87 protein-coding genes and 1 pseudogene (2 of these 88 cut by a window edge) are annotated in these 115343 nt (G+C 74.8%); 49 read left to right on the top strand and 39 right to left on the bottom strand.

The genetic code is table 11. The features are described 5' to 3' along the window. Nucleotides 1-1605, top strand: the 3' end of a protein-coding gene (locus tag OG335_RS11485; protein ID WP_405010983.1) for a tetratricopeptide repeat protein. Its footprint begins 1965 nt before the window's first position; only the last 1605 of its 3570 coding nucleotides appear in the window; its start codon lies off the left edge, out of view; the stop codon is at nt 1603-1605. Nucleotides 1606-1791: 186 nt separating this feature from the next. Here the strand turns inward: OG335_RS11485 and OG335_RS11480 are convergent, their stop codons facing one another. After that, the gene (locus tag OG335_RS11480; protein WP_405015361.1) at nt 1792-3042 is read right to left on the bottom strand and encodes an IS701 family transposase; all 1251 of its coding nucleotides are present in this window, start codon (nt 3040-3042) and stop codon (nt 1792-1794) included. Between the two features lie 280 nt (nt 3043-3322). On the opposite strand from OG335_RS11480, the gene OG335_RS11475 reads away from it, so the two are divergent. Both OG335_RS11475 and OG335_RS11470 read left to right on the top strand, forming a co-directional pair. Further along, nucleotides 3323-3736 (top strand): VOC family protein, encoded by a 414-nt coding sequence (locus OG335_RS11475; protein WP_405010982.1) that lies wholly within the window; start codon nt 3323-3325, stop codon nt 3734-3736. A 144-nt stretch (nt 3737-3880) separates the two neighbouring features. Further along, a pseudogene (locus tag OG335_RS11470) lies at nt 3881-4177 on the top strand (transposase); the annotation flags it as partial. An 86-nt stretch (nt 4178-4263) separates the two neighbouring features. Here the strand turns inward: OG335_RS11470 and OG335_RS11465 are convergent. Together OG335_RS11465 and OG335_RS11460 are read right to left on the bottom strand one after the other, a co-directional pair. After that, the gene (locus tag OG335_RS11465; RefSeq protein ID WP_405010981.1) at nt 4264-4572 is read right to left on the bottom strand and encodes a transposase; all 309 of its coding nucleotides are present in this window, start codon (nt 4570-4572) and stop codon (nt 4264-4266) included. Nucleotides 4573-6631: 2059 nt separating this feature from the next. Beyond that, nucleotides 6632-7609 carry a glycoside hydrolase family 16 protein gene (locus OG335_RS11460; RefSeq protein ID WP_405010980.1) on the bottom strand — a complete coding sequence of 326 codons (978 nt, stop codon included), beginning with the start codon at nt 7607-7609 and terminating at the stop codon, nt 6632-6634. Between the two features lie 358 nt (nt 7610-7967). On the opposite strand from OG335_RS11460, the gene OG335_RS11455 reads away from it, so the two are divergent. The 15 genes from OG335_RS11455 (at nt 7968) to OG335_RS11385 (ending at nt 26418) form a co-directional block, all read left to right on the top strand. Beyond that, complete coding sequence (locus OG335_RS11455) at nt 7968-8375, top strand: hypothetical protein (protein WP_405010979.1); 408 nt, start codon at nt 7968-7970, stop codon at nt 8373-8375. A 107-nt stretch (nt 8376-8482) separates the two neighbouring features. Continuing rightward, nucleotides 8483-10558, top strand: a complete 2076-nt coding sequence (locus OG335_RS11450) for a bifunctional polysaccharide deacetylase/glycosyltransferase family 2 protein (protein ID WP_405015360.1) — start codon at nt 8483-8485, stop codon at nt 10556-10558. Between the two features lie 1299 nt (nt 10559-11857). Then, nucleotides 11858-13411, top strand: coding sequence for a sensor histidine kinase (locus tag OG335_RS11445; protein ID WP_405015359.1), 1554 nt, complete (start codon nt 11858-11860; stop codon nt 13409-13411). Then, complete coding sequence (locus tag OG335_RS11440) at nt 13408-13851, top strand: roadblock/LC7 domain-containing protein (RefSeq protein WP_405010978.1); 444 nt, start codon at nt 13408-13410, stop codon at nt 13849-13851. Before OG335_RS11445 ends, OG335_RS11440 begins: the two co-directional genes overlap by 4 nt. Continuing rightward, complete coding sequence (locus OG335_RS11435) at nt 13848-14204, top strand: DUF742 domain-containing protein (RefSeq protein WP_405010977.1); 357 nt, start codon at nt 13848-13850, stop codon at nt 14202-14204. Before OG335_RS11440 ends, OG335_RS11435 begins: the two co-directional genes overlap by 4 nt. Nucleotides 14205-14286: 82 nt before the next feature. Continuing rightward, nucleotides 14287-14868: a GTP-binding protein gene (locus OG335_RS11430; protein ID WP_405010976.1), complete on the top strand. Its 582-nt coding sequence runs from the start codon at nt 14287-14289 to the stop codon at nt 14866-14868. Continuing rightward, complete coding sequence (locus OG335_RS11425) at nt 14865-16124, top strand: cytochrome P450 (RefSeq protein WP_405010975.1); 1260 nt, start codon at nt 14865-14867, stop codon at nt 16122-16124. Before OG335_RS11430 ends, OG335_RS11425 begins: the two co-directional genes overlap by 4 nt. Next, nucleotides 16121-17344, top strand: coding sequence for a cytochrome P450 (locus OG335_RS11420; RefSeq protein ID WP_405010974.1), 1224 nt, complete (start codon nt 16121-16123; stop codon nt 17342-17344). Before OG335_RS11425 ends, OG335_RS11420 begins: the two co-directional genes overlap by 4 nt. Before the next feature lie 631 nt (nt 17345-17975). Continuing rightward, nucleotides 17976-19043: a transposase domain-containing protein gene (locus tag OG335_RS11415; protein ID WP_405010973.1), complete on the top strand. Its 1068-nt coding sequence runs from the start codon at nt 17976-17978 to the stop codon at nt 19041-19043. Nucleotides 19044-19150: 107 nt separating this feature from the next. Further along, nucleotides 19151-19498 (top strand): peptidase inhibitor family I36 protein, encoded by a 348-nt coding sequence (locus OG335_RS11410; protein WP_405010972.1) that lies wholly within the window; start codon nt 19151-19153, stop codon nt 19496-19498. Between the two features lie 298 nt (nt 19499-19796). Next, complete coding sequence (locus OG335_RS11405; RefSeq protein WP_405010971.1) at nt 19797-20147, top strand: peptidase inhibitor family I36 protein; 351 nt, start codon at nt 19797-19799, stop codon at nt 20145-20147. Between the two features lie 203 nt (nt 20148-20350). Further along, a complete protein-coding gene (locus OG335_RS11400) occupies nt 20351-21289 on the top strand; it encodes a hypothetical protein (RefSeq protein ID WP_405010970.1) in 939 nt (312 codons plus the stop codon). A 130-nt stretch (nt 21290-21419) separates the two neighbouring features. Next, a complete protein-coding gene (locus OG335_RS11395; protein WP_405010969.1) occupies nt 21420-22913 on the top strand; it encodes a hypothetical protein in 1494 nt (497 codons plus the stop codon). A 215-nt stretch (nt 22914-23128) separates the two neighbouring features. Next, the gene (locus tag OG335_RS11390) at nt 23129-24115 is read left to right on the top strand and encodes a CHAP domain-containing protein (protein ID WP_405010968.1); all 987 of its coding nucleotides are present in this window, start codon (nt 23129-23131) and stop codon (nt 24113-24115) included. A 245-nt stretch (nt 24116-24360) separates the two neighbouring features. Further along, nucleotides 24361-26418, top strand: a complete 2058-nt coding sequence (locus OG335_RS11385; RefSeq protein WP_405010967.1) for a BTAD domain-containing putative transcriptional regulator — start codon at nt 24361-24363, stop codon at nt 26416-26418. An 89-nt stretch (nt 26419-26507) separates the two neighbouring features. On the opposite strand, the gene OG335_RS11380 is transcribed toward OG335_RS11385, so the two are convergent. After that, complete coding sequence (locus tag OG335_RS11380) at nt 26508-28004, bottom strand: MFS transporter (protein ID WP_405010966.1); 1497 nt, start codon at nt 28002-28004, stop codon at nt 26508-26510. 236 nt (nt 28005-28240) lie between these two features. Here OG335_RS11380 and OG335_RS11375 point away from each other — a divergent pair, with 236 nt between their 5' ends. The 6 genes from OG335_RS11375 (at nt 28241) to OG335_RS11350 (ending at nt 34076) form a co-directional block, all read left to right on the top strand. Further along, nucleotides 28241-28819 carry a TetR/AcrR family transcriptional regulator gene (locus OG335_RS11375; RefSeq protein ID WP_405010965.1) on the top strand — a complete coding sequence of 193 codons (579 nt, stop codon included), beginning with the start codon at nt 28241-28243 and terminating at the stop codon, nt 28817-28819. A gap of 528 nt (nt 28820-29347) precedes the next feature. Continuing rightward, a complete protein-coding gene (locus OG335_RS11370) occupies nt 29348-31276 on the top strand; it encodes a sensor histidine kinase (RefSeq protein ID WP_405010964.1) in 1929 nt (642 codons plus the stop codon). Continuing rightward, on the top strand, nt 31273-31707 hold the full coding sequence (locus OG335_RS11365) for a roadblock/LC7 domain-containing protein (RefSeq protein ID WP_405010963.1): 435 nt from the start codon (nt 31273-31275) through the stop codon (nt 31705-31707). The genes OG335_RS11370 and OG335_RS11365 overlap by 4 nt, the downstream gene beginning before the upstream one ends. Before the next feature lie 50 nt (nt 31708-31757). Further along, nucleotides 31758-32180 carry a DUF742 domain-containing protein gene (locus tag OG335_RS11360; RefSeq protein ID WP_405015358.1) on the top strand — a complete coding sequence of 141 codons (423 nt, stop codon included), beginning with the start codon at nt 31758-31760 and terminating at the stop codon, nt 32178-32180. Continuing rightward, the gene (locus tag OG335_RS11355) at nt 32161-32796 is read left to right on the top strand and encodes a GTP-binding protein (RefSeq protein ID WP_405010962.1); all 636 of its coding nucleotides are present in this window, start codon (nt 32161-32163) and stop codon (nt 32794-32796) included. Before OG335_RS11360 ends, OG335_RS11355 begins: the two co-directional genes overlap by 20 nt. A 41-nt stretch (nt 32797-32837) precedes the next feature. Then, nucleotides 32838-34076, top strand: coding sequence for a styrene monooxygenase/indole monooxygenase family protein (locus OG335_RS11350; protein WP_405010961.1), 1239 nt, complete (start codon nt 32838-32840; stop codon nt 34074-34076). Nucleotides 34077-34168: 92 nt separating this feature from the next. On the opposite strand, the gene OG335_RS11345 is transcribed toward OG335_RS11350, so the two are convergent. The 5 genes from OG335_RS11345 to OG335_RS11325 all read right to left on the bottom strand — a co-directional run bounded on the left by OG335_RS11345 (nt 34169) and on the right by OG335_RS11325 (nt 39662). Continuing rightward, a complete protein-coding gene (locus OG335_RS11345) occupies nt 34169-35233 on the bottom strand; it encodes a glycosyltransferase family 2 protein (protein ID WP_405010960.1) in 1065 nt (354 codons plus the stop codon). Nucleotides 35234-35396: 163 nt separating this feature from the next. Continuing rightward, on the bottom strand, nt 35397-36452 hold the full coding sequence (locus tag OG335_RS11340; protein WP_405010959.1) for a dipeptide epimerase: 1056 nt from the start codon (nt 36450-36452) through the stop codon (nt 35397-35399). After that, the gene (locus tag OG335_RS11335) at nt 36449-37513 is read right to left on the bottom strand and encodes a PLP-dependent cysteine synthase family protein (protein ID WP_405010958.1); all 1065 of its coding nucleotides are present in this window, start codon (nt 37511-37513) and stop codon (nt 36449-36451) included. Before OG335_RS11335 ends, OG335_RS11340 begins: the two co-directional genes overlap by 4 nt. Nucleotides 37514-37581: 68 nt before the next feature. Continuing rightward, entirely contained in the window at nt 37582-38385 is an 804-nt protein-coding gene (locus OG335_RS11330) for a Rossmann-like domain-containing protein (RefSeq protein WP_405010957.1), read from the bottom strand. Then, nucleotides 38379-39662 (bottom strand): ATP-grasp domain-containing protein, encoded by a 1284-nt coding sequence (locus OG335_RS11325; protein ID WP_405010956.1) that lies wholly within the window; start codon nt 39660-39662, stop codon nt 38379-38381. The genes OG335_RS11330 and OG335_RS11325 overlap by 7 nt, the downstream gene beginning before the upstream one ends. 220 nt (nt 39663-39882) lie before the next feature. Between OG335_RS11325 and OG335_RS11320 the strand changes: the two genes are divergently transcribed. Further along, a complete protein-coding gene (locus OG335_RS11320) occupies nt 39883-42102 on the top strand; it encodes an NADP-dependent isocitrate dehydrogenase (protein ID WP_405010955.1) in 2220 nt (739 codons plus the stop codon). A gap of 78 nt (nt 42103-42180) precedes the next feature. On the opposite strand, the gene OG335_RS11315 is transcribed toward OG335_RS11320, so the two are convergent. The 6 genes from OG335_RS11315 to OG335_RS11290 all read right to left on the bottom strand — a co-directional run bounded on the left by OG335_RS11315 (nt 42181) and on the right by OG335_RS11290 (nt 48644). Next, entirely contained in the window at nt 42181-43368 is a 1188-nt protein-coding gene (locus OG335_RS11315) for a 3-hydroxybenzoate 6-monooxygenase (protein ID WP_405010954.1), read from the bottom strand. Between the two features lie 154 nt (nt 43369-43522). Continuing rightward, nucleotides 43523-43864 (bottom strand): hypothetical protein, encoded by a 342-nt coding sequence (locus OG335_RS11310; protein WP_405010953.1) that lies wholly within the window; start codon nt 43862-43864, stop codon nt 43523-43525. After that, nucleotides 43852-45741, bottom strand: coding sequence for an anthranilate synthase family protein (locus tag OG335_RS11305; RefSeq protein ID WP_405010952.1), 1890 nt, complete (start codon nt 45739-45741; stop codon nt 43852-43854). The genes OG335_RS11310 and OG335_RS11305 overlap by 13 nt, the downstream gene beginning before the upstream one ends. Next, nucleotides 45738-46400 carry an isochorismatase family protein gene (locus OG335_RS11300; protein WP_405010951.1) on the bottom strand — a complete coding sequence of 221 codons (663 nt, stop codon included), beginning with the start codon at nt 46398-46400 and terminating at the stop codon, nt 45738-45740. Before OG335_RS11300 ends, OG335_RS11305 begins: the two co-directional genes overlap by 4 nt. A 119-nt stretch (nt 46401-46519) precedes the next feature. Beyond that, the gene (locus OG335_RS11295) at nt 46520-47290 is read right to left on the bottom strand and encodes a 2,3-dihydro-2,3-dihydroxybenzoate dehydrogenase (RefSeq protein WP_405010950.1); all 771 of its coding nucleotides are present in this window, start codon (nt 47288-47290) and stop codon (nt 46520-46522) included. Nucleotides 47291-47471: 181 nt separating this feature from the next. Beyond that, nucleotides 47472-48644 carry a 3-deoxy-7-phosphoheptulonate synthase gene (locus tag OG335_RS11290; RefSeq protein WP_405010949.1) on the bottom strand — a complete coding sequence of 391 codons (1173 nt, stop codon included), beginning with the start codon at nt 48642-48644 and terminating at the stop codon, nt 47472-47474. A 221-nt stretch (nt 48645-48865) separates the two neighbouring features. On the opposite strand from OG335_RS11290, the gene OG335_RS11285 reads away from it, so the two are divergent. From OG335_RS11285 to OG335_RS11275, 3 genes are all read left to right on the top strand, one after another. Continuing rightward, nucleotides 48866-49357 (top strand): cupin domain-containing protein, encoded by a 492-nt coding sequence (locus tag OG335_RS11285; protein ID WP_405010948.1) that lies wholly within the window; start codon nt 48866-48868, stop codon nt 49355-49357. A gap of 25 nt (nt 49358-49382) precedes the next feature. Next, nucleotides 49383-50378 carry an amidohydrolase family protein gene (locus tag OG335_RS11280; protein ID WP_405010947.1) on the top strand — a complete coding sequence of 332 codons (996 nt, stop codon included), beginning with the start codon at nt 49383-49385 and terminating at the stop codon, nt 50376-50378. Between the two features lie 123 nt (nt 50379-50501). Then, the gene (locus OG335_RS11275; protein ID WP_405010946.1) at nt 50502-52214 is read left to right on the top strand and encodes an FAD-binding oxidoreductase; all 1713 of its coding nucleotides are present in this window, start codon (nt 50502-50504) and stop codon (nt 52212-52214) included. 129 nt (nt 52215-52343) lie between these two features. Here OG335_RS11275 and OG335_RS11270 read toward each other — a convergent pair whose 3' ends face one another. Both OG335_RS11270 and OG335_RS11265 read right to left on the bottom strand, forming a co-directional pair. Beyond that, nucleotides 52344-53927 carry an FAD-dependent oxidoreductase gene (locus OG335_RS11270; RefSeq protein ID WP_405010945.1) on the bottom strand — a complete coding sequence of 528 codons (1584 nt, stop codon included), beginning with the start codon at nt 53925-53927 and terminating at the stop codon, nt 52344-52346. Between the two features lie 138 nt (nt 53928-54065). Continuing rightward, on the bottom strand, nt 54066-55583 hold the full coding sequence (locus tag OG335_RS11265) for an MFS transporter (RefSeq protein WP_405010944.1): 1518 nt from the start codon (nt 55581-55583) through the stop codon (nt 54066-54068). Nucleotides 55584-55795: 212 nt separating this feature from the next. Between OG335_RS11265 and OG335_RS11260 the strand changes: the two genes are divergently transcribed. Then, a complete protein-coding gene (locus OG335_RS11260) occupies nt 55796-56176 on the top strand; it encodes an ArsR/SmtB family transcription factor (RefSeq protein WP_405010943.1) in 381 nt (126 codons plus the stop codon). Between the two features lie 204 nt (nt 56177-56380). Further along, nucleotides 56381-57868, top strand: coding sequence for a PucR family transcriptional regulator (locus OG335_RS11255; RefSeq protein WP_405010942.1), 1488 nt, complete (start codon nt 56381-56383; stop codon nt 57866-57868). A 169-nt stretch (nt 57869-58037) separates the two neighbouring features. On the opposite strand, the gene OG335_RS11250 is transcribed toward OG335_RS11255, so the two are convergent. Then, entirely contained in the window at nt 58038-59327 is a 1290-nt protein-coding gene (locus OG335_RS11250; RefSeq protein ID WP_405010941.1) for an IS701 family transposase, read from the bottom strand. A gap of 414 nt (nt 59328-59741) precedes the next feature. Between OG335_RS11250 and OG335_RS11245 the strand changes: the two genes are divergently transcribed. After that, nucleotides 59742-60344: a superoxide dismutase gene (locus tag OG335_RS11245; protein WP_405010940.1), complete on the top strand. Its 603-nt coding sequence runs from the start codon at nt 59742-59744 to the stop codon at nt 60342-60344. A gap of 103 nt (nt 60345-60447) precedes the next feature. Here the strand turns inward: OG335_RS11245 and OG335_RS11240 are convergent, their stop codons facing one another. Both OG335_RS11240 and OG335_RS11235 read right to left on the bottom strand, forming a co-directional pair. Next, nucleotides 60448-62517, bottom strand: coding sequence for a serine/threonine protein kinase (locus OG335_RS11240; RefSeq protein ID WP_405010939.1), 2070 nt, complete (start codon nt 62515-62517; stop codon nt 60448-60450). 101 nt (nt 62518-62618) lie between these two features. Then, nucleotides 62619-63503 (bottom strand): helix-turn-helix domain-containing protein, encoded by an 885-nt coding sequence (locus tag OG335_RS11235; RefSeq protein ID WP_405010938.1) that lies wholly within the window; start codon nt 63501-63503, stop codon nt 62619-62621. A 99-nt stretch (nt 63504-63602) separates the two neighbouring features. Here OG335_RS11235 and OG335_RS11230 point away from each other — a divergent pair, with 99 nt between their 5' ends. Both OG335_RS11230 and OG335_RS11225 read left to right on the top strand, forming a co-directional pair. Then, on the top strand, nt 63603-64655 hold the full coding sequence (locus OG335_RS11230) for an NAD(P)-dependent alcohol dehydrogenase (protein WP_405010937.1): 1053 nt from the start codon (nt 63603-63605) through the stop codon (nt 64653-64655). Nucleotides 64656-64814: 159 nt separating this feature from the next. Further along, nucleotides 64815-65516: an SDR family oxidoreductase gene (locus tag OG335_RS11225; protein ID WP_405010936.1), complete on the top strand. Its 702-nt coding sequence runs from the start codon at nt 64815-64817 to the stop codon at nt 65514-65516. A gap of 69 nt (nt 65517-65585) precedes the next feature. Here the strand turns inward: OG335_RS11225 and OG335_RS11220 are convergent, their stop codons facing one another. The 10 genes from OG335_RS11220 to OG335_RS11175 form a co-directional block, all read right to left on the bottom strand. Then, the gene (locus OG335_RS11220) at nt 65586-67085 is read right to left on the bottom strand and encodes a VWA domain-containing protein (protein ID WP_405010935.1); all 1500 of its coding nucleotides are present in this window, start codon (nt 67083-67085) and stop codon (nt 65586-65588) included. After that, on the bottom strand, nt 67082-67969 hold the full coding sequence (locus OG335_RS11215; RefSeq protein WP_405010934.1) for an AAA family ATPase: 888 nt from the start codon (nt 67967-67969) through the stop codon (nt 67082-67084). The genes OG335_RS11220 and OG335_RS11215 overlap by 4 nt, the downstream gene beginning before the upstream one ends. A 175-nt stretch (nt 67970-68144) precedes the next feature. Then, nucleotides 68145-68714, bottom strand: a complete 570-nt coding sequence (locus tag OG335_RS11210) for a TetR/AcrR family transcriptional regulator (protein WP_405010933.1) — start codon at nt 68712-68714, stop codon at nt 68145-68147. A 96-nt stretch (nt 68715-68810) separates the two neighbouring features. Beyond that, entirely contained in the window at nt 68811-70379 is a 1569-nt protein-coding gene (locus OG335_RS11205; protein WP_405010932.1) for a long-chain-fatty-acid--CoA ligase, read from the bottom strand. Between the two features lie 139 nt (nt 70380-70518). Continuing rightward, a complete protein-coding gene (locus OG335_RS11200) occupies nt 70519-71775 on the bottom strand; it encodes an ABC transporter substrate-binding protein (RefSeq protein ID WP_405010931.1) in 1257 nt (418 codons plus the stop codon). Further along, nucleotides 71772-72947, bottom strand: coding sequence for a branched-chain amino acid ABC transporter permease (locus tag OG335_RS11195; protein ID WP_405010930.1), 1176 nt, complete (start codon nt 72945-72947; stop codon nt 71772-71774). The genes OG335_RS11200 and OG335_RS11195 overlap by 4 nt, the downstream gene beginning before the upstream one ends. After that, on the bottom strand, nt 72940-73830 hold the full coding sequence (locus OG335_RS11190) for a branched-chain amino acid ABC transporter permease (protein WP_405010929.1): 891 nt from the start codon (nt 73828-73830) through the stop codon (nt 72940-72942). Before OG335_RS11190 ends, OG335_RS11195 begins: the two co-directional genes overlap by 8 nt. Continuing rightward, nucleotides 73827-74606 (bottom strand): ABC transporter ATP-binding protein, encoded by a 780-nt coding sequence (locus tag OG335_RS11185; protein WP_405010928.1) that lies wholly within the window; start codon nt 74604-74606, stop codon nt 73827-73829. The genes OG335_RS11190 and OG335_RS11185 overlap by 4 nt, the downstream gene beginning before the upstream one ends. Next, entirely contained in the window at nt 74603-75430 is an 828-nt protein-coding gene (locus OG335_RS11180; RefSeq protein ID WP_405010927.1) for an ABC transporter ATP-binding protein, read from the bottom strand. The genes OG335_RS11185 and OG335_RS11180 overlap by 4 nt, the downstream gene beginning before the upstream one ends. Before the next feature lie 362 nt (nt 75431-75792). Next, the gene (locus OG335_RS11175; RefSeq protein WP_405010926.1) at nt 75793-77097 is read right to left on the bottom strand and encodes a PucR family transcriptional regulator; all 1305 of its coding nucleotides are present in this window, start codon (nt 77095-77097) and stop codon (nt 75793-75795) included. Between the two features lie 333 nt (nt 77098-77430). Between OG335_RS11175 and OG335_RS11170 the strand changes: the two genes are divergently transcribed. Continuing rightward, nucleotides 77431-77856 (top strand): SHOCT domain-containing protein, encoded by a 426-nt coding sequence (locus OG335_RS11170; protein ID WP_405010925.1) that lies wholly within the window; start codon nt 77431-77433, stop codon nt 77854-77856. Between the two features lie 100 nt (nt 77857-77956). On the opposite strand, the gene OG335_RS11165 is transcribed toward OG335_RS11170, so the two are convergent. Beyond that, nucleotides 77957-78433, bottom strand: coding sequence for an ATP-binding protein (locus OG335_RS11165; RefSeq protein WP_405010924.1), 477 nt, complete (start codon nt 78431-78433; stop codon nt 77957-77959). Nucleotides 78434-78591: 158 nt separating this feature from the next. Here OG335_RS11165 and OG335_RS11160 point away from each other — a divergent pair, with 158 nt between their 5' ends. Further along, nucleotides 78592-81309 carry a LuxR C-terminal-related transcriptional regulator gene (locus OG335_RS11160; protein ID WP_405010923.1) on the top strand — a complete coding sequence of 906 codons (2718 nt, stop codon included), beginning with the start codon at nt 78592-78594 and terminating at the stop codon, nt 81307-81309. A 239-nt stretch (nt 81310-81548) separates the two neighbouring features. Here OG335_RS11160 and OG335_RS11155 read toward each other — a convergent pair whose 3' ends face one another. The 7 genes from OG335_RS11155 to OG335_RS11125 form a co-directional block, all read right to left on the bottom strand. Continuing rightward, nucleotides 81549-82178, bottom strand: a complete 630-nt coding sequence (locus OG335_RS11155; RefSeq protein ID WP_405010922.1) for an MBL fold metallo-hydrolase — start codon at nt 82176-82178, stop codon at nt 81549-81551. After that, nucleotides 82178-83263, bottom strand: a complete 1086-nt coding sequence (locus tag OG335_RS11150; RefSeq protein ID WP_405010921.1) for an S-(hydroxymethyl)mycothiol dehydrogenase — start codon at nt 83261-83263, stop codon at nt 82178-82180. The genes OG335_RS11155 and OG335_RS11150 overlap by 1 nt, the downstream gene beginning before the upstream one ends. Before the next feature lie 130 nt (nt 83264-83393). Further along, entirely contained in the window at nt 83394-84512 is a 1119-nt protein-coding gene (locus OG335_RS11145; RefSeq protein ID WP_405010920.1) for a DUF3103 family protein, read from the bottom strand. A gap of 1681 nt (nt 84513-86193) precedes the next feature. Continuing rightward, nucleotides 86194-89079 carry a poly(A) polymerase gene (locus OG335_RS11140; protein WP_405010919.1) on the bottom strand — a complete coding sequence of 962 codons (2886 nt, stop codon included), beginning with the start codon at nt 89077-89079 and terminating at the stop codon, nt 86194-86196. Further along, entirely contained in the window at nt 89079-90881 is a 1803-nt protein-coding gene (locus tag OG335_RS11135) for an RNA ligase family protein (protein WP_405010918.1), read from the bottom strand. Before OG335_RS11135 ends, OG335_RS11140 begins: the two co-directional genes overlap by 1 nt. A gap of 317 nt (nt 90882-91198) precedes the next feature. Then, complete coding sequence (locus tag OG335_RS11130) at nt 91199-92725, bottom strand: MFS transporter (protein WP_405010917.1); 1527 nt, start codon at nt 92723-92725, stop codon at nt 91199-91201. After that, nucleotides 92722-93429: a TetR/AcrR family transcriptional regulator gene (locus OG335_RS11125; RefSeq protein ID WP_405010916.1), complete on the bottom strand. Its 708-nt coding sequence runs from the start codon at nt 93427-93429 to the stop codon at nt 92722-92724. Before OG335_RS11125 ends, OG335_RS11130 begins: the two co-directional genes overlap by 4 nt. Before the next feature lie 268 nt (nt 93430-93697). On the opposite strand from OG335_RS11125, the gene OG335_RS11120 reads away from it, so the two are divergent. The 14 genes from OG335_RS11120 (at nt 93698) to OG335_RS11055 (ending at nt 114796) form a co-directional block, all read left to right on the top strand. Continuing rightward, the gene (locus OG335_RS11120; RefSeq protein ID WP_405010915.1) at nt 93698-96175 is read left to right on the top strand and encodes a glycoside hydrolase family 9 protein; all 2478 of its coding nucleotides are present in this window, start codon (nt 93698-93700) and stop codon (nt 96173-96175) included. Nucleotides 96176-96274: 99 nt separating this feature from the next. After that, on the top strand, nt 96275-97567 hold the full coding sequence (locus tag OG335_RS11115) for a cellulose-binding domain-containing protein (protein ID WP_405010914.1): 1293 nt from the start codon (nt 96275-96277) through the stop codon (nt 97565-97567). A gap of 305 nt (nt 97568-97872) precedes the next feature. Further along, the gene (locus OG335_RS11110; protein ID WP_405010913.1) at nt 97873-99036 is read left to right on the top strand and encodes a sensor histidine kinase; all 1164 of its coding nucleotides are present in this window, start codon (nt 97873-97875) and stop codon (nt 99034-99036) included. After that, nucleotides 99030-99848, top strand: a complete 819-nt coding sequence (locus OG335_RS11105; protein WP_405010912.1) for a response regulator — start codon at nt 99030-99032, stop codon at nt 99846-99848. The genes OG335_RS11110 and OG335_RS11105 overlap by 7 nt, the downstream gene beginning before the upstream one ends. 122 nt (nt 99849-99970) lie before the next feature. Next, complete coding sequence (locus OG335_RS11100; protein ID WP_405010911.1) at nt 99971-100444, top strand: hypothetical protein; 474 nt, start codon at nt 99971-99973, stop codon at nt 100442-100444. 58 nt (nt 100445-100502) lie between these two features. Further along, the gene (locus OG335_RS11095; protein WP_405010910.1) at nt 100503-101843 is read left to right on the top strand and encodes a DUF4407 domain-containing protein; all 1341 of its coding nucleotides are present in this window, start codon (nt 100503-100505) and stop codon (nt 101841-101843) included. Nucleotides 101844-101941: 98 nt separating this feature from the next. Then, entirely contained in the window at nt 101942-104500 is a 2559-nt protein-coding gene (locus OG335_RS11090; protein WP_405010909.1) for a hypothetical protein, read from the top strand. Beyond that, entirely contained in the window at nt 104497-107616 is a 3120-nt protein-coding gene (locus OG335_RS11085; protein ID WP_405010908.1) for a hypothetical protein, read from the top strand. Before OG335_RS11090 ends, OG335_RS11085 begins: the two co-directional genes overlap by 4 nt. After that, nucleotides 107616-108668 carry a hypothetical protein gene (locus OG335_RS11080; protein ID WP_405010907.1) on the top strand — a complete coding sequence of 351 codons (1053 nt, stop codon included), beginning with the start codon at nt 107616-107618 and terminating at the stop codon, nt 108666-108668. The genes OG335_RS11085 and OG335_RS11080 overlap by 1 nt, the downstream gene beginning before the upstream one ends. 877 nt (nt 108669-109545) lie before the next feature. Then, nucleotides 109546-112164 carry a nitrate- and nitrite sensing domain-containing protein gene (locus OG335_RS11075; protein ID WP_405010906.1) on the top strand — a complete coding sequence of 873 codons (2619 nt, stop codon included), beginning with the start codon at nt 109546-109548 and terminating at the stop codon, nt 112162-112164. Then, nucleotides 112161-112598 carry a roadblock/LC7 domain-containing protein gene (locus tag OG335_RS11070; protein ID WP_405010905.1) on the top strand — a complete coding sequence of 146 codons (438 nt, stop codon included), beginning with the start codon at nt 112161-112163 and terminating at the stop codon, nt 112596-112598. Before OG335_RS11075 ends, OG335_RS11070 begins: the two co-directional genes overlap by 4 nt. Nucleotides 112599-112642: 44 nt before the next feature. Continuing rightward, nucleotides 112643-112999, top strand: coding sequence for a DUF742 domain-containing protein (locus tag OG335_RS11065; protein WP_405015357.1), 357 nt, complete (start codon nt 112643-112645; stop codon nt 112997-112999). Nucleotide 113000: 1 nt separating this feature from the next. After that, nucleotides 113001-113567, top strand: coding sequence for a GTP-binding protein (locus OG335_RS11060; protein WP_405010904.1), 567 nt, complete (start codon nt 113001-113003; stop codon nt 113565-113567). 95 nt (nt 113568-113662) lie between these two features. Continuing rightward, on the top strand, nt 113663-114796 hold the full coding sequence (locus tag OG335_RS11055; RefSeq protein WP_405010903.1) for an FAD-dependent monooxygenase: 1134 nt from the start codon (nt 113663-113665) through the stop codon (nt 114794-114796). A gap of 87 nt (nt 114797-114883) precedes the next feature. Here the strand turns inward: OG335_RS11055 and OG335_RS11050 are convergent, their stop codons facing one another. Beyond that, nucleotides 114884-115343: the 3' portion of a hypothetical protein gene (locus tag OG335_RS11050; RefSeq protein WP_405010902.1), read on the bottom strand. 302 nt of this gene lie beyond the right edge of the window; 460 of the gene's 762 nt are visible here — the last part of the coding sequence; its start codon lies off the right edge, out of view; the stop codon is at nt 114884-114886.

Raw genomic sequence — 115343 nt, 5'->3', positions numbered from 1 at the left:
AGGTTGGCCGAGGCGAACCCCGACGCCCACCTAGCTGCCCTCGCCGGCTCCCTGAACAACCTGTCCGTCGATCTGGGCGAGGTAGGACGGCATGAGGAAAGCCTGGCTGCGAGCAGTGAGGCCGTCGATCACTACCGCCTACTGGCCGAGGCGAACCCGGACACTTACCTGCTCGACCTCGCCATGTCTCTTAACAACCTGTCCAACCAGCTCGCTGAAGCGGGGCGGTGGGAGGAGGGTCTGGCTGCGAGCAGTGAGGCCGTCGATCACTACCGCCCGTTGGCCGAGGCGAACCCGAACACTTACTTGCCTGCCCTTGCCGGTTCCCTGAGCAACTTGTCGATTCGGCTGGGTGAGTTGGGGCGGTGGGAGGAGGGACTGGCTGCGAGCAATGAAGCCGTCGACATCCGTCGAAGGTTGGCTGAGGCGAACCCGAACGCGAGCCTGGCCGACCTTGCTGGCGCCCTGAACAACCTGTCGATTCGGCTGGGTGAGTTGGGGCGGTGGGAGGAGGGACTGGCTGCGAGCAATGAAGCCGTCGACATCCATCGAAGGTTGGCTGAGGCGAACCCGAACGCGAGCCTGGCCGACCTTGCTGGCGCCCTGAACAACCTGTCCAGTCGGCTGGGGGAGGCCGGACAGCACGAGGAGGGCCTGGCCGCGATCCGTGAAGCCGTCGACATCCGTCGCGCGCTGGCCGAGGCGAACCCGAACGTCGGCCTGTCTAACCTTGCTGGCGCTCTGAACAACCTGTCCGTTCGGCTGGGTGAGTTGGGGCGTCGGGAGGAGGGACTGGCTGCGAGCAATGAAGCCGTCGACATCCATCGAAGGTTGGCTGAGGCGAACCCGAACGCGAGCCTGGCCGACCTTGCTGGCGCCCTGAACAACCTGTCCAGTCGGCTGGGGGAGGCCGGACAGCACGAGGAGGGCCTGGCCGCGATCCGTGAAGCCGTCGACATCCGTCGCGCGCTGGCCGAGGCGAACCCGAACGTCGGCCTGTCTAACCTTGCTGGCGCTCTGAACAACCTGTCCGTTCGGCTGGGTGAGTTGGGGCGTCGGGAGGAAGGTCTGGCTGCGGTCTGCGAAGCTGTCGACTGCTACAGGGTGCTGGCTGTGGCGAACCCGGACGGCTACCTGCCTGCCCTCGCCGGCGCCTTGAGTAACCTGAGCATTGATCTGGGTGAGTTGGGGCGTCGGGAGGAAGGTCTGGCTGCGGTCCGCGAAGCTGTCGACTGCTACAGGGTGCTGGCTGGGGCGAACCCGGACGGCTACCTGCCTGCCCTCGCCATATTCCTGAACAACCTGAGCATTGATCTGGGTGAGTTGGGGCGTCGGGAGGAAGGTCTGGCTGCGGTCCGCGAAGCTGTCGACTGCTACAGGGTGCTGGCTGGGGCGAACCCGGACGGCTACCTGCCTGCCCTCGCCGGCGCCTTGAGTAACCTGAGCATTGATCTGGGTGAGTTGGGGCGTCGGGAGGAAGGTCTGGCTGCGGTCCGCGAAGCCATCGACCACTATCGGGTGCTGGCCAAGATTGGAGTTGGCACCTTCGAAGGCGAACTTCAGCAGTCCTTGGAGGTTGCTGGCTGGCTTGAAGCTCTTTCATGACGGAACACCTAATACTCCAGCCGGACTTCGACGTTTTGCCTGATCAGAAGGCTGCGCGGTGAGTGTAGTGGGCTGATGTCCGTCAGGGGCGGTCTTCCTGGGACCGCCCCTCGATCGTGTGCAGCCGGCGTTGGTAATGGCAGCGACGGGCGATGGCCTGGTGTCGTCGGCGCCAAGTGGACCAGTTCAAGGCGTGAGCGCGGGGCGAGCACCGTGGCGGACACGAGTCGCGGGAACGGCCGCCTGCCAGGAGTCGCCGGATCTCTGCCACGGTGAGGTCGACCATGGTGCGTGAACCGTTTCTGCAGCCCCCTTTGATGCCGCGGCTGCGGCCATCGCGGCCAAGAACGCGTGGGCGAGCATGGCCAGAGTGATGTGTCGCATCCAGCCGGTGTAGCGGCGGACCTCGTACTGGTCCAGGCCGCACTCGTTCTTCGCGGCCTGGAAACACTCTTCGATCGCCCAGCGCATCCCGGCGATCCGCACCAACTGCTCCACAGTGGAGTCGAGTTGTGCGTAGGCGAGGTAGTAGGCGATCTCGTCGGGCTTGGTCAGGCTGCGGCGGGCCAGCGCCCATCGGCGGCGGACGAGAGTCTCGTCCTGGTAGTCGTACTCGGCCACGGCCGGCAGCCGGATGGCCGCCCAGTCGTAGATGCGTGGTCCCTTGGCGCCGTCCCCGCACGAGATCCGTTCCCAGGCCTCCGCCGGGGCCTGGGCGAACAGCCAGTCGATGCGTGGACATCCCACGCTGAATTGGGACTTGGGCACCGCCAGGACGTAGCCGACGCCGGACTGTTCGAGCAGGCGCCGGAAGCGACCTTCCTGTCCGTAGGCCGAGTCCGCGGTGACCCAGGCGATCGGCAGTTCGGAGGCGAGCGCACGCAGCACCATGGCCTTGGCCAGGTCGCCCTTGGTGTGGAAGTCCCGCTCGTCGGGGATCTTCGCTGCTCGGCAGCGGTCCCGGTCCTCGGTCCAGGACTTGGGCAGGTACAGCTCCCGGTCGACCAGGGCCCGGCCCTTGGCGGAGGCGTAGGCCGCGAAGACCCCGATCTGGCAGTTCTCGGTACGGCCGGCGGTGCCGGAGTACTGGCGCTGCACGCCTGCGGAGGTGATGCCCTTCTTGATGAAGCCGGTGTCGTCGAGGATCAGGACACCGTTGATCTCGCCGAGGCGCTCGGCGACGTAGTGCTGGAGCTCGTCGCGGATCTCGTCCGCGTCCCAGCGGGAACCTGCAAGGAGGTGCTGCAGCCCGTCAGGGGTGGCATGACCTGCGTATTCGGCCAGTTGCCAGCCGTTCTTGCGGCCGACCGGGCCGAGTAGGCCGCGGACGTAGTCGCGCATTCGGCGGCGTGGCTCCACGCGGCCGAAACGGTGGCCGACACGGAGGAAGAGGTCGTCGAGTTCGCGGTCCCAGCTCTCGGCTGCAGGCTCGTTGATCACAACGGGACGCTGCCCCCGTCGCTGCCATTACCAACGCCGGCTGCACACGATCGAGGGGCGGTCCCAGGAAGACCGCCCCTGACGGACATCAGCCCACTACACTCACCGCGCAGCCTTCTGATCAGGCAAAACGTCGAAGTCCGGCTGGAGTACTAATACTCCAGTGCGACTTCGTGACCTTGCATGGGCGGGGCTGTTCATCACGTCCACTCTTTGCCGGACCGGCGTTGAAAATCAGGTCGCCAAGCATGGGAGCCGATCACTACGGTGTGACGCCATGCCCCTGCAGATGAAGCTGACCGCGATAACACTTGACTGCGCCGATCCCGAGGCGCTGGCCGCGTTCTATCGGCAAGCCACCGGGTTCGAGCTTCACCCCAAGTCCGACAGCGACTTTGCTGGTCTCACTCGCGAGGACGGGCTCTTCATCGGCTTCCAGCGGGTTGATGACTACCGGGCTCCGCAGTGGCCCGACCAGACCGCGCCGCAGCAATTGCACCTTGACTTCGCGGTTGACGACCTGGACGAGGCCGAGGCCCTGCTGCTGGAGCTGGGCGCGATCAAGCCGGAGCGCCAACCGGGCGGCGATGGGTGGCGGGTTCTCACCGACCCGGCCGGGCATCCCTTCTGCCTGACCAGGAGCCGAGCTGTGCCGCAGCCTACGCTCGATCAGCCCCACACTGCGGTGTGACCTTTCGATCTCGCGTCGGACCCGCGCGAGGGCCGGAACAGCCATCGCGTGATCATCGGGGTTGTGTGGACTCCTGAAGATCGTGCGACGGCCGCGGGCCACAGCATGGACGCAGCCCGTTGGCGGGCGATGTTCGACCAGGCCATGGCCAGGGTTGCGGGCCGGTTCCGACGGGTGGAGCCGCGCGCGACCGCCCGCGCCTTCGTGCTCGGCCTGCTGTCCGGGATCGAGCGGAAGAACTGCTGGCGGCTTGCCGAACAGGCCGGCCACGCCCGCCCCGGGCCGATGCAACGGCTCCTGCGAAGCGCCCGCTGGGACGCGGACGAGGTCCGAGACGAGGTACGCGCCTACGTCTTGGAACACCTCGGCGCCGACGACGGCGTGCTGATCGCCGACGAGACCGGATTCCTCAAGAAGGGCACCGCGTCGGCGGGCGTAGAAGGCGGCACGAGAGACCTTCAGCAGCTCACACGCCCGTTTGACGTTGTGGCCACTCTGCTTCTCCGCCTCGATGAACGGGTGCACCGTCACCGGGTCTCCTTCGCGAAAAAAGCCGTCGCACGCTTGAGCACTTCGACGTCCTCCCGCAACCTGCGGTTCTCCCGCCGCAGCCGGGCCAGCTCCTCACATTCGTCGCCGGTCAGGCCGTCGCGCTCGCCGGCGTCGACCTCGCTCTGCCTGATCCAGTCGCGCACCGCGGTCTCGGTCAGGTCGAAGTCCTTGGCCACCTGGCCGACCGACCGGTCCCCGCATCGGCACAGCTCGACGATCTCGGCCTTGAACTCCGGCGTGAACGAGCGGCGAGGACGCGGCTTCTTCTTCCCCATGTTCTCCATGATGGACATCATCTTTCCGGGGCCGAAGCCCCTGATCAGGAGTGTCCATCAAAGTGAATCAAGCCCACACGCTGTGTGGGCGCCGAAACGGGACCGGCGCGATCTGGGGGCCAAGGGGCACAGGCTCAGGTTTGTTGCCCTCTCCAGACTGAAAGATCCGTCGATATTGAACGAAAAGAGCAGGGAGGGGTGAGTTGGCGCTGCGGGGTGTCGAGGATCCGCAGTGGCTATGGGGAAGTGAGACGGCGGTGTGACAGCTTGGGGAGGTAGGCGACTGTCACACCTGTCACTCTGTCACTGTGGTTGCTCTGAACAGCGCAAATGCCAGTGACACCGTGGTGGCAGCCGTACTGACGGATGCTGCCCGGCCGCAGTCGGGGAGCGGCGGTTGGTTGCGAGCGTTCTCGTAGACTGGCCGGACAGCCAGAGTCTTGGCTTTGACAACGACGGCTGACCACAACAGCCGCGAGCAAGGATGGCGATCTGCGCCCCCTCGTCTCCCTCTGCGTGGGATGGTCCGCAGGTCTACGAGGGGTGATCCCCAGCGCCACACTGGGTCGATGCGCCTGGGGGTCAAGGGGTCGCAGGTTCAAATCCTGTCGTCCCGACAGAAATGTCGGAGCCCCGCTGGCTGGACGAGAGTCCGGGCTGGCGGGGCTTTTGCCGTTCCTGTGGCAGGTTCAGCGAACGAGCCGCAGATGGCGGTCAGGAGAGTCCGTCGGGACCACTCCGGGACCAAGGGCCCTGCGCGGGCCGCTCAGGTGCACGCTCAGCGCCTCGTCGGCCGGTTCGATCGACTGCAGGTAGCGCTGCGTGGTGGTGAGCGGCCCGTGCCCGGCGGTCTTCCGCCGGACGTGCAGCGGGACCGCGGCGTCGGCCGTCCACGTGAGCCCGGTGTGTCGGAGATCGTGGCGGCGCAGGTGCTCGTACCCCCGAGCCGAAGCACCGCCTCGTCCCAGTGTGTTGCGTCGCGAAGGGCGGCGGTGGTGATCCGGCCGCGGTGCGGACCGGTGAACAACAGCCTGGCCATCGGGTCGGGTTCGACGGCGTCGAGGCGTTGTTCCACCAGTGCGCGGATCTCGGGGATCAGCGGGGCCGTTCTCCGGCGCTTGCCCTTGGCGGCAGAGGTCCCACATCCGGGTCGTCCGGTTGATGTGCTTGCCCGGCCGCCGGAGACCTCTCCGATGCGCGTGGCCGTGCAGGCTGCGAACCTCACGACGTCGCCCCGGGTGATGGTCGGCGGGCCGTTCGACCAGGGCCGTGGCGAGCTGGTCTAGCGCCGCCCAGTTGCGCGGTGCGAGGGAGCGGGGGTCGTCCAGCTCCTCCTGGGCCCGCTTGTGTTCCTGTTGCCAACCGGCCACCCCGGGCCGGGTTCACGTCCAGGAGGCCGTCCCGGACCGCTTGTTCCGTGGCCCGGGCCAACACCGCGAGGCTCGACTTCACGGTCGACCTGCCGCACTCGTCCGCGATCCACCCGTGCACGGCGCCGTCGGCCGGGCCGTTCGTGATGGTGGCGACATCGGGGTGACCGAGGGCCGGCAGCACGCGCAGTCGCCGGCCGGCCCGGTAGGGGTCGAGGGTCTCGGGCTCAGGCCCCGCGTTGCCAACTCCCGCTTGGCATAGCCGTATTCGGTCGGCGTCATCGTGACCGCGGCCGGGTGAATGCCACGGTAAGCGGCCTTCCGCATCCGCTCGATCCAGCCGAGCGCGTTTTCCTCGCTCTCGAACGCCTCGGAACGGGAGGGCCGCGTCCTCGTCCGAGGATCAGTCCACCGCACCGGTCACGGAAGGGAGTTGCCCGGTCGGGCCGATACTCTACGTCCGGCGACAGCTTGACCCCAGGGGTGACGGCCACGAGGCCGCCGAGGCGGTACGGGCGGCTACCGGGGCGCCGACCGGCGGGCAGTACGCCGGTGACGCGTGGAAGTCGATGATCCCCGGGACCTTCGCCCGGCTGAGCGGGATCTTCCCGGCCGACCACTGGCCGACCACCGGCCGGGCGCCTACGGCGGAAGGACGGGCCGGGGCCCGGCCAGCCCTTCCGCCGTTCGGACCGGGCTCAGGACGTCGCGAGGGTGTCCACGAAGTCGGTGCCGGCGCTGTAGAAGCCGTCCACCGTCTTCTGGACATCCGCGTAGGGGACAGCCGCGGCGTCCTTGTAGTAGAACCAGTTGATCTTCAGGTTCCAGGTGCGCTGTCCGCCGAGGGACGGCAGCAGGTCGATGAACCAGTTGCTGAAGTGGACGTCCATCTTCTCGCGCGGCACGTACTTACCGGTGCTGGTGAACAGCTCCTTGCCGTCCATGGAGTAGGTGGCCTTCCCGTCCACGGCGGTGACCATCATGATGTGCCAGCCCTTGAAGCGCTGCTTGTGCGGCTTGGTGACCCGGTCCGGCGGATCGGCCTTGAACCAGCTGGTGGTGTCGAGCTGCGGACCCGGCGTGCCCCAGCCGCCGTTCGGCATGTACTCGTAGTCGAGCTCGCTGTAGTTCGCCGAGTCGTCCGAGGGGGAGATCGGGAAGTAGGACTGGACGACGTGGTCGCCGTTCTTGCCGCCGGCCGGCTTGTCGCTGAGGTAGACCCGGGCGGCGAAGGTGCCGTTGAAGAGCTTGGTGCCGGTGCTCTGGATCTCGACCTGCTTGGTGCCCTTCTGGGTGCCGTCGGTGGACGCCTGCAGCTGCAGGGTCCGGCCGCCCTGGGCGGTGGTGTCGGCGGGGAAGCTCGCTCCGGCGTCGGACCACGTGTCCTGGATCCCGGGGCCGCCCTCGCCGGTGCGGATCTCCCAGCCGTGGGCGGTGAGTGCGGGGTCGGTGGGACCGGTGTAGTGGAAGTTGTCGAACAGGGTGCCCGGCGGGCCGGTCGGGGTCGGCGAGGCGCTGGCCGCGGACGTGCCCTTCGCCGTCGCGGCGCCGTCGCCGTTGCTGTCGCCGCCACCGGACGCCGGACCGCTCGAACAGGCGGTGAGCACGCACAGCAGGGTCGGGAGGGTGAGCACGCTCCACGCGCGGTGACGAGGGATGCGGCGGGGCTGACTCACGCGGGCTCCTTGGGGCGTACCGATCACACGTGCGCACTGATCGGATGAGGGGGTCATCCTAACGGGACGGGCAAGCCCCTCCGGCGCGTGCCCGTCCGGATCCGGAGGGCCGGAGTCCGAGGTCAACGGTGAGTACACGCCTGCATTCCGGTGCGCGCCGGCCGGTATCTCGATCCGATTACAACCCCCTGTCATATCGGGTCAAATCAACCTATCGGGACCAATTCGGTTCAGGCCGGTGTACTACCGTTCGCTCTACGCTCCCGCGGTCCACGTACCCTGCACTGAAAGGCGTCGCAAGGTGCGCCCAGCCATCACCCCCGTCGAACACGGACCGGTGCACACGCCACAGCCTGACGTGTTCGAGTCAAGCTTCGAAGGGGCCGCTCCCGCACCGGTGTTCGTCGACCAGTCCGGTCTGCGCGGCCGACTGCTGCGGGGTCTCGGCTGGCCGGTCTCGCTGGTCGGCGCGATCCTGGCGGTCGGCATGGCCAGCAGCATGGTCGGCATGCAGGCGGACGCCCCGGCGATGGGGATACCCGCGCATCCGCCCGCCCAGTCGCCGGCCCCGTCGCCCACGCCCACGCCCGTGACGTCGCCGTCACCCACCCCGTCGCACTCGCGCTCACCGTCGCACTCGCCGTCGGCGTCCTCGTCCAGGACGCCCTCGCGCTCCGCGACCCCCTCGACGAAGACCACGTCGAAGCCGACGACCACCCCACGGCGTGGCGCGACGCCCTCGGGCCAGTCGACCAAGCAGCCCTGAACCGCCCGCACCACCCATCTCCAGGAGCGCCATTGTCCCGCCACCAGCGCCGTCGGCAGTCCCTGCGGAGGCCGCGCCGGCTGGCCGCGCCGCCGTTGCGCTTCTTCATGCCGCTGTCCCTGCTGGCGTGCCTGCTCTCGCTCATCGTCCTGCGCGGCCTGGCCACCAACGAGGTGTTCCACGACGCCCGGGTCGCCGACTCGGCCGACCAGACGACCGTGCCGCAGGATCTGCTCAAGGGCGGCCCGATCATCGACGCGCGCGGCAGCAGGAACGACCACCCGGTGAGCTACGGCATCCCTGACCGCACCGTGGTCCTGAGCTTCGACGACGGCCCCTCGGAGGAGTGGACCCCGAAGATCCTGGAGATCCTCGCGGCCCGCAACGTCCGCGCGGACTTCTTCGTGACCGGCGCCATGACCGCCCGCAACCCGGACCTGATCCGGAAGATCGTGGCGGGCGGCCACGAGATCGGCCTGCACAGCTTCACCCACCCCGACCTGGCGTTCCAGTCGCACGCCCGGATCAGCTGGGAGATGGCCCAGACCCAGCTGGCACTGGCCGGCGTCGCGGGGGTGCACAGCTCGCTGTTCCGCCCGCCCTACTCCTCCAACTCGGCCGCGCTGGACGACTGGAGCTACCCGGTGATCAAGTACCTGGGTGCCCGCGGCTACGTCACCGCCTTCATCGACCACGACACCGACGACTGGAAGCGTCCGGGTGTGGACGCGATCGTCAAGGAGGGGCTGCCGGCCAAGCCCGGCGCGGGCGAGCTGATCCTGCTGCACGACGCAGGCGGCGACCGCTCCCAGACCGTCGAGGCGCTCGGCGTGCTCATCGACAAGCTGCAGGCCGACGGCTACCGCTTCGCCACCATCTCCGAGGCGCTCGGCGCCTCCAGCGCCACCACGCCGGTGCACGGCTTCCAGCTGTGGGCGGGCAAGGGCTACATCTGGGCCACCCAGCTGGCCCTGCACACCCTGCCGGTGCTGATCGCACTGCTGGCCGTGGTCGGCTTCCTGAACTTCGGCCGGTTCGCGCTGATGCTGGTCCTCGCTCCGATCCACGCCCGCCGCGCCAGGCGGCAGGACGCCTGGGGCGAGCCCGTCACCGAGCCGGTCACCGTGCTCGTCCCGGCCTACAACGAGCGCGAGTGCATCGCCAACACCCTCAACTCGCTGGCCGCCAGTGACTACCCGATCGAGGTCATCGTCATCGACGACGGCTCCTCGGACGAGACCGCGGACATCGTCGAGGAGATGAACCTGCCGTTCGTCCGGCTGATCCGCAAGGTCAACGGCGGCAAGTCCAGCGCGCTCAACGTCGGCATCGAGGCCGCCTCGCACGACATCGTCGTGATGATGGACGGCGACACCGTCTTCGAGCCGTCCACCGTGCGCGAGCTGGTCCAGCCCTTCGGCGACCCGGGGATCGGCGCGGTCTCGGGCAACGCCAAGGTCGGCAACCGCGACACCCTGATCGGCGCCTGGCAGCACATCGAGTACGTCCTCGGCCACAACCTGGACCGCCGGATGTACGACATGCTCGGCATCATCCCGACCATCCCCGGCGCGGTCGGCGCCTTCCGCAGGGAGGCCCTGCAGGCGGTCGGCGGGATGAGCGACGACACCCTCGCCGAGGACACCGACATCACCATGGCCGTGCTCTGCGAAGGCTGGCGGATCGTCTACGCCGAGCGCGCCCGTGCCTGGACCGAGGCCCCCGCCAGCCTCCAGCAGCTCTGGTCCCAGCGGTACCGCTGGAGCTACGGCTCCATGCAGGCGATGTGGAAGCACCGCCGCGCCGTCACCGCCGGCGGGCCGGCCGGGCGCTTCGGCCGCCTCGGGCTGCCGCTCGTCGTGCTGTTCGGCGTGGTCGCCCCGCTGCTGGCGCCGCTGGTCGACATCTTCCTGATATACGGCGTGCTGTTCGCGGACGCCGGGCTGACCCTCACCAGCTTCGGCGGCTTCCTCCTGATCCAGGCCGCGCTCTCCTGGTACGCCTTCCGGCTCGACCGCGAGAAGCCCTGGCACCTGATCAGCCTGCCGACCCAGCAACTGGTCTACCGGCAGCTGATGTACATCGTCCTGTTGCAGTCCGCGATCACCGCGATGACCGGTGGCCGACTGCGCTGGCAGAAGCTCCGGCGCACCGGCGAGGTCGCCGCACCGGTGGAGGCGTGACCGCGGAGTCCCCGGGATCCTGGACGGCTTGATACCGGGACGGTCGGTCCTGGAGGAAGTGCTCCTGATCGTGAGCGGCAAGAGCGGTAAGCGGTACGCGGCCGAGTTCACGAAGGACGCGGTGGAGCTGGTGCTCCCGACCGGGCGGAGACCGGCCGGGGCGACCAGGGAGCTCGGCGTCGGTGCCGGGGTACGCGGCCCTGGGTCGAGCAGGCGAAGATCGACCGGCTCCTGGGGCCGGTCGGTACGCCGACCGGCGATGATCGGAAGGTGCTGCGGCGGATCCGTCGCGAGCCGGCCGAGGTGAGGAGGGCGAACGAGATCCTGGTGAAAGTCACGGTGCACCGAGACCTTCTTCGCGAAGAGATCGTGGAGTAGGCGACGTGTGCCGCTTCATCGACGCGGAGAAAGCCTGCGCCGACCACCCAGACGGCTGTCCGGTCGCGCTGCTGTGCCGGGTTCTCGGCCTACCTCGCCCGACCCGCTGTGCCCGGCTCGCCGCCCGGCCGGCCGTCGTGGTCCGCCGGGAACGGGAGGGGGATCCGGTGGCCGGGATCCGCGAGATCCACGCCGCCTCCCGCGGCGCTTGCTGACGACGGCGCCTTCAGGGCGATGGCGCTCGGAGGCTGAGGAAGAGGCCGGTTCCGGCGAGGAAACCGTCCAGGACGTCGGGGCGGAGATGCGATCACCGACGTTCAGGGCTCCGGCCGTCTCCGAGTCCCCGGTCGGATCGGGATGGTAGTGGGGGTAGAGGGGGCGGGCCGGTCCAGGAGCGATGACATGTGTGGCCCGTCGACCGCGGCCGGTCGGGATCCGATGGGTCGCGATCATCCGGTGGCTGCCGTGAGGGGTGTGTCGGGGTCGTCTTCCGGTGTCCCGCTGCGTGCGGTCGCATCGTCGGCGCCACGGGCGCGCGCGAGGGCCGGTGGTGCGGCCTGGTGGCGGGGCGCGCGGTGGAGTTCTGCCGCTCTTGTCTGAAATCGGCTTCTTGTGCACGCGGAAGCGAATGCGTTCAGCAGCCGGACGGTGTTCCTAAGTGATCGTCAACTCATCTATAGTGACCAACCGTTGATCTGACAGGTGCGCGTCTTCATCGACGGCATCCGCTGGGCGACACTGCGGCCACGAGCATCCCAGAGGACTTTGATGACGGCGTCACCTTCCTTTCCTCGGCGCGGCTCGGAGCGTTCGCGGCTGCGTGGACCTGCTGCGGGGTTCGTGGCGGCGGTGCTGGTGGCCGGGGTGGTGGCGGCGGTGTCCGCCGCTGCCGTGCCCGGGTCGGCGCGGTCGGGGGTCGTCGTGGGCGGGGCCGTCCTCGCGGTCCTGTTCGGGGGTGCCGTGGGGGTGGCCGTGCATGCCGTCCGGTCCGCGCGGTGGCACCGGGCGGAGGCGGAGGCGATGTCCCGGGACGCCGACCGGTTGCTCCGGGAACGGGACGGGCTCGCGCGTGAACTCGGCGCCGAGCGGCACCGGTTGACGGACGAGTACACGCGCCGGATCGCGGCCGGCGCCGACGAGCACGCCCACCACGTCGCCACGCTCTCCGACGAGAGCACGCTGCGGATCGCCGCGCTGGAGGAGGGGCACGAGCGCCTCCTCGCGAAGCTGTCGGAGGAGCACACCGGCCGGATCGCGGCGCTGGGCGAGGACCGCGAGCGGGTCGTCGCCGCGCTGTCGGAGGAGTACGACCGGGAGCGTCTGCGGCTCACCGGGGAGAACACCCGGCTGGCCGCGGCGGCCCGGCAGGCGGAGGACGACCGTGCCGCGGCGCTCGCCGCCTGCGCCAACGCGGCGGGCCGGCTGCAGGCGCTCGCCACCGGAATCCTGGCCGACCTGCGGGAGATGGAGGACCGGCACAGCGACGAGACGGTGCTCGGCGACCTGCTCCACCTGGACCACCGGGCAGCGCAGGCCGGCCGGATCGCCGACTCCGTCGCGGTGCTGACCGGGGCGCGCTCCGGTCGTCGGTGGGCCCGTCCGATCGGCATGGAGTCGATCCTGCGCGGGGCGATGGGCCGGATCGGCGGCTACCAGCGGGTCCGGGTGCACTCCAACAGCGACGTGGCCGTCGCCGGGCACGCCGCCGAGGGTGTCATGCATGTGCTCGCCGAACTGCTCGACAACGCCGCGAACTTCTCGGCGCCGACGGCCGAGGTGCACGTGTACGTCGAGGAGGTCCCGGCCGGCGTGATCGTGTCGGTCGAGGACAGCGGCCTGGTGATGGGCGAGGTGCAGCTGCACCGGGCCAAGCAGGCCGTCTCGGGGGAGAGCACCGGCCTCGGCGGCCTCACCGGTACCCGGCTCGGCCTCGCCGTCGTCGGCCGGCTGGCCCGCAAGCACGGTCTCGCGGTGTCGTTCCGGCCGTCCGCCCGCGGCGGCACCGGCGTGCTGGTGCTCATGCCGCACGAACTGCTGACCCGGGTCACCGCTCCGCAGCCGGGTTCGGCCCCCCGTACGTCGCTCGCGCTCGGTTCCGGCGCGGCGGGCGGTGCGGGACGCGCGACGGCTGCCGCGGCCGAGCCGGTGGCCCCTGGCGCCCCTGCCGCCGCACCGTACGAGGCGGCCCGGTCCGCCGCCGAGGGCGAGACCCCGGGCGCCGGGGGCCTCGCCCGCCGGCAGCGCGGGCAGACCCTCGCCGCCGCGGAGGGGGGCCGCCGCGAGGGCGTGCCGCCCCGGCCGGCGCCGGACGCCGGCGCGGGCCTCGCCCGTTTCAGCAGCTTCCGCCAGGCCGTCCGCGGCACCTCGGCGGGCACCGTCCCGGTGCCCGGGCGTCCGGAGCAGCCGGACGCCGAACCGATCACCGGCCGGGCCCCGGCCGCTTCCCCGCACCCGGAAGGTGACACCCCCCGATGACCGCCACCGTCAACGAGCCCACCCCGGCGTCCGCGTCCACCACCGACGGCACGCTGGACTGGCTCCTGGAGAACCTGCTCGCGCGCACTCCCGGCGCCCGGCACGCGCTCGCCCTCTCCCGTGACGGCCTGAAGCTCTGTCGTACGTCCGGGCTCTCCGTCGACCAGGCCGACCAGCTGGCGGCGATCGCCGCCGGTATCCAGTCCCTCTCGTACGGCGCGTCGATCGAGTTCGGCGACGGCTCCGGCGGGGTGCGTTCGGCGGTGACGGAGTTCTACGGCGGGCTGCTGTTCATCGTGGAGGCCGGCGAGGGCGCCCATGTGGCGGTCATCGCCACCGAGGAGGCGGACGCGGGGCTCGTGGGCCACAACGTCAGCGAGCTCGTCGAGCAGATCGGCGAGCACCTGCGCGCCGCACCCCGCCGTACCGAGCAGCCGTGAGCCGCCCCGGCAGAGACGACGCGCCGGACCGGCTGTACACCGTGACCGGCGGCCGCAGCCGTGCCGGGTCGGACGTCTTCGACCTGGTGACCCTGGTGGTCGCCGAGTTCGACGCGGCGGCCGGCCTGCAGTCCGAGCACGCCGCGATCCTGCGGATGTGTCAGCGGCCCACCGCGGTGGTGGAGATCGCCGCCGAACTCCGGCTGCCGGTGAGCATCGTCCGCATCCTGCTCTCCGACCTGCTCGACACGGGCCGGATCAGCGCCCGCCATCCGCGCACCGCGGCGGCCGCCTACAGCCGCCCGGATCCCGACCTCCTGGAGCAGGTGCTCGTTGGCCTCCGCAACCTCTGAACGGCCGGACGGCCCCGGCTCGGACGGCGCCGGCCCGGACGGCGCCGGCCCGCACTTTCCGGACGGCACCGACCTGCCGGCCGTGCGCACGGAGCTCCGGGCCACCTCCGACAACGGCCTCAAGATCGTCGTCGTCGGCGGTTTCGGTGTCGGCAAGACCACGATGGTGCGTTCCGTCAGCGAGATCCGTCCCCTCAGCACCGAGGAGACGATGACCCGCGCCGGGGAGGCCGTCGACGACGTCACGGAGGTCCGCGGCAAGGAGTCCACCACCGTGGCCTTCGACTTCGGCCGGATCACGCTGGACGCGCGCAACGTGCTCTACCTGTTCGGCGCCCCCGGGCAGGAGCGGTTCTGGTTCCTCTGGGACCGGCTGTTCTCCGGCACCCTCGGCGCCGTCGTGCTGGTCGACACCCGCCGGATCTCGGACTCCTGGTACGCCATCGACCGTCTGGAGGCGCACGGCACCCCGTTCATCGTGGCGTGCAACGAGTTCGACGGTCCCACCCACACCGAGCAGGAGGTGCGCGAGGCGCTCGACCTCGACCCGAAGGTGCCGCTCGTCGTCTGCGACGCGCGCCTCCGGGACTCCGGCAAGCACGTGCTCATCACGCTGGTGCAGCACGTCCGATCCCTGTACGCCCTCCAGGAGACCTCCCCGTGACTGCCGAGACCGCCCCGACCGCCGAGACCGCCGGCTGCCCCGCCCGCGTCCCCCTGTCGGGTGCCGAGTTCCAGACCGAACCCGCCGTGCTGTACCGGCGGATGCGGCAGGAGCACGGCACCGTGGCGCCCGTCGTGCTCGACGGCGACGTGCCCGCCTGGCTCGTGCTCGGCTACCACGAACTGCACCAGGTCACCGGCGACCCGGTGCTCTTCAGCCGTGACTCCGACCTGTGGAGCGAGTGGGACCGCATCCCGGAGGACTGGCCGCTGCGCCCGATGATCGGCCACAAGCAGCCGTCCATCCTCTACACCGTCGGCGAGCGGCACCGGGAGCGCGCCGCCATGGTGAGCAACGCCCTCGGCGCCGTCGCCCCCGCCGAACTCCGGCTGCACGCCGAGCGGTTCGCGGACGAGCTGATCGACACCTTCTGCGCCCGCGGCAGCGCCGACCTCATCGGCGACTACGCGATGCTGCTGCCGGTGCGCGTGCTCGCCCGGCTCTACGGCTTCTCCGACGAGCAGGGGCCCGGCCTGGTCTCCGCGATGAACGACATGATCGACGGCCAGGACCGCGCGATGGCCGGGATGGTGCACCTGGGCACGTCGATGCAGAGCCTCCTCGCGGACAAGCACGCCGCGCCCGGCGACGACGTCGTCTCCCGGATGCTCGCCGACACGTCCGGCTTCACCGCCGAGGAGGTCGCGCAGGACCTGATGGTCATGATGGCGGCCGGCCACCAGCCCACCGCCGACTGGATCGGCAACTCGCTGCGGCTGATGCTGACCGACAGCCGGTTCGCCGCCTCCCTCTTCGGCGGGCGCAACAGCGTCGCCGAGGCCATGAACGAGGTGCTCTGGGAGGACAGCCCCACCCAGAACGTGGCGGGCCGCTGGGCCTCCCGCGACACCCGGCTCGGCAACCGCCACATCAGGGCCGGCGACATGCTGCTGCTGGGCCTGGCCGCCGCCAACTCCGACCCGCGGGTCCGGACCGACGGCGCCGCCCTCACCGGCGGGAACAACGCGTTCTTCTCCTTCGGCCACGGCGAGCACCGCTGCCCGTTCCCGGCGCAGGAGATCGCCGAGGTGGTCGCCCGCACCGCCATCGAGGTCGTCCTCGACCGGCTGCCCGACATCGACCTGGACACCTCCGCCGAAGCGCTCTCCCGCCGGCCGTCCCCCTGGCTGCGCGGTCTGACGGAACTCCCCGTGCGATTCACCCCGACCCCGACCCTTGGAGGCACGACGAGATGACTTCTTCCAGCGGCGCGCGCATCGTTCTCGACCCCTTCGTCACGGACCTGGACGGCGAGAGTGCCCGGCTTCGGGCCGCCGGCCCGCTCGTCGAGGTCGAACTCCCCGGCGGGGTGCCCGTCTGGGCCGTCACTCGGCACGCCGAGGCCCGCCAACTGCTCACCGACAAGCGGATGGTCAAGGACATCAACCTGTGGGGCGCCTGGCAGCGCGGCGAGATACCCGCCGACTGGCCGCTGATCGGACTCGCCAACCCGGGCCGTTCCATGCTCACGGTCGACGGCGAGGACCACCGCCGGCTCCGTACGCTCGTCGCCCAGGCCCTCAGCCCGCGCCGCGTCGAGCTGATGCGCGAGCGGGTCGCCGAGCTGACCGCCGGCCTGCTGGACGGCCTCGCCGACCGCTCGGCGGACGAAGTCGTCGACCTGAAGGCGGAGTTCGCCTACCCGCTGCCGATGTACGTCATCAGCGAGCTGATGGGCCTCCCGGAGGACGGCCTGCCCCGGCTCAAGGTGCTCTTCGAGAAGTTCTTCTCCACCCAGACCCCGCCCGCCGAGGTGCTCGCGACCCTCGCCGAACTCGGCGGGCTGATGGGCCAGGTGGTCAAGGCACGCCGCGAGGAGCCCGGGGACGACCTCACCAGCGCCCTGATCCTCGCCTCCGACGGCGGTGACCGGCTCACCGACGAGGAGATCCTCAACACCCTCCAGCTGATGATGGCGGCCGGTCACGAGACCACCATCTCGCTGATCGTCAACGCCGTCGTCAACCTCTCCACCCACCCCGAGCAGCTCGCCCGGGTGCGGGCCGGCGAGGTCGGCTGGGACGCGGTCGTCGAGGAGACCCTGCGCTGGTCCACCCCGACCTCGCACGTGCTGATCCGGTTCGCCGCCGAGGACGTGCCGGTCGGCGACGCGGTGATTCCCGCGGGCGACGCCCTGATCGTCTCGTACGCCGCCATCGGCCGCGACGAGGAGGCCCACGGGCCCACCGCCGGCGAGTTCGACGTGACCCGCTCGCCCAACCGCCACATCTCCTTCGGCCACGGGCCGCACGTCTGCCCCGGCGCGGCGCTCTCCCGCCTCGAAGCCGGTGTGGCGCTGCCCGCCCTGTACGAGCGCTTCCCCGACCTCCACCTGGCGGTTCCCGGCACCGAACTGCGCAACAAGCCGGTGCTCACGCAGAACGACCTCCAGGACCTCCCCGTCCGCCTCCACTGACACTCCCGGCCTCCACCGACGCCTTCCCGTCCGACACCTCGCCGTCCCTGCCGGCACCTCCCCGCCTCCGCCGACGCCTCCGTCTTCCCGTCGCCGCCCGTCGGCCGGGACGGGCCGTGGCGCCGGGTCGGCCCGTGGCGCCGGGCCGGGGCCGGCACCCCGACGAAGCCGCAGGTCCGCCGACCTGCGGCTTCGTCGTGCCCGGCGGCCGGGCGGCGTCGCCGGGTGCCCCGAGGCGGGGGCCGGTGGCCCGGTGGCGCGACCCGCACGACGGCGTATCGCGGGCGGGCGCACGGCGATACGCGGGGGATACCGGGCCGGGTGAGGATGGCCGGGCGGGTGCCGCTCACCCGGGCCGGTCGGCGTGCCCGGCGTGCGCGGGGCCGGTCGCTTCCGGCCGGTCGCGACCGCGTGTCCGGCGTGCAGGGCGTGTACGGAGGGGGTGTGCTGTGAGATCGCCGATCGGCTTCCGGCGCACCCCCGGTGACCGGCCCCGGGCATGTCGTACGGACACCGCGCCCGCTCCCCGGGGCTGTTGACGGGCCCCTGCCCGTCCGGCCCGTCCGCCCGCGGTGCCGCGCACGGCCGTGCCGTGCGCGCCGTCGGCCCACCACTATGCGAGGGATCGCCCTTGACCGAACACACCGATTTCGACGGGTTGAGCCTGCTGGTCCGTACGTACCCGGCGTCCGCCGTCGATGCGGCGATCGCCTCGTGCGGCCGCACCGAACAGCGCCGACGGCGGTTGTCCGCCCGGCTGATGGTCTACTTCGTGCTGGCCATGGCGCTGTTCGCGCCCGCGCCGTACCTGGAGGTGATGCGGCGGCTGACGTCCGGGCTGCGCCGGGCCGGGCTGTGGGAGGACGGTCCGCTGCCGACCAAGGCGAGCATCTTCCAGGCGCGCGAACGCCTGGGCGCGGGCCCGTTACGTGAGTTGTTCCGTTCCTGCGTGCGCCCGTCGGCGGGTCCGGACACGCCGGGCAGTCGCTGGCGGGGGCGGCCGGTGCTGCTGGTCGAGGAGCACGCCGTCGACCTCCCGGACGGTTCCGGCCGGGCGCGGCTGCCACTGGCCGGGCTGGTCGAGTGCGGCACCGGCGTCGTGCTCGACGCGGAGTGGGAGGCGCCCGATCCGGTGGGGGCGCTGCTGCGTTCGGCGCTGCCGGGGGCGCTCCTGGTGATCGAGGGCGGCCCGTTCGGTCCGGAGGCGGCGGCCGCGGCGGCGGCCGGTGGCATCGGTGTGATCCGGCGGCTGCCGTCCTCCGTGGTGCCGTTCCAGCCCGAACTCCGCCTCCGGGACGGTTCGTTCATCGTCAGCCTGGCGGGCCGCCCGTGGCGGGTCATCGGCCCCGACCTCGTCACCACCCTGCTCGACCCGGTCCAGGCCCCGGCCCGGGAACTGCTGGCCGGCTACGTCATGGCGGGCGCCGCGCGCGGCACCCTGCGCGCCGCCCTGCGCGCCGCCCTGCGCGGGCCCGATCCGGCGGGCGCCGGCCTCATCAGCCGGACGCCCGAGGGCATCGACCAGGAGCTGTACGGGCGGCTGCTGGTGCACCACGCCGCGCGGCGGTCCGCGCACGGCGCCCCGGCCGCACGGGAGCACCGTGCGCCGTCCCGCGCGCCCGAATTCTCCTGCCGCCCCGCGGGCCGGCCCGTCCGTTCGTCCGTGATGACGGCAGTTGCGGTGCGAACTCGTCGCTAAACAAACGGCTTTGCCGCCGGAACGAGCCCGGGGTTAGCGTTCTGGACGTCGGAGAAAGGCGAATCCGGAATCCGGCTCCAGCACCCCACCAGGCGAAGGACGAACACATGCGTATCAAGGCTGCCATTGCGCTCGGTGCCGCCGGGCTCGCGCTCGCCACGGTCGGCGCGGGCACTGCGTCCGCGAGCAACTCGGCGACGCTCTACTACAACTCGAACTACGCCGGTAACTGGGTCAACTTCACGTCCAACGTGTCGAACTTCTCCGGTTACTACTTCATCGACGGCCAGCCGGTCAAGAACAACGCCGCCTCCGCGTGGAACTTCGGCACCAGCACGGCCACGATCTACTTCAACTCGAACTACGCGGGTGCCTCGGACCGTCTCGCGCCGGGCACCGGCCAGGCCCGCCTGGCGAACACCTACAACGAGAACGCCTCGCTGCGCTTCTCCTGAGCCCCCACCGGCCGGCCGTCGCCGGCGCGCGCGTGCGGGCCGCCGCGCGCGCCGGCCCCGACCGCCCGGCAGCACCGCCGCCCGGCAGCACCGCCGCCCGGCAGCACCGCCGCCCGGCAGCACCGCCGCCCGGCACCGGATGATCCGCCACCGCTGATCCGCCACCGCTGATCCGCAGTCGTGCCGATCCGCCGATCCGCCGATCCGTACGGCGTCGCCCGGTGCCCGCGCGTCGGCACAGTCCGACCGTGCACCCCGCTCGTACTCCCCGTTCCGCACACCCTGGGAAGGACCACCCATGCGCATCAAGGCCGCCATCGCCGCCACCGCCACCGTCGCCGCAGCCCTCACCGGCATCGCCGCGGGCACCGCCTCGGCCGACAACCACGTGGGCCTGTACTACAACTCGAACTACGCGGGTGACCAGGCGCACTTCTACAGCAACATCTCGGACTTCGCCGGGTACGTCTTCATCCACGGCCAGCCGATCAAGAACAACGCCGCCTCCGCGTGGAACTACGGCACCAGCACCGCCACGATCTACTTCAACTCGAACTACGCGGGTGCCTCGGACCGTCTCGCGCCGGGCACCGGCCAGGCCCGCCTGGCGAACACCTACAACGAGAACGCCTCGCTGCGCTTCTCCTGAGCCGACCGGGCCGGCCGGGCCTCCGCCCGGCCGGCCCGCGCCGTCCCGGCGCGCACCGCCGTCACTGCCGCTGCCGCCACCACCGCCGCACCAGGGCGGGCACCAGGGCGGGCACCAGACCGGCATCCGCCCCTGCGCCCGTACGACGTGCCGGTCCTGCGCACCTCTGCACACCACCGGTCCGACGAGGAGTCACCCAGGTCATGCCCGGTCGATCCCACCTCCGCCCCGCCCTCGCCGCCGTTCTCGGCGCCGTGGCCCTCCTTGCCGCGGTCTCGGGCTGCTCGGGGCCCGCGGGCGCCGCGACCCCGGCGCCGGCTGCCACGCCCACCGTGCTCGACGCCACCGATCTCCGGCTCCCGGCCGCCGACTACCTGCTGACGCCGCAGGCCCGGCTCCGGATGGACCGTGCCTCGCAGGCGCTGGTCACCGCCTGCGTGAAGCGGTACGGGCTGGAATTCACCGGTAGTCCGCCGGCCCCGCGCAGCGAGCCGGCGACGGTGACGGAAATGCGCTACGGAGTGGCGAACGCCGAGCAGGCGCGGACCACCGGATACCATTTCGGGCCGGCGAACCGCGGTTATCTCCCGCCGACCGGTGAGGTCGAACCGGCGCCGAACAAGGACGCCGGATATCAGCTCGTGCTGAACGGGAACGGGTCGCCCGGAAAGAACGACGGAACGGCCGCGGAATACCGCGGTAAGACGGTGGGTCCGGGCGGCTGCATGGCGGAGATGACGAAGCGGCTCTCGGGGCGTTCGACATTCCTCGGCGAGGCGGCGCTCGTGCAGCAGGTCGACGCCCGGAGTTTCGACGAATCACTGAAGGCGCCGGCCGTCCAGAAGGTTTTCCGGGCGTGGTCGGCCTGCATGCGTGAGAAGGGATTCACCTATGCGACGCCGCTCGACGCGGTGAACGATCCCGCGTTCGGCAAGCCCGAGCCGGCCGTCGGCGAGCAGCGGACCGCCCAGGCCGACGTCGCCTGCAAGCAGCAGCACAACGTGGTCGGTGTCTGGTTCGCGACCGAGGTGGACCGGCAGAACGCGCTGATGGCGCCGCACGCCGCCGAACTGCGGACCGTGAAGATCCAGATGGGCGAGCAGGACGCGGTGGTGACCGACGTGCTGCGCGTGACAGGCTGACCCGGCGTCACCGACTCGCCTGCGCATGGCCCAGACTCTTCTGTGTTGTACCCGTCAGGAACATCGGGGCTGTGACCGTGGTTCTCCCACTACCCGATGATCATGAATCGGGAGACCGAGGAGAGATTCAGTGGCCCGCAAACCGCGCCCCGTCGATCCGGCCGACGGGCCGATACCGGCCTTCGCCCACGACCTCAGGAACGTCAGGGAGGACGCCGGCAATCCGACCTACCGCGCGCTCGCGGTCCTGGCCGGGTTCAGCGCGACCACCCTGAGCGACGCCGCCGGAGGCGTCCGGCAGCCGAGCCTGGAGGTGACGCTCGCCTACGTCGGCGCCTGCGGCGGCGACGTGCCCGGCTGGGAGCGGCGCTGGCGTGAACTCGACGCCGTCCTCGTGCGGGAACGCGCCGCCGCTGCGGGCTCCGGTGCGGGCTCCATGGGCTCCGGCGCGGACGGCCGCGTGGCGAAGGACCTCCTCCCGGTACGGCCGGCTCCTCGGAACGAGCCGCCGACCGAACCGGCGGAGACGGAACAGGCGGACCGGGCCGAACCGGCGGACCGGGCCGAACCGGGAGAGCCGGCAAGGCCGGGGGAGCCCGGGGAACCGGGAAGGCCGGAAGGGCCTGACGCCGCCGCCGTCGTCCTGGCCGGGGCGACGCCCGGTCGCCGGGCCGGTGCGACCCCGGCCCCCGCACCGGTGCCCGAACTGCCGCCGCCCACCGAGGACCTCGCGGCCGGTCCGGGTGCGGCGGTGTCCGCCTGGGTGCGCTGGTCGGCGCTCGCCGCCGCGTTCGCCGCGGTCGTGCTCGCGGGGATGTTCGCGGTCGCCCATGCCGGTGGCGACGGCGCGCCCGACGTCGCCGCGTCGAAGCCCGCCGCACAGCCGGAGTGCTTCCCCGGCAGCCCGGCCGGTGTGTTCTCGGGCACGACCTACAACGTCAGCACGCAGATCAGGGCCGGTGCGAGCATCAGCGCACCGGTCCTGCGGCGTGCCGGCAACGCCTGCGCGCTGCAGCTCACCGGGTACTGCCTCGGAGACGTCGTCGTGGACATCACCTCGGGCACGCCCGACGCCCGGTGGTTCCAGGTCGAGGGCGGCGGGGTGGTCTCGTCCGCCGTGGTGCACGGCAACCCGCCGGGCGGGATGCAGCCGAGCACCTGCCCGGACTCCGTGCCGGCACCGGCCGCGGTCGTCCTCTCCGTCGTGCGCTCCGGCGGCTCGGACTCGGTCGAACTCCGCGCCCGGGGCACCCGGGTGGCGATCGTCGGCTTCGCCGCGTACTTCGCCCCGCCGGGCGACTCCGGCATGACCCCGACGTGGCAGCAGATCGGGCTCACCGCCACGGGGTCGCTGGGCTTCGCGACGCCGTGGCGGATCGGCCCGCTGCAGGCGAAGGCGGCGCCGGGTGCGACCGTCCCCGTCGTGGCGGCGGCGTGCCTGGGCGGCGGGGGGCCGACCGCGGTGGTCGACGCCCGCCTCCTCCCGCTCTCCGCGGACGGCGGCACGGGCACCGGTGCGGGCGGCAGCGGCGGAGGGCCGGCCGTGCCGCTCGCCGCCGCCCCGCCGGGGACGGACCTGGTGAAGGCGGCGCAGGCCGCCTGCCGCTACCCGATGGGGGGCTGATCGCGGCCCGCCGCGCGTCGAATCCCCCCGACGGCCTGGCTCCGGGCACCGGGGTCGGCTGCGCGACCGGGACGATACGGTCGCGCCGGAGACTGGGCCGGGCAACCGGCGCTGCGCGGAGGTGTTCTGTCGGACGGTCGGCGGAACGCGGGACGCGGGACGCGGCGCGGGCACGCCACCCGTCCCGTCCCCGCTCGGAGAGGCGACCCCGACCCGTGACACTCACCCGACTCCTGCGCCGGATGTCCGGCCTGGCCGTGACCGCGGCACTGGCCGCCGGCATCCTGACCCTCGGCCCCGCCCCCGCCGCCTCGGCGGCCACCGGCGGCGGGGCCGCCTCGCTCGCCGCGGCGAACGTCGGGCGGACGGCCGGCACCTGCGCCACCACCCCGACCCACAACAGCCTGGGCGGCGACCAGTTCGAGCACAGTTGCGCCGGCGGGTACTCCGGCGGCCCCGAGTACTGGTGCGCGGACTTCGCACTCTGGGCCTGGCGCAACGCGGGCTTCGTCACCACCGGCCTGGACGCCTCCGCGGCGAGTTTCCACACCTACGGCCAGACCAACGGCACCCTGCACACCGCCGCGACGTACAGCCCGCAGCTCGGTGACGCCGTCGTCTACGGCAGCACCCGGGACTCCGAGTTCCACCACGTGGGCATCGTCACCGCGGTGAACGCCGACGGATCCGTCACCACCGCGAACGGCGACTGGAACGGCGACCCGAACGCCTCCACCATGGCGGATTTCGCGGTGAGTTCGAAGGTCGTGTCGATCACGCTGTCCGCCGCGCAGAAGGCGGTGGGCAGCGTGCCCTCGACCGTCGACCCCGCCGACGGCTACGTGATCAAGGGGTACACCACCCCGACCACCACCGCGCCCGCCAACCCGTACACGGCGAGCCAGGTCTGCGGCAGCGGGTACGGCGTGATCGACACGCACGACCTCGGCGGCGCGGTGGCCTACCTGCTCTACGACCCCTCCGACGGACGCAACTGCGTGGTGACGCTGGCGACCCGTCCGACCGGCGCCGTCGCGATGGACGCCACGCTGGAGGTGCAGGGCGGTGCGGCGCTGAGCAACCCCGGCACCTTCACGTACTACGCCGGTCCGGTCTCCGCGTACGCCGCGAGCGCCTGCGTGAAGTGGGGCGGCACCTACCAGTCCACGACGTGGACGAGCGACTGGAGCCACTGCGGCTGAGCGGCGGCCGGGCACGTCCCCTCCGGGCGGCCCGCCGTGCACGACCCACGGCCGCCCGGCCGGGCCGACCCCGCCGACCTGCGACGGAGCGGGCCCGGAGCCGTTGACCGGAATTGATTGAAAGGCGGCGGCGAGGCTCCTGGACAGCTCCGTGGCGGGCTTGGATCGGATCCGGCGGCCGGTGGCGCACGACGTGCGGCACCGGCCGCCGGAGCCGTCGTCGGGAGCACAGGGGGAGCGGGCGGATGGAATTCGGGATCCTCGGACCACTGCAGATCAGGATCGGCGCCGCGGTGCAGGTCGTTCCGGCGGCGAAGCAGCGGGTGCTGCTCGCCGCGCTCCTCGTCCGCCGCGGCCAGGTGGTGCCAGCCGACCAGTTGGCCGACGCCGTCTGGGGCGCGCATCCGCCGCCCAGCGCCGCCACCACCCTGCGCAACTACGTGATGCGGCTGCGCAGGGGGCTCGGCGAGGCCGGTGAGCGCATCGAGACGCACGCCGGCGGCTACGTCGTCCGGGTCGCGCCGGGCGAGTTCGACGCCGACCGCTTCACCGCCCTGCGCGCCCTCGGCGCGGACGCGCTGCGCGACGGCGCACCCGACCGCGCGGTCGGGCTGTTCGAGGAGGCGCTCGCACTCTGGCGCGGACCCGCCCTGGTCGACGTCGACTCGGACACGCTGCGCCTCGCCGAGGCCGGGCGGCTCGCCGAGGCCCGGCTCGACGTGCGGGAGTCCAAGCTCGACGCCGAACTGCGGCTCGGCCGCCACAGCGGCCTGCTGGGCGAACTGCGCGCACTCACCGCGAGCCATCCGGAGCGGGAACGCTTCTGGGTGCTGCTCATGACGGCGCTCTACCGCAGCGGCCGCCAGTCGGAGGCCCTGACGGCCTACCAGGAGGTGCACCGCATCCTCGGCGAGGAGATCGGGGTCGAGCCCGGGGCCGAGCTGCGGACCGTCCACCGCCGCATCCTTCGCGCGGACCCCGCACTGGACGGTCCCTCCGAGGGGCCCCCGCGCCCCGGCCTCCCGACGGCGCCGGCCGGACAGGGCCACGCCGACGGGAGGCGCAGGCGCCCGGGCGGGCAGCCGGGCCCGGTCGACGGGCGGCGGACACGCGCCACCTCGCAGTCCGGTCACGCCACCTCGCAGTCCGGTCACGCCACGCCGCAGTCCGGCCGCGCCGCCTCGCAGTCCGGTCTCGCCGACGTGCGTCCGGGGCATGCCATTGTGTCGCCGGAGCAGGTCCGGCCGTTCCAGTTGCCGCCGGACGTACCCGACTTCACGGGCCGCAACGCCGTGCGCGCCGACCTCACCGCCCGGCTCGCCGCCCGCGGACGGCGGGCGCCGTTCGTCGCCGCGGTGTCGGGCGGGCCGGGGTCCGGCAAGACCGCGCTCGCCGTCCACCTCGCGCACTCCGTCCGTGCCCAGCACCCCGAGGGCACCCTCTTCGCGTCGCTGCGCGGCAGCACCCCGGCGCCCGCCGCACCGGCCGCCGTGCTGCACGGCTTCCTCACCGCGCTCGGCGTGCCGGGGGAGTCCGTCCCGGCGGGCGTCGAGGCGCGTACCGCACTGTTCCGCTCGCTGATCGCCGGGCGGCGGATGCTGGTCGTGCTCGACGACGCCCGGGACACCGCGCAGGTGCGGCCGCTGCTCCCCTCCGACCCCGGCCACGCGGTGCTGGTCACCGGCCGCGGACGGTTCACCGATCTCGTGGGCGCGCAGCCGGTGGTGGTCGGCGGGCTGGGGGAGGCGGCGGCCCGGGTCTTCCTCGCGCGGGCGGCGGGCACGGGTCGTGCCTGCACGGACCCGGATGCCGCGGCGGCGCTCGTCCGGGCCTGTGACGGCCTGCCGCTGGCCCTGCGGATCTGCGCCGCCCGGCTGTCCGCCCGGCCGTCGTGGAGCGTCCGCGACCTGGCCGCGCTGCTCGCGGACGACCGCCGGCTGCTGGACGCCCTGCGGGCCGGCGACCTGGACGTGCGGGCCGCGCTGTCCGGCGCGTACGACGCCCTCGCCCCGACCGCCGCCCGGGCCCTGCGCCTGCTGGCCCCGGCCGACGGCCTCCCGACCGTGCGGGTGCCGGCGGCCGCCCGGGTGCTCGGCGAGTGCGAGCCGCGGACGGAGCACCTGCTGGAGCAGCTCGTCGACGCGCACCTGCTCACCGCCGTCGGCCGCGGGGAGTACCGCTACCCGCGGCTGGTGCGGGTGTTCGCGCGGGAGTGCGGCGGCCGGGTGGACGGCGTCCTCGCGCAGCGGCGTGCCGAACAGGCCGCCCAGCAGGGTGCACCGACGGCCGCGCTGGCCTGCTGACGGCCGGACGCCGAACCCCGGACGTCGGAGCGGGAGCGGGCGGGCGGCCGCCCGGCCACCCGCCCGCTCCCGCTCCGACGTCCGGGCCGTCAGCCCCGTACGCGGGCCCGCGGGGTGGTGGCGGTGTCCGTCGACCGGGCCGGCTCCGAGACCGGATCCGTGACGGGCTCCGTGACCGGCGCCGCCGCGGGCGCGCCCGTCCGGCGGGACGGAACGAGCAGCGCCGCGAGGGCCGCGGCCAGGCAGAACACGGCGAGCAGGGTGAACCCGTGGGTGTAGCCCGAGGCGTACGGGAGGCCGGAGGGCTGGAGGTGGCCGGTGACGAGCCCGGTCATGAGGGCGGCGCCGACGGAGCCGCCGATGGTGCGGATGTTGGCGTTCATGCCGGTGGCGGCGCCGGTCTGGGCGGCGGGCACGCTCTGCACGATGAGGTTGCTCATCGAGGCGAAGGCCAGGCCGATGCCGAGCCCGAACACCCCGGCGGCCAGGCCGACCTGCCACGGCTCGGCGTGCCAGGCGGCGAGGATCGTGCAGGCGGCCGCGCCGAGCACGGCGCCCGTGGTGAGCTGTGCCTTCGCGGGGAAGCGTCCGGCCAGGCGGCCGCTGAGGACGCCCGCGACGAACATCGAGACGAGCATCGGCAGCATCAGCAGCCCGGCGCCGGTGACGCTGGCCCCGAAGCCGTAGCCGGCGGAGGCGGGGGCCTGCGTGAAGCCGGGGAGGAACGCCCACACCGCGTACATGCCGCCGCCGAACAGCAGGGCGGCCGTGTTGGTCGTCCACACGGCGGGGAGCCGCATGATGCGCAGGTCGATCAGGGGGTTGCGGGAGCGGCCCTCGACGACGGCCCAGACGGCGAAGAGGACGACGGCGGCCGCGAGCAGGCCGATCACGAGAGGGGATCCCCAACCCCAGCTCGATGCCTGGCTGATGGGCAGCAGCAGGGCGACGAGCCAGCCGGAGAGGAGCGCCGAGGCGAGCCAGTTGACGCTGCCCCGGGTGCGGTTCGGCGACTCGGGCACGTACCGGTGGGCGATCAGTGCGGTGATCGCCACGATGATCACGGGGAACCAGAACAGCCAGCGGTAGTCGAGCGCGCCGACGATCGGCCCGGCGAGCACCATGCCGAGGCCGCTGCCCACCGCGATGACGGCGGAGAGGTTGCTGATGCTGGTGGGCACCCGGCCCGCGGGGAACTCGTCGCGGATGATGCCGAACGACAGCGGGAACAGCGCGCCCGCGATGCCCTGGATCACCCGGGCGATGATCAGCACGGTGATGTTGGGCGCGAGGGCGGCGACCAGGCAGCCGACCAGCAGGGCGATCAGGGCGGCGACGAGGGTGCGCTTCTTGCCGGCCAGGTCGCCGACGCGGCCCAGGATCGGCGTGAAGACCGAGGCGGAGAGCAGGTAGGCGGTCATCACCCAGGTGACCGTGGCCTGCGAGGTGTGCATCGCCTGCTGGACGGTCGGAAGGGCGGGCGTGATCAGCGACTGGAGCAGGGCGTAGACGCCGGCGCCGGTGGCGAGGACGCCGAAGGTGAGGCGGTTGGAGGCAGGCTTCGGGCGGAGTGGGGCGCGGTTCATCGAACCTTCTCGGGACGCGGGTTTTCTCGGACGCGGCACGTCGGGACGCGGGCACGCGTGACGGTGCGGGCGGTGCGGGCGCGGCCGTGCTGAGCAGGGAGCGGGCGTACGGTGCGGGCAGGCGGAGCACGGGCGGCAGCGCACGGCCGGGCCCCCACTGCTAAAGTCGAGGCATGCCTCCACATTAACGGAGGTACCCCTCCGGTTCAACCCGGTGTGCCCGAAGCGAGGTCCCCGTGCCCGAACAGGTCGTCGTCGGCGAGTTCCTCGCCGCCCAGCGCCCCCGCCGTGCCGACGCCGCACGCAACTTCGACGCCCTCCTCGCCGCCGCCCGCGAAGCCTTCGCCGAGCACGGCGCCGAGGCCTCGCTGGAGGACATCGCCCGCCGCGCCGGCGTCGGCATCGGCACCCTCTACCGCAACTTCCCCACCCGGCGGCACCTCTTCGAGACCGTCTACGCGAGCGAGGTCGACGACCTGAGCGTCGTCGCCGCCGGACTCGCCGGCCAACCCCCGTGGGACGCGCTCACCGCCTGGCTGCGCCGCTTCGTCGCCTACGCCCTCACCAAGCGCGCCATCCGCGAGGCGCTGGAGGGTGAGGAGACCGACATCTTCCTGGCCTGCCGCCAGTCCATGTACGACGCGGGCGCACCCCTGCTCCGCCACGCCCAGGAAGCCGGCGAGGTCCGGCCGGACATGAGCATCGACGACCTGCTGCGCCTCGTCTCGGGCATCGCCTCCGTCGCCTTCCCCGACGACGCGCAGCGCGACCACGTCCTCGGCATCGCCCTCGACGGCGTACGCGCCCGGCCGTGAGTGCCCGGCCGTGAGTGCCCGCCTCTCCGGGAGGCCGGGCCCTCCCGTGGGTCGGCCGACGCGCTCCGTGTACGGCCAGGTCGGGCAGGGTGGTGGCGAGGTCATGCCATTCGGGTGGGGCGCCGGCTCGCCATGCAGGCGCGGGGGGTGACGGTGGGGATGTGATCTCCGTCACCTGCACCCGTCGGTCGGGCTCGGATCCGAGGCGGGGCCGGGGCTCTGGCCTGTGTGTTTCGGTGACCGGTGAAGACCGTGTGAGATCGGGGTGTTGTCGCTTCCGTCCGAGTTGATCTTGTTTTGGTGGCGTGTTCTGCGCTTGACTCCTCCGAGTGCCTGGGCCGGTGCCGGCCGGGCCGCCGGTCGAGTGGGGTGGTGAAGGCCCCTTCCCTCTCGGGCGCCTGAAGCCGGATGAGATGGTGAGCACCGTTGCGTACGAGGACTGACGGGCGTCCGTGCCCGCCCCGGGAGACGGCCACGCCGGACGGGGTACCGCTGGACGGGGCCGCACCGGACGCCACCCGCCACCTCGTGCCCCGCCCCGTACGCGCCCTGGCAGGCACACTCCCGCTCCTCGCGCTGACCGGCTGCGGGGCCGCCGCCGGCGGCTCCGTGAGCCCCGGCGTGTGGGGGCCGGGAATCGCCGTGGGCGTGCTCGCCCTCGGCGGCACCGCCCTCGGGATCCGACGGGCCGCCGCTCGGCGCCTGCGCGCGGCGCTCGACAGGGCCGCCGCGGACCGCGACGCGCTCATCGCCAACGGCAGGGCCCAGCTCCACGGCATGGCCACCGAACGCCACGCACTGCTCGGCGAACGGGCCGAACTCGTCCGCCGCCTCACCGAGGCCGCCGAGGGACAGGCCGAACTCGCCCGGCTGCGCGACGAAGCCGCCGCCGAACAGCACCGGTTGATGCTCGAACTCGACGAGACCGCCCGCGAGCGGGACGACCTGCAGGGCAGCGTCGACGCCACCTTCGTCAACCTCGCCATGCGGACGCTGACGCTGGTCGAACGCCAACTCGTGCTCATCGAAGGGCTGGAGGGCCGCGAGGCCGACTCCACCCAGCTGGAGAGCCTCTTCCGGCTCGACCACCTCGCCACCCGGATGCGCCGCAACAGCGAGAACATGCTGCTCCTCGCAGGCCTGGAGAACAGCCACCGCAGCCGCCAGGCCGTCTCCCTGCTCGACGTCGTCCGGGCGGCCGTCTCCGAGATCGAGCGCTACGAGCGGGTCAGGATCGGCTTCCTCGCCGCCGTGCGCCTCAGCGGCGCGGCCGCCGACGACACCAGCCACCTGCTCGCCGAACTGCTCGAGAACGCCACCGCCTTCACACCCCCGCAGGACCAGGTCGAGGTCGGCGGCTGGCTCCTCGACAACGGCGAGGTCATGCTCTCCGTCGTCGACCGCGGCATCGGCATCCCCGCCGAGCGCCTGCGCCGGCTCAACGAGCAGCTCTCCGAGCAGGTCGAGCCCGAGCCCGACCGGCGGGACGCCCTGCTCGCCGGGGCACTGACCGGCCGCAGCATGGGCCTCTTCGTCGTGGCCCGGCTCGCCCGCCGGCACGGCATGCGCGTGCAGCTGCGGGAGAACGCCCAGGGCGGCGGCGTCACGGCGATGGTGGTCCTCCCGCGCGAGGCCCTGCTGCAGGACGCCGTCTCCACCTCCGACCTCGACGACCAGCGCCGCGCGGAGCGCAGCGCGGCCGCCGAGGCCGAGCAGGGCCGCGCCGAGGAGCGGGCGGCCGCGCCCGCACCGGCACCGGCCGCCCCGCGGGTGGCGAAGCAGGACGCGCCCGGGGCCCGGACCGGCGACGGGCCGTTGCCCGAACTGCCGCGCCGCAAGCCCGCCCGGACCTCCGGGCCGGCCCCGCAGGAGCCGGCCGGCGAGCACCGGCGGGCGGAGGAGGCCGCGGAGCACGCCGACACCCGCACCACCACCGACACCCGCACCACCGCCGCCGCGCCCACCGCTGCCGCCGCGCCCACCACCACCGCCGCGCCCACCACCACCGCCGCGCCGGCGGCGCCCACCGCTGCCGCCGCGCCCGCCAGGCCCGCTACGCCCGCCGCGCCCGAACCCCCGCTGACCTCGCGCGGGCTCCCGCGTCGCGTACCCAGCGGCAACGGCCTGCCCGGCACCGGTGAGGCGCCCGTCTCCGGGCTGCGCCGGGTGGCCGCCGCGGCCGACCCGGTCGCCGACCTCCCGGCACCGGCCCCCGGACCGCAGGGCGCCGAAGCTCCCCGCAAGCGCGGCATCTCGCCGGAGGAACTGCGGCGCCGCCTCGGCGGTTTCCAGGGCGGGCTCCAGCAGGCCGCCCGGGACGGATCCGGCGCACCGGGCGGCTTCGGTGCGCGGGAGGCGGGGAACGCGGGGGATGCCGCGGACGCCGCGAATGTCCGGGGGATCCGTGGGGTACGGCACGAAGGACCGGGGGCGATCGATGAGGGGCAGGATCGATGAGCAATCCCGTGAGGGGCGCGATCAGCGCCGAGGCCAGGAGCGTGCGCTGGCTGCTCGGCGACTTCCTCGGGTCGGTGCCCGGGGTCGAGGACGCGGTGGTGGTCTCCTCGGACGGCCTGCTGCTGGCCGACTCCCAGGACGGTGTTCGCAGCAATGAACTCGCGGCGATCGTCTCGGCGCTGGTCAGCCTGTCGACCGGTGTGTCGCGGGCGCTCGGCCGCGGCGGCCTGAAGCAGGTCATGACGACGATGGACGAGGGCCATCTCGTCGTGATGGCGATCAGCGACGGATCGTGCCTGGGGGTGTACGCCTCGCTCCGCTGCGACCTGGGCGTGCTGGCCTACCAGATGGCGCTGCTCGTGGAGCGCGCCGGGCACGCGCTGACGCCGCAGGTGCGCAGCGAACTCCAGCGGGCGATGGCCGTCCGGTGAAGCCGAAGGACGTGGGAGGCAGCGTGAGCGCCGGTGATGCCGGATCGTCCCTGCAGGGCCAGGACTTCGGGGAGCGGCCCGGCGGCACCGTCCGGCGTGACCGCGGGCGGTCGTCCCGGGTGCGGCCGTACACCATCACCGGCGGCCGGACGCGTTTCCGGCAGGTCCTGCTGGTGGAGACCCTGGTGTCGGCGCTGAACCTGCCGGCCGACCGGGCCGACCGCAGCCTGCCCGAGCTCGCGGCCATCCACGAGCTGTGCCGTGGGCAGATGCGGTCGATCGCGGAGATCTCGGCGGTGCTGCGGATCCCGCTGGGCGTGGTCAAGGTGCTGGTCAGCGATCTGGCGGACCAGGGCGGCATCCGGGTGCACGGCACCCCTGCCGCAGACGTGCAGGACGGAACGGCCGGGGCGTCGACGGCCTCGAAGCGGGATCTGCTGGAGAAGGTGCTGGGTGGACTTCGCAAGCTCTGACGCCGGTGCGGGTGTGCCGGCGGGCATTCCCCTCACGGGCGGTAACGCCGTCTCCACCAAGATCGTGGTGGCGGGCGGGTTCGGTGTGGGCAAGACGACCTTCGTGCGGTCGGTGTCGGAGATACCGCCGCTGACGACGGAGGCCGTGATGACGCAGGCCGCCGCCGACGTCGACGACGTCAGCGGTACGCCCGACAAGGTCACCACCACGGTGGCGATGGACTTCGGCCGGATCAGCCTGGAGTCCGACCTGGTGCTCTACCTGTTCGGTACGCCGGGACAGGGCCGGTTCTGGTTCATGTGGGACGACCTCGTGCGCGGGGCCGTCGGCGCGGTCGTGCTGGCGGACACCCGTCGCCTGGCGGACTCCTTCCCCGCGCTGGACTACTTCGAGGCCAGCGGGCTGCCGTTCCTGGTGGCGGTGAACCGGTTCGACGACGCCCCGGTGTACTCGCCGGACGACGTCCGCGACTCCCTGGCGCTGAAGGACCACATCCCGGTGCTGGTCTTCGACGCCCGCGACCGGGCCGGTGTGGTGCAGGTGCTGACGGCCCTGGTGGTGCACGCGCTCGCCGGGGAGGAGCTCCAGGCGGGCCCGGTCCCCGCGGCGCCGTGACGACGTCCGACCAACGACACGAAGCAAGAAGGCAGGCAGCGATGCGCAGGATTTTGATCGTCGGGGCCGGACAGGCCGGGCTGCAGCTCGCGCTGGGGCTCCAGTCGCACGGTTACGACGTCACGGTGATGACCAACCGCACTGCGGACGAGATCCGGCACGGCCGGGTCATGTCGACCCAGTGCATGTTCGACACCGCGCTGCAGACCGAGCGTGACCTGGGCATCAACTTCTGGGAGGACGAGGCGCCCCGCATCGAGGGCCTCGGCGTCTCCGTGAGCGGTCCCGAGTCCGCCCGGGTGATCGACTGGGTCGGCCGGCTGGACGGCTACGCGCAGTCCGTCGACCAGCGGCTGAAGATGGCGGGCTGGCTCGACGCGTTCGCGCAGCGCGGCGGCCAGGTCGTGGTGCACGGTGTCGCGGTCTCCGACCTCGACTACTTCTCCCGCTCCTACGACCTGGTGCTGGTGGCCGCGGGCAAGGGCGAGCTGGTCTCGATGTTCGGCCGGGACGCCTCCCGTTCCCCGTACGACACCCCGCAGCGGGCACTCGCCGTCACGTACGTGCACGGCCTCGGCCCGCGTCCGGAGCACGACTTCCGCGCGGTCCGCTGCAACCTGGTGCCCGGCGTCGGCGAGCTCTTCGTCATTCCCGGCCTCACCGTCTCGGGCCCGTGCGACATCCTGTTCTGGGAGGGCGTCCCGGGTGGCCCGGTGGACGTCTTCGGAGACGTCAGGGACCCGCAGGAGCAACTGCGGATCACCCTCGACCTGATGCGGACCTTCACGCCGTGGGAGTACGAGCGGGCCGCCGGGGGCGTCGAGCTGACCGACGCCGGCGCCACCCTCTCCGGGCGCTACGCCCCGGTCGTCCGCAACGCCGTCGGTGAACTCCCGGGCGGCGGATCCGTGCTGGGTGTCGCGGACGTCGTCGTCGCCAACGACCCGATCACCGGCCAGGGTTCGAACAACGCGGCCAAGTGTGCCGCGGTGTACCTCGCGGCGATCCTGGAGCACGGCGACAAGCCGTTCGACCGCGACTTCATGCAGGGCGCCTTCGACCGGTACTGGGACGACGCGCAGCACGTCACCAAGTGGACGAACGCCATGCTGGCCCCGCCGCCGGAGCACGTGCTCAACCTGATCGGCGCGGCCGGCCAACTACCGCCCGTGGCGCACCGGTTCGCGAACGGCTTCAACAACCCGGCCGACTTCGAGCACTGGTTCTACGACCCGGAGAAGGCCGCCGCCTACCTGGGTTCGGTGGCTCCGGCGGGCTGACAGCCGCCGGCCGGGACGCCTGCGGGCCCGCGCCACCTCCGCCCGGGCGGGGGAGGCGCGGGCCCGGACCGTTCGGGGCCGCCGCGCAGCGGTCAGGCGGTGGCCGGTGCCGCCGGGCGGAGAGCCGGGGCGGACTGCCGGCGGGTGCGCCACTGCCGGACGGCGCCGTGCAGGCGCTGCACGGCGACGAGGGCGCCGATCCGGCCGCCGAGGGTGAGGCGGTACTTGACGCGCAGCGGGGCGCCGAGACGGGCGATCCGCTCGGTGCCGATGGCGTGCAGCAGGCGGGTGACGTGCTGCTGGTAGGCGTCGCGGTACGGCCGGTCGCCGTCCGGTACGGACCAGAAGAACATCGGGATCTCCTCGACCAGCGCGTTGTGGTCGTAGGCGTGCAGGTGGGCGGCGAACTCCGGCTCCGGGCGGGCGAGCAGCCAGGCGCGGACGAGCTCCATCGAGCGGACCCGGTCGACGAGGCCGCGCGGATCGGTCCTGCGCTGGGTGATCGACCGGTCGGCGCCCTCGCGGATCCGCCAGTGGTAGACGTGGTCGGCGAGCACGTCGACCCGTTCGGCGAGGAAGTGGTGGGGCACGCTCACCGGGGCGTCCTCGTAGAGGATGCCCTCGGGGTAGAGGATGCCCGCGCGGTCGAAGAAGTCGCGGCGGTAGACCTTGTTCCAGGCGGTGCGGTCGGTGACCAGCGCGGGGATCTCGGTGATGTGGGTGCGGAGCCGGGTCTCCCGGAACGGCCCGCGGTGGGCGTGGGACTGCTCGTACCCGCCCGCGCGCAGCCGCAGCGCGTTGCCGGCGGCGAAGTCGGAGCCGGTGGCGTCCAGGGTGTCGACCATCAACCGGTAGGCGTGCGGCGGCAGGGTGTCGTCGCTGTCGACGAACGCCAGGTACTCGGTGCCGTCGGCGATGTGGCGGTAGCCGGTGTTGCGGGCCGCACCGAGGCCCTTGTTCTCCTGCCGCACGAGCCGGAAGCGCGGGTCACGGGCGGCGTACGCCTCGGCGATGGCCGGGCCGGAGTCGGTCGAGCCGTCGTCGACCATCACGCACTCCAGCTCCGTGAGGGTCTGGGCGGCGATCGAGTCGAGGCACGCGGCCAGGTAGGGCTCGACGTTGTGGATCGGGACGACCACGGAGAGACGGGGGGCCATCGGCGTCGCGGCGCCTTTCCTCGGGGGCGGGCGACCGCCCTGTGACCGGCCGCGTGGGCGGCCGGTCACAGGCTGCCCGTCCGAGGTGACGTCCTTCCCGGGGCTGGGCCAACGGAGGGTTGCGCGGCAGGGACGGCCCGCCGTCGGCCCGGCGCGCCGGGGTTCACCCGGGGTCGTCCGGCTGCGCCCGGTGCACGCCGAGGCCGGGGAGGCCGCCGGTGCGGACGGTGCCGTCCGTGCCGCCGATGCCCTGCCAGGGGTCGTGGGCGAGCAGCAGATGGCCGTCGAGGTCGGCCCAGTGGGCGTGGTCGGCGAGGTGCACGGCGGGGGCGATGCCCAGCGAACTCGCCGTCAGGCAGCCGAGCATGACGCGGGTGCCGCTGCCCCGCAGGGCGTCGAAGATCCGCAGGGCGGCCGTGACGCCGCCGCACTTGGCGAGTTTGACGTTGACGCCGTGCACGCGGTCGGCGAGGCGGAGCGCGTCCTCCGGGGTGACGGCGTCCTCGTCGGCGACGATCGGCAGCGGGGAGCGTGCGGCGAGGGCGGCGAGCAGGTCGGGACGGCCGGGGGCGACGGGCTGTTCGACGGCCTCGACGCCGAGGGCGGCGAACGCGGCGAGCAGGCGGGGCGTCTCCTCGGCCGTCCAGCCGCCGTTCGGGTCGAGCAGCAGCCGCACCCCCGGTGCGGCGTCGCGCACGGCCCGGACCCGGGCCAGGTCGTCGGCGCGGTCGGGGGAGCCGGCCTTGACCTTGAGCAGCGTGAAGCCGGCGGCGGCCAGCCGGGCGGCTTCCGCCGCGGCCCGGTGCGGCGCGGTGATGCCGAGGGTGCGGGCGGTGGCGGCGGACGGCGGCGCGGCGGCGCCGAGCAGCCGGTGCACGGGCAGCCCGGCGCGGTGGCCGGCGAGGTCGAGGAGGGCGGCCTCGACGGCGGCCCGCACCCCGGCCGGGAGCTCGGCGAAGAGCGGTGCGCCGCCGCGGAGTTCGGCGAGCGCCGTCTCCGGGTCGGGGAGGCGGGCCAGGGCCGGGGCGAGGCCGGAGAGGGCGCGGCGGATGCGGTCGGCGGGGAGGCCGAGGTACGGGCTGGCGACGGCCTCGCCGTGGCCGGTGAGGCCGTCGTGGTGGAGGGCGATCTCGACGGCGTCGCGGGCGGCCATGACCGAGCGCGAGATGCGCAGCGGTTCGGTGAGCCGCAGGTGCACGGTGCGGGCGTGGAGCCTCACGGCCGGGCCTCCCGGGAGGGACGGGGTGTGCGGCAGCGGGCCCAGCCGCCGACCTCGGCGGCGCCGGGGTGCGGGATCTCGACGGGGTGGGTGGCCGTCCGGGCGGGGTGCAGTCCGTGGGTCCGGCGGAAGGCGTCGTCGTAGACGGTGCCGAGGTAGCGGTGCGGCCCGTCGGGGAAGACGGTGGCGACGACCGCGCCGGGCTGCCGCCGGGCGGCCCAGGCGGAGACGAGGGCGACGGCGCCGGTGCTCCAGCCGCCGCTGACGAAGCTGCCGCGGGCGAGCCGGCGGCAGGCGTCGACGGCCTCGGCGGGGCCGACCCAGTGCACCTCGTCGAAGGCGTGGTGGGCGACGTTGCGCGGGTGGATGCTGCTGCCGAGGCCGCGCATCAGCCGGGGCCGGGCGGGCTGGCCGAAGATGGCGGAGCCGACGGAGTCGACGCCGATCACCCGCAGGTGCGGCCAGCGGCGGCGCAGCGGCGCGGCGAGTCCGGCGCTGTGGCCGCCGGTGCCGACGCTGCACACGAGGACGTCCAGGTGGTCGAGTTCGGCGGCGATCTCCTGAGCCATGGCGTGGTAGCCGGCGGCGTTGTCCGGGTTGTTGTACTGGTCGGGCCAGTACGCGCCGGGGCGGCGGCCCAGCACCTCGTGCAGCCGGGCGAGCCGGGCGGCCTGCCAGCCGCCCTCGCGGGCGGGCTGCTCGACGATCTCCAGCTCCGCGCCGTGGGAGCGCAGCAACTGCCGCATGGCGGGTTCGAGTTCGGCGTCGACGACGAGGACGACGGGGTGGCCGAGGGCCTGTCCGGCGAAGGCCAGGCCGATGCCGAGCGTGCCCGAGGTCGACTCCACCACCGTGGCGCCGGGCCGGAGTTCGCCGCGGGCGTGCGCGCCGCGGAGCATGGCGACGGCCGGCCGGGCCTTCATGCCACCCGCGCCGAGGCCTTCGAGCTTGGCCCAGAAGCCGGGGTGGGGCTGCGGCAGCGGGGTGTTGATCCGGGCGAGCGGGGTGCGGCCGAGCAGGCGCAGCAGGTCGGGGTCGGCGGTGGGACGGGTACGGGCCACAGGGCCCGCGGGGGGTGCGGGGCACGAGGGGGTCACAGGGCCCGCAGGGGGCAGCAGGGCGGGCGCCGTCATCGGGCACCGCCGTAGCGGTGGAGCACGCCGGGACCGCCGTCGAGCCAGAAGAACGGGTAGGGCTCGGCGGAGACCGCGGTGACGCCGTCGCCGAGGAAGTGCGGCAGGACGGCGCTGCCGGTCTGGGCGAAGGCGACGAGGGGTTTGCCGGTGTGCCGGGCGTGGGCGAGCAGCGGGTCGAAGGTGCCGTTGCCGAGGGTCATGCCGGAGACGAGGAGGGCGTCGCAGCGGTCGAGCACGGCGTGGGTGTCGGTGTGCACGGCCTCGCCCCATTCGGTGGTGCCGCCCTTGAGGTCGCAGGGCTCGTAGCCGGTGCCGTGCCGGCGCAGCTGCTCCAGCAGGGAGTTGACGACGCCGACGACCAGGACGCGGCGCACCCGGTCGAGGGGCAGCAGGTCGACGACGGCGGCGGCGCGGGCGCGGGATCTGGCGAGGGTGTCGCCGGCGGGCAGCGGGTGGGGGCGGGCGCCGTGGGCCGGGCCGTGGGGGCGGGCGGCCATCAGGTAGGCGTCGAGGGCGGCGATCCGGACGGCGGGGAGGGGGTGGCCGAGGAGGTCGGCGACGCTCGCGCCGACGCAGTCGTCGAGGGCGTGGGCGGGCAGGGTGCCGGGTTCGACGGCGCAGGATCCGGTGGCGGCGCCGAGGCGCAGGCTGAGCACCTCGTTGCGGTAGCCGCCGGTGCGGCCGCCGTGTCGGACGGCCTGCACGGTGGTGAAGGCGAGGGCGATGCGCTGCCCGGCGGGGTCGGGGCCGAGGGCGCCGGTGCGGGCGCGGTCGGTGAGGGTGGCGAGGGTCAGCACGCGGGGGCCGCCACTCGGTCGGCGTAGCGGGGGGTGAGGCGGGCGAGGAGGGTTTCGGCGGTGCGGCGGGCGCCGGGGCCGCGGGGGTCGGTGGTCATGACGTGGCCGAGGTACTCGTTGTTGGAGACGGCGTGGCGTACCTCGCGTCCGGGGGCGGCGAGGGTGAGTTCGACGAGGGCGGGGTCGTCGCGCAGGGTGTCGGCGCCGTCGACGGCGGTGAGGCGGCCGTCCCGGTCGGGCAGCAGGAAGGCGATGGCGGCGCTGGTGACGCCGGTGGGCCGGGGGTCGAGGTCGGGCCGGTGTCCGAGGGCGAGGTCGACGCAGGCGGCGGCGAGGTCGATGCCGGTGACCCGCCGGACGAGCTCGGTGATGCGGTTGCCGGCGGGGCGCGGGTTGACCTCCACGACGCGGGGGCCGTGCGGGGTGAGCCTGATCTCGGTGTGGGCGACGACCTGGTCGAGGCCGAGGGCGTGCAGGGCGCGGACGGCGGTGTCGGCGGCGGCGCGGGCGTCGGCCGGGTCGAGGGCGGCCGGGAACATGTGGCCGGCCTCGACGAAGGCCGGTGCGCCGGTGAGGGTCTTGTCGGTGACGCCGACGACGTGGGCCCGGCCGTCGTACGAGACGGTCTCCACGCTGACCTCGGGGCCGGTGAGCAGTTCCTCCAGGAGGACGGTGCGTTCGCGGTGCTGGCCGCGGGCGTTGACGGGGAAGGCGGCGAGCGCGCGGAACGCCTCGGCGAGTGCGGCGGCGTCGTCGACCCGGCGGACGAGCATGCCGGCGCAGAGGTCGACGGGTTTGACGACCAGGGGGTAGCCGAGGTCCGCGGCCGCGGCGGTGGCGCCGGCGAGGTCGTGGCAGGACGCGAAGCGCGGCCCGGGCACGCCGGCGGCGGCGAGGACGTGGCGGGTGAGGTCCTTGCGGCAGGCGGCGGTGACGGCCGTGGGGGCGGGGCCGGGCAGGCCGAGGCGTTCGGCGAGGCGGGCGGCGAGCGGCAGGTAGTAGTCGCAGGACGAGGCGACCCCGTCGAAGCGGAGGACGTCGTGCAGGCGCTCGGTCCACGGCAGCAGGGTGTCGGGGTCGTTGGTGTCGGCGCTGATCACGTGGGCGGCGTCGAGCAGCGGGTGCGGGGGGCCGGCGGGGGCGGCGGGTGCGGCGCGCAGGTAGTGGTGCAGGTCGCGGGTGAGGAAGGTGAAGCGGTGGCCGCCCTTCCCGACGGCGCGCGGCAGGAGGCTGCTCATGGAGCCCACCCAGCTCTCGACGACCAACAGATGTGCCACGGGTCTCCCTCTCGGTCCGGGGGGCACGGCGGTGCCGGGGAAGAATTTAGCGAGATCGGTTTTCATTTTCAACAATGCCGCGGCGGTGCCCCTCGTCCGGCGCCCGCGCCGTTCCGGAGGACGGGATCCGCGCGGCTCGACCCAGGGTCCTGTCGAGAGGGGGCCGCCCAGGAGATATCTTGATGTCGAGCAATGTTGCAGACGTGGAGCGGAGCACCCGGTGACTGACTCGACCATCATCTACACCCACACCGACGAGGCCCCGGCCTTGGCGACGTATTCGTTCCTGCCCGTCGTGAAGGCCTACGCCTCGACGGCCGGGGTCGGCGTGGAGAGCCGCGACATCTCCCTGGCGGGCCGGATCATCGCGAGCTTCCCGGAGTTCCTCCAGGAGGAGCAGCGCATCGCGGACGCGCTCGCCGAGCTCGGCGAGCTCGCCAAGACGCCGGGCGCGAACATCATCAAGCTGCCCAACGTCTCGGCCTCGATCCCGCAGCTCAAGGCGGCCGTCGCCGAGCTCCAGCAGCAGGGCTACGCGCTGCCGGACTACCCGGACGACCCGAAGAGCGACGAGGACAAGGACGTCCGCGCGCGCTACGACAAGATCAAGGGCAGCGCGGTCAACCCCGTCCTGCGCGAGGGCAACTCCGACCGCCGGGCCCCCGCCTCGGTCAAGAACTACGCCAAGGCGCACCCGCACCGCATGGGCGCCTGGACCTCCGGGTCGAAGACCAACGTCGCCACCATGGGCGCCGACGACTTCCGCTCCACCGAGAAGTCCGCGGTCGTCGCCGAGGCGGGCGCGCTCCGCATCGAGCTGGTCGCCGAGGACGGCACCACCACGGTGCTGCGCGAGTCCGTCAAGGTGCTCGCCGGCGAGGTCGTCGACGCGTCGGTCATGCGGGTCGCCGCGCTCCGCGAGTTCCTCGCCGCGCAGGTCGTCCGCGCCAAGACCGAGGGCGTGCTCTTCTCCGTGCACCTCAAGGCCACGATGATGAAGGTCTCCGACCCGATCGTCTTCGGCCACGTCGTGCGCGCGTTCTTCCCGAAGACCTTCGCCGCCTACGGCGAGACCCTGGCCGCGGCCGGCCTCAGCCCCAACGACGGCCTCGGCGGCATCCTCAAGGGCCTGGAGGCGCTGCCCGAGGGCGACGCCGTCAAGGCCTCCTTCGACGCCGAGCTCGCCGAGGGCCCCGCCCTCGCGATGGTCGACTCCGACCGCGGCATCACCAACCTGCACGTGCCGAGCGACGTCATCGTCGACGCCTCGATGCCGGCCATGATCCGCACCTCCGGCCACATGTGGGGCCCGGACGGCGCCGAGGCCGACACCCTGGCCGTGCTGCCGGACAGCAGCTACTCCGGCGTCTACCAGGTCGTCATCGACGACTGCCGCGCCCACGGCGCCTACGACCCGGCCACCATGGGCTCCGTGCCCAACGTCGGCCTGATGGCGCAGAAGGCCGAGGAGTACGGCAGCCACGACAAGACCTTCGAGATCGCCGCCGCGGGCACCGTCCGCGTCGTCGACGCCGCGGGCAACGCCGTGCTGGAGCAGCAGGTCGCCGCCGGCGACATCTTCCGCATGTGCCAGACCAAGGACGCGCCGATCCAGGACTGGGTCAAGCTCGCCGTCGGCCGCGCCCGCGCCACCGGCAACCCGGCCGTCTTCTGGCTCGACGCCGAGCGCGCGCACGACGCCCAGCTCATCGGGAAGGTGCGGGCGTACCTGCCGCAGCACGACACCGAGGGCCTGCAGATCGAGATCCTCTCCCCGGTCGAGGCGACCGCGTTCTCCCTGGAGCGCATCCGCCGCGGCGAGGACACCATCTCCGTCACCGGCAACGTGCTCCGCGACTACCTGACCGACCTCTTCCCGATCCTGGAGCTGGGCACCAGCGCCAAGATGCTGTCGGTCGTCCCGCTGATGAACGGCGGCGGCCTCTTCGAGACCGGCGCCGGCGGCTCCGCCCCGAAGCACGTCCAGCAGCTGGTCAAGGAGAACTACCTGCGCTGGGACAGCCTGGGCGAGTTCCTCGCGCTCGCGGTCAGCTTCGAGCACCTCGCGCAGACCACCGGCAACGCCCGCGCCCAGGTGCTCGCCGACACCCTCGACCGCGCCACCGCGACCTTCCTCAACGAGGACAAGTCGCCGAGCCGCCGCCTCGGCGGCATCGACAACCGCGGCAGCCACTTCTACCTCGCCCTCTACTGGGCCCAGGAGCTGGCGCGGCAGACCGGGGACGCCGAGCTGGCCGAGGCCTTCGCCGAGCTGGCGAAGACCCTCGCCGAGCAGGAGGAGACCATCGTCGCCGAGCTGATCGCGGTGCAGGGCTCGCCGGTCGAGATCGGCGGCTACTACCAGCCCGACCCGGCCAGGGCCTCGGCCGTCATGCGCCCGTCGGAGACGTTCAACCAGGCGCTCGCGATCCTGGGCTGACGCTCCCCGCACGCAGCCGTGGGCCCCATCCGGACGGATGGGGCCCACGGGCGTTCCCGGCCCGGCGGCGGTGCGCGGTCACCCGGCCCCGGTGAACGTCCGCGAGCCGTGCAGCCACGCCACCGCGTCGTACAGGCCCTCCGGGCCGTACCCGGCGAGCCGCTCGTTGCGGGCCTTCGCCGCGTCGCCCGCCGGGTGGTACAGCTGGCGACCCATCTCGCGGGCCACCAGCTGCGCCCGGGCCGTACGGCCGCGCCGCAGCGCCGCGTACCGCAGCAGGGCGCCGGCGGGGTCGGCCGCCCCGGCGCCGTCGAGCAGGCCGCCCAGGACGACCGCGTCCTCCAGGGCCGTGCAGGCGCCCTGGGCGGCGTACTGCAGCATCGGGTGGGCGGCGTCGCCGAGCAGGGCGACCCGGCCGTCGGTCCAGGTGTCCGCGGGGTCGCGGTCGCACAGCACCCAGCGGCGCCACTCCTCGCCGAGTTCGAGCAGGGCGCGGGCGGTCGCCCCCAGGTCGGGGAACTCGCCGAGCACGTGCGCGCGCTCCGCAGGCACCCCGGCGACGGCCTCGGCCGCGCCGTCGTCCCGGGTGGCGGCCAGGTTGAGGAACGCGCCGCCGCCGATCGGGTAGTGCACGAAGTGCCACTTCGGCCCGGCCCACAGGGTGACGGTGTTCCACCGCAGCTCCGGCGGCACCCGGTCCATCGGGATCACCGAGCGGTAGATGGTGTGCCCGGACACCCGCGGCTCCCCGTCGCCGAGCAGCTGCTCGCGGACGGCCGACCGGATGCCGTCGGCGCCGACCAGCACGTCGCCGGTGAACCGCTCGCCGTCGTCGGTGACGGCGGTGGCCGGACCGCCGTCCTGCACGTAGCGCACGACGCGGCGGCCGCCGAGCAGGCGGATCCCCTCGTGCGCCCGGCAGGCGTCGAGCAGCGGCTGGTAGAGGTCGCCGCGGTGCACGACCGCGTACGGGTTGCCGAAGCGCTCCCGGTAGGCGCCGGTGAGGGGCATCGCGGTGACGCGCTCGCCGGTGGTGCCGTCCATGAACCGCAGCTCGTCGATGAAGACGGCGCGGTCGCGGACGGCGTCGCCCACCCCGAGCCGGTCGAGCGCGTGGAAGGCGTTCGGGCCGAGCTGGATGCCCGCGCCGAGCTCCGCGAACTCCTCCCGGCGCTCCAGCACCGTCACCCGGTGCCCGGCCGCCGCGACGGCCACGGCCGCGGCGAGCCCGCCGATGCCGCCGCCGGCGATCACTGTCTCCGTCATCGCTGTCGGTCTCCTCTCGGTGCGAACGGTCGGTGCGGCCCGCCGGGCGGACCGGGAAGAGCGGGGTGGCCGGGAAGGGCGTGCGGACCGGAAAGGGCGGGCCGGCCGGGAGGAGCGGGGTGGCCGGAGGCGGGTACGGGCGGCACCGGAGGGCTCACCCCTCCCACAGCAGGCCGCGCCCGCCGAGCGCGGCGGCCTCGAAGACGCCCTCGACGGTCGCCTCCACGTCGAAGGCGAGCCGGACGGCCGGCGGCCCGCCGATCAGCTCCGCCGCCCGCGGCGGCAGCTCGACGGCCGCGCGCTCCGCCGACTCCGCGGACTCCCACAGGAAGACCGCGCCCCAGCGGCCCGCGGCCCGGTCGGAGATCCAGAACTTCAACCGCAGCCCCGGCACGGCCGCGTACCGGCCGACGGCCTCCTCGCGCAGGAACTCCCGCAGCGACTCGACGGTCTGCGGCGACCCCGCGAGGTCCCACCAGGCGATCACGGCGTGCACGACTGCAGCACCCCCGTCATCAGACCGGCGAGGATCCGCACGCCGTCGTCGGTCAGCACCGACTCCGGGTGGAACTGCACCGAGGCGAAACCCCGGCCGCGCAGGGCGTGCACCTCACCGCCGGCGGTGTCCCGGCTCACCTCGACGGCGCCGAACTCCGGGTGCTCGACGAGGTCGTGGGCGCTGCGCGCGGCGAACGTGTTGTAGAAGCCGACCTGTTCGGTGCGGCCGAAGAGGTCGATGCCGCGCCGCACGCCCTGGGCGGGCGCGTCCCGGCGGACGAGGTCGAGGCCGAGCCGCGCGCTCAGCACCTGGTGGCTCAGGCAGACGGCGACGAACGGCAGCCGCTGCGCCAGCCGTTCGCCGACGGCCGCCGCGAGGTGCGCGATCTTGGGGTGGGCGGTGTCCCGCGGGTCGCCCGGGCCGGGGCCGAACAGCAGCAGGTCGTAGCCGTCGGTGCGGTAGGGCTCGTCGAAGCGCCGGACGGTCACCTCCAGCCCGGTGGAGCCGAGTTGCTGGGCCAGCATGGAGGTGAAGGTGTCCTCCGCGTCGACCACGAGCACCCGCCGGCCCGCGAGTCCGGCCACCGGCTCCGCCCGGTCGACGGGGCGGCGCAGCCAGAAGTCGGCGATGGTGTCGTTGCGGCGGCCCAGCACCTCCCGCACCTCCGGGTGGTCGGCGAACCGCCGGGTGCCGCCGTCCTCCAGGGCCGCGAGGAGCCCGGCGGCCTTCGCCCGGGTCTCCGCGACCTCGCCCCACGGGTCGGAGTGGCGCACCAGCGTCGCGCCGACCCCGATGCGCAGCCGGCCGGCCGCGCTGATGTCGGCGGTCCTGATCATGATCGCCGAGTCGAGGGTGCGGCCGCCCAGCTCGTCGCGGCCGATCAGCGCCAGGACACCGCTGTAGTAGCCGCGCCCCTCCGGCTCGTACCGGCTGATCACCCGGCAGGCGCTCTCCAGCGGCGAGCCCGTCACGGTCGGGGCGAACAGCGTCTCCCGCAGGATCTCCCGGACGTCCCGCGAGGAGCGGCCCTCGATGAAGTACTCGGTGTGCGCGAGCCGCGCCATCTCCTTGAGGTACGGGCCGGTGACCCGGCCGCCGCCGTCGCAGATCCGGGCCATCATCTTCAGTTCCTCGTCGACGACCATGTACAGCTCGTCGGCCTCCTTGCGGTCGGCGAGGAAGTCCAGCACGCCCGCGAGGTCCGGGCCCGCCGCGGGGTAGCGGTAGGTGCCGCTGATCGGGTTCATCACGGCGGTGCCGCCGCGCAGGCTGACGTGCCGCTCAGGGCTCGCCCCCACGAACGTCCGCTCCCCGGTGTGCACCAGGAACGTCCAGTACGCACCGGTCTCGCGCTGCAGCAGCCGCCGCAGGAACGACAGCGCGGTGCGCGGCGTGCAGTCGGAGATGTCGGCGACGAACGACCGCTTCACCACGAAGTTCGCGCCCTCGCCGCTGCCGATCTCCCGGTCGATCACCTCCCGCACCAGGGCGGCGTACTGCGCGTCGTCCACGTCGAAGCGTCCGTCCCGCAGCGCCACCGGATCGTCGGGCAGCCGGTGCAGCGCCTCCTGCAGCGGCACCGCCGCCTGCTCGTGCACGGTCATGGCGAGCAGTGGTTCGCGGTCGTCGTTGACGGCGTAGCCGCGCTCCGCGATCTGCCGGTACGGCAGCACCGCCAGCACCTGGTGGCGGCCGCCGCCGTCGCCCTCCGGCACCGGGATGTCGCCGATCGCGCCGACGTCGCCGACCTCCCCGAGCAGCACCTCCAGCACGTCGCCGCCGGACGACTCCGGGCGGTACAGCAGGGCGTACGCCGACCGGGTGCCCGTCAGCACGTCGTCCAGCAGGTCCGTGGCACGGGCCGGTGCGGTCACCGCCGCCCCCCGTGGGCGACGAGTCCGGCGGCGAGGGCGTCCGCGACGGCGGCGGTCGTGGTCACGACCGCGCACCGCTCGGCCGCGTACGCCAGCGCCTGCCGGTGGTAGGCCGCGGAGAAGTCGGCGACCGCGTCGGCGACGAGGAAGGTCTCGATGTCGTTGGTGAAGGCGTCGACCGCGCTCATCAGCACGCCGACGTGGGCGTACACCCCGCACACGACCAACTGGTCGCGTCCGGCGCGGCGCAGCCGCTCCAGCAGGTCGGTGCGGAAGAACGCGCTGTACCGCCACTTGGTGAACACCCAGTCGTCCTCGACGGGTTCGAGCGGATCGACCACCTTGCGGTCCTCCGGGGCGACCCGCATGCCGGGGCCCCAGAAGTCCTTCAGCAGTCCGCGGTCGGTGTCCGACATGCCGCCGGGCTGCGCGGTGTACGCGACCGGCACACCGTGCCGGGCGGCCTCCTCGCGCAGCCGTACGGCGTTGCGCAGCAGGGCGTCGCCGGGCTCGGCGGGCAGCGGCTGCAGGAAGTAGCGCTGCATGTCGTGCAGGAGCAGTACGGCCCGGTCGGGGTCGACCGTCCAGCGGGCGGTGGAGGCCGGCAGGTCGGTCGCGGCGGGCATCGGGTAGGGGGTGATGGCGGGCAGGCCGGCCATGGGGTCCTCTCTGCGGAGCTTGGCGGGGATGCGGACGGTGCGGGGATGCGGACGTGGACGGTGCCGCGGTGCAGGGGGTGCGGACGGTGCCGGGGTGCGGGCGGTCGGCCCTGCGGGCGTCAGACGCCCAGCGCGGCGCCGCCGTCGACGGTGAGGTCGTGCAGGGTGATGTGCGCGGCCCGGTCGGACAGCAGGAACGCGACGGCGTCGGCGACGTCGGCGGGCCGGGCGAGCCGGCCGAGCGGGATGCCCACCCGGAACGCCTCGGGCACGCCCTCGACGGACACCTTGGCGCCGTCCGTGTCGTGCCACATCGCGGTGAGCATCGGGGTGTCGGTGGAGCCGGGCGCGACGACGTTGCAGCGGATGCCGTACTGCGCGACCTCCAGGCCGAGGCACTTGGTGAACATCGTCGCCGCCGCCTTGGACGCGGCGTACGCGGCCATGTCCTGGCGGGCGGTGCCCGCGGCGTTCGACGCGACGGTGACCACCGCGCCGGACCTCCGCGGCACCATCCGGGCGACGACCGCCCGCGAGACGTGGAACACGCCGGTGGTGTTGACCGCGAACGTCGCGGACCAGTCGTCGTCCGTGAGGTCGACGGCCCTGGCCAGCCGCAGCACCCCGGCCGCGTTGACCAGATCGGTGAGGGGGCCGAGACGCCGCTCGACCTCGTCGACGGTGCGTTCCACCGCGGCGGACGAGGTGACGTCGCACGGGAAGGCCTCGGCCCGCAGGCCGTGGGCCGTCACCTCGGCGACGACCTGCGCGAGCCGGTCCGGATCGCGGTCGACCGCGGCCACGGTGATGCCGCGTGCGGCGAGGTCGTGGACGACCGCGGCCCCGATGCCGCCGGCCGCGCCGGTGACGAGGGCGGTTTTCTCCGTCATGTGCTGCTGACCTCCGGGTCGGCCGCGCCGTGGGCGCGGCGAGGGACGGCAGGGGCGGTACGGGTGCGCGGGGGTGAGGCAGGTGCCGGGCAGTGCGGGGGAGTGCCGGTGCTGCGGTGCTGCGGTGCTGCCGTGCTGCCGCGGACGGGCGGCAGGTCGGCCCGGTCCGGCCGGGGGCGGTTCAGCCGCGCCAGGCGGAGGCGACCGTCACGGCCTGCCCCGGGTTCAGCCGCGGATCGCAGAAGCTCGTGTACTTCAGGCCGACCTCGTGCAGCCGCGAGTGGTCGCGCACGCACTCGGTGACCTCGGACGGCGTGGTCTCCAGGTGCAGGCCGCCGGCGGTGCCGCCGCTCTCGGTGACGGCGGTGTGGAACTCCTCGACCTCGTGCACGACGGTCTCCACCAGCCGGGTCTTGAGGCCGTCCGGCGCGGTCAGGGTGTTGCCGTGCATCGGGTCCGTCAGCCAGATCACGGGGTGCCCGGCGGCGCGGACGGCGGCCACCAGCGGGGGCAGCCGGTCGGCGACGGCCGCACTGCCCATCCGGGCGATCAGGGTGAGCCGGCCGGGCACGTGGTCGGGGTCGAGCCGTTCGCACAGGGCCAGGAGCTCGTCCGTGTCCGCCGTGGGGCCGACCTTCACCGACACCGGGTTGGCGACGGCGGCGAGCATCGCCACGTGGGCGCCGTCGACCTGGCGGGTGCGCTCGCCGATCCACGGCCAGTGGGTGGAGGTGAGCAGCAGCCGGCCGTCCGGCTGGCGGCGCAGCTGGGGCAGCTCGTAGTCCAGCAGCAGCGCCTCGTGGCTGGTCCACACCTCGCCGTCGATCCGGGCGGCGGTGCGTCCCGTACGCCAGCCGAGGTGGCCCATGACCTCGGCGGCGGCGTGGTAGCCGGTGAGCATGCGGCGCGGGTCGGGGCGGCGCAGCTCGGGGTCGGGCTCCGGCGCGTTCACCATGTGGCCGCGGTAGACGGGGAGTTCGACTCCTCCGACGGTCTCGGTGGGGCTGGAGCGGGGCTTGGCGTACTGGCCGGCGAGGCGGCCGACCCGCAGGACCGGCTTGTGGGAGATCATCTTCATCGCCCCGGCCAGCATGTCCAGCAGCCCGGCCCGGCGGGCGACCTCGCCCGGCGTCGTCTCCGCCCAGTCCTCGGCGCAGTCGCCGGTCTGCACGATCTGGATCCGGCCGCCGGCCGCCTCCGCCAGGTGCTGGCGCAGGGTGTCGGTCTCCGCGGGGGTCACGAGGGGCGGGAGCATGCCGAGTTCCTCCCGCACGGCGGGAAGCTCCGGATGGTCCTCCCAGTCCGGCTGCTGACGGGCCGGCAGAGAGCGGATGAATGCATGGACTCTGTTCAAGGGGTGCCTCCCTGGAAGTGGTCTGGGAACGACTGTCCGGGATGCGGCGAGCGGAAAAGAAGTGCGTTCCTGAACTTTGTCAGGTGCCGGTCCCGCCATTCCCGACCTGACACAGTCACCGGCCGTCCCTTGCCCCGTCCCCGCGGTGCTGCGGAAACTCGCCTGAGCCGACCGCGGGACCGACCGGGCCCCGCCCCGTGTGCAGGAACGGAGGCCTTTTCTTGAGTTTCGAGGAGCAGTGGTCGAGCCGGGTCGTCCACGTGCCACCCGGCGCGGGACCGAGCCGATGGGCCTTCGGTGACCGCTACACGATCAAGTCGGGCCTGCACAACACCGGTCCGGGCTTCTTCATGATGGAGGCCCTGGTACCGCCGGGCGGTGGGCCGCCCCCGCACATCCACCACCGCGAGGACGAGGCCTTCTACGTGCTGGAGGGCGAGGTCGCCCTCTTCGACGGCACGGAGAAACTCGCCCTCGGCACGGGTTCGTTCGTGCATGTCCCGCGGGGCTCCGTGCACAACTTCACGAATGTCGGCGACGAGCCGTCGAAACTCCTCATCATGTTCGTCCCCGGCGGCAAGGACGGATTCTTCCTGGGCGCTGGCGTCCCCGCCGACGACGGTGCCCCGCCGCCCCCGCAGGCCCAGTACGACCTCGATGTGGAAAGGGCCCTGCGGGTGGCCGCCGAATTCGGCGACGAGTACCTCGGATGACCCCGCGACCAGGAGCACCCACCCCGTGACAGAGACGCTGGAGGCTGCCATGCCCGCGCCCACCGGACTCATCGACGTCCACCACCACGCCGTGCCGCCGGAGTACGCCGCGGCCCTCGCCGACCGGGTGGCCATCCCCGGCGTCGACTACCCCCACTGGTCGCCCGAGGAGAGCCTGGAGGTGATGGACCGCCACGGCATCGACGCGGCGGTGCTCTCCATCACCGCGCCGGGCGTGACCTTCGCCGAGGGCGACGAGGCGCGCAAGCTCGCCCGCACGGTCAACGAGTACTTCGCCGGGCTGATCGCCGCCCACCCGGCCCGGTTCGGCGCGTTCGCGATCCTGCCGCTGCCGGACGTCGCCGCGGCCCGTGAGGAACTCCACTACGCCGTCGACGAACTCGGACTCGACGGGGTCGGCCTGCTGAGCAGTTACGGCAGCCGCTACCTCAACGACCCTGCCTTCGAACCGCTGCTCGCCGAGATCGCCGAGCGCGGACTCGCCGTCCACGTGCACCCGGTGGTGCCGCCCGCCGCGGACCTCGTCACCTTCGACCTGCCGCCCTCGCTCTACGAGTTCACCTTCGAGACGACCCGTACGGTGGCCGGCCTGCTCTTCGACGGGGTCCTCGACCGGCTGCCCGGCCTGCAGTTGATCCTCTCGCACGCCGGCGGCACCCTGCCGTTCCTCGCGCAGCGGCTCACGCACGGGCCCACCATCGGCGCGTACCTCGCCGGGCGGGCACCCGCCGACGTGGTCGGCACGCTCCGCCGCCTGCACTACGACATCGCGATGTCCGCCAACCCCTTCGCCCTGCCCGCGCTCACCGAACTCGCCGGCACCGACCGCATCCTGTACGGCAGCGACTTCCCGTTCATGCCGGCGTCGCACACCACGGAGAACACCGACGGGTTCCGCACGTACGCGGGCTGGGACGAGACCCAGCGGGCGGCCGTCGGGCGGGCCAACGCGCTGCGGCTGCTGCCGCGCCTCGCGGAGCGGATCGCCCGGCACGCGTGACCGGCCACCCGCCGAGACCGCACCACCTCCTGGAACCGCACCACCTCCTGGAACCGCACCACTTCTCTTCGGGTCGAACCTCCCGGAGCCGAACCACCCTGCGCAGAAAGGTCCTTCCACGTCATGAGCACGGAACAGATCGGGATGCCGAGCCGCCGCAGAATCCTGGGCGGCGCGGCCGCCCTCGGGGCCGGCGCGGTCGTCACCGCCGGAGCGGGCCCCGCTCTCGCGGCGCCGCGCCCGCCGGCCCCGGCCGTACCCGGTGCGGCGCCGCAGCCGTCGCCGGCCCCGGAGTTCGGCGCCGCCGAGGTCACCCCCGCCGACGCCCGCTACCGCGACCTGGTGCGCGGCATGAACCAGCGCTGGGTCGGCAACCCGGAGTCGGTGCGGGTCGTCGACTCCACCGCCCAGGTGCTCGCGGTGGTGCAGGAGGCGGCGCGGGCCGGCAAGAAGCTGACCGTGCACAGCGGCGGGCACTGCTACGAGGACTTCGTCTTCAACGCCTCCACCCAGATCGTCCTCGACATGTCCGAGATGACGTCGGTCTCCTGGGACGACCGGTTCAAGGCCTTCGCGGTCGAGGCCGGTGCGACCCTGCTGGACGTCTACGAGCGCCTCTACAAGGTGTGGGGCGTCACCGTGCCCGGTGGTATGTGCTACTCCGTCGGAGCGGGCGGGCACGTCAGCGGTGGCGGCTGGGGCATGCTGGCCCGCGAGCACGGGCTCATAGTCGACCACCTGTACGCCGTCGAGGTCGTCACCGTCGACGCGGCCGGCACCGCCCGCGTCGTGGTGGCGACCCGGGAGCCCGGCGACCCCGAGCGCGACCTGTGGTGGGCCCACACCGGCGGTGGCGGCGGCAACTTCGGCGTCATCACCCGCTACTGGTTCCGGTCGCCGAACGCCGTGGGCACCTCTCCCGGGCAGGCCCTACTCCGGCCCCCGGCCGAGGTCTTCATCAGCGCGATCTCCTGGGACTGGGCGCAGCTCACCGAGGCGGCCTTCACCCGGCTCACCCGCAACTTCGGTGCCTGGCACGTCGCGAACTCCGCGCCGGGCGGCCCGTACGGCGGTCTGATGAGCTTCCTCAAGCTCAACCACCGCTCCAACGGCCAGATCGGCCTGCTCACGCAGATGGACGCGACGGTGCCGAACGCCGAACAGCTGCTGCACGACTTCGTGGCGGCCGTGACCGAGGGCGTCGAGATCCCGACCGGGCCGGTCACCACCGCGATGGGCGAGCACGGCCCGATGCCCGAGTACTACACGCCGCAGCGCATGCCGTGGCTGCAGTCGGCCCGCTACCTCGGCACCACCAACAGCACGCTGGTCGACCCGAGCCTGCGCGGCGACTACAAGTCGGCCTTCCACAAGCGGAATCTGACGGACGCGCAGATCGCGACGTTCTGGAAGCACCTCACCCGCACCGACCTCGACAACCCCGGTGCGATGGTGCTGCTCAGCTCGTACGGCGGCGCGGTCAACGCGGTGGCGCCAGGTGCGACGGCGACCGTGCACCGTGACTCCGTCTTCAAGCTGCTCTTCCAGAGCTACTGGCCGTCGGCGGCCGACGACGCGGTCAACATCGGCTGGCTGCGCGACGCGTACGAGGAGACGTACCGCACGACCGGCGGGGTGCCGGTGCCCGGTGACACCACCGACGGCTGCTACGTGAACTACTGCGACATCGACCTCAACGACCCGCGGCACAACCGCTCCGGCGTGCCCTGGTACACGCTCTACTACGGCGCCAACTACCCGCGTCTGCAGCAGGTCAAGGCGAAGTACGACCCGAAGAACCGCTTCAACCACGGTCAGTCGATCCGGCTGCCGTAGCGCAGGGGACACGCAGGGCGCCGCGGGCACACGGAAGGCGCCGCGGCGCACGGACGGGGCCGCCCGGCACGGAACACCGTGCCGGGCGGCCCCTTCGGTCAGGAGTCGGCGGTCATGACGGCTCGGCGGTCAGGGGGCGGCGGGCTCGCCGATCCAGGCGCGCAGGGCGGCGGTGAGGGAGGCGGCGTCGTGGTCGGGGTCGGTGGCGCTCCACGCGGTGTAGCCGTCGGGCCGCACCAGCAGGGCGTCGGCGGGCGGTGCGTCGGTCACCGCCGTGACGGTGACCACCCGGGGGCCCCAGGGCGCGGCGGCCGCCCGCAGGTCCGCGCGGTCGGCGAGGTCGAGCAGCAGGGGCTTCGCGGCGCGCAGCAGCCGGGCGACGCCGGTGCGGGCCTCCGGGGTCTTCAGCGGCAGGTCGGGGGTGAGCCGGCCGGCCAGCGGGTCGGTGTGCGGCCCGGTGTCGTAGTGCACGCCCGTGCCGCTGATCATGCCGGAGAGGTAGGTGTTGACCTGCGGCATGTGCATGAGCCGGACGAAGAGGTCGCGCAGCGCGTCCGTGCGGGGGTCGGGGTTCATCAGGGCCACCTGGGCCCGGACGTTCCACAGCACCTCGGCGGCGGCCGGGTGGCGTTCGGCGTGGTAGGTGTCGAGCAGCCCGGCGGGGGCGTCGCCGCGGACCTCGGCGGCGAGCTTCCAGCCGAGGTTCACGGCGTCCTGAAGGCCGAGGTTGAGCCCCTGGCCGCCCGCCGGGAAGTGCACGTGCGCGGCGTCGCCCGCGAGCAGCACCCGGCCCGAGCGGTACTGCTCGGCCTGCAGCGCCGCGTCGCTGAAGCGGGTCAGCCAGCGCGGGGAGGCCATCGGCACCGGGCGGCCGGCGATGCGTTCGGTCTCGCTCTGCAGCTCGGCGAGCGTCACGGGCGCGCCGCGGTCCGGGTGCGGCCCGCGGAAGTCGTACGTCGACACCCGGCTGCGGCCGTACGGGTTGAGCCAGACGAGCGTCCAGCCGCGCTCGTTGCGCTGCCAGCCGGCGGGCGCGTCGTACGGGTCGAGGAGTTCGACCTCGCCCATGAGGGCGCCCACCCCGGCGGGGGTGCCGGTGAAGCGGATGCCGCTGAGCTGCCGCACGGCGCTGCGGGCGCCGTCGCAGCCCACCGCCCATCCGGCGGTCACCGTGCGGGTGGCGCCGGTGCCGTCGCGGACGGTGAGGTGCACCCGGTCGTCGTCCTGCCGGATGCCGACGACCTCGGTGTCGCGCACGATGCGGGCGCCGAGCGCCTCGGCGAGCCGGGCGAAGACCTGCTCGGCGTACGCCTGCGGGCTGCCGACCATCGCCGGTCCTTCGTCGACGACCGCGGCGAGGTCGAGTTCGAACATCCCGCCGAAGTGGAACGGCACCGGGCCGCGGCTGTACCGCGCCTTGTGCGGGCCCGGCTGGACGGCTTCCAGGAGTCCGCGCCGGTGCAGGGTCTGCGCGGTGCGCGCGTGCAGCGTGCCCGCCTTGGACTCGCCGGTGGGGCGGGCCAGTTGCTCCAGGACGGTGGTGCGGATCCCCTGCAGCGCCAGCTCGTACGCCAGCAGCATGCCGACGGGTCCGCCGCCGACCACGGCGACGTCGGTGTCCGGCGGCCCGGCGCCGGGCCGGTCGCCGGTGGGGCGGGAGCTGTCGGGGCGGGAGCCGGCGGGGCGCCGGGTGCCCTGGCGCCCGGTGTCCACGGGCTCTGGAGAGGGGGCTTCGGGGGACATGCGGTCGACCTCCGGGAGGGGTGGGATCGTCGGGATCTGCGGCGGACGGAAGGCGCGGCGGGGAGCGGGGACGGCCGTGCCCCCGCTCCCCGCCGCGCCCGGGCCCGGTCAGGCCTGGCTGCGGGCGCCGGCCGGGGCGGTGCCGGCGTGCCGGTCGGCGTCGGCGGGCCCGGTGGCCGCCTCGGGTGCGGCGGGGCCGGTCGGCAGGGCCGGCCGCCGGCCGGGCAGGGCGAGGGCGACGACCGCGCCGAGCAGGATGCCGGCGGCCGCCACGTAGACGGCGGTGCGGGTGCCGTCGGCCATCGCGGTGCGCAGCAGGTCGCCCTGCAGGCCGTCGGTGCCGGAGTTGGCGATGGCGATGAGGACGGCCAGGCCGACGGCGCCGCCGATCTGCTGGGTGGTGGAGGCCATGCCGGAGGCGATGCCCTGCTCGTGCGGGTCGACGCCGGACGCGGCGGCGATCCACATGCCGGTCCAGGTGATGCCCTGGCCGATGCCGGCGATCACCAGGCCGGGCACGACCGAGCCGTAGCCGCCGTCGGACGTGATGCCGTAGGCCAGCACGGCGGTGCCGAGGGTGCCGACGAGGAGGCCCGTGAGCAGGGTGGTGCGGGTGGCGGTGCGGGTGGCCATCCGCTCGCCGATCTGGGTGCCGGCGGCGATGGAGAGCGACGGGACGAGGAAGGCGAGGCCGGTCTGCAGCGCGCTGAAGCCGTGCACGCTCTGGAAGAGCACGGTCAGGAAGTACGGCAGGGCGCTGAAGGTGCCCATGAAGATGAAGGTGACCGCCATGCCGGCCGCCAGGCTGCGGTTGCGGAACAGCCGCAGCGGCATGAGCGGGTCCTTGCTGCGGGCCTCGATCAGGGTGAAGAGTCCGAGGAGCAGGACGGCCGCGACGGCGCTGACGACGATGCCGGCCGAGCCCCAGCCGCTCTCGGGGCCCTGCACGAGCACGTACACGAGCAGGGTGACGCCGGCGGTGGCGGTGACGGCGCCCGGCAGGTCGAAGCTGCGGCGCTCGCCGGAGCGGCGGTCGCGCGGGATGACGGTGAGGGCGGCGATCGCGACGATGCCGGCCAGCGGCACGTTGACGAAGAACACCGACGCCCAGCCGAAGGCGCCGGTCAGCACGCCGCCCAGCAGGGAGCCCAGGGTGAGGCCGCTGGCCCCGGCGCCGCCCCACACGGCGAGTGCGCGGTTGCGCTGCGGGCCCTCCGCGAACAGCGTGTTGATGAGCGAGAGGGTGGCGGGGAAGAGCAGTGCGCCGCCGAGGCCCTGCACGGCGCGCACCGCGATCATCGTGCCGGGGTCGGCGGCGAAGCCGCCGACCAGCGACGAGAGCGCGTACAGGCCGAGGGCGAGGACGAACATGTTGCGGCGGCCGAGCAGGTCGGCGGCCCGGCCGCCGAGCAGGAGGAACCCGCCGAAGGCGACCGCGTAGGCGCTGACGACCCACTGGAGGGACTGGCCGGTGAAGCCGAGCTCGGTGCCGATCTCGGGCAGGGCCACGTACACGATGTTGAAGTCCAGCGAGATGATCAGCTGGGCGAACGCCAGCAACGCCAGGACCCAGCCGAGACGCGGGGTCCCGGCGCCCGGGTGAGGGGCGGAAGCGGTGGCAGTCATGGGGGTACGACGACCTTTCTCAGGGTACGACGGTACGTGGACGTTCGCACCGTAGGAATGTACGTGGATCGTCGTACGGTTTGGGGTGGCCTGTCAACGGCAGGCTGGTTCCCTGTCAGGTCCGCGCGCCCCAGGCGCGCGCGTGACCTGCGAAAACGAGGGCGGAAGCGGAATTGTTCGACTGTACGAGGACGGCCGGGTTACTTTGGGGCATGGCTGTCACCCACCCCACCCGGGACAACATCACCCTGGAGAACCTCTTCGTCGCCCTCGGCAACCCCATGCGGCTGCGGGTCGTCCGCGCCCTGGCCGCCGGCGGTGAGCACCCCTGCGGCACGCTGCTCACCGGCGTCTCGAAGTCGACCCTGACCCACCACTGGCGGGTGCTCCGCGAGGGCGGCCTGATCTGGCAGAAGCCGTCCGGACGGGAGCTGCTGCTCTCGCTGCGGCGCGAGGACCTCGACGCCCGCTTCCCCGGCCTGCTCGACTCCGTGCTGGCCGCCATCGACTCCGCCGACGCCGCGGGCCTCGCGCCCGCCGTCGCCGGGGGACCCGGTGCCGAGGACGGGATCGCCGGACCCGCCGGGCGGTGAGCACCGCCCGGCCCGCCCGCGGGCGGCTCCGCACGGCCGGGTCGCCCGCGCCCGCGGTGCGTCGGCCGGACCTGCGCGGAAGCGGGCCGACCGGCGGTGCCGGACAGTCACGGACCGGTCACGCGGGAGCTTGACCGTACTCCGGGTGGGCACATATGTTCTCCTTGCACCGGGCTTCATTGGCGAGTGGCGGGGGTTGTCGGTGTGGAGCGGTACGAGGCGGCCCCGCCGGCCGACCCTGCGCTGACGGTCCTTCAACTGCTGGCCACGGGCGGGCCGGCGGCCTGTTTCGACGACCTGCTGCTGGACGCCGTGGGCCGTGGCGCATCCACCGCCGAACTCGCCACGCTGCGTGCCGCGGTGGATCTGGCCCGCACCGCCGGGGCGGTCCTCGCCCCCGGCCTGCCGCCCGCCGCCGCGCCCGCCGCGCAGGACACCGTCCGGCTGCGCCGGGCCGCCGCCCGCGCGCGCCACCTCCACGCGGTGCACGACGAACTCACCGCCGCCGTGCTGAACGGCGGTGACGTGCACGGCGTCGTCCGGCACGCCGCCGGAGCGCTCGGCGGTGACCTCCTCGTGCGCGACCCCGCCGGCCGCGCCCTCGCCGGTGCCGGCTCGGTGGCCGCCCTGGACCAACTCGCCGCCGAGTCCGTGCCCTCGGCACCGCACACCGACGGCCGGGCATCCGTCCCGTCCGCAGGGGTCCGGACCGCCGCGATCACCGCCGGCGGCCGCCCCCGCGGCGTGCTCCTCCTCCGGACGGACCGCGCCCTCGACGAGTCCGAGGAGTGGTTCCTGCGGGCGGTGGCCCAGACGGTCGGCCTGCTCGCCCTCCTCGCCGACCGCAGCACCGCCGTCGCGGAGGGACCGCTGCGCGACGAACTCTTCGAGGACCTCCTGGCCGGCCCCGCCCGCTCCGCCCGCCAACTCGGCGAACGCGCCCGAAGACTCGGCATCGACCCCGGCGCCCCGTACGTCGTGCTCGTCGCCCGCCCGGAGGGCGGCGAACAGGGCAAGGCCATCGTCTGGGCATCCTCGTACGCCTACCGCATGGCCGGGCTCAAGTCGCAGCACGGCGACTGCATCTCCCTGCTCGTACCCGGCTCCGACGCCTCCGCCGCCGCCCGTGCCGTCTCCGGTGAACTCGCCCCGCTGCTCGGCCACCCCGTCTCCGTCGGCGCCGCCGGCCCCGCCGCCGGACTCGACGCCGTCGCCGGGCTCCACCGGGAGGCCGTCCGCTGCCTGGACGTGCTGATCGCCCTGGACGGCGCCGGCAGCACCGCCTCCACCGAGGACCTCGGCTTCGTCGGCCTCCTGCTCGCCGAGGACAACGACATCGGCGGTTTCATCGACTCCGCCCTCGGCCCCGTGCTCCAGTACGACAACGAGCGGTTCACCGACCTCGCACGCACCCTGGAGGTCTACTTCGCCGCCGGCGGCAGCCCCACCCGGGCTGCCGAGACACTGCACGTCCACGCCAACACCGTCTCCCGCCGCCTGGAGCGGATCGGCGAACTCCTCGGCCCCGGCTGGCAGAAGCCGGAACGCGGACTGGAGATCCAGCTCGCACTCCGGCTGCTGCGCACCCAGGACGTCCTGCACCGGCAGCGCGCTGCCCGGCCGGGGGCCGCCGGAATGCCCGGCAACCCCCGCGGCGAGCACGGCCTGACGCCCGACGGCCGGCACATCTGAGCCTGCGTCGGCACCGATCCGGGGCCCGGGCGGTGCACGGTGCCGGGCATGCCGGGCGCGGTGTCGGGCGCGGTGTCGGCGGCGGGCGGGGTGTCGGGGGCGGTGCCGCGCCGGATGCCCGCGCCCCCGTCGTCACCCCGTGCCGTCCCGCCGGTGGTCATGCCGGTGGTCATGCCGCCCGAGGCGGACAGGGGCCGGTGTCCTGCGCCGGCAGCCGGGCCGCGGAGCGGCCGGTGACATGACCTGACGACTCCCGCCGGCTGCCCGCCAGGACGGCCACCGCGTGCGCGGCCGAGGCCAGCGTGATGTGCCGGTGCCAGCCGCCGAACGAACGCCCCTCGAAGTCCTTCAGGCCGGCCTCCGCCCCCGTGCCGCCGAGCGCGTGTCCGACCCGGGCCGCCAGGTCGGTCAGTTGCACGAGCGTGCCGCGCGACGCCGCGGTCATGTTGGTGAGCCACAGCTCCGAGGGCGGCCGGTGGGCGTCCCGCCACCGGCCGAGCAGCACGACCTCGCCGATCGCCCGGTCCCCGCCCGGCTCCTTCGCCGGAGTCACCCGGACGGTCGCCGCCAGCCCGCTGCGCAGGACGGACGGATCCCGCGGATCCGCCCAGGCCGTGGGTCTGCGCAGGCCCTTGACGGACTCCAGGATCCGGCGGGCCGTGAGCGGGCCCATGCCGTAGCCCGGCAGGGCCGTACTCCCCACCGTGAAACGGGCGTTGGCCGCGAGCCGGGCGATCACCGGCACCCCGGCCCGGGTGAAGCGGTGCACCGACGCGGCCGCGTGCGCCGAGCACATGTCGAGCACGACCGGCCGGGCCGGCGGAGACCAGGCCAGGATGTCCTCCAGCACGGCCGCCGCGCACTCCTCCGGCGTCTCGCCCCCCACCCCGCCCGGGATCTCCACCCGGTCTCGGCGGGCAGGGTCGTCGGCCCACGAATCGGGCAGCAGCAGGCGCCAGTTGACCGGCGTGCTGAGCGTGTCCGCGGCGAGCCAGACGCCGAACGCCTGCTGGCCGTAGAACTCCCGTCCCCGGTGCGGGTCGAAGCTGTGGTCGACGCCCACCGAGTGCTTCCCGGCCTTGGGGATCGGCATCGGCCGTACCACCCAGGCGCGCGGGGTCACCGCCGCCTCGACGTAGGCGGCCAGTGCCGCCCGTACGGGCATCCAGTCCCAGGTCGAACTGCTGATGAAGTGGTGGATCCGCTGTTCCGCCGCCGGGCTGCCGAGCCCGGCGGCGATGTTGCGGATCGACTTGCGGCCCTCGGTGCCCAGCAGCCCCCGAAGGTACTGCTCGCCCCGCTGGCGCTGGTCGCGCCGCGGGAGCGAGGCGAAGAGCGCGCCGGACAGCTCCCGCACCACCACCTCCCGCAACACCCGCCCGTAGCCGGCGGGTTGCGCCGGTGGCCGAGGGGAGAACAGGTCGAGCGTCGATCGTTCGTTGCAGACAGGGATGTTCACGTCACTCCCACCGCGTTACGCGCGAAATCCGGTTCGTCCCTTCAAGCCTGCCTGCGGGGCGGCCCTCGGAGGAGGTGGGCAGGCCACCTGATTCGGGCGGGGGACGGTTGTTGCGGCACCCGGTGCCGCCGGACTTTGTCAGGTCGGCGGCCGTCGCGGGAGTCCGCACCACGCATCCGGGCACGCCGAAGCACCGCCGGGGCCGGTGCCCGTGGCGGCGGTGGGGCGGGGCCGGTGGACGTCCCGGCGGGCGCCGGCTGGGAAGACGATCATCGGTCGGGAAGGACGGGTGCCCTGCTCGGCCGACGTACCGGCCCCGCATCGAACATGCTGAAGCATGTCATTCTCTGTTGCAAGTTATTCGCAATAGGGTATCCCTCGCATGATCCGCACCGACGAAGAGGACATCTCCCGATGGGCGTCTACTCGCTTCCCGACCTTCCGTACGACTACTCCGCGCTGGAGCGCGCCATGTCGGCGGAGATCCTGGAACTGCACCACTCCAAGCACCACCTGGCCTACGTCAACGGCGCCAACACCACCCTGGAGCAGCTCGCCGAGGCCCGCGACAAGGAGCAGTTCGGCGGTCTCGTCGGCCTGCAGAAGACCCTCGGCTTCCACCTCTCCGGCCACGTCCTGCACTCGCTGTTCTGGCAGAACCTCTCCCCGGACGGCGGTGACCGCCCCGACGGCGCCCTCGCCGACGCCGTCACCGAGCACTTCGGATCCTTCGACGCCTTCAGGAAGCAGCTCACCGCCGCCACCGTCGGCGTCCAGGGCTCCGGCTGGGGCATCCTCTCCTGGGAACCCCTCGGCAGGCGCCTGATCGTCGAGCAGGTCTACGACCACCACGGCAACGTCGGCCAGGGCACCACCCCGCTGCTCGCCTTCGACGCCTGGGAGCACGCGTACTACCTGCAGTACAGGAACGTCCGCCCCGACTACGTCACCCGCCTGTGGGACGTCGTCGACTGGAGCGACGTCAGCGCCCGCTTCGCCGCGGTCGCGGGCGGCTGAGCCACTCCTCGATCTCCGCCGACGGTCCACCCGCGCACCGGTCCGCCGGCCGGGTCCGGTGAGCTGCGGTGCGGCGGCGGACCGCCGCCGCACCGCCGTACCGTCAACTGCAGTGCACCGCGCGGTTGCCGAGGCTGCTCGCCGTGGTGCCGGTGACGCCGCCCCAGGTGATGCTGCCGGAGCCGGTGATGCAGGTGGCCGCGGCGGCCACCCGCACCGGCCCCGCGTACATCGTGAAGTCGCCCTCGTCGGTGCTGGTCGTCCCGGCCACCTTGGTGCACGTCGCGGCGGCCGAGGGGTTGCTGCACCGGCTGATCGACGCCTTCACCGCGGACGCCGTGCCGTAGCCGCTGTTGACCGTCTTGATCGTGGCCGCGCAGTTCCGGCCGCTCGTGTTGTCGAACCAGATGTAGAAGTAGCCGAGCACGACGCCGCTGCCGGTCTTCACCGGGTAGCTGCCCACCAGCCCGCCGCTGCAGCCGTACGCGGCCGCGCCGGTACCGGGCGAGGGGGGCGCCTTGGTCGGAGCCGCGGTGGTGGTGGGACGGGCCGTGGTCGGTGCCGCCGTGGTGCCCGGCGCGGCCGGCCCGGTGGTGGCGCCGCCCGGCCGGGTCGCGGTGCCCGAGGGTGCTGCGGGGGTGCCGGTGGCACCGGCCGCCGACGGGCTGCCGGACGGTGCGGGGCCGGAGGGCGTGCTGCCGTCCGCTGCGGTTGCCGAGGCCGAGGCGGTGTCCGGCGTGTCGGTGGCAGCCGCGCCGGTGTCGAGAGGGGCTCCGGCGGCCGCGGCGGAGGAGGCGGCCCCGGGCCGTCCCGCGGCGGCGTCCTGTGCGGTGTCCCGACCGCCGATCACCCAGGTGAGACCCGCGACGAGGACGAGGGCCAGCGCGGCGCTCCCCGCCACGACACCGGCGCGGCCGCCCGCCCGCCGACGCCACCAGGGCTCCTCCTCGAACGCCTCGAAGGGGGTGAACGTTCCGGTGGCGGTGAAGCCCGCCGGGGGAGGCGTGAACGACTGCTCGGGCGTGAACGACTGCTCGGGCGTGAACGACTGCTCGGGCGTGAACGACTGCTCGGGCGTGAGCGCGTGCTCGGGCGTGAACGACTGCTCCGGCGTGAGCGCGTGCTCCGGCGCGAACGGTGCGGCGGGGGAGAGCGCTGCGCCGTCGGCCGGCGACGCGTCGGGCGTGAACGCCGACTCGGGCGTGAACGGTGCTGCTGCGGCGCCGGTCGGGAAACCGGCGGCGTACGGCGACGAGGCGGCGGCAGCGGCCCGTACGTCCTCGGCGAGTCCGCTCAGCTCGGCGGCCACCTCGTGCGCGTCGGCGGGCCGGTCCTCCGGTGCCTTGGCGAGCAGCCGCAGCACGAGCGCGTCGAGCCCGACGGGCAGGCCGGGACGCTGCCGGCTCGGCGGCGCCGGAGTCTCCCGCAGGTGCGCGCCGAACTGGACGGTCACCTCGCGGTGGCCGAACGGCGCGGCGCCGGTGAGGAGATGGTGGAGCACGCAGCCGATCGCGTACAGGTCGCTGCGGTGGTCCACGTCGCCGGTCCCGCGTACCTGCTCCGGTGACATCCACGGGACGTCGGTGAGCACCGTGCCCCCGGCGCCCCCGGCGCCCCCGGCACCCCCGGCACCCCCGGCGCCCGCGATGCCCGGCCCGCCCGCGCCGGGTGCCCCGGGAACGGCGGCGGCAGCGGCGGTGGCCGTGTCGATCGCGAGGCCGCGGACCTTCACCGTCCCGGCCGGGGTGAGGAGCAGGGCGGCAGGCCGGATGCGGCGGTGCACCAACCCGGCCGCGTGGGCCGCCGCCAGGCCCTCGCACGCCTGCCGGACCCACTCGGTGGCGCGCGCCGGGTCGGGGGCGCCGTCACCGGCGAGGACCTCGTCCAGGCCGCGTCCCGCTTCCGGTTCGGTGACGGCGTACACCCGGCCGGCGGCATCGTCCCGGCCGGCGGCGATGACCCGCACGAGGTGGGGGTGGTCCGGCAGGGCGGCCGCGGTGCGGGCCTCGTCGAGGATCCGCTCGGCGGTGGCGGGGCCGGCGGCCGGTCCCGCGAGGAACGTGACCGTGACGGTGCGGTGCTCCTCGTGGTCGTGGGCCGTCCAGGCGGACGTTCTCCCGCCGTGCTGCCGTTCCCTCAGTTCGTAGCGTCCGTCGATCAGCTGGCCTTCCACGGCGCGCCCCCTTTCCCGGCCGGTACGGCACCATCGAATGATCGTCCGAAAACCTATCGGGTCGCGTCGACGGGGCGTCACGCGGGAGGCGGGAAGGGCGGCTACGGCCCGTCGGCCGTGGCGGGGCTGCCCTCGACGGCACCCGGACGCCCGGCACCGGCCCAGGAGGCCAGCAGGCGGAGGGTGTCGGCGGAGGGTGTTCCCGGTTCGGCGTGGTAGGTGAGCAGCACCTGGTCGGGGTCGTCCGGGGGCCGGAACATCTCGTACCGGACGGTGAGACGGCCGACGACGGGGTGGTGGAGTTCCTTCACGCCGTGGCCCTTGTCGCGGATGTCGTGGGTGGCCCAGAGGCGGCGGAAGTCCTCGCTCTTGACGGAGAGTTCGCCGATGAGGGAGGTGAGCTTCGGGTCGTCGGGGATGCGTCCGGCGTCCATCCGCAGCCCGGCGACCACGTCGGAGGCCTTGGCCTCCCAGTCGGTGTACAGGTCGCGCGCGGCCTGGGTGAGGAAGACCTGCCGGGCCATGTTGCGCTGCTCGGGCGGCATCGAGGGGAAGTCCCCGACGAGCGCGCAGGCCAGGCTGTTCCAGGCGAGTACGTCCATGCGCAGGCCGAGCACGTAGGCGGGGATCTCGGTCATGGCGTCGAGGAGCTGCTGGAGTGCGGGTCGTACGCGCTGCGGACGCTGGGCGCCGCGGGAGCGGCGGGACACGGGCCGGGCGAGCCGGTTGAGGTGGTCGCGCTCCACCTGGTCGAGCTGCAGGGCGCCGGCGATGGCGTCGAGCACGGTGGTGGAGACGTTCTCACCGTGTCCCTGTTCGAGGCGGATGTAGTACGCCGTGCTGACACCGGCGAGTTGTGCGATCTCCTCGCGGCGCAGGCCGGGGACGCGGCGTCGGCCGCCGTACCGGGGCAGGCCGACGTCCTCCGGCCGGAGGCGGGCCCGGCGGGAGCGAAGAAACTCGCTCAGCTCGGTGCGCATGTCCATACCGGCAGTATGAGGGTGAGTCCCGCAGTGGTACGAATGCCGTGCGTACGTCCGGCGGGGGGCTGGTTCCGTCCGGCCGGGTGTTGCAGGCTGCTCCGTATGACCCACACGACTGTCTCCGCCTATGCCGCCCCGTCCCCGAAGGCACCGCTGGAGAAGACGACCGTGCCCCGGCGGGTGCCGGGCGCGCACGACGTCCTGATCGACATCCGGTACTCCGGCATCTGCCACTCCGACATCCACCAGGTGAACGCCGAGTGGGGGGTGGGCGCCTTCCCGATGGTGCCGGGCCACGAGATCGCCGGCGTGGTCGCCGAGGTCGGGCCGGAGGTGACCCGCTACGCGGTGGGCGACCGGGTCGGTGTCGGCTGCTTCGTCGACTCCTGCCGCGAGTGCGAGAACTGCCGTACCGGGCTGGAGCAGTACTGCACCGGCAGCGGCGGCATGGTCGGCACGTACAACGGTGTCGGCCGTGACGGCGAACCGACCTACGGCGGCTACTCCACGCACGTGGTGGTGGACGAGAACTACGTCCTCCGCATCCCCGAGGCCATTCCGCTGGATGCCGCGGCGCCGCTGCTGTGCGCGGGCATCACCCTGTACTCGCCGCTGGCCCACTGGGGTGCCGGGCCCGGCACGAAGGTGGCGGTGGTCGGCCTGGGCGGCCTGGGCCACCTCGGCGTGAAGCTGGCCCGTGCGAAGGGCGCCGAGGTCACGGTGCTCAGCCAGTCGCTCCGCAAGCAGGAGGACGGCCTGCGGCTCGGCGCCGACCACTACCACGCGACGTCGGACCCGTCGACGTTCACGGAGCTGGCCGGCACCTTCGACCTGATCCTCAACACCGTGTCCGCCGACCTCGACCTCGGCGCGTACCTCTCCCTGCTGCGCACGGACGGCACCCTGGTGCAGATCGGCGCCCCGGAGAAGCCGGCCGTGCTCGCCGCGTTCGCCCTGATCGGCGGCCGGAAGTCGGTGGCGGGGTCGATGATCGGCGGCATCCGGGAGACCCAGGAGATGCTGGACTTCTGCGCCGAGCACGGCATCGGCGCCGAGATCGAGGTGATCCGCGCCGACGAGATCAACGAGGCGTACGCGCGGGTGCTGGCCAGCGACGTGCGGTACCGCTTCGTCATCGACACCTCCACCATCTGACGGATCCCGGTACGAGCCCGGTACGAGCCCGGTACGGCGCGGCGTCGGCTGCGCCGTACCGGGCTGCGTCGTTCCGGGCGCCGGGCTGCCCTTGCGTCGGGAAACCGATCGGTTTACCTTGGTGGAAACCGATCGGTTTCCTCCGAGGGGAGCACTCCCGTGACCGACATCAAGGGCGCCACCGCCATCGTCACCGGCGGCAGCCGCGGCATCGGCCGGGCGCTGGTCGAGGCGCTGTACGTCCGCGGCGCCGCCAAGGTGTACGCCACCGCCCGCGACCCGCGCACCGTCACCCACCCCGACGCCGTGCCGCTCGCGCTGGAGCTGACCGACCCCGCGTCGGTCGCCGCCGCGGCCGCGCGGGCCCAGGACGTCACCCTCCTGATCAACAACGCGGGCGCCGCGGTCGGGGCGTCCTTCCTCGAGGCGCCGGTGGAGGAGGTCCGCCGCGAGTTCGAGACCAACTTCTACGGCCCGCTGCTCACCACCCGCGCGTTCGTGCCGGTCATCGAGCGGAACGGCGGCGGCCACGTCCTGACCGTGCACTCGGTGCTCTCCTGGCTCGCCACCGCGGGCTCGTACAGCGCCTCCAAGGCGGCCCTGTGGGCGCAGACCAACGCGCTGCGGCTGGAGCTGCTGCCGCGCGGCATCGCCGTCACCGGGCTGCACGTCGGCTACGTGGACACCGACATGACCGCCCGGGTCGACGGGCCGAAGTCCGACCCCGCGGACGTCGCGGCCCGGGCGCTCGACGGCATCGAGGCCGGTGCGCACGAGGTGCTCGCCGACGAGGTCACCCGCCGGGTGAAGGCCGGGCTCGCCGGCGACCTCGCCCTGCTCTACCCGCAGCTGGCCGCCTGACCGGGCGGGCGCGGGCAGGCCGTCCGGCCCGCTCACCCCACCTCACCCCACCCCCGGGGTCCGGCGCCGTCAGACGGGCAGCAGCCCGCCCACGAGCTCGCCGAGCCGGTGGGTGTTGCGGCAGGCGTACATGTCGACCACTGCGGCGTACGCGTGTGCGGCGGAGTCGCCGGACCCCCAGAGCGCGGCCTGTTCGGGGTTGAGCCAGATGACCCGGCGCGCCCGGTCGGCGACCAGTCGCAGGGCGTCCACGTTGGGGTCCCAGCCGTTCGTCCGGGCGTCGCCCAGCACGAGGACGGCGGTGCGCGGGCCGACGGCGTCGAGGTGGCGTTCGGCGAACTCGCCCAGCGCGGAGCCGTAGTCGCTGCTGCCGTGGTAGCCGGCGACGGCCGCGCCGGTGAGGATCCGCTGCGCCAGGCCGACCGGGTCGGCGGTGCCCGCGGCGACCAGGTCGGTCACCTCGGCGGTGCGGTTGACGAACGCGAACACGCGTACCCGGCTGAACTGGTCGCGCATCGCCCGGACGAGCAGCATCGTGAAGTCGGCGAAGCCCGCGACCGAGCCGGACACGTCGCACAGCAGCACGATCTCGGGCCGGGCCGGCCGCCGTCGGCCGTACGCCGGGCGCAGCGGTACGCCGCCGGTGCCGAGGGAGCGGCGCAGGGTGCGCCGGAGGTCGATCCGTCCGCGGGCGGCGCGGCGCCGGCGGACGGCGAGGCGGGTGGCCAGCTTCCTCGCCAGCGGGTGCACGGTGCGGCGCAGTTCGGCGAGCTGGTCGGTGCCGGCGGTGAGGAAGTCGATCCGGTCCGGGGTGGGGGCGACGGCCCGTTCGGCGATCCGTTCCGTGCCGCGCAGTTCGGCGACCCGGCGCCGGGCCTCGCCGGCCACCATGCCGCGGAAGGTGCGGATCCGGCGGCGGATCTCGTCCTCCACGAGGCGGTCCGTGACGTCGGCGGCGCGGTCGGTGCCCCGGGCGGCCCGGACGGCGGCGAGCACCCGGGCGAGCAGGGTCTCCGGCTGCAGCCGGCCGAGGGCCTGGTAGGCGGACCAGCCGTCCGAGCCGGGCCCGGTGCCGTAGCGGCCGAGCACCTCGACCGCCTCCCGCGCGATCCGGGCCAGCCGCCCGGGCGCGGCGGGGTCGGCGGCGGCCAGGGCGGCGGCCAGCCGGTCGCGCAGGTCGGCGACCGGGTCGGGGATCCGGTCGGCGGGGAGGTCCGGCGCGCCGGCGCCGGTGCGGCCCTCCCGGCCGGGGCGGGCGGTGCCGGTGGGGGCGCCGACGCCGAGCGGGAAGTACAGGTCGAAGACGGCGTCGAACACCGGGCGCTGCCCCTCGCCGCGGAGCAGCGCCGCGGCGAGCCCGGCCCGGACGTGCGCACGGTCGGTGAGCCCGAGCGCCCGGAGGACGGCGGCGGCGTCGACGGTCTCGGCCGGGCCGATCCGCAGGCCGTGTCCGCGGAGCGCCCGCACCAGGCCGGCCAGCCGCTCGGGCAGGCCGTCCGGCGCCGGGGCCGGCCCGCCCGCCGTCCCGTCCTCCGCTCCGCGTGCCGGTCCGCCCGCCGGCCCGGTCACGCGGGTGCCAGCTTCGCGGCGGCGCGGATGATGTCGTCCTGGTGCTTGAGCACGACCCCGAGGCTGTCGCGGATCACCGTGTCGTCCAGGGTGTCGGCGCCGAGGGCGAGCAGGGTGCGGGCCCAGTCGACGGTCTCCGCGACGGACGGTGCCTTGCGCAGGTCCATGGCGCGCAGGGCGCCGACGACCTGGACGAGGCCGTCGGCGAGGACCGCGTCCAGCCCGGGCACCAGGAGCCGGACGATGCGCGCCTCCAGGGCGGCGTCCGGGTAGTCGAGGTGCAGGTAGAGGCAGCGGCGGCGGAGCGCCTCGGAGAGCTCGCGGGTGGCGTTGGAGGTGAGCAGTACGAAGGGGTGCCGGGTGGCGGTGATCGTGCCGAGTTCGGGCACGGTGATCTGGAAGTCGCCGAGGACCTCCAGGAGCAGTCCCTCGACCTCGACGTCGGCCTTGTCGGTCTCGTCGATCAGCAGCACGGTCGGTTCGTCGCCGCGGATGGCGGTGAGCAGCGGGCGGGCGAGCAGGAACTCCTCGCCGAAGACGTCGCCGCGGGCGTCGTCCCAGCTCTCGTCCCGGCCGGCGGTGATCCGCAGGAGCTGTTTGGCGTGGTTCCACTCGTAGAGCGCCCGGGCCTCGTCGATGCCCTCGTAGCACTGGAGCCGGACGAGCCGGGCGCCGCCGACCCGGGCGACGGCCTTGGCGAGTTCGGTCTTGCCGACGCCTGCGGGGCCCTCGACGAGCAGGGGCTTGCCGAGGCGGTCGGCGAGGAAGACCGTGGTGGCGACGGCGGCGGAGGCGAGGTAGCCGGCCTCGGCGAGCCGTGCCGAGACGTCCTCCACCGAGGTGAAGAAACCTGTCCCGGCGCCGTGTCCGTCGGTGGCGGCCATCGCGTCAACTCCTGTCCGTGTGAGGCTGCGTGTGCGGCGCGGTGCGCCGTGCGGGGCGAGGTGGGCGCGCGTCGGGCCGCGCGTCCGGCGGGGGGCGGCGGCGAGGGCGGTCGCACCGAAGGTGTCGGCGGTGGCGGTGGCGGTGCCGTACGGCGGGTCGGGGCGGGTGGCCCGCTCAGTGCACGCCCGCCGCGTCGAGCAGGGCGGCGGCCGTCGGCACGGCGAGGCCGGAGAGGGTCTCCGCCTGCACGCCGGACCGGGCGGCCGCCCCGTCGAAGAGGAGGGTGAGCCGCCGGGCCAGCAGGTCGGGGTCGGTGGCGCCGCCGGCCTCGGCCTCGCTGCGGAAGTGCTCGGTGAGTGCCTGCTTGACCCGGCCCGCGACGATGCTGGCCGGGTGGCCGGGGTCCTTGAGCTCGACCTGTGCGGCGAGGTAGGGGCAGCCGCGGTAGCCGGGGGCGGCGGAGAGTTCCTCCAGCCGTTCGAAGACGGCGAGCAGGCGGGCCCGGGGCGGCCGCGGGTCGCCGGGCGGGGGCAGGAGGGCGGCGGCGTAGCCGGGGGCCCGGCGTTCGAGGGAGGCGGCCAGCAGGTCGTCCTTGCTCGCGAACAGCTGGTACATGGACCGCTTGGACACGCCGGCAGCCTTGCAGAGCGCCTCGATCCCGGTGCCGACGCCCTGCCGGTAGAAGAGGTCGGCGGCGGCGTCCAGCAGCCGGTCGCGGGGCGAGGGCCTGGCCGTGGTGTCCATACGGCGAGGCTACCGCGCCGGGGCCGCCGGGGAAACCGATCGGTGTACGGCCTCCGGGGGCGGGCCCGGTCCCCGTGGCCGACGGGTGGTGCACCGTCAGGCGCCCGTGGCCGGGGTGACGGTGCGGCGCAGTTCGCGCTTCAGCACCTTCATGCTCGGGCCGAGCGGCAGCGACTCCGCGATCTCGACCTGCCGGGGGTACTTGTGGCGGCCGAGCCGGGCGGCGGCCCATTCGACGACCTCGGCGGGTTCCGGCGGTGCGGCCGGGTCGGCGGGCACGACGACCGCGCACACCTCCTCGCCGTGCACGGGGTGCGGCACGCCGATCACCGCGACCTGGCCGATGCCGGGGTGGCGCATGAGCACGTCCTCGACCTCGCTGGGGTAGACGTTGAAGCCGCCGCGGATCACCACGTCCTTCGTGCGGTCGACGATGGTGACGAAGCCGTCGGCGTCCCTGGTGCCGAGGTCGCCGGTGCGGAACCAGCCGTCGGCCATCGTGGCGGCGGTCTCCTCGGGCAGGTTGTGGTAGCCGGCGAAGACGTTGTGGCCGCGCACCACGATCTCGCCGAGCTCCCCGGCGGGCAGGAACGCCGGCGGGTCGCTCTCCGGTACGGCGATCTCCACGTCGACGCCCCAGACCCGGTGGCCGACCGTGCCGGGCCGGGAGCCGAACTGCGGCTGGTTCACGGTCGCGGTGGGGGAGGTCTCGGAGAGCCCGTACCCCTCGAAGACCGGTGCGCCGAGGTGCTTCTCGACGGCTTCGAGCACGGCGAGCGGCAGGGAGGCGCCGCCGGAGACGCACATCCGCAGGGCGAGCGGGCCGGGCCGCTGCCGGGCGGCCGCCTCGGTCAGGGCGACGTACATGGTGGGCACGCCGTGGAAGATCGTCGCGCGGTGCTCCGTCATCAGTTCGAGGGCGCGCTCGGGCCGGAAGCGGCCCATGAGCACGAGGGTCGCGCCGACCCGGAAGGTGGTGTTCATCGCGACGGTCTGCCCGTAGGCGTGGAACAGCGGCAGGCAGCCGAGGACGACGTCCTCGGAGCTGACGTCGTTGGCGTCGAAGGCGTTGACGACCGCGTTCATCACCAGGTTGAGCTGGGTGAGCACGGCGCCCTTCGACCGGCCGGTGGTACCGCTGGTGTAGAGGAACACCGCCGGGTCCTCGGGCCGCCGGATGGCGTACGTCGTGAGCGGGGCGGTCGCGGCGGCCGTGTCCTCCAGGCGGGGCAGCACGCCGCGCCAGGCGGCGTCGGCCTCCGGGGCGCCCTCGGGCCCGCCGACGCTGACGACCGGGATGCTCGCCAGCCAGGCGGCCTCGGCGCCCGCTCCGGCGAGCGACCGGTCGACGAGCAGCAGCCGGGCGCCGCTGTCCTTCAGCACGTACGCCACCTCGGCCGGGGTGAGCAGCAGGTGCACGGGCACCACGACGGCGCCCGCGGCGAGGATCGCGTAGTACGCCCGGGGGAAGTCGACGGTGTTGGGCACCATGAGCGCCACGCGGTCGCCGGGTCCGACGCCGAGTTCGCGCAGGGCCGCGCCGCGGGCGAGCGCGCCCGCCCAGAGCGCCGCGTACGTCTCGTGGAGCGGGCCGTCGACGACGGCCGTGCGGTCGGGGTACCTGCGGGCGGCCTCGGCGAGGATGCAGGCGAGGGACAGGGTCACGGGAGGGCCCTTTCGGGTGTCGGCCGGGTCGGTCCGGCGGGGTGGTGCCCGGGCGCGCGGACGCGGCGTGGACGGCGCGGGGTGGGACGGCGCGGGGCGGTGCGGCCGGCCGGGCGCGGGGCCCGGCCGGCCGGTGCGGTCAGCCCTTAGGCAGCTGGTAGGCGCGGGCGGCGGCGACCTCGTGGGCGGGCTCGACGGTGGTGAGACCGCCGGTGGCCTGCTTGGAGGGCTTCTGCACGAACGACGCGTACGTGGACGGCTTCGACGGGTCGCTGAAGTCGAACGGCACGTCGAGGATGTTCAGGGCGGTCTGGGCGCGGTGGGCGGCGGCGATGCCCTCGCGGGTGAGCTTCTTGGCGGTGCAGGCGTCGCTCAGCGCCCCGGCGGCGACCTGCGCGGCCACCCAGCCGCTGACGACGCCGCTGTCGACGGGGGCGTCGGGGTAGCGCGCCTTGTAGTCCTGCACGAGCTGGCGCATCCGGGAGGTGTCGGCGCTCGCGGCCGGGTAGCCGCTGGTCAGGAAGAGCATCTTCTCCAGGGCGGGCGCGGCCGCGCTGTCGAGCAGCTGCGGGGCGAACCCGGGAGCGCTGGAGACGACCGGCACGAGGAGGCCCTGGGCGGCGGAGAGGCCGACGAGGGAGGCGGTCTGCTTGGGGCCGGCGCTGATCAGGATCGCCTTGACGCCGGCCTGCTTGAGGGCGGTGACCTGGGCGGCGAGGTCGGTGTCGGTGGCCTTGATCTTCTGGCCGACGATCTCGTAGCCGCTCTGCTGGGCGGCGTAGCGGGCACCGGCGAGGGCGTTCTCGCCGTACTCGCCCTCGAAGTACACGTGGCCGATCTTCGCGCCCGCGGTGAGGTGCGCGGTGCGGGTGAGGAAGTCGACGGCGTTGACCATGTCGATGTCGTACGTCGGGCCGACCACCTGCACGTACTCCTGGCCGAGCAGGGTGGACGACCACCCCAGCGGCAGGGTGAGGATCTTGCGTGCGGCGATGTCCTGCTTGAGGGCGGCGACGATCGGGGAGCCGATGACCTGGGTCAGCAGGGCCGAATCCGGCTCGACCTCGGCGAACGCGGCGACGCCCTTCTGCACGTCGTAGCCGTGGTCCTTGACCTTGATCTCGACCTTGCGGCCGCAGATGCCGCCGCTCTTGTTGACCTGCTCCGCCCACATCTGCTGGGCGTTGACGATGCTCTTGCCGAGCGAGGCGTAGACGCCGGTGAGGTCGGTGAGGGCGCCCAGGGTGATGGTGGTGTCGGTGACGCCGGGGCCCATGGCCACGTCGTCCTTGCCGACCCGCTCCGAGGAGGTACCGGTCTTGGTGCTGCAGGCGGTCGCCGCGAGGAGGAGGACGGCGGCTGCTGCGGCGGATCTGACGAGTCGGTTGTTCTTCACGGGGTCGGCTCCTTGCCGTGCGAGGGGTGGATGGCAGGCGTGGGCGGTGCGGATGGTGCGGGCGGTGCGTGCGGTGCGGGTGAGGGCGTGGGGGTGGTGCCGGGCCGGCGCCTGACCAGCGAGGCCAGTCCGCCGGGCCGGAGCGTGAGGATCAGCACGATCGCGGCGCCGTAGAGGTACCGGGCCGCCTCGCCGGGCGTGGCCCCGAAGGCGTCGGAGCCGGCCGGGGCGACCAGGGGCAGCCCGTCGGCGTACGTCGTCAGCACCTGCGGCAGCAGGGAGACGAGGACGGCCGCGGCGGCCGCGCCGCCGACCGAGCCCAGGCCGCCGATGACGATCATGGCGAGGTAGTCGATGGACAGCGCCAGCCCGAAGTGGTCGGGCACGACGCGCTTGAAGACGAGCGCGGTGAGCGCTCCGGCCGCACCGGCGTAGAGGCAGGAGACGACGAACGCCGCGCAGCGGTAGCGGGCCACCGGCACGCCCATCACGGCGGCGGCCGTCTCGCTGTCCCGGATCGCGCCCAGCGCGCGCCCCGGGCGGCCCTGCCGCAGGCCGTACGCGGTGAACAGGCCGACCGCGACCAGGGCCAGGCCGAGGTACCAGAGGCGTTCGATGCCGCCGAACGGCACCCCGAGCACGGTCAGCCCGCCGGGCGAGGCGTCGCTGAAGGAGAAGCCGAACACCTCCATGGGCGTCACCGCACGGCCGTTGAAGCCGCCGGTCACCGCGTGGGAGGTGAGCATCACGTGCTGGCCGAGGAAGACCAGGGCGATGGTGGCGACGCCGAGGTACATGCCGCGCAGCCGGCCCGCGATCGGGCTGAACAGCCCGCCCGCCGCCCCGGCCAGCGCGATCGCGAGGGCGAACGCGAGCACCGGCGGCAGGCCGAGCCCGGAGAGCCGGCCGGTGCCGCTGCCGGACGGCTCGCCGGAGAGCCACACGTAGCCGTACGCGCCGACGGCGAGGAAGAACGCGTGGCCGAGCGAGAGCTGGCCGGCGGTGCCGGTGAGCAGGTTGAGGCCGATCGCCCCGAGCACGGCCGCCATCGCGAAGAGTCCGCTCTGCAGCCAGAACCCGTCCGCGTAGAGCGGCAGGACGAGCAGCAGCACGACGCCTGCGGCGGCAGCGGCCCGGCGCGGTGAGAGGAGCGGTGACAGGAGGTCAGACACGGGAGGTCTCCTTCGACCCGAGGAGTCCCGCCGGCCGCACCAGCAGCACGAGGATCATCACGAGGTACGGGGCGATGCCGGGCAGGCCCTCGCCGAACGCGCCGAGCCGGTCCTGGTAGCCGGTCGCGAGCGCGCCGGCCAGGCCGATCGCGATGCTCCCGGCGAGCGCGCCGAGCGCCGAGTCCATGCCGCCGAGGATCGCCGCGGGGAAGGCGGCGAGGGCGAGCTGGCCGGTGGAGCGGTCCAGGCCGGGCGCGGGGAACGCCGCGAGGAAGACCGCGGCCACCGCGGCCAGCGCGCCGGCCGCGCACCAGGCGACCAGCCGGACCCGGCCGAGCCGGATGCCCATCAGGGCGGCGGCCTCCTGGTCGGCGGAGGCGGCCCGCATCGACAGGCCCCAGCGCGACCAGCGGAAGACGGCGAAGAACACGCCGATCAGCGCCACCGACACGGCGATCCCGGCGAGGCGGGACTCCGCGAGCGACACCCCGCCGATCCGGACCACCCCGGTGCCCCAGGGGTCGCCGGTGCCGAGGTAGTCCGGGCCGATCCCGCGGGCCAGCGCCGTGACGAGCAGCAGGTCGACGCCGATGGTGAGGATGGTCGCGACGTGCACCCCGGCGCCGCGTACGCCGCGCGCGGAGAGCAGGTGCAGCAGGCCGGAGGCGGCGGCGGCGGTCGCCGCGCCGAGCAGCACGGCGAGCGGGAAGCCGACCGCGGCGTGGGTCGCCGTGATCGTCCAGCCGCCGAGCAGCAGGACGGACCCGTGGGCGAAGTTCATGACCCCGGACGCCTTGAAGACGATGACGAAACCGAGGGCGATCAGGGCGTAGACCGACCCGAGGGCGATGCCGTTCAGCACGGTCCCGGCGAAGGTGGTCATGCGGAGTCCTCCTGTCCGAGATAGGCGCGGACGACCGCCGGGTCCTGCTGGACGGCCTCCGGGGTGCCGTCGGCGATGCGCCGGCCGAAGTCGAGGACGGTGACGGCGTCGGCCAGCCGCATGACCATCCCCATGTCGTGCTCGACCAGCAGGATCGAGATGCCGAGGGCGTCGCGGACGGCGGCGACGGTGGACGCCATGGCGAGCCGCTCGGTGGGGTTCATGCCGGCCACCGGCTCGTCGAGCAGCAGCAGTCGCGGCTCGGTGCACAGGGCCCGGGCGATCTCCACCCGCTTGCGCAGGCCGTACGGCAGCGGGCCCACCGGCCGGTCGAAGTGCGGCCCGAGGCCGAGGAAGTCGGCGATCTCCGCGGCGCGCGCCCGGTGCCGCCGCTGCTCGCGGACGGCGGAGGGCAGCCGCAGCGCGGTGGCCGTGAACCCGGCCCGGGTGAGCCGGTGCCGGCCGAGCATGAGGTTGTCGGCGACGGTGCCCTCGGTGAGCACGATGTTCTGGAAGGTGCGGGCGACGCCGAGCGCGGTGATCCGGTGCGGCGCCAGGCGGGTGAGGTCGTGCCCGGCGTACTCGACGCTGCCGGAGGCGGCCCGGTAGACGCCGGAGAGCACGTTGAAGCAGGTGGACTTGCCGGCGCCGTTCGGGCCGATGAGCGCGTGCACGGTGCCGGGTTCGACCGTGAACGAGACGCCGTCGAGCGCGGTCAGCCCGGCGAAGCGGACGGTGACGTCGCGGACGGTGAGCCGGGCGGCCGCGGCGCTCACGCCGTCCACCTGGTCAGCGCGGCGGGTGCCGGGGCGGTGCCCGCGGCGGTGGACTCCCCGGCGGCGGACTCCTCGGCGGCGCCGAGGTAGAGGCGGCGCACCTCGTCGCCGGCGGCGAGCTCCGCGGCCGGGCCCTCCAGCCGTACCCGGCCGTTCTCCAGCACGGAGGCGCGGTGCGCGATCGAGAGCGCCATGGCGGCGTTCTGCTCGACCAGCAGCACGGCGGTGCCCTGGCGGTTGATCTCCCGCACGATCACGCCGATCTGACGGACCATCCGGGGTGCGAGCCCGAGCGAGGGCTCGTCGAGCAGCAGCACGCGGGGATCGGCCATGAGCGCCCGGCCGATGGCGAGCATCTGCTGCTCGCCGCCGGACATCAGCCCGGCCTTCTGGCGGCGCCGCTCGGCGAGCACCGGCAGCAGGTCGAGCACGCGGTCCCGGGCCTGCCGGCGGGAGGCGGCGCCGAGGCGGCCGCGGCCCAGCTCGCCGGCGCGGAGGTTCTCCTCGACGGTGAGGCCGGCGAACACCCGCCGCCCTTCGGGCACCTGCACCACGCCGGCCCGGACGGCCCGGGCGGGGTCGCCGGTGAGCGCCTGCCCGCCGACCCGGACGGCCCCGCGCACCACGGCCCCGCGGTGCAGGCCGAGCGTGCCGGACACGGCGCGCAGCAGGGTGCTCTTGCCGGCGCCGTTGGCGCCGAGCACGGCGACGATCCGGCCGGCCGGGAGATCCAGCGACACGCCGCGGAGCGCCTCGACGGCGCGCCCGTACGTCACGTGGAGGTTCTCGATGCTGAGCGCGCTGGGCGGCTCGGGTGGGCTCATGGTGCTCCTTGCGTCCGAGCGGGGGCCGGTGCGCAGGGGTCACGGCCGCTCGGGAGGGTGGGAGGCGCCGGGGACGCTGGGTCGGCCCGGTTCTGGACGAGCCGCAGAACACCACGGCCGCGCGGCGGCGGTCCATGGCGCGGGGAGCACGTGTTGCGGCTGCACAGCCGCCCGCGGGCCGGGTTGTGACGGCGCCCCGTGCTCGGGCGGCCGCTGGTGCGGGGCACGGCGGCGCGGCAGAGTGCGGCGCGGGGGCGTCGGCCGCCGGGGGACGCACGGCGGTGTGGGGATGCACGGCGGTGTGGGGCCGCCGGCCGCCGGGGCGGCCGGCGGCCCTGCGACGGGCCCGGGCGGGCGGGCGGTCAGGCCGAGAGGAGCCGGTGCGCGTCGAGGGCGAGCGAGAGCTCGACGAGGTCGCGCGGGTGGTTGAGGCTGCGGCCGCTCAACTGCTCGTAGCGGCGCAGGCGGTTGAGGACGGTGTTGCGGTGGCAGTAGAGGCGGCTCCCGGCCCGCTGGGCGGAGCCCGCGGAGTCGAGCCAGACGGCGAGCGTGCTCAGCAGGCACTCGCGGTCCTGGTGGTCGAGGTCGAGGACGGGTCCCAGGGCGCGGGCCACCAGCGCGGCGCCGAGGTCGGGGAGGGAGACGACGAGGGCGGCGGGCAGGCGCTCGTGCAGCAGCGCGACGTCGCCGTCGGCGGTGCAGGTGCGCAGGGCGACGTCCGCGGCGCGGCGGGCGGCGCCGAGGTCGGACAGCTCCCCGACGACCTGGCCGATGCCGACGCGCATGGCCTGACGGGTCGGCAGGTGGGCGGCGAGGGAGGCCGGTTCGGTGCGTTCGTCGAGCAGCACGAGGGCGTACTCGCGGTCGGTGCCGCCGTGGCGCACGATCCGGACGCCGGGCGGCGGGTCCGCGGGCGGTTCGGCGGGGCGGGGCCGCAGCAGTGGTCCGTCGGGGGCGGCGAGGGCGGCGACGACGTACCGGCCGTGCTCGGGCAGGTCGAGGGCGGCGGCGACGGTCGCGAGGTCGGCGATCCGGGTGGTGCCGTCGAGGAGCGACTGCACCATGGCGTGCGCGCGTTCGCGGTGCTCGCGGGCGGTCTGGCTCTCGACGGCGCGGTAGGCCTCGGTGATGAGGTCGGAGTGCTCGTCGACGAAGCTCCAGATGCCGGAGGCGCTGTGCAGCAGCAGGTGGGCCCGGTCGGGTTCGCGCAGGGTGGCGGTCTCGACGAGGCGGCGCCAGACCAGGCCGCCGCCGAGGCGGAAGGCGTGCAGCAGGGCGTCGAGGGGCAGTTCGCGCTGGGCGCGGAGGGCGCCGATGTGCCAGGAGCAGCGCCGGGCGGCCTCCCAGCCGGCGGCCGGGTCCATGAGGGTCCGGACGGAGCTCTCCAGGGAGGTGCGTACCTCCAGGTGGAGCTCTTCGGGGCCGATCGCGGCGGGCCGGTAGGCGGGTTCGCGTTCGGTGATCATCGCGACCAGTTCGCGGGCGAGGGAGTCGACCTCGCCGAGCAGGCACTGGGCGGTGCGGCGGAGCAACTGTTCGGCCTCGGTGTCGGCCTGCGAGCGCAGCGGACGCCGGGCGGGCGGCTCGTCGGGCAGGCCGCGGAGGCGGCGCGGGCGGGCCGGGCCGGTCGGTGCGGTGCCGGGCGGAGCCAGGGCCGGTGGTCTCACGAGCGCTCCCTCGTCGACTTAACTAGCGCTGGTAGTTAATGACATCGGACGCGGCAGCACAAGGAATCGCCCGGCCCGGGCGCGGTCGACGGCCGAATCGTGACCCCGTACTGTCCGGGACGTGATCGTCCGTGACGCACCGTGACCCTTCCCCGTCCGCGAGGTCCCGACGCCACCCGATCGGCCCAGTGTCCGGGCGGTCGGGGAGGAATGCGATGGTATGACTCGTTCTGTCCCCTGTTCCGGCTCGGACGCCGGGGACGGGCGGTGCGGGGGCGCCGCCGTGGACCGACAGCCCGCCGGTCGGCCGGCGTACGGCTCGGACGGAGTGCCATGGACGACTACCCGCTGCTCAACCTCTTCTGGACGATGCTGGAGCTCTTCCTCTTCATCATCTGGTTCTTCCTCCTCTTCAAGATCATCACCGACATCTTCCGCAGCCACGACATGGGCGGCTGGGGCAAGGCCGGATGGACGATCTTCGTCGTCCTGCTGCCGTTCCTCGGTGTCTTCGTCTACCTCATCGCCCGCGGCAGCTCCATGGGACAGCGGGACCTCGAACAGGCCCGGCAGGCCGACGAGGCCTTCCAGGCGTACATCCGCAAGGCCGCCGCCTCCGAGGGCACCGCCGGAGCCGCCGGAGCCGGCGGCGGGACCGGCGGCCACGTGCAGGAGCTCTCCAAGCTCGCCGACCTCAAGGCCGCCGGTTCCATCTCCGAGGAGGAGTTCCAGCAGGCCAAGGCCAAACTCCTCGCCTGATCCCGCGGCCCGGCCCCGGCCCGCCGCATGCCGCAGGCCGCCGTACGCTCCCCCCGGAGGGTGTACGGCGGCCTGCGGCGCACCCGGTGTCCGGCCGGCGTCAGCCCGGCACGGCCGGGCCGCGCGCGATCACGGCCTCCACCACCGTGCCGCCCGCCGTCCGCAGCACCGAGGTGTGCGCGGCGAACGCCCGCACCAGGCTCAGCCCGCGCCCGAACACCGCGTCCACGTCCGCCGGTTCGCACCGCGGCGCCGAACGCTCCCGCCAGCGGCCGCCGTCCCGTACCCTCACCGTCAGCGCGGTGTCGCAGAGCTCGAACACCACCGAGAGATCGGAGCTGCCGCTGTGCAGGACGACGTTGGTCGCCAGCTCGGTGACGATCACCGCCAGGGCCTCCCGGGCCTCCGCGGAGACGTCCGCGCCGTCCGTCGCCACGCGTGCGAGACGGCGCAGCCCCGGCACGGCCTCGACCCGCGCCGGCACCGTCACCGCGGCCAGCACGCGCCGCACCGGCGGCAGCCCGCCGCCGTGCCCGGAGTGCACGGCGGCCGGGCTCTGAAGACTCGTGATTCTCACGCGGGGCTCCTGCCTGGACGGCGGACGGCGTCGGCGACGGCCCCCGCCGCTCCGCCGGGCCGAGAGGCCTTGACCCCTGCCACGTTGCCCGCCGCACCTCCGCACCCGCAATCAGTGGGGACCGAACTACGGATACGCAAAGAACACCGGGCGGCCCGGTGAACACCGACCCGCCCGCCGACGGCACCCCGACCGCCCCACCGGCGGCCACCCGGCCGCGCCGCCCCGCCCCGGACCCGCAGCCCGCCGAGGCCACCCTGCGCCACCTGCTGGAACGCACCCTCGCCGACCCCGCCGCCGCACCCCTCCTCGTCCTCCTCGAAGGCGAGGCCGGCCGCGGCCGCAGCACCCTCGCCACCCGGCTCTGCGCCGACCTGCCCGTACCCGCCCGCACCCGCCCGGACGCCCTCGGCGGCCCACCGCCGACAGGCCCCCTGCTGCTCCTCGCCGAGGACGTGCACCGCGCGGCCGCCGCCGACGCCGACGCCCTGCGGGCCCTGCTCGCCGCGCCCCCGCCCGGCCTCGCCTGCGTGCTCACCTACCGCCCCGAGGAACTGCCCGAGCCCGGCCTGCCCCTCGGCCCCGCCACCGACTACCCGGCGGCCCTCACCGTCGTCCGGCACGTGCTCGGCCCGCTCACCGTCGCCGACGTCCGCCGCCGGGCCGCCGCCGCCCTCGGACCGGACCACGGCCCGCCCGGCCTCGCCGCCCACCTCCACCGGGCCGCCGGCGGCAACGCCCAGGTGGTCGCCGACCTCCTCGGCCCCGCCACGGCCGCGTCCACCGCCGCCGCCCTCACCGCCGGCACCGACCCCGCACCGCCGCCCCGGCTCTGCGCACTCGTCCTGCGCCGCACCGCCGCGCTGAGCGCGGGCCACCGGGCCGTCGTGCACGCCGCCGCCGTCCTCGACGGCCCGGCGACCGCCGCCGACCTCACCGGGACGGCCGGCCTCACCCCGGCCGAGGCCCGCACCGCACTCCTCGCCGCGCTGCGCACCGCGGCCCTCCAGGACCTCGGCGACGGCCGGTACGGCTTCGGCGTGCCGCTCGCCGCGGCCGCCCTGCGCGCCCACCTGCCGGGCCCGGACCGCGAGGACCTCCACCGGCGCGCCGCCCGCGTGCTGGCCCGCCGCCAGCCGGTGCCGTGGGAGCGCGTCGCCGCGCACCGGCTGGCCTGCGGCGACCTGCGGGGCTGGCTGCCCGCCGTCGAGCACGCCGCCCGCCGGCACATCGACGACGGCGGACTCGAACGCGCCGTCGGCCTGCTCGAATCCGCGCTCGCCACCGGGCCCGTGCCCGAGCACGCCCGCTCCCGGCTCGCCACGCTGCTCGCCCGCGCCGCGGTCATGGGGCTGCGCTCCGACCGCACGGTGGAGGTGCTCCGGCACATCGTCGCCGACCCGGGCGTCGCCCCCGCCGTCCGCGGCGAGATCCGGCTCGACCTCGGCCTGCTGCTCTGCAACCAGATGGGCCGCTGCGTCGAGGGACTGCGGGAGCTGGAACACTCCGTCGGCGAGCTGCAGGGCCAGCCGGTGCTGCTCGCCCGCGCCATGTCGGCCCTCGCCATGCCGTACTGGCCCGGCGGCTCGCTCGCCGAGAACACCGCCTGGATCGAGCGGGCCGTCACCGTCGCCGAGCAGGCCGACGACCCGGTGGTCCGGGCCGCGGTGGCCGCCAACCGGGCCAGCGTGCTGCTCAGCACCGGCGACCCGGGGGCGTGGCCGCTCGTCGACGCCCTGCCCCGGGAGAGCGGGCTCGTCGCCGCCCGCCAGCAGGCCGCCCGCGGCCTGTGCAACGCCGCCGACGCCGCCGTCTGGCTCGGCCACTACGAACGCTCCCGCGCACTCCTCGGGGAGGGCGTCGCCCTCGCCGCCCGCAGCGGCGCCTCCTACGCCGAACACACCGGGCGGGCCTGCACCCTCGTGCTCGACTGGGCGTCCGGCCGGTGGGCCGGGCTGGCGGCCCGCGCCGGTGCCCTCGTCGACGAGGCCGGCGCGATGCCGTACATCGCCTCGGACGCCCGGATGGTGCTCGGCCTGCTCGCGCTCGCCCGCGGCTCCTGGGCCGACACCGCCGTCCACCTCACCGGCCCCGACACCATCGACCTCGACGGCGGCCCCGTGCCGCTCTCCGCCACCATCTCCGGCGCGCTCGTGCGCCTCGCGCTGGCCCGCGACGACCTGCCCGCGGCCGCCGCGGAGGCGGCCACCGCCTGGCAGCGGATGCGCGCCAAGGGGGTCTGGGCCTGGGCGGCCGAGCTCGCGCCCTGGGCGGTCGAGGCGACCGCCCGCTCCGGCGCGGTGGCCGCGGCCCGCGAGATGACCGCGGAGTTCGCCGCCGGGCTGGAGGGCCGGGACGCCCCCTCCGCGGAGGCCGCCCTGCACTGGACCCGCGGCGCGCTCGCCGAGGCCGTCGGCGACGCGGCGGGTGCCGCCCGCCACCACGGGGCCGCCGCCCGGCTGTACGCGGCCCTGCCCCGCCCGTACCACGCGGCGCTCACCGGCACCGCGGCCGCCCGCTGCACCCTCGCGGCCGGCGGCCCGGCCGAGGCGGCGGTCGCCGCCCTCGCGGAGAACGCGCGGCGGTTCGAGGCGCTGGGCGCCACCTGGGACGCCGCCTGCACGCGGGCCGAACTGCGCGGACGCCGGCCCGCCGAGGAGCGCCGCACCCCGGGCCGGCCCGGTTACGGCGACCTCCTCTCGCCCCGGGAGACGGAGGTCGCGCAGCTGGCCGCGGGCGGCATGACCAACCGGGAGATCGCCGCCGCCCTGCACCTGTCGCCGCGCACGGTGGAGCAGCACGTGGCCCGGGCCATGCAGAAGACCGGCGCGCAGTCGCGGCAGCAGCTCGCCCCGGGGCCGGAGGCCGCGGATTGATTGCGTATCCGTGGAAACGCGGTTCCGGATTGGGCGGTGCGGTGCGGTGCGGCAGGCTCACCGAGGGCGGCGCCGCACGTGATCCGGGCGGCGCCGCAACGGGGCCGCCCCCCAACCACGGGCGGCCCCGCGCACTCGCGCCGGGCGCCGTGGCGGACCACCGCGGCGCCCGCCGCCGTCCGCTCCCCCCGCGCCACGCACGGGCGGCGGGGGGAGCGCGGCCGGGTGCCCGGACGGGCCTAGTGCCCGCGGGCGATCCACTCCTCCAGGTGCGGTGCCTCGGCGCCGATGGTGGTGGAGTCGCCGTGGCCGGTGTGGACGACGGTGTCCGGCGGCAGCACGAGCAGGCGGTCGCTGATCGAGCGGATGATCGTGGGGAAGTCCGAGAACGAGCGGCCGGTGGCGCCGGGCCCGCCCGCGAACAGCGTGTCGCCGGTGAGCACGGCGCCCAGGGCCGGGGCGTACAGGCAGACCGCGCCCGGGCTGTGGCCCGGGGTGTGCAGCACCGTCAGCTCCGTGCCGGCGACGGTCAGCGTCTGGCCGTCCTCCAGCGGGCCGTCCGGCCGCATCCCGGGGTGGGTGTACTGCCACAGTTCGGTGTCGTCGGGGTGCAGGAGCACCGGTCCGGCGGTGCCCGCGGCGAGGTCGGGGGCGGCGTTGACGTGGTCGTTGTGGCCGTGGGTGCAGACGATCGCGGTGACGTGGCGGCCGGCGACGGCGGCCTCGATCGCCTCCGCGTCGTGGGCGGGGTCGACGACGATCACCTCGGTGTCGTCGCCGACGAGCCAGACGTTGTTGTCGACCTTCCAGCTGCCGCCGTCCAGGGTGAACTCGCCGGAGGTCACGAGGTGTTCGATGCGGGCGGTCATCAGAACACCACCACCGAGCGGAGGACCTCGCCGCGGTGCATCCGCCCGAAGGCCTCCTCGACGCCGTCCAGCGCGATGGTCTCGCTGACGAACGCGTCGAGGTCCAGACGGCCCTGCAGGTAGAGGTCGATGAGCATCGGGAAGTCCCGGCCGGGCAGGCAGTCGCCGTACCAGGACGACTTGAGGGATCCGCCGCGGCCGAAGACGTCGAGCAGCGGCAGCTCCAGCCGCATCTCCGGGGTGGGCACGCCGACCAGGACGACGGTGCCCGCCAGGTCGCGGGCGTAGAACGCCTGCCGGTAGGTCTCGGGACGCCCCACCGCGTCGATGACGACGTCCGCGCCGTGGCCGCCGGTCAGCTCCCGGATCGCCTCGACCGGGTCGGTGGCGGTGGAGTTGACGGTGTGGGTGGCACCCAGCGTGCGGGCGCCGGCGAGCTTGCGGTCGTCGAGGTCGACGGCGATGATCCGGCCCGCGCCCGCGAGCTTCGCCCCCACGACGGCCGCGCCGCCCACGCCGCCGCAGCCGATCACCGCGACGGAGTCGCCGCGGCCCACGCCGCCGGTGTTGATCGCCGCACCCAGCCCGGCCATCACCCCGCAGCCCAGCAGCCCGGCCGCCGCCGGGGAGGCGGCCGGGTCGACCTTCGTGCACTGCCCGGCCGCGACCAGGGTCTTCTCCGCGAACGCGCCGATCCCCAGCGCGGGGGAGAGCTCGGTGCCGTCCTCCAGGGTCATCCGCTGCTTCGCGTTGTGGGTGTCGAAGCAGTACCAGGGGCGTCCGCGCCGACAGGCCCGGCACCGGCCGCACACCGCACGCCAGTTGAGGATCACGTAGTCGCCCGGCGCGACCTCGGTGACGCCCTCGCCGACCGACTCCACCACGCCCGCCGCCTCGTGGCCCAGCAGGAACGGGAACTCGTCGTTGATCCCGCCCTCCCGGTAGTGCAGGTCGGTGTGACAGACCCCGCACGCCTGCACCCGGACCACCGCCTCACCCGGCCCCGGATCCGGCACCACGATCGTGGCCACCTCCACCGGCGCGCCCTTCGACCGGGCGATCACTCCCCGTACCTGCTGTGCCATCAGATCCGTGCTCCCTCGTCGTCTCGGGCACGGCCGCCCGCCCGAGGGGGGCGGCCGTGTGCTCCGCGGCCAAGCTATCCGAGCCGCCGGGGGATCCTGCGGGAATCGGCCGGGGCGGGGCGTCGCGCCGTCAGAACGCCGACACGTAGTACGGGGAGACGCTCATCCGGCCGTTTCCGCGGGCGCCGTTCAGCGTGCCGGAGGACGTGCGGGCCAGGGTGTACCAGGAGTCGACGTAGTCCGGGTCGTCGGTCCACCACTCGGTGGGGATCGCGTCGAGCACGGCGTTCACCAGCGGGACGTACGCCCCCTGGTCGGTGACGGTGAGCAGCACGGCGGCGATCGCCTTCGCCAGCGCCTGGTAGTTCGTGTCGCCGTCCTCCTCCATCATCACGACGTCCGCGAGGTTGTACTTGTAGGAGGACCAGTTCACCAGGAGCTGGTTGGGGCGGTAGACGGTGCCGTCGGAGTCGAGGTAGGGCATGTCGACCGGGTCGACCCGTACCTTGCCGTCCAGGCCGAAGCCGGTGACCAGGGCGTACACCTCGGCGTCGCCCTTGAACCACGGCTCCTCGTCGTCGGAGAGCTCGACCGAGTCGATCCTCGTGGCCCACCAGCCGGTCGCCGCGGCGGCCGCGGCGGGCCCGCCGAGCGCCTGCCGGAGGAGCCCGGCACCGGCGGCGAGCGCCCGGCCGGCGTCGACGTCGACGAGGTAGAGCGGCTGCTCCGGCACCCGGGCGGTGTCCACGGTGTGCGCGCGGCCCCGGGCGTCGTACGCGGTGAACGAGGCCGCGTCGTCGTCCGCGGGCGCGGCGGCGACCCAGGGCGCGGTGCCGGCGTCGAGGGCCGCGCGCATCGAGGCGTCGCCGAGCCGCACCCGCAGCAGCGGCCCGGCACCGCCGCCCAGGCCCTTCGCGGTGAGCACGGCGGAGTTCGCGGCGGCGACCGGCGCGGCCAGCCGGTGGCCCGCCCCGGCGTCGGGGCGGGCGGTGAGGGCGGCGAGGTCGGCCTCGGCGCCGCCGGCGGTCGCGGCCGCCAGCCGGGCCCGCCACGCGGCGTCGCCGACCGAGCGGGCCAGCGCCCGTGCGGTGTCGTCCTCGGCGGTGTGCACGGACGTGTACGGGCGGGCGGGCTGCGGCGCCTCGGTGCGGGCGCTCGCCGGCCCGGCGTACGCGGTCTGGGCGGTGGCGGCCAGCGCCAGGGCCAGGGCGGCGCCGACGGCGGCGCGCAGGGTGGTCGCAGTGCTCAACGGATCCTCCAGTGCGGGGGTGTGCGTACGGAGCGCGCCCCGCCCACGGGGCCACGGCATGTCGACGCCCTGGCGGCCGGAAGGGCGGAACGGTGGTGGGTGAGCCCCAGAAGCCAAGCAAGGTGGGCGTGTTCCCGTCAAGGTTGCACGGGCGGAAACCTGACGAAACGTCAGTCAGGTTGTGGCGTGCGGCGGTGCGGGAACGGCCGCCGGGAGAGTGCCAGGTCCATCATGCCCCGTCACGGGCCCCGCCGGTAGGACCAGGAGCACGTCCGCCGGCCCTTCTCCCGGACGGCCGCGGCCCCCCAGAATCGTCGGCATCCACCCTTCCCGTACGCCGGTCTCCGCACCCGGAGGCAGCGGCGTGCCGCCGTGCTGTCCAGGCACCCGGCGGGGGCCGATCCGGGGGTGGAGGACAAGGGGAGACGATGGATCACGACGCGGCCCTGCGCGCCCGGGTACTGCTGCTCGGCACCGGCCGGCTCGACCTCCTGCAGGAGGTGACGGCCTACCGCGCGCTCCTCCCGTTCAGCCCGGCCGTCCACGCCCCGAAGCTCGTGCGGGCCCTCGCGGAGCTCAGCCGCGACCCGCAGGTCCGTCACCTGCCCGAGGCGCGGCTCGCCCTGCTCGACGAGGCCGTCGCCGCGGCCCGCGGCATGGCCGCGGACGACCCGCGGCGCCCGGAGGTCCTCGTCCAGGCCCTGCGGAGCCGTCAGCTGCACCTCTACGACCTCGGCCGCCGCGCGGAGGGCCTGGCGGTGCGCGAGGAGATGGCGGCACTCGCCCGGGCGGCGGTGCCGGGCAGCCCGCTCGCCCGCCGGGGCCTGGAGGAGTGGGCCGACGCCCTCGCCGAGGAGGGCCGCCACCAGGAGGCCGCGGAGGCATACGGCCAGGCCGTCCGGATGCGGCCCGGCACCGGGTGGGAGTCCGCGTCGTCGGGGACGCTGATCGCGTGGGCGTGCCGGCTGGAGGCGGCCGGCCGCCCCGGCGAGGCCGTCGCCGCCCTGGAGGGCGTGCTCGCCCTGGAACGCGCGGCCGCGGAGCACGGCCCGTCGGCCTGCGTGGCGCACGTGCTGCTCCAGCTCGCCCGGATGCTCGACGGCGCCGGGCGTCCCGGCGAGGCCGACCTGGCCGGGAGGGAGGCGGCGGACCTGCTCGGCGCCCTGGCGGCCGACGGCGGCGAGTGGCGTCGGGGCCGGACCGGGCACACCTGGCGGCTGATGGCCGCCCTCTCCGGAGCCCCGGCCGAACACGCCGCGGCGGACGGGCCGCTGCCGCCGTTCGGCTCGCAGGGCCACACGTGGTCGTTCGACGTCCGGCGGCGCTACGCCGAGCAGACCGAGGACCTCCGCACGGAGGCCGACCGGCTCCGGCCCGCGGCGGAGGCCGACCCGGCGGCCCACCTCGGCCGGCTCGTCGCACTGCAGCGCCGCCTGGCCCTCCGGGCCGCCGTGCTCGGCGACGTGCCGCCGTACGACCGGCCCGGCAGGCCGCTGCCGCTGCCGTACTTCGACGAGGCGGTCGGCCTGGCGCGGACGCTGCACCGGACCGGGCTCGACCGGGACGGCACCGCGCTCGCCGCCGCCCTCACCGACCGGGCGGGCCTGCTGCTGTCGGACGGCTGCTTCGCCGCGGCCCGGGCGGACGTCGAGGAGTCGCTGGCGCACCGCCCGCAGGCCGGTCAGTGCAGCGTCGGCACCCCGCCGCCGTCCACCCGGGCGACCTCGGTGCCGGTCAGGCCGCGGCCCCAGCGCCCGGTGATCCCGGCGAGCCGCTCCGCGTCGGGCGGGGTGCTGCCCAGACCGACCGCGTAGCGCACGACGCCCGGCCCGCTCCCGAACGGCCGGGGCCAGGCGTGCGCGTCGGCCACGCCCGCCTCGTCGAGGGCGGCGAGCAGCGCTCGCACGCGGCCGCGGACGGCGCCCACGGGCCCGGCCGCTCCCGCCGGGCCGTCGGTCCGGACGGTCACCACCGCCCAGGCGGCGTGCCGCCGGTGCAGCGGAGGCGGTGACAGCAGGGCCGGCCGAGGGTCGGTGCCGGTGGCGGCGGCCTCCTCGGTGATCTCCCAGGCCCGGTAGAGCTCCTGGACGAGGAGGTCCCGGCCGCCCGCGGTGACCTGGGCGGTGCAGGAGCGGACGGGCGCGGTGGGCGTCAGGACCGTCACGGCGTCACCGGGAGCGGGAACCGCTGCCGGCGCCGCCGCACCGGTGGGCGACAGGCCGACGGGTGTGCGCCAGTCCCACGCCGCCCAGGCGGCGAAGAAGTGCTGCAGCAGGGCGTCCGGCGGGAGGTGCCCGGCCTCGGCCGCGGTCAGGGCCGTCAGCACCGACCAGGCCAGGCCCGGGAGCCCGCCGAACGGTGCGGAGTCGAGACCGCGGGCCGCCGCCCACGCCTTCACGTCCCGGGTGAGCCCGGCGAAGGGGGCGCGGTCGGCGCCCGCGGCGTCGAGCAGGGCCCCGGCGTCGGAGACGGCGCTCAGTGCGACGGCCGCCGGTTCGCCCAGCTCGGCCCGGTGCGCCACCGCCGCGGCCGGGTCGAGGGCGCCGGAGGCGACGACGACGAGGTCGACGCCGAGGCCGCCGTCGGTGAACCGCAGACCGGGCACCCGGGCGCCGGTGACCTCCCGGACGGGCCCGGCCCCGGGCAGGGCGGCCGCCACTCGGGCGCGTACCCCGGCGAGGTCGGGCGTGCCCGGCAGCACCGCCACGAGGTCGAGGTCGGCGCCCGGCAGGGCGCAGCCCGTCCGGCGGGAGCCGACCACGTGCACCGCGCCGTCGGCCAGCGCCGCCGCGATCCGGCGGGTGACGCGGCCGGCGGCCCGCTCGTCGCCGGGGCCGTCGTCCAGGGCGTCGTCGAGGACGGGAGCAGGGGAGTGGGCCGGAGGCTCGGGCAGCCACCGGACGGCGCCGGTGCCGAGGGTGACGACGGCCCGTGGCCGCATCGGCCCGTCGCCGCGGCGGGAGAGCAGGGTCAGCGTGTCGACCCGGGCGGTCGCGCCGGCGAGGCGGGCGGCGCTGTCGGCCACCACCCGGTCGGCCCGGTCGGTGCGGCCCAGGCTGAGGTGCGGGGTGAAGCCCTCGGCGCGGCCGCGGCACCGAGGGAAGCGGTCCGCGAACGCCCGGTGCAGAGCCGTCCACGCCGCGGCCCCGGCCGCGGCCGGGTCGAGCCAGACGGTGGCGTCCTGCCGGTGCCGGAAGGTGTGCACCCCCTCCAGCCGGGCGTCGAACGGCGGGATCCCGGCCGCGGCCTCCGCGAGCATCGGTGCGGCGCGTTCGAAGTCCGCCTCGGGGACGAAGCCGAACAGCACGTTGACGTGCGGCGGCCAGCGGTGCACCTGCGGGTCGTGCGCGAGCCGGATGTCCTGGACCGGCGGCCACAGCTCCTCCGGCGGCAGCCAGGCGAGCGCGGTGCGGGCCGTCGGCGCGACGTCGAAGGTGCCGGCGGGTTCGGCGCCGCCCGGCCCGAGGTCGACCTCCACACCGTAATGGTCGGACACGTACAGCCCGTCCGCCGCCGGGGTGTCGCCGCACAGCACGGCCCGGACGGCCCGCCGCGCTCCGCCGGGGCGGAGCAGCACGCGGTCGAGCCGGCCCGCCCGGCCGGTCAGGGAGGCGACGGCGGCCAGCGGGTTGGCACCCGGGTCGAACGTCGGGGTGCGGTCGGCCGGCCCGTGGACCAGGCTCCAGGCGTCGTCGAGGCCCAGCACGGCAGCCGGCCCGTCGGGCCCGTCGCGTCCGTCGTTGAGGTCGCCGACGAGCAGCAGCTCGCCGTCCAGAGCGGCCAGCCCTTCGGCGATCCGGGCGAGTTCGCTCCGGCGGCGCGCCGGGCCGTCCGCCGAGTGGTCGCTGCTGAGGTGGGTGGCTGCGACGGTGAGCGGCCCGTCGGCGGTGCGCACGGTGACCGCCGCGACGGCCTTGTGCGGGCCGAGCAGGTGGCGCCCGGCCTCCAGCACGGGCAGGCGGCTGAGCAGCAGCACACCGCACTCGTCGGTGTCCCGGCCCGCCGGGTCGGTGCCCAGGGTGTAGGCGGCGCGGACCCACGGGGCACGCAGCAGCATGGTGAGGAGCCCGGCCTCGACCTCCTGCAGCGCGATGACGTCGGCGTCGGCCGCCTCCAGGGCGGCCAGCAGCAGCGGGCGCCGCCGGGCGGTGTCGATCCGGTCGCCGTCGTAGCGGTCCCAGAGGGTGTTCCAGGTGAGCACGCGCACGGTGGCGGCGGCCGGCTCCGCGCGGGGCGGCCCGTCGGGCGCGGGCCGCCAGCCGTCGGCCTGCCAGGCGTACGGGGTGCGGGCGGTGAAGAACGGGGCGCGCAGGCGGCGGGGATCGCGCACGCGTCCGGCCTCGCAGGAGTCGAGGAGGTCGACGCCTGCCGCGCGGTCCCACACGGTCGCGCCGTCCGCCTCGACGCACATCACCCGGTGCCAGGGCACGTCGCCGCCGGGCGCGAAGGCGTCGAGCGGGATGCGCTTCGGCTCCGCCCCGCGCTGCTGCACGACCAGCACGAACCGGGCGGGGTCGAACCGGGCGTCCCAGCGGACCCGGTGGTAGATCTGCTCGCTGGTACGCATCACAGGTCCTCCTCGTCGAGCGTACCGGCGGTGTCGTCGACGGTGCCGGACGGCCCGACGTACCAGGTGCGGTGGGCCTCGCCCGGGTAGGGCGGGCCGTAGCGGCGGCACTGCTCGGCGAGGACCGCGGCGGGCACCGGGTGCGGCCGGACGGCGTTGCGCCGCACCAGCTCGTCCGCGCCGACGACGGCGACGGCCTGCGTGACGAGGGCGTCGCGGCGCTGCGCGACGGCCAGCACGGCGGCCCGCTGGTGGCGGTTCAGCGAGGTGGCGTCCCAGACGGCGGCCGTACCGGCGGCGAGTGCGGTGTCGAGGCGGTCGAGGCCCGCGCGCAGCACGTCGCCGTTGGCGCGCTGGTCGGCCCGGTCGCCGCGGGCCTGACGGAGGTCGTCCAGCGAGATCCGGACGTCGCCGCCGGGCAGCCCGGCGGCGAACCGGCTCTTGCCGCTGCCGGACGGGCCGACCAGCTGCACCAGGCGGGGGAACGCCCCCGCCCGCCACCGCCAGGTGGCGGCCACCGCCTCGTCGACGGTGCCGACCCTGCCGTCTGCGAACGCCGCGCGGGCCTCCGCCCAGCAGCGCTGGGCGGCGTCCGGCGGCAGGTCCGCGAACGCCTCGCGCAGCCCGGACCGCAGACGGTGCAGCGGGGACGCCCCGCCACCGGCGAGCAGCCCGGCGTCCTCGGCGTGCAGCGCCGACCACTCGACCTGCCCGCGGGCCTCCTCCGCCTCCGGGCCGGTCCGTCCGGCGAGCACCGCCGCGGCGAGCGCGTGCAGCACACCCAGGTCGGCGGCGAAGGAGAGCCGGACGAGGCCGGAGCGGCGCTGCTCGTCCGGGTGCGGACGGTGCAGGGCCGGGTGCAGCCCGGCGAGGTCGGCGACGCGCCGGGCCGTCGGCAGGCCGAGCGGGCCGGCCAGGTGGGCCGCCAGCTCCGTGCGGCGGGCACCGTGCAGGGCGGCGGCGAGGACACCGGCGAGCCGGTCGTCGCCCGTCCGGCCGAGGGTGTCGAGCCGGGCGGCGACGTCGGCGACCGCCGCGTCGGCGGTGTCCGCGCCGGACGGGCCGGACGGGCCGGAGGCGGACGGATCACCGGAGGCGGACGGATCAGGGGCGAGGCCCACCGCGGCCCGCAGGGCCGCCGGCCCGGCGGGCGCGCCGGAGCGCACCGCCCAGAGGGCCGCGGCCGGGCCGAGCCCGTTCTCCACGACGGCCGCGTACATCCAGTGCGTGTCGGTGCGGACGTGTCGCGGGCGGACCCACTTGGCGACCCGGTGCGCGAAGTCCGCCCGGGCGAAGCCCGCGGCGCTCCGCACGACGTAGCCCTCCTGCCGGTCGGTGTCCAACCGCAGCGCCCGCAGGGCGCGTTCGTCGAGCACGCCGCGCCACAGCACGGGCGGGGCGGGCACACCGAGGCGGCGCAGGAAGCGCACGGTGGCGTCCCAGTCGAGGCAGCGGTCGTCGGCGTCCCAGACGGAGAAGCCGTAGAACCAGCTGTCGAGCGACCGGTAGGCGAGGGAGTGCTGCGCGAAAAGGTTCTCGCCGCACACCCGCCAGCCGGCCGGGATCGCCGGACCGATCCGGCCCTGGAGTCCCTTCACCCACGTCCGCGACGGGTGGTGGCCGGAGTCCGGGGACCGGGCGTGCAGGCCGTCGCGGTAGAGCGTGGTGTTCTCGCCGTCGAGCTTCTCGGTGACGACGACCTCCAGGCCGCGCAGCCCCGCAAGCCCGTCCGCCCGGACGTCGTCGGCGGTCGCCCCGGGTGACCACGGCAGGTGCGGGGTCCGCGGGTAGGGGGCGCGCATCGTCCGCTCCTGGTGGGTGAGGGGGGTGGCCGGCGCTCTGCGCCCGGTGGCCACGTCACTCTAGGAGTGCGGCGATCGGCCGATCCATCGATTTAGACCGACCTCCGACCGCAGGGACCCTGCAGGGGTTACGCCCTCAGGCCGGTCCGGAGGCCGGACGGGAGGCGCCCGGTGCGGGCGTGCGACCGGTGACGTTCCCCCGCACGTCGGCCTCCGGGGTGACGGCGGCCCGCCCGTCGGTCACCGTCACCCGGCCCCGGCCCCGGCCGCCGGCTACGACCCGCCGTTCCGCCCGCCGGGGTTCGGCTGCCGGCCCGTCAGAGGGCCGACGGCGGGTCGACGGTGGAGGCGGTCGTCCCGGCGTTCCCCGACCCCGCGGCGCTGCTGCCGGCGGTGACCGCAGCCGCGCTCGGCGGGTCCGCCTCCGCCGGACGCCGGGCGGCCCCGGGCCGGCCGCCGGCCGGCGGCGCCCCGTGCGGCGGTGTGCGGCCGGGCAGGCCGAGCGCGGCCAGGGCGCCGACCGCGGCGACGGCCGCCAGCGCCGTCAGGGTGGGCGCCATCGCGGGGAGGCCCGTCCGGCCCGTGGTGAGCGCGGGCAGCGCCGCCGCCGCGGCGACGCCCAGGGCCGGCCCGATGTTGAGCGCGGTCTGCTGCAGGCCGCCCGCCACGCCGGCGTCCGCCGCGGGGCCGGAGCGTACGACGACGGCCGTGCCCGTCACCATCACGGTGACGAACCCCGTGCCGAGCAGCAGGAATCCGCCGCCGATCGCGGCCTCGGCGGGGGCCGGGCCCAGTCGGGAGAGCACCAGGACGCCGAGGGCGAGGACGACCGCCGCCGTGCCGGCCGTGCGGCGGGGGCCGTGGCGGCGCAGCAGGCCGGCGGCGACCGGAGCGCCGAGCACCATGGCCGCGGCGAGCGGCAGCGCGCGCAGGCTGCTGCCGAAGGGGTCGAGCCCGAGGACGTCCTGCAGGTAGTAGGTGCTGACGAAGAGGGTGCCGAACAGCGCGGCCGACGCGGTGACCAGCACGGCGAGGGCGCACACGATCGGCGCCGAGGTGAGCAGCCGCGCGGGCAGCAGGGGGTGCGGCGTGCGCCGCTCGTGGCGGACGAAGGCCGTGCCGGCCGTCGCGGCGACGGCGCAGCCGACGGCGACCGCGGGCGTCGGGCCGGTCTCGGGCAGCCGGACGAGGGTGTGCACCAGGCACGCGAGCGCGATGCCGAGCAGGGCCGCGCCGGGCAGGTCGAGGCCGGCCGGGCGTGCGGGGCGGAGCGCCGGGGCGGCCCGGCCGTCGCGCAGGGCGAGGGCCGGCACGCCGACCAGCAGGGCCGGGACGGCGCTGAGGAAGAACACCGACCGCCAGCCCAGGTGCGTGGTCAGCGCGCCGCCGACCAGCGGGCCCGCCGCGGCGGCGAGGCCGATGGCGCTGGTGCGCAGGGCGATCGGCATGGCGAGCCGGTCGGCCGGGTAGGCGGCGCGCAGCATGCCGAGGGTGGCGGGCTGCAGCAGCGCGCCGAAGGCGCCCTGGAGGATCCGGAGGCCGATCACGCCGCCGATGCCGGGTGCGAGCCCGATGCCGGCGGACGCCCCGGCGAAGCCCAGCATGCCGAGGGCGAAGACGCGCCGGTGGCCGTACCGGTCGCCGATCCGGCCGGAGAGGACGAGCAGGCTCGCCACGGTGATCAGGTAACCGGTGCTCGTCCACTGGACCGCGCCGAGCGAGGTGTGCAGGTCGTGCCGCAGGGCGGGCTGGGCGACGGTCAGCACCGTGCCGTCCACGGCGACCGTGACGGCACCGGTGATGCTGCAGGTGAGGGTGAGGCGCTGCCTCCAGGTGGTGGTCACGGCCGCTCCCCCCGGGCGGCGGGCGTGCGGGTGCCCGGCTCCGGGCCGAGGTGGGCGTCGAGGGCGGCGCGCAGCAGGGGTTCGACGTCGTCGCTGCCGGTGGCGAGCGCGAGGCTTCCCCAGGCGCGGAGTTGGGCGATGCCGTGCAGGTTGGCCCAGAGGGCTCCGGCGGTGACCCGGGGTGCGGCCCCGGAGGGCGGCACGGGCCGGACGGCGGCGATCAGGTCGGTGAGGAGGCCGAAGAGCGGCAGGCTGGTGTCGCGGAGGCCGAGCGCGTTGCTCTCCAAGAGGTCGTGCCGGAACATCAGGTCGAACATGCCGGGCTCGGTGCGGGCGAAGTCGAGGTAGGTCCGGCCGAGCGCGAGGAGGCGGGCGCGGGGGTCGGGCGGCGGCCCGTCGCCGTCGGTGCTGCCCGGGTCGTCCGGGCCGCCCGGGCCGGGTGCGGCGGGTGTGGCGGGTGTGGCGGCGGCGTTGTCGGGTCGTCCGGCGGTGGCGGCCCGGGCGGCGAGGTCGGCGAAGCCGCGCCGTGCGATGGCGGACAGCAGCTCCAGGTGGGTGGGGAAGTACCGCCGGGGTGCGCCGTGGGAGACCCCGGCCCGGCGTGCGATCTCCCGGAGGGTGAGCGCCTGCATCCCCTCGGCGGCGAGCAGGTCGACGCCGACCTGCACCAGACGGGCGCGGAGCCCGTTGTCGTCCTCGGTCATGCGGGCTGTCTACCAGGTGCGAGTAGACACTGTCTACTCGTGGCGTGGAGGGCCGGTGCCGGGCCCGGCGCGGCCCGTCCGGGCTGCCCCGGATTGCCCGCTTGCGTGCCCGCGCGGCGACCGTGCCGGGGGAGCGCTCCCGCGGTCTGCGGCGAAGTGCCAATCCGTGCATGCCTCTTGACGTGCTCTCGGCGGCGCTGGCTTCATACCTCTGGGAGCGCTCCCACAGCTCCCGGCTTCCCACCCCCCACCCTGGAAGGCCCCACCCGTGCCTCCTCTCACCACCCGCTCCCTGACGCGAAGGGCGGCCGCCGCCCTGGCCGGCGCCGCCCTCGTCGCCACCGGGCTGGCCGCCGTCCCGGTGACCGCCGCCGCTGCCCCGGCGGCCGTGACCGCCGCCGGCTCGACCGTGCGCGTCAACCAGCTCGGCTACCTGCCCGACGGCCCCAAGCGCGCCACCGTCGTCAGCTCCGCCACCGCCCCGCTCGCCTGGCAGCTGCGCAACGCCGCCGGTGCGGCCGTCGCCTCCGGCACCACCACGGTCCGTGGCGCCGACGCGGCCTCCGGCGACGCGACGCACCTCGCCGACTTCAGCGCCTACACCGGCACCGGCAGCGGATTCACCCTGGTCGTCGACGGTCAGACGAGCTACCCGTTCGACATCTCCGCGGCGCTCTACGACGGCCTGCGGGCCGACAGCATGCAGTTCTTCTACCAGCAGCGCAGCGGCATCGCCATCGACGCGGCCCTCGCCGGCTCCGCCTACGCCCGGCCCGCCGGCCACCTCGGTGTCGCCCCCAACAAGGGCGACACCAGCGTGCCCTGCCAGGCGGGGGTCTGCGACTACAGCCTCGACGTCCGCGGCGGCTGGTACGACGCCGGCGACCAGGGCAAGTACGTCGTCAACGGCGGCATCGCCACCTGGCAGCTCGTCAACTCCTTCGAGCGGGCCCACCGGGCCGGCGGCGACGCGGGCGTCGGCGACTCCACGCTCAAGGTGCCCGAGCGCGGCAACGGCACGCCCGACGTGCTCGACGAGGCCCGCTGGGAGCTCGACTTCCTGATGCGGATGCAGGTGCCGGCCGGCAAGCCGATGGCCGGCATGGCCTTCCACAAGATCCACGACGCGCAGTGGACCGGCCTGCCCACCCGCCCCGAGCTCGACAGTCAGCAGCGCGAGCTGCACAAGCCGTCGACCGCGGCCACGCTCAACCTCGCCGCCTCGGCCGCGCAGTGCGCCCGCGTCTACGCGCCGTACGACGCGGCGTTCGCCGCCCGCTGCCTCGACGCGGCCCGCCGCGCCTGGACGGCCGCCAAGGCCAACCCGAACGTCCTCGCCCCCGCCACCGACAGCACCGGCGGCGGCGCGTACGAGGACAACCAGGTCACCGACGAGTTCTACTGGGCCGCCGCCGAGCTGTACGCCACCACCGGCGAGACGCAGTACCGCGACGCCGTCACCTCCTCCGCCCTGCACGCCGGGCCCGTCGACGCCTTCTGGTGGGGCGGCACCGCCACGCTCGGCCGGATCACCCTGGCGACCGTGCCCGGCGTCGGCCTGCCCGCCGACGATCTCGCCCGCATCCGCACCCAGCTGACCACTGCCGCCGACGGCTACCTCGCCACCATGGCGGGCCAGGGCTACGCCGTGCCGATCGCCTCCGACGGCTACGTGTGGGGCTCCAACAGCTCCGTCGCCAACAACGCGATGATCATCGCCGTGGCCTACGAGCTGACCGGCCAGCAGCGCTACCGCGCCGGTGCGCTGGAGGCCCTCGACTACCTGCTGGGCCGCAACGCGCTCAACCAGTCGTACGTCACCGGCTACGGCGAGCACGCCTCGGAGAACGAGCACCACCGCTTCTGGGCGCACCAGAACGACGCCTCGCTGCCGCACCCGCCCGCCGGCTCCTTCGCCGGAGGCCCCAACTCCGGTCTCCAGGACCCGATCGCGACCGCCCAGCTGGCCGGCTGCGCCCCCGCCAAGTGCTACATCGACGACATCGGCTCGTACTCCACGAACGAGGTCGCGATCAACTGGAACGCGCCGCTGGCCTGGCTCGCCGCCTTCGCCGCGGAGCGCAAGGACACCACGCAGCCCGTGACCCCGAAGGTGCAGGCCGCCCCGGCGGCCGTCACCGTCGCCGAGGGCTCCTCCGCCACCGTGGCGGTCAGGCTGTCGTCCGCCCCCGCGCAGAACGTCACCGTCGCCGTCGCCCGCACCTCCGGTGACACCGACCTCGCCGTCACCGCCGGCGCGAGCCTCGTCTTCACCCCCGCCAACTGGGCCACCGCCCAGCAGGTGACCGTCTCCGCCGCGCAGGACGCCGACACCGCCAACGGCACGGCCGTGTTCTCCGCGGGCGGCACCGGGGCGGAGGCCGCGGCCTTCACCGCCACCGAGGCCGACGACGACACCGCACCGCCCGCCTCCTCCTGCAACGTCGTCTACAAGGTCGACAACGCCTGGGGCAACGGCTTCACCGCCACGGCCACGGTCAAGAACACCGGCACCACCCAGATCGCCGGCTGGACCCTGAAGTGGACCTACCCGGGCAACCAGACGATCACCAACGCCTGGAACGCCACCGTCACCCAGACCGGCGCCGCGGTCACCGCCAAGGACGCCGGATGGAACGGCACCCTGGCACCCGGCGGCACCGCGAGCTTCGGCTTCCAGGGCACGTACTCCGGCAGCAACACCCTGCCCACCCAGTTCACGGTCAACGGAGCCGCCTGCAGCTGACCGCGCGCCCGGCTGATCGCAGCTGAACCCGTGCGGGGCGCCCGGAAGCCCGGGCGCCCCGCACGGCCCCCACCCCGGCCTGCGAAAGGACGCACCACCATGCCCCCCACCGCCACCCCCGCCACCCCCGCCTTACGCCGCCTGCGCACCACCGCGGGCGCCGCCTGCGCCGCCCTGGTCGCCACCGCCGCGGCCCTGCTGCCGCTGCCGGCCGCCTCGGCCGCCGACAGCCCCGGCTGTCGCGTCGACTACACCGCCAACCGCTGGACCGGCGGCTACACCGCCGCCGTCAGGATCACCAACCTCGGCCCGCAGCTGACGTCCTGGCGCCTCACCTGGACGTACGGCGGCGACGAGCACGTCACCTCCGCGTGGAACGCCACCGCCACACAGACCGGCACGGCCGTCACCGCCGTGAACGCCGCCTGGAACGGCAGCCTCGCGACCGGCGGCGCCACGGAGTTCGGCGTCCAGGGCACCTGGGCGGCCGCCGCCCCGGCACCGTCCGGTTTCACGCTCAACGGCACGCCGTGCAACGGCGGCACGACCGCCTCGCCGAGCCCGAGCCCCTCCGGGAGCCCGAGCCCGAGCCCGAGTCCGAGTCCGAGCCCGTCGGGCAGTCCGTCCGGCAGCGCGTCCCCGAGCCCGTCCGGCAGTCCGTCCGGCAGTCCCTCGCCGAGTGCCGACCCGACGCCGCCCGTCCCCGGCTGCGGCACCGCGGTGGTCTGCTCCGGCTTCGAGGACCAGACCGGCAGCGCCCCCACCGGCGACTGGCAGACCGTCACCCCCAACTGCTCCGGCACGGGCACCGCCGCCATCGACACCGCCGTCGCCTACAGCGGCACCCGCTCGCTGCGGATCGACGGCAGGGCGGGCTACTGCAACCACGTCTTCGTCGGCACCACGAAGGACGTCTCCGCGGTCGGCCCCGTCGTGTACGCCCGGCTGCGGGTGCGGCACACCACCGCCCTGCCCGCCGCCCACGTCACCTCCCTCACCTTCGCGGACGCGCGCGACGGCGGGAAGGACCTCCGGATCGGCGGCCAGAACGGCGCCCTCCAGTGGAACCGCGAGTCCGACGACGCCACCCTGCCCGTGCAGAGCCCGGCGGGTGTCGCGCAGAGCGCGGCGCTGCCCACCGGCCGCTGGGTCTGCCTGCGCTTCCAGATCGACACCACCCAGCAGGCCATGCGGACCTACCTGGACGACGTCGAGGTGCCCGGCCTCCACCTGGACACCGTGCCGACCCAGGACGTCGACAACCAGTGGCTGGTGCGCTCCACCGCGCCCCGGCCGACGACCTTCCGGCTCGGCTGGGAGAGCTACGGCGTCGGTGACGACACCCTCTGGTTCGACGACGTGGCGCTCGGGTCGTCCCCGATCGCCTGCTGACGGCCGACCGGCCGGCTTCCGGGCGCACCGCAGGTCCGGGCCGTGCCCGACCGGTCCCGACCGGGTCCGACCGGACCTGGTCGGGATGTGGTCCGGGTCCGCCCGGATCCGACCGCACCGGCCTTCCGAGTCTCGCGCGTACACCGTCAACTTGACGTTCGTGCAAGGGAGTTGTCGTCCTGATCCCGTCTTGCGATCAGGTTCTGTGCCATGCTGGTCGCCCGGGAGGAAGCTGGACGCTGGGGGGCGGCTTGCGCGGTGGTTGGACGGCGTCGTGGGTGCTCCCGGTGCGTGACCGAGGCACCGTGACCGACGGCACCGAGGACCGGATCAAGCGCATGATGCGCCTGATCCGCGTCGGCACCTCGGCCTTCATGCTGCTGCCGCTGCTGGGCTGGGCCCAGCTCGCCCACCCCTGGGTCGCGGCCGCCGCCGCGGCCGCCGCGATCGGCGAGGCCCTCTGGTTCGACCGCCGGGCCGCCGCCGCCCCCGGCCCGCTCGACCGCCGCACCGTGCTCGTCGACGCCGCGTTCTGCGTGCTGCTGATGTACGCGGGCTCGCGGGCCGCGGCACCGGAGCTCCGCAACGTCGTCATGACCGAGCTCGTGCCCTTCAGCCTCGGCGCGGCCGCCGTCATCGGGATCTCCCGGGTCGGCCGCCCGCTCGGCCTGGCCGCCGTCGCCGCACTGATGGCGTCCTGGACGCTCGCCGTCCTGCCCGACGCCCGGCTGAAACTCGCCTCCGACCTCCTCGGCTTCGCGCTCTGGTACGCCGTCGGCCGCCGTATCGCCGCGACCTGGCGCCACCTCGCCGACGCCACCACCGAGGCCCAGGAGGAGGCCGAGAAGCGCCGCCGGGACAGCGCCGACCAGCAGCAGCGCGACCGGGACGCCCGCCACCGCGACCAGCTGCACAGCGCCATCCACGACATCATGCTGCCCGTCGTCAACCACATGGCGTCCGGCCGCGAGGTCGGCGAGGCCGAGGTGCGCTGGGCCCGCTGGACGGTGGCGCGCGCCCGGCGGTGGCTGGAGGACCCGCGCTCCGGCGAGACGCACGGCCTGGAGGCCGCCCTGCGCGGGGTGGTCGAGCAGTTCACCCTCCGCGGCATGATCGTCGTCGAGACCGTCATCGTGGTCGACGAGCCGCCGCCCGACATCGTCAACGCCCTGGAGGGCGCGGTCGTCGAGGCCCTCAACAACGCCGTCGCGCACGCCGGACGGGACGGCCAGGCGGTCGTGCTGTTCGCCGAGTCCGGACCGGACGGCCTCGTCGTCAGCGTCCAGGACCGCGGCCGGGGCTTCGACCCCGCGGCCGTCCGGGCCGGCGGCGGCCTCGGCCGGAGCCTGCGCACCATCGAGCACCACGGCGGCCGGGTCACCCTCGACTCCCGGACCGGCCGGGGCACCAAGATCCTGTGGGAGTGGGACCGCCCTGCGGGCGGGGAGACGGAGGAGCGCGCATGCTGACCCCGGCCCGGATCAGTCTCGGCGTGGTGGACGACCACCCCGCCTTCCGCACCGGCCTGCTCACCTCGTTCAGCGCCGCGGGCTTCCGCCAGCTCGCCGCCGTCGGCAGCACCGAGGAGCTCGGCGCCCTGCGGCCCGACGTCGTGCTGTGCGACCTCGAGTTCCCCGCCGACTGCCGGCAGGGCCGCGACGCCGTCGAGTTCGTCGCTTCGCTCGGCTGCCTGGTCATCGCCTTCTCCCACCTGGCCACCGCCGACGCCCAGCTCGACTCGCTCGCCGCCGGGGCCCGCGGATTCGTCCCCAAGTCGGAGGACCCGCAGGTCTTCTGCCGTGCCGTCACGACCGTCGCCAACGGCGGCCACTGGATCGACCCGGCCCTGGCCGGCCGGCTGCTCCGCGACAGCGGCCTGCGCCCCCTCGCCCGGCAGGAGATCGGCCGCCCCGAGACCGACCTGCTCCGCGCCCTCGCCCAGGGCGACGCCCTCGACGAGTACGAGCGCCGCGCAGGACTCCCCCCGGGCGGCGGCAGCGCCCTGCTCACCCGGATCCTCGACGCCGGACGGCGCCGTCGCCGGATGGTCCTGCCGTCCGCCCGCGAGTACCAGATCATCGAGCTGGTCGGCCGCCGCGGCAGCCGCTCCCGGGACGCCGCCGCCGAGCTCCACATCGGCGAGTCCACCCTCAAGACCCACCTGGAGAGCATCCGCGACAAGTACGTGCAGACCCGCACCGGCGTCCTCCCCTCGATCACCCCCCGCGAGGCCGCCCGCCGCTGGGCCGAGGAGCTCGACGGGCACCGCACCGACGGCTGACCCCGCGGGCCGCGGCCGGACCGGCCCGGACCCCGCGACGCCCTCCCCGAAACGGGGACTTCCCGCCCCGGTCGGCGGTGCGGGACGATCGGCGCCCGTTCCTGGACGGGAGGAGGAAGGCCGTGGCGCCGTGGAGCCTGCGCGCCCGACAACCCGCCCCGGTGCCGGGGGAGTTCCTCGCGCTGTTCCTCGACCGGGACGACGTGCCCCCGCCGCTGCACCGGATCTGCGCCCCCGGGGACCGTCGCCCGCCCGCCCTCTCGCCGCCGCTCACCGGCGTCGTCGCGGCCGGCGCCGCCGTCTGGGCGGCTCCCGGCGACGCGGACCTGCACCGGGTCGACGACCTGCGGTGGCTCTTCGCCCGCCCCGGGCAGGCGCGCCGCGCCGTCGACCGGATCCGCCGGGAGCTCGGCGCCCCCGACACCGCCGCCGCCCGCGTGCTGCTCGCCGGCCTCGTCGTCGCCCGGCTGGTCTGCACCCCCGGGCAGGACGGCCCGCCCGCGGGCACCGCCCTGGCCGAACTCGCCCGCCGGGCCGCCGAACGCGCCGCCGCCGCACCCTTCGGAGGCCCTCTGCCTCCCCCAAAGGAGGACTGACGCCGGTCCGTCCCCGCCTCCCAGACTGGGACCGCCACAGCCCGGAGGGGAGGACCACATGTCAGCGGACGCCTTCGCCCCCGGCGGCCCCGCCGCAGCGACGGCGGCCGGAGCCGCGGACGACGGCGCCTGGGCCGAGGTGCGCGGCGCCGAACCGGAGGCCCGGCCGCCCCGCGCCGGCACCCGCTTCCTGCGCTGGGCCGCCGCCACCGACCCCGGCCACCTGCTCACCCGGTCCGAGCGGACCCGGGCCGCCGCCGTCGGCACCCTCATGGTGCTGGTGGCGTCGATGGCCGCGGCCTCCGCCGCCGTGCTGATGACACTGGTCGCCGGCGGGCAGCGGCCGTGGACGGTGCCCGTCGCGCTCGCCTGGGGCGTCCTGGTCTTCTGCATCGACCGGGCCGTCCTCGCCGAGACCGACTACGGCGACCTGAGCGGCGTCGACCGCCGGGCCGACCTCGTCACCGCGGCCGCCGCCGGCGCCGCCGACGACCACCCGGTGCCGCCCTCCCGCACCGGGCGCGGACGGCTCAACTCCTGGATCACCTACCCGCTGCGCATCGCGCTCGCCCTCCTCGTCGCCGTCCTCATCGGCGAGTCGGTCTGCCTGGTCGTCTTCGAGCCGGAGATCCGCCAGGTGCTCGCCCGCGACGCCGGCACCGCCCACCGAGCCGAGACCGCCGGCAAGGTCGACGCCTCCGCGACCGCCCTGCAGGACGCCGTCGCCCGGCGCGAGCGGCAGATGGCCGACAACGACGCGCTCGCCGACGCCGCCGCCCGCACCTACACCGACGCCAACACCCGTTACTACCAGGAGATCAACAACCCAGGCCGCCCCGGCTACGGCGCGCTCGCCGAGGCCGAGCGCCGGAAGGTCACGGCCGCCCTCGCCGACCGGCAGGCCGCCGCGGAGCGGCGCGACCGCGACAACGCCGACCTCCGGGCGAAGAACCGCGCCGACCAGGCCACCGTCACCGCCCTGCGCACCCCCGGCTCGCCCGAGTACCGAGCCGTCGAGGCCGCCACCCCCGCGAAGGCCGGCGCGGACGGCTGGCTGGCCCGCGAGCACGCCCTGCGGACCTTCCGCCAGGAGAACCGGCACGACCCCACGGTGCGCTGGCTGCCCTGGCTGATCCGCGGGCTCCTCCTCCTCGTCGACGTCCTGCCGCTCGTCCTCAAGGCGCTCGGCGGGAAGACCCTGCACCACCGGCGCCGCCGCGAGCAGGCCGAACTCGTCCGCTACGCCGACCGCGTCGAGTTCGCGGCCGCCGTCCACGCGATCGACCTCGCGGTCGACCAGAAGCTGCGCCGCACCCGCCTCGCCGCCGACCTCGCCCGGGCCCGCGACGAGCGCTTCCGCGAGCACCGCACCGACCACCTCGGCCGCCCCGGGCCCTGACCCGTACGGCGCCGCGCCCCGCCCGTCCCGCCGCACCCGCCGTGCCGTACCCGTACTCGCACCCGCACCCGCACCCGCACCCGTCCCGAGGGGAGCCCATGGACCAGTACCACGAGGAGAGGGCCGCGCTCCGCAGCCTGGCCGAGCGCGCCCTCGCCGCGCTGATCGCCCTCCCGCCCGGCGGCCCGCAGCGGCAGCGCGCCGAGGCCCGCGCCCGGGCCGCCGCCCGGCTGCTGCACGCCGCCGCACAGCGCCACCCGTCGCTCGCCCTCGCGGGCAGCTACGCCGCGGGCAAGACCCTCCTGCTCTGCCTGCTCACCCGCCTCCCCGGCCTGCTCGCCGTCTCCAAGGTGCAGACCACCGGCAACCTCACCGTGCTGCGCCTGCACCCCGCCCCGCCCGGCGGCGCCCCGGGGCTCGGGGCGGTCTCGGTGTCGTACCTCTCCGCGGAGGCCGTCGCGGACCTCGCCGGTTTCGTCCTGGACGGCATCGTGGACTCCGTGCGCCGCCGCGGCCTCGGGTACGACGTCTCCGCCCTCGACGGCCACCGGCCGGTCGACGTCGCCGACCCGGCCCGCTCCGACTGGGCGCCGGTCGAGGCGTTCTGCCGCCAGGTCTGGCACTCCGACAACATCGAACTCCGGCAGTGGGGCCACGAGCTGCTCCAGCTGCGCGACGCGCTCGCCGTCGGTGCCCACCTGCTGCCCCGCACCCCGCTCGGGCCGCCGGTCGCGATCAGCGCCGGGCTGCTGCGCGCCGCCGTCGAGATCGGCGACAGCCGCTCCCTCCCGCGCGAGGTGCCGCCGCCCCGCCCGGTGCTGCCGCTCCCGCCGGACGCCGCCCTCGACGCCGCCGGGCTGCGCGACACCTTCCCGCTGATCCGCCAGATCACCCTCGACGTGCGCCTCCCGCAGGACGTCTGGGACCTCGGCGGCCTCACCGTCGAGCTTGCCGACTTCCCGGGGCTCGACTCCGGCTCCTGCCGCGACCGGTTCCTCGTGGAACGCGAACTGCCCCGGGCGAGTGCCGTCCTGATCGTGCTGCAGGCCGAGCGCGCCGCCAACGACCACGTCGCGGCCTTCCACAGCATGCTGGAGCAGGGGCGCTTCCTGCGGACCGGTCTCGCCGACTCGGTGCTGGTCGCCGCCAACCGCTTCGACCTCGTGCCGCTGCCGCACCCCGTCCCGGCCACGGTCGCCGAGTACGCCGCCTCGCCGGTGCACGAGACCTTCGCCGCCCTGCACCGCACCGCCGGCCTGCTCACCCGCCACCGCCACGACCGGGTCGCCCTGACGTCGGCGCTCGCCGCGACCGCCGTCCGCAAGCAGGCGCCCTGGGGCGAGACCAGCGCCGCCGACCAGCGCCGCGCCGCCGAGAACCTCGACGCCTGGGACGCCGTCCGGCGGCAGCTCGCCCTCGGCGACCCGCACCACCCCGTGACGGCCGCCCTCGGCCGCTACTGCGAGGACGGCGGCGTGGACGGGCTGCGCACCCTCATCGGCACCCACATGCGCGGCGACGGCCTGCGCGTCTGGCAGGGCGAACTCCGCGCCGCCGCACGGGCCCTGCACACCGCCCTGGCCGGCGTCGCCCGGCTCGTCGCCCCCGCGGCCACCGCTCCCACGGCCGCCCCCGAGGAGCGCGCCGCCCTGACCGCCCTGCGCACGGCGCTGCGCGCGGCCGCCACCGACCTCGGCCACCGCCTCGACGCCCTCCCGCTGCTCGCCCAGACCCGCACCGGGGCCGGCAGCACCCTGGAGGAGGAACTCCTCGACCGGGCGGCCCGCGAGGTGCACCGCGCGGAGATCTGGACGGACACCCTGCGTCACGCCGCCGGGGGCCGCATCGTCGTCGGGTCCGCCGGGCAGCAGGCCGCGCCCGGCCCGTACGGCGGCTGGGACGACGAGGGCGACGACGACTGGGACGGGCCCGCCGGAGCGGCCGCCGAGCCCCCGCGTCCCGCCCTCACCACCGAGGACGTCCGCGGACTCTACGACGACGCCGTCGCCACCCTCGACACCGCGACGCGCGAGCTCCTCGACGAGGCCCTCACCGCATGGGGCCGGGCCGCGCACATTCCCGGCGGCGCCCTCGCCAGGGCCGCCGAACGGTTCGCCGCCGACCGGCGGCTGCTCGCGGCGCGGTTCGCCGCCGTGGAGCCGCCCGCCTCCGCCGAGCACCGCCTCCGGCTGATCTCCCGGCTCGTCGACCCCGGCCTCGCCGCCGACCGGATGGCCCGGATCGCGGCCCGCCCGCCCGGCGCCGCCCAGCAGCCCCGCTACCCGCTGGCACCCGCCCAGGCCCTGCCGTGGCATCCCGTCCTTGCGCCGCGGCTCGCCGGCCAGACCGCCGAGGAGCTCGTCCGCACCGACCTGGAGCGCCTGCTCAGGCTCCGCCGCGACCTCGTCCGCGGGCTCCACCACGACGCCTGCCGGCGCCTGCACGGCCTGCTCGCCGCGCTCACCGCCGACCTGACCCGGCGGCTGGCCCAGATCGAGGCCGTCCTGCCGAGCGCCGCCGAACTGGACCGGATGACCTCCGCGCACGGCCCGGCCGGTCCCGGCGCCGGGGGACCGGACCCCGCCGCCGACCTCGCCACCCTGCTCGACGACCCGTCATGGCCCGCCCCAGGCCCGGAAGAGGAGGACCCCCGATGACCGACGACCGCCAGCCGCCCCCCGCCCCCGAGCCCCCGGACGCCCCCGGGACCGGCCCCGCCCGCGAGCCGCTCCGGGCGCCGTGGCCGTCCGGGGCCGGCGCGCTCCACCCGCTCACGATGGACCTCGGCTCCTACTCCTCGACCCTCGCGCTGTTCACCAACCGCCGGCTGACCGGCCGCCCCGTCGACCCCGCGCAGGAGGCCGTGCTGCTCGCCGGGCTCGCCGCCCTGCTCACCGACCCCGTCCTCGGCACGGCGGGCCCGGCGATCGTCGAGCGCACCTGGGAACTGCTGGAGAACCGCCTCCAGGAGCGGCTGCCCGACCCGCCCGACGGCCCCGCCGCCCTCGCGGCGCTGCTCGACCCCGCCACGGGCACCGGCGTCCCGGGCACCGGCCTGGCCGACGCCGACGGCCTCACCGCCCTCCGGCAGGCCGTCACCCTGGCCGTCGAGGAGGCCGTCGAGCAGCGCGACGACCTGGCGCTGAGGATCCACCGCATCCACGACGACGCGTACGCCGAGGACGCCCTGCGCAGCCTCCGGATGCTGCTGCTGGCCGTCAACCAGACCTGGGACCGGCCGGAGATCCGCAGCCTGCTCGCCGTCGACCCGAAGGACGTCCGGAAGTCCGTCCTGGTCGACCGGGCGGGCGCGGTCTCCGGGCCGGAGGCCGGCGGACGCCTGCCGGTGCCCGGCCTCAAGCGCTGGCTGCTGCGCCCGCAGCCGTTCCCCGGACTCTCCGGGGCCGCGCTGCCGGCCGGCTGGGGGGCCGACACCGACACCCTGGTCGGGCAGGCCTACCACGACCTCCAGCGGCGGGCCGAGCGTTCGCTGCTGAAGGCCGTCGAGCGCGGCACCGCCACCGAGGAGGAGAAGGCCCTCACCGGGCTGCCGGTCGAGCAGACCGTCGTCACCTACCCGGTCAGCACGCCGCCCACCGCCCGCACCCGCCTCCAGCACCTCGTCCGCGACGCGCTCGGACTGCGCAGCGCGAACGACGTCGACATCCGCTTCGACGAGGCCACCGCGGCCGCGCTGTACTTCCTGCTCAAGGGCTTCGGCGGCGACCTGGAGGCCGGCCTCGCGGAGTTCCGCTCCCGGGCGGCCCCGCTGCCCGGCGCCGAGCTGCCGACCTGGCGGCAGGTCATGCTGGTGCTCGACATCGGCGGGGGCACCACCGACATCGCCCTGCTCGCCGTCGACCTGGAGGACCACACCGGCCGGGAGGCGCCCGCCGAGGGCGACGACCACGAGGGCGTCCGCATCGCCGGCCGCCGCTACCTGCTGCGCCCCCGGGTGCTCGGCAGCACCGGCCACCCCCAGCTCGGCGGCGACCTCATCACCCTGCGGATCTTCCACTGGGCGAAGGCCGCGCTCGCCGACGCGCTGGTGGCCGCGGCCCGCGCCCGGCAGGGCACGGCGGCCGCGAAGGGCCTGAGCGCCGCCGTCGCCGCGGCCGCCACCGAGCCCTGGACGGACCTCGCCCCGCAGGTGCTCGCCTCCCGCCGGCCCGATCCCGTGCCCGCGCACGTCCGGGCGGCGCTGCGCACCCTGCTGCCCACGCACACCCCACGCGGCGGCGATCCCGGTGACGGGCCACGGTCGGCGCAGCGCAGCACCCGTGAGTTCGAGGCGCTCTGGTACCTCGCCGAGTACACCAAGCAGGACAGGTTCGCGGGGGAGCACGACGGCGCGTTCGGCAAGCTGTTCGCCGCCGAGCTGCCCACCGGGTGCGTGTGGCGCAAGGACGTCGAGGTGCTGCCGGGCAGCGTCGCCCTGCCCGCGGAGGGCTTCGAGGCGATCGTCCGGCCGGTCGTCGACACCGCCGTCCGGATGGCCGCCGACCTCGCCCGCCAGTGCCTCGGCCGCGGGTACGAGGACCGGATCGACCTCATCGCGCTCTCGGGCCGCACCACCGGCATGCCGCAGGTCCGCCGGATCATCGGGCGGCAGCTCGTGCGCGAGCTGTCCGGACGCGGCGACGGCCTGCGGCCCGTCGCCTGGGATCCGGCCCAGCTGATCACCGCCGGCCCGTACGCCAAGCAGGCGGCCGTGCTCGGCGCCTCGTGGGCCCGCGGCACCCTCGACTACCGCGAGGAGAACGACCGGCACCGCAGCCTGGGCGTCGACCGCCTCGACATGCGGGTGGAGAACCTGCTGCTCACCCTGCCCAGCGGGTTCGGCCTCGCGACCAACCGCGGGCTGCCGATGCCGCTGCTCGCCGCGGGCACCCCGATCGACCGCTGCGACGCGGCCGGCCGGTACTTCGTCCGCACCGGCTGGCAGCGGCTCATCCCCTCCATCGACCTGCACCGCATCATGGGCCGCGACCGCTCGATGGAGTGGGGCCGGTACCGCTACCTCGCGCACGGCAGCCCGGACGCCGCCGCGCCGCCCGACGACGTCTGGTTCCAGATCGAGCTCGACCAGGAGCTGATCCCGTCCCTGCTGCTCTGCCGCGGCGACCGGCACGGCGTCAGACCCCGGCTCCAGCCCTTCCACGCGGAGGAGCTGGCGCAGCACCTGATCGGCGGCGACCTCGACAGCCGTCCGCTGGAGCTCGCCGCGGTGCCGGACCTCGCGGGCTGCTTCGAGCACGGGCGGCTCGTCCGGGTGCCGCGGATCGGCGTGCGCCCGGCCGGCGAGCCCGGCCCGGCCGCCGAGGTGTTCCCCACCTGCCCGGCCCGCTCCGCGCTGACGTACGACTTCGTCACCGACGGGCCGAACACCGCCGGCCGCGGTTTCGCCACCCCGGGCGGGGTGGAGGCCGCCGGGGCCGTCTCCGCGCTGCCACTGCCGACCGTCGGCCCCGACCACCTGCTGCCCGACTCCTACGAGTTCTGGGCCGACGCCGGCGAGGGGCCGGTCGCGCTCGGCACGCTCACCGTGCCCCTGACGGCCGGCGCACCGCACACCCCGGTCGGGCCCGTCCCGGTCTGGGCGCTGCTCGACGGCCGGGGACGGCTCCGCCTGCACCGCGGCTTCCCCGCCCACCTCCCGGCCCGCACGCTCGCCGAGATGGAGCGCCTGCCCGGCCACGTCCTGCGCACCGCCATGGACCCGGGCATCACCGACTGGAACGACGACTGGGACCCCTTCACAGGAGACCACTGATGCCCGACGACCCCCGGCAGTCCCTCGCCCGCCTCCTCGCCGACCCCGCGGCCCGGCCCGGCCTCGCGGCGGCCTGGAACGCGCTGCGCGCCGCCGTCCACGACCTGGCCTCCGGCCCCACCGGCCCGGCCGAACCCGCCACCGCCGCCGCGGTCGTCGACGCCCTCCGGCTGCTCGCCGACGTCGACGGGCGCGCCCTGGCGCTGCGCGCGCCCGCACCGGCCCCCGTGCCCGCAGCCGTGGCTGCTCCGGACTCCGTGCCGGACCCCGCACCCGTGCCGGCGGTTGCCCCTGCCGCGGCCCCCGTGCCCGTGCCGCCGTCGCCGGCGGTGGCCGCGGTGGCCGGCTCGCGGCAGCCGGGGAAGGCCGGGAGGACGGTGCCGTGGGAGCAGTACGGCGACCTCGTCGCCGCGGGGGCCGAGCAGCCCGACGCGGCGGTGGAGGAACTGCTCGCGGGCCGGCGGCCCGGGCTGCTCCGGGCGGTGGGCGGCCTGCTCGCGCTCGCCCGGCACGCCGAGGGGCTGGGCCGGATCGACCCCGCCGGGCCGGGGCCCGGACCGGTGTCCCGGTTCGACCCCGGTGCGGACCTGCCGGCCTACCGGCGGGACGTCCTGACCGCGGCGGCGGCGGTCGGCGAGGCCGCCACCGACGACGACCGGGTGCTCGCGCTCAACCTGCTGGACCGCAGGCTGCGGGAGCTCGTGCCGGTCACCGCCGACGGCCACGGACGGCTGCTGGTCGTCGGTCCCGGCCCGTGCCCGGCCTGGACGGAGCTGCTGGACGGCGGCTTCGCCGAGCAGTCGGCGGCGGCGGAGGGCACCGGGCGGCTGCACGTCGGCATCCCGGCGCCGGGCAGCAGCTACACGGCGGTGCGGGACCGCGGGCTCCTGGCCGCCGAGCACTGCGTGGTGCAGCCGCCCCGGCCGCCGGACTCCGCCGAGCACGTGGTGATCTGGGCCTACCGGGCGTGGGTGACCGTCGACGACACCCGCGGCGGCGTCCGTACCCCGCTGGCCCGGGCCAGGGTGGTCTACACCCAGGCTCCGGACTGACCCCTGAGGCCGGCCTCCGGTGGCGGTGGCCGGCCGCGGCGCCGTCCCGCGGCGGGGTGGCGGCCTTCCGCGCCCGGCCCGGAGTTCGACGCCGTGTTCGAACGGATCCGGCTGGCCGGGTCCGCCTTCGGAGCCCGGGGTGACCGGCCGTCGCCACGGCCGCAGGGGAGCCGTGCGTCCCCGATCGGTGGGCCCGCGGCGGTCACCGTCGGCCGTTCCGTACGGTCGTCCCGGTGTGGCACCCGGGCCGGTGGTGACGGAGCGTCCGCCGACCGGGAGGCCCCGTCCCGGCGGGCCGGCCGGACCCTCCCGCACCTTCCGTTGTGCGGCCGTGACCTGGGCGTTTTCCTTCCGTTTTGCGCCCGGAGTTGATTACCCGTGATGATTTCCGGGCGATGACGCTGGTTGACGGTCCGATGAATTCTGTCAGGACCACTTCAGTGCCCGTCATGTGGAGGGGTACACTCCGAGGCGCCCTCCGGGCGGTCCGTCGGTGGATCTCCGCGGTGTCCGGTGGGGCGGTCGGCCCACTCCCGCTGTCCCTGAACGCAGTTCGGGATCCCGCGGGTCGGGCCGAGTTTGAAGGACCGCCGTCAGGTGGGGCGTTGGGTCGACCTGTGGCCCATCGTGCCTGATCGGGGCGGGTGTTCGGGGCTCAGGAGGCCGCCGATCCGGCGGTCCGTGGCGGGCGAGTTTTCACTACCGTTATACGGTATGGCTAATATCCATCCGTCAAGTCCTTATCAGATTCGACCAGTTCCGAACGACTGGCGTCATCTCCAAGGAGAATGCCCTGCGCACGCGCGCGTCTCGGCGGATCATCACGGGCCGGCTGTCGCTCCGCGCGACCCTGCTCGTGCTGGCGATCGTTCCCGGAGTGGCGCTGGCCGCCCTCTGGGCGGTCACCAGCGGACAGCTCCTGCTCGACTTCCAGCGCCAGGCCGCCCAGGGCCTGCTCGCGCAGAAGGCCGGCCAGCCGTCCAACATCGTCTACTACAACCTGCAGGAGGAGCGGCGCCTCAGCGCCGACGTCCTCGCCACCCACAGCGGCGTCAGCTCCGCGCTCCGCACCCAGCGGACGAAGACGGACGACGCGATCCGGGTCTTCCAGTCGCTCTCCGGCGTCACCGCCGACGACGCCCCGACGGAGGTCCGCGAGGCCGTCCTGGAGGCCCGTCAGGCGATCAACCAGCTGCCCGCCCAGCGGGCTCTGGTCGACACCGGCGGCAGCGAGCAACAGGCCACGGTCTACCGCTACTACACCGACCTCATCGCCGTCGACCTCCGGCTCTTCTCCTCGCTGAGCCACGTCGACAACGGCCGCATCACCACGATCTCCCAGCCGCTGGTCGACATGTTCTGGGCCAAGGAGATGATCTCCCGCTCCGACGCACTGCTCGCCCGGGGCTGGCCCACCGGCAAGCTCTCCGTCGAGGACATGCAGCAGCTGCGGCAGGCCATCTCGGAGCAGACCTTCCAGTTCCAGACCAAGATCGCCCCCTACCTGCCCGAGTCCGAGGCGGCGATGTGGAAGGTCATCGCGGGCAGCAAGGAGTGGCAGGACAAGTCCACGGCCGAGCAGGCCCTGCTGAAGCCCGTCGAGCCGGACCGCACGGGCATGATCGCCCTCGACACCGACCAGGGCGTCTGGCGGGCCTCCCTCGACAGGACCAACCCCCGGCTGGTCGAGCTGCTGGAGCACCGCACCAGCCTCGTCGTCGACGAAGGCCAGGGCAGCATCATCTCGCTCGCGATCCGGCTCGGCCTCACCACGGTCGTCGGCCTGCTCGCCGTCGTCCTGGTCGTCCTCACCTCCTGGCGCCTGACCCGCACCCTGCGCCGCCGGATCGGCCGGCTCCAGGGGCAGGCGCAGGAACTGCAGACCACGCTGCCCGAGGTCGTCGAACGCCTCGGCCGCGGCGAGCAGATCGACGTCGAGGCGCAGGCCAAGGCGATCGAGCGCGACCCGTGGGCCCGGACGGACGACGAACTCGCCAAGCTCGGGCAGGCGTTCAACCTCGCCCGCACCAGCGTGCTGGAGGCCGCCGTCGCGCAGGCCGAGCAGCACCGCGGCTTCGAACGCCTCCTGCAGCGGATCGCCCGCCGTACCCAGCTCCTCATCGGCCAGCAGCTCAAGAAGCTCGACGAGCTGGAGCGCCGCCACGAGGACCCGGAGATCCTGGAAGGGCTCTTCGACCTCGACCACCTCACCGCACGCCTGCGCCGCTACGAGGAGAACCTCGTCATCCTGGCCGGCGGCACCCCGCACCGGCGCTGGCGCAAGCCCGTCCCGCTGCTCGACGTCATGCGCGCCGCGCAGGGCGAGGTGCAGGACTACCGCCGGGTCGTCATCGACCTCGACGGCAGCCCCTGGCTCTCCGAGCGGGCCGTCGGCCCGGTCGCGCACGTCATCGCCGAGCTGATCGAGAACGCGCTCAGCTTCTCCCGTCCGCCGAACCCGGTCGAGGTGAGGGCCGGACGGGTCAGCCGCGGCGTCGCGATCGAGGTCGAGGACCGCGGCCTCGGCATGGACGAGGAGCAGATCGACGAGGCCAACGAGCTGATGACCCGTCCGCCGCGCGCGGACGTGCTCGCCCGCGGCGACGACATCCGCCTCGGCTTCTACGTCGTCGCCCGGCTGGCCGACCAGAACGGCCTGCGGGTCGAGTTCCGGCAGTCCGCGTTCGGCGGCACCCGGGTCGTCGTGCTCGTGCCCGACGACCTCCTCGTGTCCGACCCGACCGCCCGCCCGGTGGTCGTGCCGCAGGTCCAGGGCGAGGGCCTGCCGGTCCGCTCCCGCGGCCGCGCACTCGCCGGAGTCACCGCGGCGCAGTCCGGCGGCCCGTCCGCCGCACCCGCGCTGATGCCGGGCGCACCGGAACCCCACCCGGTGCAGGAGGGACCGTACGTGCCGATCGAGGACCCGTACGCCCCCGCCGAGAGCCCGTACGCGCCCGCGGAGGCCGCCTTCCCCGGCGAGCACGCCCCGCAGGCGGCGCACGACCCGTTCCTGGCGGCGGTGCAGCACGACGTCAACTACCCGGCTCCGCAGGCCTCCTACGGCCTGCCCGAGCCCTACCGCCCGGAGCCGGTCACCGCGGCCTCCTGGCCCGCGCAGCCGCCCGCCCCGGCCCAGCTGCACCCGCCGGTGCCGGTCGACCCGCACTTCTCCGGCCCGCCGGCCGGTGCGGGCGGCGGCGAGCCCCCGCTGCCGCGGCGCGTCCGCCAGGCCAGCCTGGTGGACGAGCTCCGCGTCAACCCGAACGACACCCCCGCGGCGCCCGCGCCGCCGCGCTGGGACGAGAACCCGCTGTTCCGGCCGGCCCCCCGACGGGCCGGAGCGGCGATCGGTGCGTTCCAGCGGCGGTCCCGGGCCGCCCGTACCGGCGACGCGCCCACCGCGTCGCAGCCCGGCACGGACGGCCACGGCGACGCACAGCACGCCGGCGACACCTGGAACACCCCTCCCATCCCGACGAGAGAAGACCGGTCATGACGCGCACAATCGCCACCCACCAGGACCTCGACTGGCTGCTCGACGGCCTGGTGGACTCCGTGGCCGGTACGAGAAACGCCGTCCTGCTCTCCGACGACGGCCTCGTGGTGAGCCACTCCCGCACGATCGACCGCTCCGACGCCGAACGACTGGCGGCCGTCGCCACCGGCCAGCAGAGCCTGGCGCGCGGCGTGGGCCAGCTCTTCGCGGGCGGCCCCGTGCACCAGGTGATCGTCGAGCTCGCCGACCTGTGGCTGTTCATCATCGCCGCCGGCCAGGGCACCCACCTGGCCGTCGTCGCCTCGCAGGAGGTCGACGCCGAGGTCATGTCGCTCGCCATGCACAACCTCGTGCAGCAGGTCGGCCAGAAGCTCACCAGCCCGATGCGCGGCGACTTCGACGCCTTCGGCAGCCGTGGCGGGCAGCGCGGGTGAACCCGTACTGGGACGAGGAGGGCGACGACGACGGCGCGGACAGCATGGTCCGCCCGTACACGATCACCCGGGGCCGCACCGCCCCGGAGCGCGACGACTTCACCCTCATCACCCTGCTCACCACCGTGCAGGAGCCGGTCGACGCGTACGGCGCCCCGGTGCGGCCCGGCCGGCTCCAGCCGGAGCACCGGATGATCGTCGACCGCTGCCGCCACCCCGCGGCCGTGGCCGAGGTCGCCGCCGACCTGAACCTGCCGGTCTCCGTGACCAAGATCCTGCTCGGCGACCTCGTCGCGCAGGGCCTCCTGACGGCCCGGGCCCCGCTCTCGGTGGCCCGGGCCGCGGGCGGCGCCGACCGCGGCCTGCTGGCCGCCGTACGTGAGGGACTGAGGAGGCTCTGAGATGACGAACACCCAGGCGGGCGCCGCCGCCGTCAAGATCCTGATCGCCGGCGGCTTCGGCGTCGGCAAGACCACCATGGTCGGCGCGGTCAGCGAGGTGGCGCCGCTGCGCACCGAGGAGTACCTCACGACGGCCAGCGTCGGCGTGGACGACCTCGCCGGGGTCGGCCAGAAGGACACCACCACGGTGGCACTGGACTTCGGCCGCATCACCGTCAGCCCCGAGCTGGTGGTGTACCTCTTCGGCACGCCCGGCCAGGAGCGGTTCTGGTTCATGTGGAACGACCTGGTCAACGGCGCGCTCGGCGGCGTGGTCATCGCCGACACCCGGCGCCTGGAGACGAGCTTCGCCTCCATCGACTTCTTCGAGAGCCGCGGCATCCCGTTCGTCGTCGCGATCAACTGCTTCCACGGCCACAACACCCGCACCCCCGCCGAGATCAGGGCCGCCCTCGACCTCGACCCGCACGTGCCGATGCTGGTGGGCGACGTCCGCGAGCGGTCCTTCAACCGCGATGTGCTGCTCTCCCTGGTCGACCACCTGATGGCGCTGCCCGTCGCCGGCTGACCGGCCGACCGGACTGCTCCTCCCCCCGCACCGTCTCCTGCTCCACGCGGCCGGCCGCTGCCCGGCCGCCACCAGAACCCCCGGAGAGACCTGACATGGCAACACCCCTGCGCGTCCTCGTCCACGGCGGCGGCATCGGCGGCCTCAGCCTCGCCGTCGCGCTCGCCCACCGCGGCCACACCGTGGAGGTCGCCGAGCTCCGCGACGAGCTGGACGCCCTCGGCGTCGGCATCATCCAGCCCTCGAACGCCCTGCACGTCATGCGCGAGATCGGCGTGCTCGACGCCTGCCTCGCCGAGGGCTTCGAGTGGGAGGTGCTCACCATCTGCGACCCCACCGGCGCCGTCCTGGCGAAGATCCCGCAGCCGCGGATGGACGGGGCGCCCGCCAACAACGGCATCCCGCGGCCGGCGCTCGCCGCCGTGCTCGGCCGGGCCGCCACCGAGGCCGGTGCGGTGATCCGCTTCGGCACGACGATCGCCGACCTCACCGACGACGGCGAGGGCGTCGACGTCACCCTCTCCGACGGCAGCACCGGCCGCTGGGACCTCGTCGTCGGCTTCGACGGCATCGGCTCCCCGCTGCGCAAGCGGCTGTACGGCGACCGCTACGTCCCCGAGTACACCGGCTTCGCCAACTGGCGGGTCACCGTGCCCCGCCAGGGCGACGTGCAGGGCGTCGTGATGAGCACCGGCAACCAGGCGGCGAAGGCGCTGCTCACGCCGATCACCCCCGACGACATGTACCTGGGCTCGGTGTTCGCCGAGGCGGAGGACTTCCGCCCGGACCCGGCGCGGGCCCACGAGGAGCTCGCCGAGCGGCTGTCGGCGTTCTCCGGCCCGGTCGCCGAGGCGCTCACCCACGTCACGGACCCGTCCGCGGTGGTCTACTCGCGGATCTCCCAGGTCACGGTGGACGAGCCCTGGCACGTCGGCCGGGTCGTGCTCGCCGGCGACGCGGCGCACGCGTCGACGCCGCACCTCGCGCAGGGTGCGGCGATGGCGGTCGAGGACGCCCTCGTGCTGGCCCTGTCGCTGGACGGCTTCGACTCGGTGCCGGCCGCGCTGGAGGCCTGGGAGGCCCGCCGGCGTCCGCGTGCGATGTTCGTCCAGGCGCTCTCGCGGGCCGTGCTCAAGCAGGAGACCGGCACCGCGACCACGCCGGAGGAGGACGAGCTGCTGAAGATCGGCATCCCCGGCGCGGCGCACGTCCTCGCCAAGGCGTACTGACGGCGGCACCACGGAAGGGGCGGGACGGGGTCACCCGTCCCGCCCCTTCCGCGTGGCACGCGCGGTCGCCGCTCGGTCGTTACGCGGTCAGTTCACGGACGGGAAGAGGTCGAGGAACGGCTGCGTCGTCACCGAGATGCCCCGGCCGAAGGGATCGTCGAAATCCCAGATGAGGAACAGCAGGAAGGCGATCAGCGCACTGAACGTGCCGGCCAGGATCAACTCCCGGGCGGAGCGCCGGATCTGCAGCGCGAACATCATGCCGACGGTGACCACGGCGCCCACGATCAGCCCGAACCACACGACGCCCGGCATCGACGGGCCGGTGCTCTGCCCCCGGGCCGTACGCGACTCGTCCGCGGCCGCGATCCGGTCCATGACCGGCTGGTAGGCCTGCGCCTCCAGGTCGGACTGCGGGGTGCGCGAGGCGACGTCCTGCCGCAGCCGGTTGAGCAGTTCGGTGCCGCGCGGCGAGATCTCGCCCTTCTCCTTCATGTACGACCACTCGGTGTCGACGACGAACGACACGTAGGCGTCGACGTCGCCG

Origin of the sequence: Kitasatospora sp. NBC_01539 (genome assembly GCF_045040525.1) — a bacterium.
GTDB lineage: Bacteria > Actinomycetota > Actinomycetes > Streptomycetales > Streptomycetaceae > Kitasatospora.
This window is presented reverse-complemented; position numbering and strand designations above follow the sequence as displayed.

Coding starts and splice junctions, on each gene's coding strand:
- OG335_RS11475 (WP_405010982.1), top strand. CDS start 3,323: ATGCCCCTGCAGATGAAGCTGACCGCGATAACACTTGACTGCGCCGAT.
- OG335_RS11465 (WP_405010981.1), bottom strand. CDS start 4,572: ATGGAGAACATGGGGAAGAAGAAGCCGCGTCCTCGCCGCTCGTTCACG.
- OG335_RS11450 (WP_405015360.1), top strand. CDS start 8,483: ATGCCGCTGTCCCTGCTGGCGTGCCTGCTCTCGCTCATCGTCCTGCGC.
- OG335_RS11440 (WP_405010978.1), top strand. CDS start 13,408: ATGACCGCCACCGTCAACGAGCCCACCCCGGCGTCCGCGTCCACCACC.
- OG335_RS11420 (WP_405010974.1), top strand. CDS start 16,121: ATGACTTCTTCCAGCGGCGCGCGCATCGTTCTCGACCCCTTCGTCACG.
- OG335_RS11410 (WP_405010972.1), top strand. CDS start 19,151: ATGCGTATCAAGGCTGCCATTGCGCTCGGTGCCGCCGGGCTCGCGCTC.
- OG335_RS11405 (WP_405010971.1), top strand. CDS start 19,797: ATGCGCATCAAGGCCGCCATCGCCGCCACCGCCACCGTCGCCGCAGCC.
- OG335_RS11400 (WP_405010970.1), top strand. CDS start 20,351: ATGCCCGGTCGATCCCACCTCCGCCCCGCCCTCGCCGCCGTTCTCGGC.
- OG335_RS11385 (WP_405010967.1), top strand. CDS start 24,361: ATGGAATTCGGGATCCTCGGACCACTGCAGATCAGGATCGGCGCCGCG.
- OG335_RS11380 (WP_405010966.1), bottom strand. CDS start 28,004: ATGAACCGCGCCCCACTCCGCCCGAAGCCTGCCTCCAACCGCCTCACC.
- OG335_RS11365 (WP_405010963.1), top strand. CDS start 31,273: ATGAGCAATCCCGTGAGGGGCGCGATCAGCGCCGAGGCCAGGAGCGTG.
- OG335_RS11350 (WP_405010961.1), top strand. CDS start 32,838: ATGCGCAGGATTTTGATCGTCGGGGCCGGACAGGCCGGGCTGCAGCTC.
- OG335_RS11345 (WP_405010960.1), bottom strand. CDS start 35,233: ATGGCCCCCCGTCTCTCCGTGGTCGTCCCGATCCACAACGTCGAGCCC.
- OG335_RS11315 (WP_405010954.1), bottom strand. CDS start 43,368: ATGACGGAGACAGTGATCGCCGGCGGCGGCATCGGCGGGCTCGCCGCG.
- OG335_RS11300 (WP_405010951.1), bottom strand. CDS start 46,400: ATGGCCGGCCTGCCCGCCATCACCCCCTACCCGATGCCCGCCGCGACC.
- OG335_RS11295 (WP_405010950.1), bottom strand. CDS start 47,290: ATGACGGAGAAAACCGCCCTCGTCACCGGCGCGGCCGGCGGCATCGGG.
- OG335_RS11275 (WP_405010946.1), top strand. CDS start 50,502: ATGAGCACGGAACAGATCGGGATGCCGAGCCGCCGCAGAATCCTGGGC.
- OG335_RS11265 (WP_405010944.1), bottom strand. CDS start 55,583: ATGACTGCCACCGCTTCCGCCCCTCACCCGGGCGCCGGGACCCCGCGT.
- OG335_RS11260 (WP_405010943.1), top strand. CDS start 55,796: ATGGCTGTCACCCACCCCACCCGGGACAACATCACCCTGGAGAACCTC.
- OG335_RS11245 (WP_405010940.1), top strand. CDS start 59,742: ATGGGCGTCTACTCGCTTCCCGACCTTCCGTACGACTACTCCGCGCTG.
- OG335_RS11235 (WP_405010938.1), bottom strand. CDS start 63,503: ATGGACATGCGCACCGAGCTGAGCGAGTTTCTTCGCTCCCGCCGGGCC.
- OG335_RS11230 (WP_405010937.1), top strand. CDS start 63,603: ATGACCCACACGACTGTCTCCGCCTATGCCGCCCCGTCCCCGAAGGCA.
- OG335_RS11215 (WP_405010934.1), bottom strand. CDS start 67,969: ATGGCCGCCACCGACGGACACGGCGCCGGGACAGGTTTCTTCACCTCG.
- OG335_RS11210 (WP_405010933.1), bottom strand. CDS start 68,714: ATGGACACCACGGCCAGGCCCTCGCCCCGCGACCGGCTGCTGGACGCC.
- OG335_RS11190 (WP_405010929.1), bottom strand. CDS start 73,830: ATGACCACCTTCGCCGGGACCGTGCTGAACGGCATCGCCCTCGGGTCG.
- OG335_RS11180 (WP_405010927.1), bottom strand. CDS start 75,430: ATGAGCCCACCCGAGCCGCCCAGCGCGCTCAGCATCGAGAACCTCCAC.
- OG335_RS11170 (WP_405010925.1), top strand. CDS start 77,431: ATGGACGACTACCCGCTGCTCAACCTCTTCTGGACGATGCTGGAGCTC.
- OG335_RS11155 (WP_405010922.1), bottom strand. CDS start 82,178: ATGACCGCCCGCATCGAACACCTCGTGACCTCCGGCGAGTTCACCCTG.
- OG335_RS11150 (WP_405010921.1), bottom strand. CDS start 83,263: ATGGCACAGCAGGTACGGGGAGTGATCGCCCGGTCGAAGGGCGCGCCG.
- OG335_RS11140 (WP_405010919.1), bottom strand. CDS start 89,079: ATGCGTACCAGCGAGCAGATCTACCACCGGGTCCGCTGGGACGCCCGG.
- OG335_RS11135 (WP_405010918.1), bottom strand. CDS start 90,881: ATGCGCGCCCCCTACCCGCGGACCCCGCACCTGCCGTGGTCACCCGGG.
- OG335_RS11125 (WP_405010916.1), bottom strand. CDS start 93,429: ATGACCGAGGACGACAACGGGCTCCGCGCCCGTCTGGTGCAGGTCGGC.
- OG335_RS11115 (WP_405010914.1), top strand. CDS start 96,275: ATGCCCCCCACCGCCACCCCCGCCACCCCCGCCTTACGCCGCCTGCGC.
- OG335_RS11105 (WP_405010912.1), top strand. CDS start 99,030: ATGCTGACCCCGGCCCGGATCAGTCTCGGCGTGGTGGACGACCACCCC.
- OG335_RS11095 (WP_405010910.1), top strand. CDS start 100,503: ATGTCAGCGGACGCCTTCGCCCCCGGCGGCCCCGCCGCAGCGACGGCG.
- OG335_RS11090 (WP_405010909.1), top strand. CDS start 101,942: ATGGACCAGTACCACGAGGAGAGGGCCGCGCTCCGCAGCCTGGCCGAG.
- OG335_RS11085 (WP_405010908.1), top strand. CDS start 104,497: ATGACCGACGACCGCCAGCCGCCCCCCGCCCCCGAGCCCCCGGACGCC.
- OG335_RS11080 (WP_405010907.1), top strand. CDS start 107,616: ATGCCCGACGACCCCCGGCAGTCCCTCGCCCGCCTCCTCGCCGACCCC.
- OG335_RS11070 (WP_405010905.1), top strand. CDS start 112,161: ATGACGCGCACAATCGCCACCCACCAGGACCTCGACTGGCTGCTCGAC.
- OG335_RS11065 (WP_405015357.1), top strand. CDS start 112,643: ATGGTCCGCCCGTACACGATCACCCGGGGCCGCACCGCCCCGGAGCGC.
- OG335_RS11060 (WP_405010904.1), top strand. CDS start 113,001: ATGACGAACACCCAGGCGGGCGCCGCCGCCGTCAAGATCCTGATCGCC.
- OG335_RS11055 (WP_405010903.1), top strand. CDS start 113,663: ATGGCAACACCCCTGCGCGTCCTCGTCCACGGCGGCGGCATCGGCGGC.